This is a genomic window from Hydrogenophaga soli (assembly GCF_054777695.1).
In genome coordinates this window covers 1-111,901 of sequence record NZ_BAAHAK010000011.1, presented here as the reverse complement: position 1 = coordinate 111,901, position 111,901 = coordinate 1, and the positions used below count along the sequence as shown (strand labels likewise).

General features: G+C 65.4%; 108 protein-coding genes and 2 tRNA genes (1 of these 110 cut by a window edge). 30 read left to right on the top strand and 80 right to left on the bottom strand.

The features are described from left to right. On the bottom strand, positions 1-2,441 hold the 5' portion of the coding sequence (gene recB / locus ACYVB7_RS17765; protein WP_460509935.1) for an exodeoxyribonuclease V subunit beta. Its footprint begins 1,594 nt before the window's first position; only the first 2,441 of its 4,035 coding nucleotides appear in the window; its start codon is at positions 2,439-2,441; its stop codon lies beyond the left edge, outside the window. Further along, positions 2,438-6,328, bottom strand: a complete 3,891-nt coding sequence (recC, locus tag ACYVB7_RS17760; protein ID WP_460509933.1) for an exodeoxyribonuclease V subunit gamma — start codon at positions 6,326-6,328, stop codon at positions 2,438-2,440. The genes recB and recC overlap by 4 nt, the downstream gene beginning before the upstream one ends. Before the next feature lie 171 nt (positions 6,329-6,499). Here recC and ACYVB7_RS17755 point away from each other — a divergent pair, with 171 nt between their 5' ends. After that, positions 6,500-8,059 (top strand): methyl-accepting chemotaxis protein, encoded by a 1,560-nt coding sequence (locus tag ACYVB7_RS17755; protein ID WP_460509931.1) that lies wholly within the window; start codon positions 6,500-6,502, stop codon positions 8,057-8,059. Here ACYVB7_RS17755 and ACYVB7_RS17750 read toward each other — a convergent pair. From ACYVB7_RS17750 to asd, 8 genes are all read right to left on the bottom strand, one after another. Beyond that, positions 8,046-8,642, bottom strand: coding sequence for a phosphohydrolase (locus tag ACYVB7_RS17750; RefSeq protein WP_460509929.1), 597 nt, complete (start codon positions 8,640-8,642; stop codon positions 8,046-8,048). The genes ACYVB7_RS17755 and ACYVB7_RS17750 overlap by 14 nt on opposite strands. A 52-nt stretch (positions 8,643-8,694) precedes the next feature. Further along, positions 8,695-9,039 carry a rhodanese-like domain-containing protein gene (locus tag ACYVB7_RS17745; protein WP_460509927.1) on the bottom strand — a complete coding sequence of 115 codons (345 nt, stop codon included), beginning with the start codon at positions 9,037-9,039 and terminating at the stop codon, positions 8,695-8,697. Continuing rightward, complete coding sequence (locus ACYVB7_RS17740; RefSeq protein WP_460509925.1) at positions 9,018-9,155, bottom strand: hypothetical protein; 138 nt, start codon at positions 9,153-9,155, stop codon at positions 9,018-9,020. The genes ACYVB7_RS17745 and ACYVB7_RS17740 overlap by 22 nt, the downstream gene beginning before the upstream one ends. Next, positions 9,152-10,297 carry an NHL repeat-containing protein gene (locus ACYVB7_RS17735; RefSeq protein ID WP_460509923.1) on the bottom strand — a complete coding sequence of 382 codons (1,146 nt, stop codon included), beginning with the start codon at positions 10,295-10,297 and terminating at the stop codon, positions 9,152-9,154. Before ACYVB7_RS17735 ends, ACYVB7_RS17740 begins: the two co-directional genes overlap by 4 nt. A 34-nt stretch (positions 10,298-10,331) precedes the next feature. After that, a complete protein-coding gene (locus tag ACYVB7_RS17730) occupies positions 10,332-11,027 on the bottom strand; it encodes a carbonic anhydrase (RefSeq protein ID WP_460509921.1) in 696 nt (231 codons plus the stop codon). 351 nt (positions 11,028-11,378) lie between these two features. Further along, entirely contained in the window at positions 11,379-13,223 is a 1,845-nt protein-coding gene (locus ACYVB7_RS17725) for a bifunctional metallophosphatase/5'-nucleotidase (protein ID WP_460509919.1), read from the bottom strand. 47 nt (positions 13,224-13,270) lie between these two features. Continuing rightward, positions 13,271-14,005 (bottom strand): exopolysaccharide biosynthesis protein, encoded by a 735-nt coding sequence (locus ACYVB7_RS17720; RefSeq protein WP_460509917.1) that lies wholly within the window; start codon positions 14,003-14,005, stop codon positions 13,271-13,273. After that, positions 14,002-14,895: a phosphatidylserine decarboxylase gene (gene asd / locus ACYVB7_RS17715; RefSeq protein WP_460509915.1), complete on the bottom strand. Its 894-nt coding sequence runs from the start codon at positions 14,893-14,895 to the stop codon at positions 14,002-14,004. Before asd ends, ACYVB7_RS17720 begins: the two co-directional genes overlap by 4 nt. 68 nt (positions 14,896-14,963) lie before the next feature. On the opposite strand from asd, the gene ACYVB7_RS17710 reads away from it, so the two are divergent. Both ACYVB7_RS17710 and ACYVB7_RS17705 read left to right on the top strand, forming a co-directional pair. Continuing rightward, on the top strand, positions 14,964-16,688 hold the full coding sequence (locus ACYVB7_RS17710) for an aminotransferase class III-fold pyridoxal phosphate-dependent enzyme (RefSeq protein WP_460509913.1): 1,725 nt from the start codon (positions 14,964-14,966) through the stop codon (positions 16,686-16,688). Positions 16,689-16,728: 40 nt separating this feature from the next. Further along, positions 16,729-17,580: a polymorphic toxin-type HINT domain-containing protein gene (locus tag ACYVB7_RS17705; protein ID WP_460509911.1), complete on the top strand. Its 852-nt coding sequence runs from the start codon at positions 16,729-16,731 to the stop codon at positions 17,578-17,580. Between the two features lie 28 nt (positions 17,581-17,608). Here the strand turns inward: ACYVB7_RS17705 and ACYVB7_RS17700 are convergent, their stop codons facing one another. The 4 genes from ACYVB7_RS17700 to ACYVB7_RS17685 form a co-directional block, all read right to left on the bottom strand. Then, positions 17,609-18,979 (bottom strand): HipA domain-containing protein, encoded by a 1,371-nt coding sequence (locus ACYVB7_RS17700; protein ID WP_460509909.1) that lies wholly within the window; start codon positions 18,977-18,979, stop codon positions 17,609-17,611. A gap of 10 nt (positions 18,980-18,989) precedes the next feature. After that, positions 18,990-19,283 (bottom strand): helix-turn-helix domain-containing protein, encoded by a 294-nt coding sequence (locus ACYVB7_RS17695; protein ID WP_460509907.1) that lies wholly within the window; start codon positions 19,281-19,283, stop codon positions 18,990-18,992. A 297-nt stretch (positions 19,284-19,580) separates the two neighbouring features. Then, positions 19,581-20,075 (bottom strand): tetratricopeptide repeat protein, encoded by a 495-nt coding sequence (locus ACYVB7_RS17690; RefSeq protein ID WP_460509905.1) that lies wholly within the window; start codon positions 20,073-20,075, stop codon positions 19,581-19,583. An 81-nt stretch (positions 20,076-20,156) separates the two neighbouring features. Then, positions 20,157-20,819: a hypothetical protein gene (locus tag ACYVB7_RS17685; RefSeq protein ID WP_460509903.1), complete on the bottom strand. Its 663-nt coding sequence runs from the start codon at positions 20,817-20,819 to the stop codon at positions 20,157-20,159. 167 nt (positions 20,820-20,986) lie between these two features. Between ACYVB7_RS17685 and ACYVB7_RS17680 the strand changes: the two genes are divergently transcribed. Continuing rightward, entirely contained in the window at positions 20,987-22,240 is a 1,254-nt protein-coding gene (locus tag ACYVB7_RS17680) for a glycosyltransferase family 4 protein (RefSeq protein WP_460509901.1), read from the top strand. Here ACYVB7_RS17680 and ACYVB7_RS17675 read toward each other — a convergent pair. Next, on the bottom strand, positions 22,129-23,580 hold the full coding sequence (locus ACYVB7_RS17675) for a UDP-glucose dehydrogenase family protein (protein WP_460509995.1): 1,452 nt from the start codon (positions 23,578-23,580) through the stop codon (positions 22,129-22,131). The genes ACYVB7_RS17680 and ACYVB7_RS17675 overlap by 112 nt on opposite strands. Before the next feature lie 98 nt (positions 23,581-23,678). Between ACYVB7_RS17675 and ACYVB7_RS17670 the strand changes: the two genes are divergently transcribed. Genes ACYVB7_RS17670 through chrA form a run of 3 tightly spaced genes read left to right on the top strand, consistent with a single transcriptional unit; the run spans position 23,679 to position 26,922 of the window. After that, positions 23,679-24,671 carry a UDP-2,3-diacylglucosamine diphosphatase gene (locus ACYVB7_RS17670; protein ID WP_460509899.1) on the top strand — a complete coding sequence of 331 codons (993 nt, stop codon included), beginning with the start codon at positions 23,679-23,681 and terminating at the stop codon, positions 24,669-24,671. A gap of 13 nt (positions 24,672-24,684) precedes the next feature. Further along, complete coding sequence (ppk2, locus tag ACYVB7_RS17665) at positions 24,685-25,596, top strand: polyphosphate kinase 2 family protein (RefSeq protein ID WP_460509897.1); 912 nt, start codon at positions 24,685-24,687, stop codon at positions 25,594-25,596. Positions 25,597-25,608: 12 nt separating this feature from the next. After that, entirely contained in the window at positions 25,609-26,922 is a 1,314-nt protein-coding gene (chrA, locus tag ACYVB7_RS17660) for a chromate transporter (protein ID WP_460509895.1), read from the top strand. Between the two features lie 25 nt (positions 26,923-26,947). Here the strand turns inward: chrA and ACYVB7_RS17655 are convergent, their stop codons facing one another. Further along, positions 26,948-27,787: an IclR family transcriptional regulator gene (locus ACYVB7_RS17655; protein WP_460509893.1), complete on the bottom strand. Its 840-nt coding sequence runs from the start codon at positions 27,785-27,787 to the stop codon at positions 26,948-26,950. Positions 27,788-27,936: 149 nt separating this feature from the next. On the opposite strand from ACYVB7_RS17655, the gene ACYVB7_RS17650 reads away from it, so the two are divergent. From ACYVB7_RS17650 to ACYVB7_RS17615, 8 genes are all read left to right on the top strand, one after another. Next, positions 27,937-28,905 carry an MBL fold metallo-hydrolase gene (locus ACYVB7_RS17650; protein WP_460509891.1) on the top strand — a complete coding sequence of 323 codons (969 nt, stop codon included), beginning with the start codon at positions 27,937-27,939 and terminating at the stop codon, positions 28,903-28,905. 35 nt (positions 28,906-28,940) lie between these two features. Continuing rightward, on the top strand, positions 28,941-29,501 hold the full coding sequence (locus ACYVB7_RS17645) for a VOC family protein (protein WP_460509889.1): 561 nt from the start codon (positions 28,941-28,943) through the stop codon (positions 29,499-29,501). Between the two features lie 28 nt (positions 29,502-29,529). Further along, the gene (locus tag ACYVB7_RS17640; RefSeq protein WP_460509887.1) at positions 29,530-31,164 is read left to right on the top strand and encodes an FAD-dependent oxidoreductase; all 1,635 of its coding nucleotides are present in this window, start codon (positions 29,530-29,532) and stop codon (positions 31,162-31,164) included. 19 nt (positions 31,165-31,183) lie between these two features. Further along, complete coding sequence (locus ACYVB7_RS17635; protein WP_460509885.1) at positions 31,184-31,402, top strand: DUF2783 domain-containing protein; 219 nt, start codon at positions 31,184-31,186, stop codon at positions 31,400-31,402. Beyond that, the gene (gene fahA, locus ACYVB7_RS17630) at positions 31,399-32,745 is read left to right on the top strand and encodes a fumarylacetoacetase (protein WP_460509883.1); all 1,347 of its coding nucleotides are present in this window, start codon (positions 31,399-31,401) and stop codon (positions 32,743-32,745) included. Before ACYVB7_RS17635 ends, fahA begins: the two co-directional genes overlap by 4 nt. Before the next feature lie 237 nt (positions 32,746-32,982). Further along, the gene (locus tag ACYVB7_RS17625; RefSeq protein ID WP_460509881.1) at positions 32,983-34,014 is read left to right on the top strand and encodes a TRAP transporter substrate-binding protein; all 1,032 of its coding nucleotides are present in this window, start codon (positions 32,983-32,985) and stop codon (positions 34,012-34,014) included. A gap of 82 nt (positions 34,015-34,096) precedes the next feature. Beyond that, positions 34,097-34,576, top strand: a complete 480-nt coding sequence (locus ACYVB7_RS17620; RefSeq protein WP_460509879.1) for a TRAP transporter small permease — start codon at positions 34,097-34,099, stop codon at positions 34,574-34,576. Then, the gene (locus tag ACYVB7_RS17615; RefSeq protein ID WP_460509877.1) at positions 34,577-35,896 is read left to right on the top strand and encodes a TRAP transporter large permease; all 1,320 of its coding nucleotides are present in this window, start codon (positions 34,577-34,579) and stop codon (positions 35,894-35,896) included. Positions 35,897-35,911: 15 nt separating this feature from the next. Here ACYVB7_RS17615 and ACYVB7_RS17610 read toward each other — a convergent pair whose 3' ends face one another. The 37 genes from ACYVB7_RS17610 to ACYVB7_RS17430 all read right to left on the bottom strand — a co-directional run bounded on the left by ACYVB7_RS17610 (position 35,912) and on the right by ACYVB7_RS17430 (position 63,657). Then, on the bottom strand, positions 35,912-37,171 hold the full coding sequence (locus ACYVB7_RS17610) for a type II toxin-antitoxin system HipA family toxin (RefSeq protein ID WP_460509875.1): 1,260 nt from the start codon (positions 37,169-37,171) through the stop codon (positions 35,912-35,914). Next, positions 37,168-37,683 carry a helix-turn-helix transcriptional regulator gene (locus tag ACYVB7_RS17605; RefSeq protein ID WP_460509873.1) on the bottom strand — a complete coding sequence of 172 codons (516 nt, stop codon included), beginning with the start codon at positions 37,681-37,683 and terminating at the stop codon, positions 37,168-37,170. Before ACYVB7_RS17605 ends, ACYVB7_RS17610 begins: the two co-directional genes overlap by 4 nt. Positions 37,684-37,846: 163 nt before the next feature. Beyond that, positions 37,847-38,893 carry a PaaX family transcriptional regulator gene (gene paaX / locus ACYVB7_RS17600; RefSeq protein WP_460509871.1) on the bottom strand — a complete coding sequence of 349 codons (1,047 nt, stop codon included), beginning with the start codon at positions 38,891-38,893 and terminating at the stop codon, positions 37,847-37,849. Next, positions 38,880-39,977: a 1,2-phenylacetyl-CoA epoxidase subunit PaaE gene (locus ACYVB7_RS17595; protein WP_460509869.1), complete on the bottom strand. Its 1,098-nt coding sequence runs from the start codon at positions 39,975-39,977 to the stop codon at positions 38,880-38,882. The genes paaX and ACYVB7_RS17595 overlap by 14 nt, the downstream gene beginning before the upstream one ends. A 25-nt stretch (positions 39,978-40,002) precedes the next feature. Next, positions 40,003-40,566, bottom strand: coding sequence for a PaaD family protein (paaD, locus tag ACYVB7_RS17590; protein ID WP_460509867.1), 564 nt, complete (start codon positions 40,564-40,566; stop codon positions 40,003-40,005). A gap of 5 nt (positions 40,567-40,571) precedes the next feature. After that, positions 40,572-41,471: a 1,2-phenylacetyl-CoA epoxidase subunit PaaC gene (paaC, locus tag ACYVB7_RS17585; RefSeq protein WP_460509865.1), complete on the bottom strand. Its 900-nt coding sequence runs from the start codon at positions 41,469-41,471 to the stop codon at positions 40,572-40,574. After that, positions 41,472-41,807, bottom strand: coding sequence for a 1,2-phenylacetyl-CoA epoxidase subunit PaaB (gene paaB / locus ACYVB7_RS17580; protein WP_460509863.1), 336 nt, complete (start codon positions 41,805-41,807; stop codon positions 41,472-41,474). Next, positions 41,804-42,853 (bottom strand): 1,2-phenylacetyl-CoA epoxidase subunit PaaA, encoded by a 1,050-nt coding sequence (paaA, locus tag ACYVB7_RS17575; protein ID WP_460509861.1) that lies wholly within the window; start codon positions 42,851-42,853, stop codon positions 41,804-41,806. Before paaA ends, paaB begins: the two co-directional genes overlap by 4 nt. A 28-nt stretch (positions 42,854-42,881) precedes the next feature. Next, entirely contained in the window at positions 42,882-44,207 is a 1,326-nt protein-coding gene (gene paaK, locus ACYVB7_RS17570) for a phenylacetate--CoA ligase (protein ID WP_460509858.1), read from the bottom strand. Between the two features lie 68 nt (positions 44,208-44,275). Continuing rightward, positions 44,276-44,767 carry a hydroxyphenylacetyl-CoA thioesterase PaaI gene (gene paaI, locus ACYVB7_RS17565; RefSeq protein WP_460509855.1) on the bottom strand — a complete coding sequence of 164 codons (492 nt, stop codon included), beginning with the start codon at positions 44,765-44,767 and terminating at the stop codon, positions 44,276-44,278. A gap of 65 nt (positions 44,768-44,832) precedes the next feature. Beyond that, on the bottom strand, positions 44,833-45,636 hold the full coding sequence (locus ACYVB7_RS17560) for a Clp protease/crotonase-like domain-containing protein (RefSeq protein WP_460509853.1): 804 nt from the start codon (positions 45,634-45,636) through the stop codon (positions 44,833-44,835). A 370-nt stretch (positions 45,637-46,006) separates the two neighbouring features. Next, positions 46,007-46,855, bottom strand: a complete 849-nt coding sequence (locus tag ACYVB7_RS17555; protein WP_460509851.1) for a ParB N-terminal domain-containing protein — start codon at positions 46,853-46,855, stop codon at positions 46,007-46,009. Between the two features lie 105 nt (positions 46,856-46,960). Continuing rightward, positions 46,961-47,037: transfer RNA gene (locus ACYVB7_RS17550), tRNA-Met, on the bottom strand. Positions 47,038-47,061: 24 nt separating this feature from the next. Further along, the gene (gene rplQ, locus ACYVB7_RS17545) at positions 47,062-47,451 is read right to left on the bottom strand and encodes a bL17 family ribosomal protein (RefSeq protein ID WP_460509849.1); all 390 of its coding nucleotides are present in this window, start codon (positions 47,449-47,451) and stop codon (positions 47,062-47,064) included. Positions 47,452-47,564: 113 nt separating this feature from the next. Then, complete coding sequence (locus ACYVB7_RS17540; RefSeq protein WP_460509847.1) at positions 47,565-48,551, bottom strand: DNA-directed RNA polymerase subunit alpha; 987 nt, start codon at positions 48,549-48,551, stop codon at positions 47,565-47,567. An 81-nt stretch (positions 48,552-48,632) separates the two neighbouring features. Then, positions 48,633-49,256: a 30S ribosomal protein S4 gene (gene rpsD, locus ACYVB7_RS17535; protein ID WP_460509845.1), complete on the bottom strand. Its 624-nt coding sequence runs from the start codon at positions 49,254-49,256 to the stop codon at positions 48,633-48,635. A gap of 119 nt (positions 49,257-49,375) precedes the next feature. Further along, positions 49,376-49,780 carry a 30S ribosomal protein S11 gene (rpsK, locus tag ACYVB7_RS17530; protein ID WP_460509843.1) on the bottom strand — a complete coding sequence of 135 codons (405 nt, stop codon included), beginning with the start codon at positions 49,778-49,780 and terminating at the stop codon, positions 49,376-49,378. A 17-nt stretch (positions 49,781-49,797) separates the two neighbouring features. Then, positions 49,798-50,163: a 30S ribosomal protein S13 gene (gene rpsM / locus ACYVB7_RS17525; protein WP_460509841.1), complete on the bottom strand. Its 366-nt coding sequence runs from the start codon at positions 50,161-50,163 to the stop codon at positions 49,798-49,800. A 19-nt stretch (positions 50,164-50,182) separates the two neighbouring features. Further along, positions 50,183-50,296 (bottom strand): 50S ribosomal protein L36, encoded by a 114-nt coding sequence (rpmJ, locus tag ACYVB7_RS17520; RefSeq protein ID WP_013106894.1) that lies wholly within the window; start codon positions 50,294-50,296, stop codon positions 50,183-50,185. 81 nt (positions 50,297-50,377) lie between these two features. Further along, the gene (gene secY / locus ACYVB7_RS17515; protein WP_460509838.1) at positions 50,378-51,685 is read right to left on the bottom strand and encodes a preprotein translocase subunit SecY; all 1,308 of its coding nucleotides are present in this window, start codon (positions 51,683-51,685) and stop codon (positions 50,378-50,380) included. A 33-nt stretch (positions 51,686-51,718) separates the two neighbouring features. Continuing rightward, positions 51,719-52,150, bottom strand: a complete 432-nt coding sequence (gene rplO / locus ACYVB7_RS17510) for a large ribosomal subunit protein uL15 (RefSeq protein ID WP_460509836.1) — start codon at positions 52,148-52,150, stop codon at positions 51,719-51,721. A gap of 12 nt (positions 52,151-52,162) precedes the next feature. Continuing rightward, on the bottom strand, positions 52,163-52,345 hold the full coding sequence (gene rpmD, locus ACYVB7_RS17505; RefSeq protein ID WP_460509834.1) for an uL30 family ribosomal protein: 183 nt from the start codon (positions 52,343-52,345) through the stop codon (positions 52,163-52,165). A gap of 10 nt (positions 52,346-52,355) precedes the next feature. Then, positions 52,356-52,874 carry a 30S ribosomal protein S5 gene (rpsE, locus tag ACYVB7_RS17500; RefSeq protein ID WP_460509832.1) on the bottom strand — a complete coding sequence of 173 codons (519 nt, stop codon included), beginning with the start codon at positions 52,872-52,874 and terminating at the stop codon, positions 52,356-52,358. 17 nt (positions 52,875-52,891) lie between these two features. Continuing rightward, the gene (gene rplR / locus ACYVB7_RS17495) at positions 52,892-53,257 is read right to left on the bottom strand and encodes a 50S ribosomal protein L18 (RefSeq protein ID WP_460509830.1); all 366 of its coding nucleotides are present in this window, start codon (positions 53,255-53,257) and stop codon (positions 52,892-52,894) included. 11 nt (positions 53,258-53,268) lie between these two features. After that, positions 53,269-53,802, bottom strand: coding sequence for a 50S ribosomal protein L6 (gene rplF / locus ACYVB7_RS17490; RefSeq protein ID WP_460509828.1), 534 nt, complete (start codon positions 53,800-53,802; stop codon positions 53,269-53,271). A gap of 25 nt (positions 53,803-53,827) precedes the next feature. Next, complete coding sequence (rpsH, locus tag ACYVB7_RS17485; protein ID WP_460509826.1) at positions 53,828-54,223, bottom strand: 30S ribosomal protein S8; 396 nt, start codon at positions 54,221-54,223, stop codon at positions 53,828-53,830. Between the two features lie 18 nt (positions 54,224-54,241). After that, positions 54,242-54,547 (bottom strand): uS14 family ribosomal protein, encoded by a 306-nt coding sequence (rpsN, locus tag ACYVB7_RS17480; RefSeq protein WP_460509824.1) that lies wholly within the window; start codon positions 54,545-54,547, stop codon positions 54,242-54,244. 8 nt (positions 54,548-54,555) lie between these two features. Then, on the bottom strand, positions 54,556-55,095 hold the full coding sequence (gene rplE, locus ACYVB7_RS17475; RefSeq protein WP_460509822.1) for a 50S ribosomal protein L5: 540 nt from the start codon (positions 55,093-55,095) through the stop codon (positions 54,556-54,558). 2 nt (positions 55,096-55,097) lie between these two features. Next, positions 55,098-55,418 (bottom strand): 50S ribosomal protein L24, encoded by a 321-nt coding sequence (gene rplX / locus ACYVB7_RS17470; RefSeq protein WP_460509820.1) that lies wholly within the window; start codon positions 55,416-55,418, stop codon positions 55,098-55,100. 9 nt (positions 55,419-55,427) lie between these two features. Further along, the gene (gene rplN, locus ACYVB7_RS17465) at positions 55,428-55,796 is read right to left on the bottom strand and encodes a large ribosomal subunit protein uL14 (protein WP_460509818.1); all 369 of its coding nucleotides are present in this window, start codon (positions 55,794-55,796) and stop codon (positions 55,428-55,430) included. Positions 55,797-56,001: 205 nt separating this feature from the next. Beyond that, a complete protein-coding gene (locus tag ACYVB7_RS17460) occupies positions 56,002-57,576 on the bottom strand; it encodes a glycerol-3-phosphate dehydrogenase/oxidase (protein ID WP_460509816.1) in 1,575 nt (524 codons plus the stop codon). A 77-nt stretch (positions 57,577-57,653) separates the two neighbouring features. Further along, positions 57,654-59,387, bottom strand: coding sequence for an ABC transporter substrate-binding protein (locus ACYVB7_RS17455; protein WP_460509814.1), 1,734 nt, complete (start codon positions 59,385-59,387; stop codon positions 57,654-57,656). Positions 59,388-59,491: 104 nt separating this feature from the next. Beyond that, positions 59,492-59,800, bottom strand: coding sequence for a DUF2160 domain-containing protein (locus ACYVB7_RS17450; protein WP_460509812.1), 309 nt, complete (start codon positions 59,798-59,800; stop codon positions 59,492-59,494). Positions 59,801-59,809: 9 nt separating this feature from the next. Then, positions 59,810-60,622 carry a carbohydrate ABC transporter permease gene (locus tag ACYVB7_RS17445; RefSeq protein WP_460509810.1) on the bottom strand — a complete coding sequence of 271 codons (813 nt, stop codon included), beginning with the start codon at positions 60,620-60,622 and terminating at the stop codon, positions 59,810-59,812. Beyond that, a complete protein-coding gene (locus ACYVB7_RS17440) occupies positions 60,615-61,511 on the bottom strand; it encodes a carbohydrate ABC transporter permease (protein WP_460509808.1) in 897 nt (298 codons plus the stop codon). The genes ACYVB7_RS17445 and ACYVB7_RS17440 overlap by 8 nt, the downstream gene beginning before the upstream one ends. After that, positions 61,508-62,578, bottom strand: a complete 1,071-nt coding sequence (locus ACYVB7_RS17435; protein WP_460509806.1) for an ABC transporter ATP-binding protein — start codon at positions 62,576-62,578, stop codon at positions 61,508-61,510. The genes ACYVB7_RS17440 and ACYVB7_RS17435 overlap by 4 nt, the downstream gene beginning before the upstream one ends. Further along, positions 62,575-63,657 carry an ABC transporter ATP-binding protein gene (locus tag ACYVB7_RS17430; protein WP_460509804.1) on the bottom strand — a complete coding sequence of 361 codons (1,083 nt, stop codon included), beginning with the start codon at positions 63,655-63,657 and terminating at the stop codon, positions 62,575-62,577. Before ACYVB7_RS17430 ends, ACYVB7_RS17435 begins: the two co-directional genes overlap by 4 nt. A gap of 165 nt (positions 63,658-63,822) precedes the next feature. Between ACYVB7_RS17430 and ACYVB7_RS17425 the strand changes: the two genes are divergently transcribed. Genes ACYVB7_RS17425 through proC form a run of 3 tightly spaced genes read left to right on the top strand, consistent with a single transcriptional unit; the run spans position 63,823 to position 67,000 of the window. Continuing rightward, positions 63,823-64,605, top strand: a complete 783-nt coding sequence (locus tag ACYVB7_RS17425) for a DeoR/GlpR family DNA-binding transcription regulator (RefSeq protein WP_460509802.1) — start codon at positions 63,823-63,825, stop codon at positions 64,603-64,605. 22 nt (positions 64,606-64,627) lie between these two features. Continuing rightward, positions 64,628-66,121, top strand: coding sequence for a glycerol kinase GlpK (gene glpK / locus ACYVB7_RS17420; RefSeq protein WP_460509800.1), 1,494 nt, complete (start codon positions 64,628-64,630; stop codon positions 66,119-66,121). Between the two features lie 51 nt (positions 66,122-66,172). Further along, positions 66,173-67,000, top strand: coding sequence for a pyrroline-5-carboxylate reductase family protein (proC, locus tag ACYVB7_RS17415; protein WP_460509798.1), 828 nt, complete (start codon positions 66,173-66,175; stop codon positions 66,998-67,000). 191 nt (positions 67,001-67,191) lie between these two features. Here the strand turns inward: proC and ACYVB7_RS17410 are convergent, their stop codons facing one another. The 3 genes from ACYVB7_RS17410 to ACYVB7_RS17400 all read right to left on the bottom strand — a co-directional run bounded on the left by ACYVB7_RS17410 (position 67,192) and on the right by ACYVB7_RS17400 (position 70,739). After that, the gene (locus ACYVB7_RS17410; RefSeq protein ID WP_460509796.1) at positions 67,192-68,508 is read right to left on the bottom strand and encodes a sensor histidine kinase; all 1,317 of its coding nucleotides are present in this window, start codon (positions 68,506-68,508) and stop codon (positions 67,192-67,194) included. A 4-nt stretch (positions 68,509-68,512) separates the two neighbouring features. Then, positions 68,513-69,244, bottom strand: a complete 732-nt coding sequence (locus ACYVB7_RS17405; RefSeq protein WP_460509794.1) for a response regulator transcription factor family protein — start codon at positions 69,242-69,244, stop codon at positions 68,513-68,515. Positions 69,245-69,335: 91 nt separating this feature from the next. Further along, positions 69,336-70,739, bottom strand: a complete 1,404-nt coding sequence (locus ACYVB7_RS17400; RefSeq protein ID WP_460509792.1) for an AmpG family muropeptide MFS transporter — start codon at positions 70,737-70,739, stop codon at positions 69,336-69,338. Positions 70,740-70,780: 41 nt separating this feature from the next. Here ACYVB7_RS17400 and ACYVB7_RS17395 point away from each other — a divergent pair, with 41 nt between their 5' ends. Further along, a complete protein-coding gene (locus ACYVB7_RS17395; RefSeq protein WP_460509790.1) occupies positions 70,781-71,752 on the top strand; it encodes a M48 family metallopeptidase in 972 nt (323 codons plus the stop codon). A 71-nt stretch (positions 71,753-71,823) separates the two neighbouring features. On the opposite strand, the gene ACYVB7_RS17390 is transcribed toward ACYVB7_RS17395, so the two are convergent. Then, positions 71,824-72,462, bottom strand: coding sequence for an MBL fold metallo-hydrolase (locus ACYVB7_RS17390; protein ID WP_460509788.1), 639 nt, complete (start codon positions 72,460-72,462; stop codon positions 71,824-71,826). Positions 72,463-72,570: 108 nt separating this feature from the next. On the opposite strand from ACYVB7_RS17390, the gene ACYVB7_RS17385 reads away from it, so the two are divergent. Beyond that, positions 72,571-73,632: a hypothetical protein gene (locus ACYVB7_RS17385; RefSeq protein ID WP_460509786.1), complete on the top strand. Its 1,062-nt coding sequence runs from the start codon at positions 72,571-72,573 to the stop codon at positions 73,630-73,632. A 2-nt stretch (positions 73,633-73,634) separates the two neighbouring features. Here ACYVB7_RS17385 and ACYVB7_RS17380 read toward each other — a convergent pair whose 3' ends face one another. Both ACYVB7_RS17380 and ACYVB7_RS17375 read right to left on the bottom strand, forming a co-directional pair. Further along, positions 73,635-73,886, bottom strand: coding sequence for a GlsB/YeaQ/YmgE family stress response membrane protein (locus tag ACYVB7_RS17380; RefSeq protein WP_460509993.1), 252 nt, complete (start codon positions 73,884-73,886; stop codon positions 73,635-73,637). 104 nt (positions 73,887-73,990) lie between these two features. Next, entirely contained in the window at positions 73,991-74,791 is an 801-nt protein-coding gene (locus ACYVB7_RS17375) for an exodeoxyribonuclease III (protein WP_460509784.1), read from the bottom strand. On the opposite strand from ACYVB7_RS17375, the gene pyrE reads away from it, so the two are divergent. After that, on the top strand, positions 74,790-75,539 hold the full coding sequence (gene pyrE / locus ACYVB7_RS17370) for an orotate phosphoribosyltransferase (RefSeq protein ID WP_460509782.1): 750 nt from the start codon (positions 74,790-74,792) through the stop codon (positions 75,537-75,539). The genes ACYVB7_RS17375 and pyrE overlap by 2 nt on opposite strands. Before the next feature lie 67 nt (positions 75,540-75,606). Further along, the gene (locus ACYVB7_RS17365; RefSeq protein ID WP_460509780.1) at positions 75,607-76,293 is read left to right on the top strand and encodes a DUF4124 domain-containing protein; all 687 of its coding nucleotides are present in this window, start codon (positions 75,607-75,609) and stop codon (positions 76,291-76,293) included. A 54-nt stretch (positions 76,294-76,347) separates the two neighbouring features. On the opposite strand, the gene gatB is transcribed toward ACYVB7_RS17365, so the two are convergent. The 3 genes from gatB to gatC are packed head-to-tail and all read right to left on the bottom strand — an operon-like array spanning position 76,348 to position 79,639. After that, positions 76,348-77,826, bottom strand: a complete 1,479-nt coding sequence (gatB, locus tag ACYVB7_RS17360; RefSeq protein WP_460509778.1) for an Asp-tRNA(Asn)/Glu-tRNA(Gln) amidotransferase subunit GatB — start codon at positions 77,824-77,826, stop codon at positions 76,348-76,350. Then, positions 77,823-79,343 (bottom strand): amidase, encoded by a 1,521-nt coding sequence (gatA, locus tag ACYVB7_RS17355; protein WP_460509776.1) that lies wholly within the window; start codon positions 79,341-79,343, stop codon positions 77,823-77,825. The genes gatB and gatA overlap by 4 nt, the downstream gene beginning before the upstream one ends. Beyond that, positions 79,340-79,639, bottom strand: a complete 300-nt coding sequence (gatC, locus tag ACYVB7_RS17350; protein ID WP_460509774.1) for an Asp-tRNA(Asn)/Glu-tRNA(Gln) amidotransferase subunit GatC — start codon at positions 79,637-79,639, stop codon at positions 79,340-79,342. Before gatC ends, gatA begins: the two co-directional genes overlap by 4 nt. 217 nt (positions 79,640-79,856) lie before the next feature. Here gatC and ACYVB7_RS17345 point away from each other — a divergent pair, with 217 nt between their 5' ends. The 4 genes from ACYVB7_RS17345 to mrdA all read left to right on the top strand — a co-directional run bounded on the left by ACYVB7_RS17345 (position 79,857) and on the right by mrdA (position 84,451). Then, complete coding sequence (locus ACYVB7_RS17345; RefSeq protein ID WP_460509772.1) at positions 79,857-80,900, top strand: rod shape-determining protein; 1,044 nt, start codon at positions 79,857-79,859, stop codon at positions 80,898-80,900. Positions 80,901-80,968: 68 nt separating this feature from the next. Then, complete coding sequence (gene mreC / locus ACYVB7_RS17340; protein ID WP_460509770.1) at positions 80,969-81,916, top strand: rod shape-determining protein MreC; 948 nt, start codon at positions 80,969-80,971, stop codon at positions 81,914-81,916. 14 nt (positions 81,917-81,930) lie between these two features. Continuing rightward, on the top strand, positions 81,931-82,461 hold the full coding sequence (gene mreD, locus ACYVB7_RS17335; protein WP_460509768.1) for a rod shape-determining protein MreD: 531 nt from the start codon (positions 81,931-81,933) through the stop codon (positions 82,459-82,461). 13 nt (positions 82,462-82,474) lie between these two features. Then, positions 82,475-84,451, top strand: coding sequence for a penicillin-binding protein 2 (gene mrdA, locus ACYVB7_RS17330; RefSeq protein ID WP_460509766.1), 1,977 nt, complete (start codon positions 82,475-82,477; stop codon positions 84,449-84,451). Here mrdA and ACYVB7_RS17325 read toward each other — a convergent pair whose 3' ends face one another. Beyond that, positions 84,452-85,207 (bottom strand): sulfite exporter TauE/SafE family protein, encoded by a 756-nt coding sequence (locus ACYVB7_RS17325; RefSeq protein WP_460509764.1) that lies wholly within the window; start codon positions 85,205-85,207, stop codon positions 84,452-84,454. Between the two features lie 332 nt (positions 85,208-85,539). Here ACYVB7_RS17325 and ACYVB7_RS17320 point away from each other — a divergent pair, with 332 nt between their 5' ends. Beyond that, positions 85,540-85,863 carry a hypothetical protein gene (locus ACYVB7_RS17320; protein ID WP_460509762.1) on the top strand — a complete coding sequence of 108 codons (324 nt, stop codon included), beginning with the start codon at positions 85,540-85,542 and terminating at the stop codon, positions 85,861-85,863. A gap of 25 nt (positions 85,864-85,888) precedes the next feature. Here ACYVB7_RS17320 and ACYVB7_RS17315 read toward each other — a convergent pair whose 3' ends face one another. Continuing rightward, complete coding sequence (locus tag ACYVB7_RS17315; RefSeq protein ID WP_460509760.1) at positions 85,889-87,604, bottom strand: GMC family oxidoreductase; 1,716 nt, start codon at positions 87,602-87,604, stop codon at positions 85,889-85,891. 26 nt (positions 87,605-87,630) lie between these two features. Beyond that, positions 87,631-88,527, bottom strand: coding sequence for a LysR family transcriptional regulator (locus ACYVB7_RS17310; RefSeq protein WP_460509758.1), 897 nt, complete (start codon positions 88,525-88,527; stop codon positions 87,631-87,633). Between the two features lie 201 nt (positions 88,528-88,728). Between ACYVB7_RS17310 and amaB the strand changes: the two genes are divergently transcribed. Both amaB and ACYVB7_RS17300 read left to right on the top strand, forming a co-directional pair. Further along, positions 88,729-90,264, top strand: a complete 1,536-nt coding sequence (gene amaB / locus ACYVB7_RS17305; RefSeq protein WP_460509756.1) for an aldehyde dehydrogenase family protein — start codon at positions 88,729-88,731, stop codon at positions 90,262-90,264. Next, positions 90,264-91,439, top strand: a complete 1,176-nt coding sequence (locus ACYVB7_RS17300; RefSeq protein ID WP_460509754.1) for an NAD(P)/FAD-dependent oxidoreductase — start codon at positions 90,264-90,266, stop codon at positions 91,437-91,439. Before amaB ends, ACYVB7_RS17300 begins: the two co-directional genes overlap by 1 nt. A 58-nt stretch (positions 91,440-91,497) precedes the next feature. Here ACYVB7_RS17300 and ACYVB7_RS17295 read toward each other — a convergent pair whose 3' ends face one another. The 5 genes from ACYVB7_RS17295 to alr form a co-directional block, all read right to left on the bottom strand. Then, entirely contained in the window at positions 91,498-92,511 is a 1,014-nt protein-coding gene (locus ACYVB7_RS17295; protein WP_460509752.1) for a TDT family transporter, read from the bottom strand. 10 nt (positions 92,512-92,521) lie between these two features. Then, positions 92,522-92,749: a YgaP family membrane protein gene (locus ACYVB7_RS17290; RefSeq protein WP_460509750.1), complete on the bottom strand. Its 228-nt coding sequence runs from the start codon at positions 92,747-92,749 to the stop codon at positions 92,522-92,524. Positions 92,750-92,785: 36 nt separating this feature from the next. Then, complete coding sequence (locus ACYVB7_RS17285; protein ID WP_460509748.1) at positions 92,786-96,112, bottom strand: efflux RND transporter permease subunit; 3,327 nt, start codon at positions 96,110-96,112, stop codon at positions 92,786-92,788. A 31-nt stretch (positions 96,113-96,143) separates the two neighbouring features. Beyond that, a complete protein-coding gene (locus tag ACYVB7_RS17280) occupies positions 96,144-97,262 on the bottom strand; it encodes an efflux RND transporter periplasmic adaptor subunit (RefSeq protein WP_460509746.1) in 1,119 nt (372 codons plus the stop codon). 62 nt (positions 97,263-97,324) lie between these two features. Beyond that, entirely contained in the window at positions 97,325-98,467 is a 1,143-nt protein-coding gene (alr, locus tag ACYVB7_RS17275) for an alanine racemase (protein WP_460509744.1), read from the bottom strand. Between the two features lie 164 nt (positions 98,468-98,631). Here alr and ACYVB7_RS17270 point away from each other — a divergent pair, with 164 nt between their 5' ends. Then, a complete protein-coding gene (locus ACYVB7_RS17270; RefSeq protein ID WP_460509742.1) occupies positions 98,632-99,243 on the top strand; it encodes a DedA family protein in 612 nt (203 codons plus the stop codon). Between the two features lie 179 nt (positions 99,244-99,422). Here the strand turns inward: ACYVB7_RS17270 and rpoC are convergent, their stop codons facing one another. From rpoC to ACYVB7_RS17220, 10 genes are all read right to left on the bottom strand, one after another. Further along, entirely contained in the window at positions 99,423-103,637 is a 4,215-nt protein-coding gene (gene rpoC / locus ACYVB7_RS17265; RefSeq protein WP_460509740.1) for a DNA-directed RNA polymerase subunit beta', read from the bottom strand. 28 nt (positions 103,638-103,665) lie between these two features. After that, positions 103,666-107,778 carry a DNA-directed RNA polymerase subunit beta gene (gene rpoB / locus ACYVB7_RS17260; RefSeq protein WP_460509738.1) on the bottom strand — a complete coding sequence of 1,371 codons (4,113 nt, stop codon included), beginning with the start codon at positions 107,776-107,778 and terminating at the stop codon, positions 103,666-103,668. A 277-nt stretch (positions 107,779-108,055) separates the two neighbouring features. Then, positions 108,056-108,430, bottom strand: a complete 375-nt coding sequence (gene rplL, locus ACYVB7_RS17255; protein ID WP_460509736.1) for a ribosomal protein bL12 — start codon at positions 108,428-108,430, stop codon at positions 108,056-108,058. Positions 108,431-108,470: 40 nt separating this feature from the next. Next, positions 108,471-108,971, bottom strand: coding sequence for a 50S ribosomal protein L10 (gene rplJ / locus ACYVB7_RS17250; protein ID WP_460509734.1), 501 nt, complete (start codon positions 108,969-108,971; stop codon positions 108,471-108,473). Between the two features lie 228 nt (positions 108,972-109,199). Beyond that, entirely contained in the window at positions 109,200-109,895 is a 696-nt protein-coding gene (gene rplA / locus ACYVB7_RS17245; protein ID WP_460509732.1) for a 50S ribosomal protein L1, read from the bottom strand. Next, positions 109,896-110,327, bottom strand: coding sequence for a 50S ribosomal protein L11 (rplK, locus tag ACYVB7_RS17240; RefSeq protein ID WP_460509730.1), 432 nt, complete (start codon positions 110,325-110,327; stop codon positions 109,896-109,898). A 109-nt stretch (positions 110,328-110,436) separates the two neighbouring features. Then, entirely contained in the window at positions 110,437-111,006 is a 570-nt protein-coding gene (gene nusG / locus ACYVB7_RS17235) for a transcription termination/antitermination protein NusG (protein WP_460509728.1), read from the bottom strand. Further along, positions 111,006-111,389 carry a preprotein translocase subunit SecE gene (gene secE, locus ACYVB7_RS17230; protein ID WP_460509726.1) on the bottom strand — a complete coding sequence of 128 codons (384 nt, stop codon included), beginning with the start codon at positions 111,387-111,389 and terminating at the stop codon, positions 111,006-111,008. The genes nusG and secE overlap by 1 nt, the downstream gene beginning before the upstream one ends. A gap of 111 nt (positions 111,390-111,500) precedes the next feature. Continuing rightward, a tRNA-Trp gene (locus tag ACYVB7_RS17225) sits at positions 111,501-111,576 on the bottom strand. Positions 111,577-111,590: 14 nt separating this feature from the next. After that, positions 111,591-111,901 (bottom strand): EF-Tu C-terminal domain-related protein (locus ACYVB7_RS17220; RefSeq protein ID WP_460509724.1); only part of this gene is annotated, 311 nt, incomplete at its 5' end.

Below are 111,901 nucleotides of genomic sequence, written 5' to 3'. Positions count from 1 at the left end.
AGCCAGCGGATGAGGGCGGGCTCACCGTCCAGGTCGGTGCTGGCGTTTTGCAGCAGCTCGCCCAGGTGCAGCAGGTTGGTCAGGCGGCGCTCGCCGTCGGGCTGGCCGACGCCTCCCGAGGCACCGTGCGCTTCACCTCCCGCTTCACCCCCCGTGGCACCGCCCAGCCATTGCTGCGGCAGCGCCAGGGCGTACAGGGTCTGGCGCACCAGGGCCAGCACGCCGCGGGTGCGCCAGACGGTGTGCAGCTGCGCCAGCGTGGCCATGCGGGCGTCCAGCGCGTCGTCGTCGGTGGCCAGGTGCAGCAGCTGGGCGTGACTGAGCGAAGCCAGGCGGGTGCCCAGCGCGGCGCGGGCCAGGCGCACGTCGCGCGGCTGGGCCACGGCCCGCAGCCAGTGCAGCAGATCTGCCGCTTCGGGGCTTTGGAACACGCTGTCGCGGTCGGACAGATACACCGACGCCACGCCCCGCCGGTGCAACGCGTGGCGCACGGCGGCGGCCTCGGTGCCGGTGCGCACCAGGATGGCAATGTCCGCCGGGCGCAGGCGTTTGAAAGGGACGCGGTCCGCATGAGGCGCGGTGGACGCAGCAGGGGTGGCAAAGCCGGTGCCGGGGTCGGACAGCCAGGCCACCACCTGCTCGGCGCAGCGCTGGGCGTAGGCGCGGCGGTGCGCGTCGGACCCGGCGGCTTGCAGGTCGTGCACCAGGGTCAGCGCCGGGGCGGGCTGGCCGCCCACGGTCCACACCTCAGGCCGACCCTGGGCCTGCACGGGCCAGAAGGGCAGCGGGGAGTCGGCCTCGCCCGGCGGGCGCATGCGGAACGCGCCGGGGCCTTGGGCAGAACCGGAGCCACAGGCGTCTTGTTCGCGCCAGCCGAACAGGTGGTTGACGGCGGCCACCATGGCGGCGCTGGAGCGGTGGTTGGTGTCCAGCACATGGTGGCGGCCTTCGGTGGCGCGGCGGGCGTGCAGGTAGCTGTGGATGTCGGCCCCGCGAAAACCGTAGATGGACTGCTTGGGGTCACCGATGAGCAGCAGCGCGGTGTGCGGGTCGTTGTCGGCCACGCAGTACAGGCGGTCCAGCAGGCGGTATTGCAGGGGCGAGGTGTCCTGGAACTCGTCGATCAGCGCCACCGGGTAGCGGTGGCGGATGTGCTCGCGCAGCCGTTCGCCGCTGCCGGGGCGGGCCAGCGCGGCGTCCAGGCGCTGCTGCAAATCGGCAAAGCCGAACTGGCCGCGCTGGGCCTTGAGCTGGGCCACCCGCTGGCCCACATGGTGCACGGCATGCGCCCGCACCACGGCGCTGGGGTCGGGCAAGGCGGCCAGCTCGGCGTCCAGGCGTTGCAGGGCGTCCAGCGCCTGGGCCACGGGCTCGGGGAGGTGCAGCGGCGGGGCGGATTCCTTGCGGGCGGCCAGCAAGCCCTCGTGCGTGAAGCGGTTGCGGGCGGCGTCGGTGAGGGCGGGGCCGACGGCGCTGGCGGTGATCAGCGCTTCAGGCGCGGCATGGGCCCAGTCGTGCAGGGTTTGCGCCCAGCCCAGCACGTTGCGGGCGGCGAACTTGCGGCCATCCCAATGGGCTTTGTGGGTGCTGGTCTGGTCGGCCAGCCAGTCCAGCAGGGCCTGGGCCAGGGCTTGCCAGGGGCGCTGCACGTCGGCCAGGGCGGCGCGGCGCTGGGCCTGGGCGCGGGTCCACAAGGTGGACAGCGGCAGCTCGGCCTCGGCAGGCGAGGCCCCGGGCCACAGCACAGGCACGGGGGCGTTGATCAGGCGGGTCACGTCGTCCAGCAGCGCGTCCACCGAGCGCAGGCCGGGGCAGGCGGCCTGCAAGGCCCCGAACTGCTCGGGCGGCAGCGGGTAGAGGTGGCGTCGCCAATGGTCTTGCACGGCCTGGCGCAGCAAGGCCTGTTCGTCGGCCACCAGGGTTTCGTCAAACAGCTGGCCGCTGTCGAAGGCGTGCTCGCGCAGCACGCGCTGGCACCAGGCGTCCAGCGTGAAGATGGCGGCCTCGTCCATGGCGTCGGCGGCCAGGGCCAGCCGCCAGGCGGCCATGGAACGGTTGCGGCCCGGCGCGGGCTCGGGGTCGTCGCCGTGGTCGTTGCCGGGGTAGCGGGCGGAGAGCTGGGCCAGAAAGGGGTCGCGGGCCATCAGCGCTGGGGCGTCGGGCTCGTTGCGCAGCACGCGGGCGGCATGGACCAGGCGGGCGCGGATGCGGTCGGTCAGCTCGCGAGTGGCGGCGCGGGTGAAGGTCATCACCAGAATTTCGGACGGCAGCAGGGGCCGGGGGGGCGCGGTTTCGCCCTCCCCTTCTCCCGCCCCATCCCCCAGCACCAGGCGCACCACCAGGGCGGAGAGGGTCCAGGTCTTGCCGGTGCCGGCGCTGGCTTCGATCAGGCGGCTGCCGCGCAGGGGCAGTTGCCACAGGTCCAGGGCGTGGGGGCTCATGCGTGGGCCTCCGGCGCATCGGCGTCGTCAGGGTTGGGGGCATGCGGCCACACGGCCACCTGCTGCTGCGCCCAGTCCACCAGCGGCCCCCACAGGCCGGGGGCGAGCGCGACCAGTTGGCCGTCGGCCAACAAGGACTCCAGATCGGGGTAGCAGCGGGACCAGTAGGGGTCTTGCCCCTCGCCGGGGAGGTCGGGGCTGCCTTCGTAGGCGGTGCGCAGGCGGGCCAGGGGCAACGGGGGGGCGTGGATCGCGGCAGGGTTTGTGGCATCGGTGCCCGGGTCTTCCCCGGCCTCGGTGCGGGCCTGCACCAGGGCCAGTGCGGTGCGGGGGGGCAGAGGCAGCGGGGCGTGTTGGGCTTGGGCGGCGTGGGCCAGCAGGCGGTCCAGCGTGTGTTCGGCTTCGGAGCGGGGCAACGGGCGCACCAGCAGGGTGGCGTCTTGCGCCACCCACAGCAGGTGGGCGTGCTGGGGCGTGGCCGCGGTGGCCGACAGGGCCAGGCTGCGCAGCCACACGGTCAGCAGGCGGGCGGGGTCGGCCTTGGGGGTTTTGCCCAGGGGTTGTTTGAGCACGCGGGAGGGGTCGCGCCAGCGGCACACGGTGTGCTGCGCCCCCAGGGCCGACAGCTCGGGCCAGGTGGCGCACAACGCGGCCCAGGCGGGGCTGGCGGGGTCGGGGTGGTGCAGGCCGTCGATCCAGTCGAGCACGGTGACGGGCTGCGGGGCGGAAAGGGCAGACAGGGACGGCGCGGGTGGCCAGTGCAGCGCCAGCCGTTCAGCAGTTTGGGGGCTGGCCTGTGACACTCGCTGCCAGGCGGTCCACGCCTGGGTGAGGGTGGGCAGCAGTTGGGCTTGCAGCCATTGGCCGGGGGCACCCAGGGGCAGGCGTCCGGCCCGGTGGGCGCGGTGCAGCCAGGCCTGCACGGTGGCGGGCTGGGGGTGGGGGTCGGTGGCCAGTTCGTCCAGCGCGTCGCGCAGCAGGGCATGGCGTTGCAGGCCGTCGAGGGCGAAGGGTTCTTCGTCGGGGGTGTCGCCTTCGTCGGTGTCGAAGTGGATGCCCAGGCGGCGGCGGAAGTGGGTGCGCACGGGGTGGCGCAGCGATTCGGCCAGGTCGCGCAGCGTCCAGGGGGGCGTGGCGGCGGGGTCGGCCTCGCCAGGGTTTGAAGTGTTTTTGGCCTCCAGCGCTTTTTCTGAAAGCGCAGCATGCTCCTGTTTTTGAAGTCCGCTTGTCTGAAGCCCGTCGCGCCATTCGTGGGCGTGGGTGAACAGCTGAGGCTGGCCTTGCAGGTAGCGCAGGCTGAAGGGTTGCAGCGGGTGGGCGGTGGTGAGGGCGTCCACCACGGGCTGGCCCCACCCGGCGGCGAGGTGGTCGCGCAGTTGCGACACCAGGACCGACGGGGGTTGTTCGGTGTTGTCGCGCACGCTGTGGCCGCACCAGCTGATGTAGAGCACGTCGCGGGCGGACAGCAGGGCTTCGAGCATGAGCTGGCGGTCGTCGTCGCGGCGGGAGCGGTCGCCGGGGCGGGCCATGCCGGGGCGGGCGATCAGGTCCAGGTCGGGGCGCGGGGCGCGGCGGGGGTAGTCGGCGTCGTTCATGCCCAGCAGGCACACCACGCGGAAGGGGATGGCGCGCATGGGCAGCAGGGTGCAGAAGGTCACGCCCCCGGCGTGGAAGCGGCTGGGCGCGTCGGGCAGTTGCAGGGCGTGGTCCCAGGCGGAGCGGGCCACTTCCAGCGGCACGGCTTGTTGGAAGCCGGCCTGTTCGCAGGCGTCCAGCCAGCGTTCACCGGCCTGTTCCAGGGCCGCCAGCGCGGCCAGGTCGGCGGGCGAGGCGGTGGCCTGCGCCCGGGGGGATTCGCGCTGGGCCTCGCCCCAGAACACCGCCGCCAACAAGGCCCGGCCCCGCGCCACCCATTCGGAGGGGGTGGCGGGTTGGGTGGCCTGGGCCCACCAGGCGTCCAGCGCGTCCAGCAGGTGGGCCAGCACCCCGGCCAGGGCGGCATCGAGGCCAGCGACTTCGGCGTAGGGTGACGGCATGTGGTCGTCCCCGCTGGCGTCGCCCAGCAGGTAGCCCCACAACATGCGGCGCAGGGCGAAGCGGGCGGTGTGGGTGTCGTCCAGGTCGGGCAGGCCCAGGTGGCGGCGTTGTTCGGCGTGCAGGCCCCAGCGCAGCCCAGCCCCGGCCATCCAGGCGGACAGGCGGGGCAGGTCTTCGGGGTCCAGCCCGAAGCGGGCTTGCACGGCGGGCACTTCCAGCAGGCTGAGCCATTCGGACAGGCCCGCCCGCTCGGTGGGCAGCCGCCACAACCAGCGCCAGGCCTGCACCAGCGGGCTGAGGGCGTCGGCCCCCAGGTCGGCAATGTCGAAGGGGATGTGGCGGGCGTCGCCCTTGGGGTACTGGCCGAAGACGGCGCGGATGGCGGGGGCCAGCGGGGCGATGTCGGGCACCATCACGACCACGTCCTTGGGTGTCAGGCCGCCTCCGCCCTCGCCCCCCTCCCCGCCCAGCAGCGCCAGCAGCTGGTCGTGCAGCACTTCCAGCTCGCGCACGGGGCTGTGGGCCAGGTGGAAGACGATGGAGCGGTCGCCCGGGGTCCAGCCGTGGCCGGGTTGCTGCGGCAGTTCGTGCACGGGCACCAGGTCGCGGATGCGGGTTTGCAGCTGGCGCAGCAGGCTGCGGGGCTGGGCGTCTTCGGGGTCGGCATCGTCCACGAACAAATCCAGCCGGGGCCAGCCGGGTTGGGCACGGCCTTGGGCGGCGTCGTCCAGATCGTCAAGCAGGCGCACAAAGTCGCGGCTCTGGCGGCCCCAGGCGGCCAGCAGCGGGTGGGCGTGGGTGTGCAGCTCGTGCAGGGGCAGCGCGGCGCGATCCACCCCGCCCTTGAGGGGCTGGCGGCGGTGGGCGCTGCGCAGCAGTTCGCGCCCGTCGATCACGTCGGCCCAGTGGTATTGGCAGGGGTTGGGCACGGCCAGCAGCACCTGGCTATGCCGCGACACCGCGCCCAGCAGGGCCAGCATGCCGGGCGGCAGGTGGCTCATGCCAAAGGCCACCACGCGGCGCGGCAGGGGTTGCACGGGCATGCCGTGTTCCAGCTGGTCTTGCACGCGCGCCATCAGCGCGGGCCGGGTGGTGCGCTGCTGTTCGGGGGCAATGCCGCTGTGCAGCACCTGCCACAGGCGGGCCTGCCAGTGCTGGTCGGGCGGCAGCGGGGTGAGGCGGCCCGCGCCGTCGGTGACTTCGGCACGGCCTTGGGCCCACAGGTCCAGCCAGTCGGGGCGGTAGACCTGGTACTGGTCGTACAGGTCGGCCAGGCGCTGGCACAGGGGCCACAGGCGTTGTTCGGGGTCGCTGCCGACAAAGGCGGTCAATGGCGCATAGAGGTCGCCCCCCACGCTCCCTGCAGTCGCTGCCCCCCCAAGGGGGGCGCTCGCCCGCTTGGGGCGGCCCTGCGCTGGCTCGTGGTCTCCCCCCACGCTCCCGGCGGTCGCGGGCGCCAACAGCGCGGGCAAGCATTCCATCAACCGCCAGGCCAGGGGCAGCTTGTCCAGCGGTGACTCGGTGGGCACGGCGCGGGGGCCCAGCACGCGGCGACTGATGCGCCAGAAAAAACGCCCCGGCAGCTCCACCCGCGTGGCGGCGCACACGCCCAGCTCGCGGGCCAGGGCCATGCGCAGCCACTCGGCCACGGCGTTGCTCTGGACGATGAACACCTCTTCCTCCAGCGGCCCCAGCGGGTGCTGGTGCAGCCAGGCCACCACCACGTCCAGCAGCCGCTCGGCGCGGTGGCTGTGCAGCACCATGAGGCCGGAGCCCAAGGCGGACACGTCGTCGGCCATGCCGGGCAAAACGCCTTGTTGGGGGATGGGGTCAAAGGTCTGGGCGGACATGGCGGGGTGACGATACACGCTTGCCCCAGGGGCCAGCCGTGCTGGGCACAGGGGATGCAAGACCGATCTAGGGAATTCCCGACTTGTTTTTCAGAAACGCCCGATTTTCATGCACGCCCATGGTGCATAGACTCAAAGAACACCAATTTGGTGCAGTCCACAGGATGAGGAATGAACCGTTCTCGAACCACCGAACTGCCCGTGAAGTGGCAGCTGTTGCTGCTGAGTGCGGCGTTGTTGTTGTTTTTTGTGCTCAGCGGACTCAACAGCGTCTACCTGCTGAGAACAGGTGACACGGAGTTTGCCTCGCTCTACGCCGACCGGGTGGTGCCCCTGAAGCAACTCAAGGCCGTGTCCGACGCCTACGCGGTGCAGGTGGTGGACACGGTGCACAAAACCCGGGACGGCGCCTTGACTGCCGACCAGGCCCGTCAGTCCATCAACGCGGCCAAGCAGACCATTGCGCAGGAATGGCAGGCCTACACCTCCACCGACCTGGTGGACCAGGAAAAGGCCCTGATCCAGCAGATGGCACCGCTGATGACCCGCGCCAATCAGGCGGTGCAGGAGATTGAGCAGCTCATCGGCCAGCCCGACACCACCGCGCTGGCAGCCTTTGCCGCGCAGCAGATGTACCCGGCGTTCGACCCCCTGCAGGACGTGCTGGGCCACCTCATCCAGACCCAGCTGGACGTGGCGCAGCAAACGGTGGACAGCCACCAAAAGACCACCCAGTCCTTCACCTTGGTTCTGGTGAGCGCTCTGGGCCTGGCCGTGTTGGTGGGGGCGGGCGCCTCCCTGTGGGTGAGCCGCCACCTGGTGCAGACCCTGGGGGCCGAACCGGGTGCCGTGCGCGACGTGGCCCGGGCCGTGGCCCACGGCGACCTGACCACGCCCATCCATGTGCAGCCGGGGGACTCCATCAGCGTGATGGCCGCCATGCGGGACATGTCCGAACACCTGCACAGCCTGGTGACCGAAATCCGGGGCGGTGCCGAACACGTGGTGACCGCCAGCAGCCAGATTGCCCAGGGCACGCAAGACCTGGCGCACCGCAACGAAACCCAGGCCAGCTCGCTGGAACAGACCGCCGCGGCCATGGAGCAACTGGGCAGCACCGTGCAGCAAAGCGCCGAACATGCCCAGCACGCCAACCAGTTGGCCCAGAACGCGTCGGCCATTGCCGCACGGGGCGGGCAGGAGGTGGGACAGGTGGTGGAAACCATGCATGGCATCGAGAAAAGCAGCAGCCGGATCGGCGACATCATTGGCGTGATCGACGGCATTGCGTTCCAGACCAACATCCTGGCCCTCAATGCCGCGGTGGAAGCCGCCCGCGCCGGGGAAGCCGGTCGCGGTTTTGCGGTGGTGGCCTCGGAGGTGCGGGCCCTGGCCCAGCGCAGCGCCGCAGCAGCCAAGGAAATCAAAGACCTGGTGACCGACAGCGTGGGGCAGGTGACCCAGGGCACCCAACTGGTTCGGCAGGCCGGGCAGACCATGGAGGAAATCGTGTCCTCCATCCAGACCGTGACCCACATCATGGGCGAGATCGCCCTGTCCAACCGGGAGCAACGCGACGGGGTGACCCAGATCGGCCAGGCCGTGGCCCTGCTGGACCAGACCACCCAGCAAAACGCCTCGCTGGTGGAGGAAAGCGCCGCGGCGGCGTCCAGCCTGAACGGTCAGGCCGAAACGCTGATGCAACGGGTGGCGCGCTTCAAACTGTCCTGAGGCGCAAGGCCTCGGCCCGTGCCCAAGCGTCCAGGAACGCCTGCTTGGCCTGCGCAGGCGGCCAGGGGTCGATGGGTTCGGGCAGCGGCTCGATGCCGTGCAGGTAGCTCCACGGCTCGGCGGAATGGGGCATGAGGTCACGCTTTTCGGTGGCCAGGGCCACCATGTCCGCGTGTTTGATGGCCACGTGGATTTGCCGCTGCAAGGGCGTGGCGTGTGCGTCGTCCGCCCCGAATTCCACCGCAAAGGCCTGCGCAATGAGCTGGGTCACGCCGGCCTCGATGCGGCCAAAGTCGGGCAGCAGCCGTTTGAGGGGTTTGACCATGTCGCCCAGGTAGGCCTCGGCCGCGTCGTGCAGCAGGGCGGCGCGGTGCAACTCGGGCGGCAGCACCGACGCCACCAACAGGCTGTGTTGGGCCACCGAATAAAAGGCGCGGGTCTGACCGTTGAAGCGGCACTGGTAGGCCAGGCCGTGGGCAATGTCTTCCAGCGCCACATGGTCGATGCGCGGCCCCTCCGGGTGGAAGCGGTTGCCCAGGTAAGTGGAGATGTAGTTGGTGGGGTAAGGGCTGACGGTGTGCATGTGGCCCAAAGATACCCGCATTGCGTCTCAAAAACCGAGACGCAAGCGGCCGTCAGTGCTTGGCCGGTGCCGTGGCCTGGGTGGATGCGTCAAAACCGCCTTTGGCTTTCCACTCCTCCATGCCGCCTTGCAGGATGCGCACGTTGTCCCACCCGGCCACCCGCAACGCAAACCCCGCCTGCGCCGACAGGCTGCCGGTGTTGCAGTACAGCAGCACGGGTTTGTTCTTGGGGATGCTGTTGCGCTGGGCCAGCACCTGGCGCCAATCCATGTTGACGGCACCGGGGATGTGGCCCTTGGCAAACTGACCGGCGTCACGGGCGTCGATCACCAGCATCTTGGGCCACTCGTCCTTGGGGATCTGCTCGGCAAAGATCACCCCGCCGCCGTAGTCCACAAACTCCAGGTGCCCTCCATCTCATCGATGGCAGCGGCCTTGTCGGCGTGGGCCGCGCCCGCACACAAGGCCAGGGAAAGTAGCAGGCCATGGGCCAGCGGGCGGGTGAGTCTCATTTGGCAGCCGCCTTCCAGTCGCGGAACACGTCCAGGTCCACGCCGTCAGGGTAGTTCAGCAGGCCGGGGGTGTGGCCCTTTTTGTTCTTTTCGCCGTACTGCCAGATGATCTGGCGGGTCTGCCGGTCGATGACGATGACGCGGTCGTTCAGGTCGTCCACCACCAGGATGTCGCCGGTGTGCGGCAGTTCGCGGGCGATGGAGCTGTGGTCCAGCATGCCCTCACCCTCCTTCACAAAGTACTCCCAGGTGGCCTTGCCGGTGGCGGGGTCGAAGATCACCACGCGCCCGGGCTTGGAAAAGTCGGCCACGATGATCTGCTTGCCGTCCACGGTGGGGAAGGCGTCGGACGGGTAACGCACGTTGGGCGCTTGCACCGACCACTTCACCACGCCGTCGCGGGTGACCCGCGAAATCCAGGACCCCGAAATTTCGGTGAACAGCAAATCGCCGTTGTCCATGGGCGTGGCCCCGTTGGGGTGGGCCAGCAGCTGCGGCGGCTTGTGTTCGCACTTGCCGGTGGTGCCGAACTGGGTGGCAATCTCCTGGGTCTTGGGGTCGATGACCAGGATGCGGCAGTTGCGGATGTCGGCGGTGATGACCTTGCCATCGGCCAGCAGGTGGGCGTCGTCCGGGTAGTTCAGCAGGTTGGGGCCGCTGCCGCGGTGGTCGGGGATGCCGTAGGTCCAGGTGATGGCCTTGTTTTCGTAGTCCACCAAGTGGATGTCGAAGTTGTCTTCCTCGCTCACGGCCAGTTGCAGGCCGTCGGCGGAGAAGTTCACGTCCTCGTTGCCGCGGTAGACCTTGAGGTCGGGCGACGCAAATTCCCACACGATGCGCTTGTCGGGCGTGACCTCAATCAAGCGGTTGTTGCGCCGGTCGGCAATGACGATGGGGTACGGCAGCGGCTTGCCCCAGTGCGCCACGGGTTTGGCCCGACTGCCGGTGACCGGCGGGGGCTTGGGCAGCGTCACGCCGCTGGAGACCGCACCCGCCCCGGTCATTTCGGGCGTGACCTGCACCTCGATGCCCGTGGTGGTGTAGCGGTTGGGTTTGGTCTGGGCATGGGCGACGGTGCCGAGCGACAAGGCCAGGGCGAGCGCTGTCGCCAACGAGGTTTTCAGGGGATGTTGAACGGGCATGGGAATCACCAACAAAACAAAGAAAGAAGACGGTTCAGGGCAGGCTTTCCAGCACGGGTCGGCCGTTCTGGGGTTGGGCGGCGCGCATGTTGTCGGCAAACCGGCCCTTCCACAGGGCCAGTTGCGCCGCCGACACCTCCACGGGCTGGCGCAGGACGATCCAGTCCACCCCCTCGGTGCACGGGGACGCGGTTTCCGAGCCCACGTAGCGGTAGTAGCCCCGCTGGGCGGGCAGCAGGTCGGCGGGGTTGACGGTGGGCACACGCTCGCCTGACACCGAGGTGCCCGGCGCAGGCAGATCGGTGAACAGGCGCTCCAACAGCGGGTGCGGTTGGCCCAGCCGGAACATCAGCGCCACCGCCAGCAGCTGGCCTTTGGGGCCCTTGTGCAACAGGTGGGCCGACAGGGGGAAGGTTTCGCCGCCCACCCGGTCACCGCCCGGGGTGTGGAAATGCACCTGCTGCAAGGCATACCGCTCGCCCCCCACCACCAGCGCACTGCCCTTGGCCACCCGCACGCGCAGGGTGTGGCCGTCGTGGGCCAGCACGGGCTGGGAAGGGTGGTAGTCAAACCCCAGGGCGGGCAAGGCCCGCGGGGTGGTGTGCTCGATGGCAATGGGCGACTGGCGACGACCGTCAGTGCACCGGTCGGCGGCCAACGCCACGCCATGGGCTGCGGCCCATGCCAGCACGGCGAACAGCACAAGGTGTGGGGTGCGGACGGGAAGCAAGGGGAAGGGTGTCGTCTGGCAAGGGGTGCAGCCAGTCTACAAACGCCACCTTAAGCACCGGCCCGCAGTTGGCCCAAGGGTGCGCGGATCGGAGGGAGCTGGGGCGGGCAAGGGGCTTGAATGCTTGCCCCTTCGGGGTTCCCTGCGATGCTCGGGCGGCGGGAGCGTCGCGGAACTCACGCCGCTTTGCTGCGCAAAGCTCTGTTCAAACAACCGCGACGGGTCAGACAACGAAGCACGCTGCGCGTGCCTCCCGCCGCCCTGCGCTTCTCGGCTGCGCATGTGCGCCCCACGCCCGCCCCAGCCCCCTCCGATCCGCGCACCCTTGGGCCGCCCGACACCCGAATCACCTCAAGGCAAAGTCACACCCGCCTGGGTCACCACCTTCTGGTGGGCGTAGTCCGCCCGGGTGGGGCGTGCCACGCTGCCCTTGGCCTGCACATGGTCCACAAAGCTCTGGGTGTAGAGCAGGTAGGTGTTGACGTAGCGCCCAGCCTTGTAGGCCACGCCCAGGGTGGCGTAGCCGTCCTGCCCGGCGGCGATGAAGTCGTTGGTGACCATCACGTAGGTGGCGTTGGGGTCCAGCGCGGTCCAGGCCCCGGTGCTGCGGTTGCGCACCTGCACGTTGGCAAAGCGCTGGCCTTTGGCTTTGCTCAGGTCCAGGTCCCAGCGCAAGCCCGCGGCGTAGGGGTGCGAGCCGTTGGACTGGCCGTTGTCCAGGTGGTTGGCCACGCCATCTTCCAGCGCGGCCAGCACCTCGCTGCCTTTCAGGTCCATTTCCACCAGCACGTTGGAAAACGGCAGCACGGTGAAGGCGGTGTTCATCGACAGCGTGCCGGCGGCCACCGGCACACGCACGCCCCCCGCGTTTTGCAGGGCGAACTGGGCGCGTTTGCTGGCGTTCAGGAAGGCTTCGGCCACCACCTGCGCAGCATCGCTGCCGCGGGCCAGGGTGTTGGCGCTTTCGCAACCGGCCACGCCGGTGCTGCGGTTGGTGCTTTCGCCCGGCACACGCACCAGGCACAGGCTTTCGGTGGCGGTGCCGATGGCAATGGCTTTCTGTGCAGCCACCTGGTCGCTGTAGACCTTGAGGGTGGCAGCGGCGGTGGCGTCGGGCACGGTCACCTTGACCTGGGGCTGGTTGGCGGCCAGCTTGGCCACCAGGGCGCTTCGGTCGGCCTCGGCCAGGGTTTGCCAGGCGCCTTTGTCATCCTTGCGCTTGAAGCTGTCGCCAATCACCAGCTGGGCGCTGCCACCACAGCCCTTGACGCTGCCGTCTTCCTTGAACTGCACGTTCATCAGGCCAAAGGCCTTGCTGTATTCCCACGACTGGCCGATGCACACGGTTTCGCCGTTCTTGTTGGTGACCACCGTGGGGTAGGCCCCGGACGAGCTGGTCACGCCCACGGCCTTGAAGTCGCCCAGCAGGCTGTGCGAGTCGCCGCCGATGATCACGTCCACATCCGTCAGTTGCGCGGCCATCGCCTTGTCGGCGTCGTAACCCTGGTGGGTGATGGCCACGATGTGCCGGATGCCCTGGGCCTTGAGTTCGTCAATGGTCTTTTGAGCCGAAGCCACCTCGTCGCTGAACACGGTGGTGGCCAGCGGACGGGATGAGTTCTCGGTCTTGCCCTTGATGGTGATGCCGATCAGGCCCACCTTGACGCCGTCGATCTCCTTGACCAGGTAGGGCTTGAAGTAGCCCGTGCTGGCCGTGGGTTGCAGCGGCGTGCCCACCGCCGGGGCAATGTTGCTGGAGAGGGTGGGCGTCTTGCAGCTGCCCTTGGCCAGTTCGTCCAGAAAGCCCTTGAGGGTGGCGTCGCCGTCGTCGAACTCGTGGTTGCCGGGCACAAAGGCGTCGAAGCAGAGGGTGTTCATCAGCTCGGCGTCGGCCTTGCCCTTGAAGAAGGTGTAGTACAGCGAGCCGGTGTTGGCGTCACCCGCGTGGATCTTGAGCAGGTTCTGGGTGCCCGCCACCGACTTGAACAGCGTCGTCTGCCGGGCAAAGCCGCCCAGCTCCACCTGGGTGGGCACGCCGTCCAGCGTCAGCTCGGTGCCCGCAAAGGCGTCCAGCTGCGAGTGGTGGTCGTTGATGTGGGCAATGTTCAGCTCCAGCGGCTTGAAGGTGGGCGCGTCGCCCCCACCGCAGGCCAACAGGCCCGCGCCCAGCAACAGGAATCCGGCAGTCCAGCTCATGGTGCGTCGAATGTGGTGGAAATGCATGGCAATTTACTCCTCGCCGATCAAAACCCCCAAGCCTGCAGCGCGGGTGTGACGAGGCTGTGAAGCAGGTGCCAGCCCTCCAGCGTCAAGCGCCAGGTGATGTCCCCCAGCCACGCCATGTACACCAACCCGGCCAACCCCAGCAGCAGCGAGGCCAGGTACAGGGTGCCGTCCTGCACCAACCGGCCCAGCCCCAGGGCCGACAGGCTCAGGCCCGGCAGCAGGTTGCCCATGGGCACGGGCAGGAAAATCACCAGGGCCTGCAAGGCCACCCAGGCGGCCCACCAGCCCCGCGTCCACGGGGCTTGCCATTGGGGCCAACGGGGGCGCAGCCACAGGCCCGCCTGGCGGTAGCACTGCGCCAGCAGCTTCAGCAGGCGGTGGCTCCAGCGCAGGCTCAGGCGCAGGCGCATCACCGACGAGCTGCGCAGCGCCACGCGGTCGCGCCACCAGTCCCAGGCCAGCCACCACAGCGCCACCCCAGCCACGTTGCCCACGCCCCCCACCGGCAACTGGCCAAACAGCGACCAGAACAACACCAGGCTGCCCAGCGAGGCCGTGCCGTGCAGGTCCAGCACCTCGCCCAGCGTCAGTCCCGGGGGGCTGGCGGCGGGGGCAGGTTCAGGCGCGTTCGGTGAGGGGGGCAGCGGTGGCAAGGCGTGCAAGGCCCGCCGAAAACGCCGCGCCAGCCGCAGCGCCCGGTGGCGCGAGCCCAGCGCGTCGGGGCTGGGGTGCCCCACCCGCCACCCGCTCATGCCACCCAGCGCAGCAACGGCTGCCCGGCCCGGATCACCTGCCCGGTGGCCACGCCCTCGGCCAGCGCCAAGCCCGGCGGCACCAGCACGATGATGGTGGAGCCGTGCTCGAACCAGCCCATTTCGTCGCCGCGGGCGTGCGGGTGGTGCAGGGGCACGGGCTGGCGCTGGCGGCCCCGGCCCCAGTCGCGCAGCAGGCGGCACACGTCCAGCGCATGCAGGCGGATGCTGGCCACCAGAATGGCCGCCACCGGCACCAGGGTCAGCGGCACGGCCTGGCCGGTGCGGGGGTGGGTGATGTGCGTTTCGATCACCGCGCGCTCGTTCTTGCAGAACAGTCGCTCCACCCGCTTCAGGGCAATGGGGTTGACGTTCCAGGTGTCACCACTGAGGTAGGTGAGGCGTTCCACGCTCAGGTCAGCCGGGGCGTGAAAGCGGTGGTACATGGCCGAGGTGAGCCGCAGGGTGACGTAGGTGCCCCGGGCATGGCGCTGCGCCAGCGCGTCCGAGCCCAGCAAGTCGGCCAGCGTGTACGGAAAGCCCTTGGCCTGCCACACCTGCGTGCCCTCGATGGCGCCGCACGCCCCCACGATGCCGTCGCTGGGGCTGCACACCATCTCGGGCGCGGGGTCGAAGGGGCGGGCCCCGGGTTTGAGCTGGCGGGTGAAGCAGGCGTGCAGGCTGTCAAAGCGCTGCGTCTGCGCGTCGCTGAAATCCAGCGGCGTGAACCAGCCCCACACCGCCACCGACAGGCGCGTGAGCCAGGGGCTGCGGATGCGGCTGTACCAGCCCATGAAGCGGGTGAGCGCATGGCGCGGCACCCGGTTGGTGAGCAGGAAGTTCAAGTCCTCGTTGAGCAACAGGCGCTCGCGCAGGGAGGCAAAGGTCATGGAATGTTCACAGCCGTGTCAAAGGAGCTGCCTACAACTGTCACACCGCAACTTGAAAGCCTGATGACATGGCCCTCGACCCCCAATGGCTGACCGCCGCGTGGACCCCCACCCACACCGCCACGGCCGCCGCCCTGGCCGTGGCCGCCGCCAGCGCCCCCTGGGCCGTGCGCAAGGCCTGGTTGCGCCTGCTGCTGTCGCGGGGCAAACACTGGTCGCTGGCCGGGCATTCGCGCATGGCCAAACGCGTGGCCCGCCTGCTGCCCGGCTACAGCTACACCGAGGCCCAGTTTTTTGCTGCCGACGCCGCGCCCGCCCCCGTGCAGGCCCAGCGCCGCCTGGGTTTGCAACGCCTGTCCCAAACCTTGCGCGAGCGGTCTCCCCAAACCCTGGCCCTCACCGCCGAGCTGCGCGAGGGCCTGTCCGACCTGCAATTCACCGGGCGCTACCGCGTGCCCTTCCAGTTCAGCGACGGGGTGCGCCAGCACCTGCCGCTGGGCGCGTTCTGGGCCAGCGCCGACGGCGTCAGCCTCACCGACCTGGACGGCAACCGCCATTGGGACCTGACGGGCTCCTACGGCGTCAACCTGTTTGGGGTGGACTTCTACAAAAGCTGCATGGCCGAGGGGCTGGCCCTGGGCAACGCCCTGGGGCCCGTGCTGGGCGGTTATGCCCCGTGCATGCTGGACAACGTGCAGCGGCTGCGCCGCCTGTCGGGCATGGACGAGGTGAGCTTCCACATGTCGGGCACCGAGGCGGTGATGCAGGCCGTGCGCCTGGCCCGCTACCACACCGGCAAGCGCCACCTGGTGCGTTTTGCCGGGGCCTACCACGGCTGGTGGGAAGACGTGCAGCCCGGCCCCGGCAACCCCCTGCCCCCGCGCGAAACCCACACCCTGGCCGAGATGAGCGACCGCGCCCTGGCCGTGCTGGAGCGCCGCAACGACATTGCCTGCGTGCTGGTCAACCCCCTGCAAGCCCTGCACCCCAACCGCAACGCCCCGGGCGACTCCACCCTGGTGGACGGCCTGCGCCACACCCCCGCCTACGACCGCGCGGCCTACACCGCCTGGCTGCACCGCCTGCGCGAGGTGTGCACGCGCCGCGGCATGGCGCTCATCCTGGACGAGGTGTTCCTGGGCTTCCGGCTGGCCCCGGGCGGGGCGCAGCAGTACTTTGGCGTGCAAGCCGACCTGGTCACCTACGGCAAAACGCTGGGTGGCGGCTTCCCGGTGGGCGTGGTGTGCGGCAAGGCCGATTGGATGCGCCGCTACAAGCCCGAGCAGCCCGGCGACATCTGCTTTGCCCGCGGCACCTTCAACGCCCACCCCGCCGTCATGGGGGCCATGAACGTGTTTCTGCGCCGCCTGGACACGCCTGAGGTGCAGGCCCTGTACCACGACGCCGACACCCGCTGGGCCCGGCACCTGCACAGCTTCAACACCGCCCTGGCCGATGCGGGCCTGCCCCTGCAGGCCCAGGGCATGGGCACGGTGTGGACGCTGAATTTCCTGCAACCCGGGCGCTACCACTGGCTGTTGCAGTTCTACCTGCGCCAGGCCGGGCTGGCGCTGAGCTGGGTGGGCACGGGCCGCTTCATCTTCACCCTGGCCCACACCGATGCCGACATGGCCGACATCACCCGCCGCTTTGTGCAGGCCGCCCGCCAGATGCAGGCCGACGGTTGGCTTTGGCTGCCCGAGGGCGACGCCCCCAACTTCAAGCGCCAGGTTTTGAAGGAAATGCTGCTCCAGCGCTTTTTCAGAAAGCGTGAGCAGCTACTGAATGCATAGCAACCAAAGGATTTGAGGCGGAAACCGCTTTGCCATCCGCTTGACCCGCCTGCCTTGCAAGGCGGTGTACAAACTGGGCACAGTTTCAGGGAGCAAGGTCATGCAACCAAGCGGCAACCACATCGGCCTCCATGCGTCCAGGCCTCAACGTCAGCACGCCCAAGAGCAGCAAGAAAAAATCCTGGCCGAACTCACCGCTCCGGTGGACAAGGCGCACAAGGGGTTCGAACCCGGGGCCTGTTTTGCTGCGGGCACCCTGGTGCACACCCAGGAGGGACTGAAACCCATCGAGCAGATTCAGGTGGGCGACTGGGTGCTGTCCAAGCCCGAAAACGGGGGCGAGCAGGCTTACAAGCGGGTGCTCAAGACGTTTGAATATCCGCCGGAGCGGATTGTTGATCTTTATTACATCCAACCGGGACAGGACAGAACCTACGGAAAACCCGTAAAACAACGACGACTCTCGGTTACGAGAAACCATCCCTTCTGGACCAAGGAGCAAGGATGGACAGCTGTCAGTGAGTTGAAGAGTTACAGAGCAACTTTCGAAGATCAGTCCGGAGAGCCCATTGAATTCGCAGATTTGAATAATGTGTACATCTCCGAACAACCTCATGTCGGCTGGAAACCCAACCACATGGGCGCAACGGACTGCTTCGGTGCCCTCTGGAACTACGATACCCACACGCTCGTCAACGCCGAGGTGCTGGCTGTGGATGCGGTGCAAGAAACCTATCGCGAACTGGGTGACCGAGAAGCCATAGACCCCGACCTGTTTTTCAAAGCCCCCGTGTACAACCTGGAGGTGGAAGACTTCCACACCTACTACGTGGGTGAACATGGCATTTGGGTGCACAACCAGAACTGTGGTGGAATGAACTTCGAGGCCTGATGCGGAGCGACGGCCCCGGGGCTGGGGGTCACAGGTACTCGTCTGTCCAGCGCGCCGCGTCCGCCACCAGCTGCGTCAGCCGCGCAGCTTGCAGGGCCACGAATGCAGCGATGCCTTGCACAAAGGCGCGCTCGCCCTCGCCCTGGTAGTCGTCTGCCAGCGCCTGTGCAGCGGCCTGTGCCGCGGCCAGCTTCGCCAGGCGTTGGCCCTCTCGGCGCATCAGCTGCCGGTCAATGCCGCAGCGCCCGGCGAAATCGGCCAGAGCGAAAGGCGTCACCTCCCGGTGATCAAAAACGTCGCCATAGGCCATGGCCAACTCGGTGTCGAAACCGGTGTACTGCAAGACGCTCACCAGGTCGTACCAAGGCGCAGGCTCCAGCCATCCACCCGCGCGAACAAAGAACGAGAAGTTCTTGCCGTGTGCGTCGCTGTTGCCAATCAGGAACTGAAAGAGGGCCCAGCGCAGCATCGTCAGCGTCGAGGCTGCCTTGTTGGCCGTGAGGGCGGCGCAGCCGAACAGTCGCTCGAAGCTCACCCCGTCTCGGATGTGGCGGATGGCCGACGCGTTGCCCAGGTTGCGCTCGTACTTGTATGCCACGGGCAGGTCGCAGGCCTGGCAGGCGTCGATGATGTGAAGGCGGCGAACCCTTGGCTCACCGCCCGGGCTTTGCACCTCTCGGTCAAAGCGTCGCACCACCAGCACGGGGCGAGGTGTTCGCAGCAGGCCCACGTCGGCAGCCGGCAGGCCCATGCGGCGGGCCAGCGACATGCAGAAATGCTCGTTGACGGCCAGGTGCGGCGTCTGCGGGTTGCCGGTGTCGGGCTTGAGGATGTGGGTGGATGCCAGGCGCTCGCCGTCCACCAGGAACATGCGCCCGCCTTCTGGGCCTTGTTCGGACATTGGCCGGTCGAGGTAGACCAGCAGCTTGTCTTGCAGCCCGGCCACCGACATGCGGACCTGGCCGTCCCACACCGTCAGCGGCGTCTGGTCGCGTTCGGCAACGCGTCGGTCAAGCTCTTGAAGGGGGATTTCTCGCAGAACGGTTTTGGCGGTGGGTGGTGCCGGGTTCGCCTCCCCGGTGAAGCGCAGGGCACCCGCGGTTTCCGCGCCCAGGGCCCAGATGAGGCCGAAGACATTGGTCTTGGCCAGGCCGTTGTAGGCCACGGCCACGTCCAGCGCCCGGCCTTCGGGCAGCAGGTGCTCGATGAAGCGCTTGATGGACGCAGAGGGGTGGTCGGCGGCATGGCGCACCAGCGGCAGTGCCGGTGACAGCGGGTAGGACTGAGCGCTGGCCACCCAGGACGCTGCATAGCTCAGGCCCCAGCGGTCGTCGCGCCCGTCGTGTTCAATGGTGCCAACTCGGGCTTCCTCGGTCCAGACGTGCAGTGCGTGAGCCATGTCGGCGGCCTCATGCCTGGGTGTTGCCCACGCGGGCTGACGAGGCCGTCTCGCGCACCCACGGGTGCTCCTTGGCCAGCACCATCAACGTGAGGCCCAGGCCATCGAGCACGGCCATGGCTTTGTCCAGGCGCACGGTTCCTTGGCCGTTTTCGAGCCGGGACATGAGGTCCACCGACACGCCCAGCAGCCCGGCGGCATCGTCGATGCGCAGCGACTGTGATTTGCGGCGTTGGCGCACGACCGGGCCCAACTCAGCCGCGGACTGGAGGAGCGTGGGACTGCAGGGGGCGGAGTCAGTCATTTCGGCGTTTCGGTTGAAAGGCGGTTGAACACAACGTTCAAGCGACCTGTTTCTGCTATTCCGAAATCATAGGTGCTTCAGCGGGAAACATCCAAGAAAATTCCTGCAAATCCGAAACACTCAATGCGCCAATGCAGTCAGGAAAAGGATTTCTGATTTTCCGAAACAAAGCATGGCTTGCATGCATGACCTCACCCACCCGCCGCCAAACTTCAAACGCCAGGTTTTGAAGGAAATGTTGCTCTAGCGCTTTTTCCAAAAGCGTGAGGAGCTACTGAATACATAGCAACCAAGCCCTCAGGGCTTGTTGTACTCGACCAGGGCCTGGGCCAGGTCGCGGTACTCCTCGCACTGGCGGCCGCAGATGCGCTCCAACGCCAGCAGGTGCTCCTGGGCCTTGTCGGGTTGTTTGAGGGTGAGGTAGGCCTCGCCCATGTACTCGTGGGCGCCGCGGTGTTTGGGGTCGATCTGCAAGGCCTGCTCGTAGTACTGCAGGGCCTGCTGTGCGCTGCCACCGGGCTTTTTGCGGGTGTGGTAGCCCAGGAGGTTGAGCACGTCGGCGTTGTGCGCGTCCTGCGTGTGGGCCTGCTGGAGCAGTGCACCGGCCTCGTCCCATTGCGTCCGGTCCAGGCTTTGGCGGGCGCGGTAGATCAGGTTGTACACACTGGGTTGCCCCGCGCCGCTGCTCCCGGGGTTGCCGCTGGACCCCACCCCGCCGCCGCCTGACGCCCAGCTGGCACACGCCAGCGAAGCCACCAGAACCGCTCCCAATGTGTTGCGCACCCTGTTCATGACCGGACTCCAAGAAGTGGGGAAAAGGGCACTATCGGTCATGCCCTTTTCCCTGCGCACGACGTGGGTTTACCGATGGATTCATCGGCCCGTCGGGGCCACGGCCTCATCGGCGTCACCGGCCTCGTGGGTGCCCGCGGCATGGCTGCGATCGGTCAGCGGGTCGTACCGTTGCCCGCTCAGCAGCAGGAAGGGCGAGCGCCAGTACATGTCGATGTTGTGCAGCGGATCGGTCACGATCTTGGTGGCCCAGGCCAGCCCCCAGGCGGGCGAGCGCAGCATAAACAGGTGCAGGGTGCGCAGCACCACGCCGCTGGCCCCCAGGGTGAACCACAGCAGGCCCACGTCGTGCACATAGCCTTTCAGGTCGGTGGCGGGCTGGATCAGGCCGCCCAGGCTGGGGCTGACCCACAGCAGCAGCGGCAGGCCCAGCCACACACCGATGATGATGGCCTTGCGCCGCATGTTGAAACCGGCCTTGATGCTCTCCTTGTACTCGTAGGACACGTTGTGGATGGTGTCATGCCCCCGCGGCTCGAAGAAGATGTGGCCCGACTGCCGCGTGACCATGCCCACCAGCCAGCCCACCAGCCCCGACCAGGCCGGATCGACGAACAGCAGCGCATAGGCCACCAGGAAGCTCAGGGCGCTGATGAGGTGCAGCGTCTGGTTGATGCGGCACTGGTGGTAGTAGCGGTGGTCGTCCCAGCGCAGGATGCGCACTTTGTCCATGAAGCTTTGCATGCAAGGTCTCCGGTTGAAAACACAGGGAAGAAAACGGAAGCTGCACTGTCGGCCCGCGGTGTGACCGGTTGACGGCGTTTTGGTGTCTTTTCCATGAAGCGCGGGCCTTGCGGGCTGTCACACGCGTCTGTCACACGCCTGTGATGTGCGCCGCCCACCATGCGGGCATGGACACACTCGACACCGCCTCCGCCCCCGAGCTGCTCATCGAACACCTCGTCCCCCCGCGGCGTGCGCTGCGGCTGGCGGTGGTGACCGAGACCTACCCCCCCGAAATCAACGGCGTGGCGCTGACGCTGGCACGGCTGATGACGACGCTGCAGACGCGCGGCCACCTCATCCAGCTGGTGCGCCCGCGCCAGGGGATGGACACCCAAAGCACCCCCGAACAGCTGCTGACCCGGGGCATGCCCATCCCGCGCTACCCGCACCTGCGCCTGGGGCTGCCGGCCAAGAAGCGGCTGATTGCCGCCTGGACGCTGCAACGGCCCGACCTGGTGCACATTGCCACCGAGGGGCCGCTGGGCTGGTCGGCCTTGCAGGCCGCCCGCAAGCTGCGCCTGCCGGTGAGCACCGACTTCCGCACCAACTTCCACGCCTACAGCCGCCACTACGGTGTGGGCTGGCTGAAAAAGCCCATTGCCGCCTACCTGCGCAAGTTCCACAACCTGGCCGACTGCACCATGGTGCCCACCGAGGAGCTGCGCCAGCAGCTGGCGCAAGCACGCTTCGAGCGGCTGCACGTGGTGGCCCGGGGCATCGACACACAGGCGTTTTCACCCACCTGGCGCGACCCGGCGCTGCGCGCCGCCTGGGGCGTGGCCGAGGGCACGGGCCAGCGGGTGGCGCTGTATGTGGGCCGCCTGGCCCCCGAGAAGAACCTGCCCCTGCTGGTGCGCACCGTGTGTGCCATGCAGGCCGCCGACCCCTTGCTGAAATGGGTGGTGGTGGGTGACGGCCCGGCCCGCGCCGAGCTGCAAGCCCGCCTGCCCGACGCGCTGCTGGTGGGTGCCAAGACCGGAGAAGAGCTGGCCCGGCACTACGCCAGCGCCGACCTGTTCGTCTTCCCCAGCCTGACCGAAACCTATGGCAACGTGGTGCCCGAAGCCATGGCCAGCGGGCTGGCGGTGCTGGCCTTCGGACAGGCCGCCGCCGCCGAGCTGATCGTGCACCAGCACACCGGCCTGCTGGCCCCGGCGGGTGACGAGGAAGGCTTTGTGCGCCAGGGCCAGTTGCTGGCCCGCCAGCCGCTGATGGGCGGCGCACTGGGCCAGCAGGCCCGCCAGGCCGTGCTGGACCGGGACTGGACTCAGATTGCCACGCAGGTCGAGTCCATCTGGTTGGACTTGGTGGCCGACGGCAGCGCCCCGGCCAAGGCGTTGCGCCGCCCGATGCCCTGGTACACAAAACCCATTTCCTGAAGCAGGGCCGGGTCGTACAGGTTGCGCCCATCGAGGATGATGCGGCGGCGCATGCGCTGGCCCATGCCCTCGAAGTCGGGGTTGTGGAAACACTTCCACTCGGTGATGACCAGCAGCGCATCGGCCCCATCCACGCAGGCCATGGGTTCGGTGGCCAGCGTCAGGCGCTCCAGCACCGCCTGCGCCTCGGGCGTGTGGCGCGGGCCCAGGCCCAGGTCGTGCACCAGGGCGTCCAGCGCTTCGGTGGTGGCCACGGGATCGTGCGCCACCACCTGGGCCCCGCGGCGCAGCAGGTCCACCAGCACGGTGCGGCTGGGGGCCTCGCGCATGTCGTTGGTGTTGGGCTTGAAGGCCAGGCCCCACACGGCCAGTTTCAACCCGCTGAGGTCCTCGCCAAACAGGCGGGTGACCATGTGCGGCAGCAACTGCTTCTGGCGGGCGTTGACGGTTTCCACCGCCTGCACCACGGCCATGTCCAGCCCCTGCTGCTGGGCGGTGCGCACCAGGGCCCGGGTGTCCTTGGGAAAGCAGCTGCCGCCATAACCTGTGCCTGCGTACAGAAAGCTGTGGCCAATGCGTTGGTCGGCCCCGATGCCCCGGCGCACGTGGTCCACGTCGGCCCCCACGCGGTCGGCCAGCAGGGCCATTTCGTTCATGAACGAAATGCGCGTGGCCAGCATGGCGTTGGCGGCGTATTTGGTCAGCTCGGCGCTGGTCACATCCATCCACACCGTGCGGTCGTGGTGGCGGTTGAAGGGCTGGTACAGCCGCGTCATCAGCTGGTGGGCCTGCTCGCCCTCGGGGCCGTCGGGCACGCCGATGACGATGCGGTCGGGCCGCATGAAATCGTCGATGGCCGCGCCTTCCTTCAGAAACTCGGGGTTGGACAACACGGCAAAGGCGCTGGCGTCCAGCCCACGCCGGGCCAGGGCCTCGGCCACCAGGGCATGCACCTCGCCCGCGGTGCCCACGGGCACGGTGGACTTGTTCACCACCACGGTGAACGGTTGCAGGCACTGCCCCACCTGCTGGGCCACGGCCCGCACGTGCTGCAGGTCGGCAGAACCGTCCTCGTTGGGCGGGGTGCCCACGGCAATGAACACCACGTCGGCATGCACCATGGCCCCGGCCAGGTGGGTGCTGAAACTCAGGCGGTTGGCCGCCAGGTTGCGTTGCACCATGTCTTCCAGGCCCGGCTCGTAAATGGGCACACCGCCCGCGTTGAGCAAGGCGACGCGGGCACCATCGGTGTCCACCCCCACCACGCGGTTGCCCGATTCGGCCAGACACGCCGCCGTGACCAGCCCCACATAACCTGCACCCACCACCACCACTTTCATGATCAGCACCTCCTGGTGCAGCGCATGGTGGGCAGCGCCCATGAAACCCCCGGGTCAGTGGCATGAAGTTTTGTTGACACCGCCGTCACAAAAGCTTCATGGGCTTGCCATGGTGGCGACACGCCCCCGGCCAACACTGGTTGGCCATGCAACAGCCCAGCTTCTTTGCCCCGCCGCACCCGCTGGCGCGCCCCGCGCCCAGCCACATCCCGCCCTGGGTGGCCGGGCGTCTGGTGGAGCCGGAGCAGCCCGAGCGCCCGGAACGCACCGAGGGCGCCGACGGTGCCGAGCCCCCGCGGCTGCGGGCGGTGTTCATTTCGGACGTGCACCTGGGCACACCGGGTTGCCAGGCCGAGGCGCTGCTGGGCTTCCTGAAAGCCCACCCCAGCGAGCAGCTGTACCTGCTGGGCGACATCATCGACGGCTGGCAACTGCGCCGCCGCTGGTACTGGCCCCAGGCGCACAACGACGTGGTGCAGAAAATCCTCAAACGCGCGCGCAAGGGCTGCCAGGTGGTGTTTGTGCCCGGCAACCACGACGAATTTGCCCGCCACTTCACCGACCACCACTTTGGCGGCGTGGAGGTGGTGCCCGAGGCGGTGCACGTCACCGCCGACGGACAGCGGCTGTGGCTGATCCACGGCGACCACTTTGACGGCGTGATCCAGTACGCCAAATGGCTGGCCCACCTGGGCGACACGCTGTACGAGGCGCTGCTGCGCGTCAACCGGCACTTCAACTCGGCCCGGGCGCGGCTGGGGCTGCCGTACTGGTCGCTGTCGCAGTACATCAAACACAAGGTGAAGTCGGCGGTGAGTTTTGTCACCCGTTTCGAAGAAGCCGTGGCCGCCGAGGCCCACCGGCGCGGGCTGGACGGCGTGGTGTGCGGCCACATCCACCGCCCGGAGATGCGGCGCATCGGCCCCACGCTGTACTGCAACGACGGCGACTGGGTGGAAAGCCTCAGCGCCCTGGTGGAACACATGGACGGCCGGCTGGAGATCGTGCTCTGGACGCCTGGCGGTCATGGCAACGTCACACCGTTGTCACACAAAATCGCCAGCATGGGGGGTTTGCCGCCCTCCCCTTGAGCAGGACCCACCCATGATTGACCGCAGCCAGTGGTTGCAACGCATCCAGGCCGAACTGACCGACGGCTACGACGAAGAACTGGAGCTGGAAATTGAAGACCAGTTCGTGGACGAGCTGGCCCAGCCCGACGAGGCCACCCTGGCCGAGCAACGTGTGGCCCGCGCCTCGTACTTCAAGAACCTGTTCGAGCTGCAAGGCGAGCTGGTCAAGCTGCAAGACTGGGTGGTGGCCACGGGGCACAAGGTGGTCATCATCTTCGAGGGGCGCGATGCCGCGGGCAAAGGCGGCGTGATCAAACGCATCACCCAGCGCCTCAACCCCCGGGTGTGCCGCACCGTGGCACTGCCCGCACCCAACAACCGCGAACGCACGCAGTGGTACTTCCAGCGCTACGTGCCGCACCTGCCCGCGGGCGGTGAAATCGTGCTGTTCGACCGCAGCTGGTACAACCGCGCCGGGGTGGAAAAGGTCATGGGCTTTTGCACCGACGAGGAGTACGAAGAGTTCTTCCGCACGGTGCCCGAGTTCGAGAAGATGCTGGTGCGCTCGGGCATCCAGCTCATCAAGTACTGGTTCAGCATTTCGGACGAAGAGCAGCACACGCGTTTTCTGGCCCGCATCCACGACCCGCTCAAGCAGTGGAAGCTCAGCCCCATGGACCTGGAAAGCCGCCGCCGCTGGGAGCTGTACACCAAGGTGAAAGAGGTGATGCTGGAGCGCACTCACATCCCCGAGTCGCCCTGGTGGGTGGTGCAAGCCAACGACAAGAAGAAGGCCCGCCTGAACTGCATTGCCCACCTGCTGGAGCAAATGCCCTACACCGAGGTGGAGCGCACCGCCATCACCCTGCCGGAACGGGAGCGCCACGAAGACTACGTGCGCCAGGCCGTGCCGGCCGACATGATGGTGCCCGAGCGCTACTGAGCGCCCCGCACAATGGGCGGCATGACGCCCGCGCCACGCCATCGCCTGCCCCCCTCCGATGCCGCCCCCCAGGGCGACACCCCGTGGGCGGTGTTCCTCACCTTCCTGCAACTGGGGCTGACCGCCTTTGGCGGCCCGGTGGCGCACCTGGGCCATTTCCGCCAGGCCCTGGTGGTGCAACGCCGCTGGCTGGACGACCGGCAGTACGCCGACCTGGTGGCCTTGTGTCAGGCGCTGCCCGGCCCGGCCAGCAGCCAGGTGGGCATGGCCTTGGGACTGTGGCGCGCCGGGCGCTGGGGTGCACTGGCCGCCTGGGCGGGCTTCACCTTGCCCTCGGCCTTGGCGCTGATGGCCCTGGCCTGGGGCCTGGGCCGCTGGGGCCACACGCTCAATCCCGCCTGGATGCAAGGGGCACTGCACGGGCTCAAGCTGGCCGCCGCCGCGGTGGTGACCCAGGCGCTGTGGGGCATGGCCCGCAGCCTGTGCCCCGACACCCCTCGGCGCCTGTGCCTGGTCCTCACGGCCATGGTGGCCTGGGCCTGGCCCCACGCCTGGGTGCAGGTGGCGCTGATGGCCGCGGCGGGCGTGGCCTGGGTGCTGTGGGCCCCTCCCGCGCGGCCTGCCGCCCCCGTGCCCACGGCCACCCCCATGCGTTGGCCAGTGTCGCGGCGCGAAGGCCTTGGGTGGCTGGCGGCGTTGGCGGCGCTGCTGCTGGGCCTGCCACTGGCCATGGGCGTGTGGCCCGGCATGGTGCTGGCGGTGGTGGATGCCTTTGTGCGTGCCGGTGCCCTGGTGTTTGGCGGCGGCCATGTGGTGCTGCCCCTGCTGCAGGCCGAGGTGGTGCCCAACGGGTGGGTGAGCGATTCGGCCTTTATGGCCGGTTACGGCGCGGCACAGGCCGTGCCCGGGCCGCTGTTCACGTTTGCCGCCTACCTGGGCACGGCCCTGGCCCCGGTGGCCAGCGACCTGCACCAGGCCCCGCTGTGGCAAAGCGCCCTGACGGCCCTGGGTTGGGGCCTGTTGGCGCTGCTGGCGGTGTTTGCCCCGGCGTGGATGCTGCTGGCCGGAGCACTCCCATTTTGGGAGCAATGGAAGCAAACAGAAAAAGCGCTGAAGGCCATTTCAGGCATCAATGCTGCGGTGGTGGGGCTGCTGGCCGCGGCGTGGGTGAACCCGGTGCTCTCCAGCGCCCTGCTCAGCGTGGGTGATGCGGTGCTGGTGGCCGCCGGGTGGGGCCTGCTGCACCGTGGCCGCTGGCCCGCCTGGGCGGTGGTGGGGCTGGCGTGTGGCGTGGGGGCGGCGCTGGGGGGTTTGGGCAGCCTTTGAGGCGCGGCCCCGCCCGGGGGAGCCTTCAGTCGGCCAACACCTTCACCCGGGTGGCGGGGGCCCCCAGGCGCAGCGAGAGCTGGCGGCCCACCTCGCGCAAGGCCCGCACCTGCGGGCTGCCGTCCGACAAGTCCATCAAGGCTGAAGGCCCCATGGCCGCGATGGCCAGCGCCAGCCGCCCAAAGCCATCAAACACCGGCGCGGCCATGGCCGAAATGCCCTGCAGCAGCTCCTGGTTGACCCGCGTGACCCCGGTGCGGCGCACCTGCTCCAGCTCGGCGTGAAAGGCGGCGTCGGCCCAGGCCGTGGGTTCGCCCTGCGCCACCAGCGCAGCCTGCACCGGGGCCGGGTCCATGAAGGCCGCAAACACCTTGCCGGTGCCGGTGTGCCGCAGCGAGGCCGGAATGCCGTGGCGCATGCTGACGTTGACGGCCCGCGGCCCCTCCTCCACCCGCACGATGATGGGGCCGTTGCCCCCCCACACCGCCGCCGACACCGTCACGCCCAGCGTTTGCGCCAGCGCGGGCAGCTCGGCAATGGTCAGGCGAACCGGGTCCACCTGCTGCAGGCTGATCAGGCCCAGCTGCACCGCCAGTTGGCCCAGGCCGTAGTGGCCCGAGACGGGGTCTTGCTCCATCAGTCCCAGCTTGCAGAAGCTGACCATGTAGGGGTGGGCCTTGGCGGGTGTCATGTCGGCGTCGCGCGCCAGGTCCTTGAGCGCCATGCGACGCCCCGAGCGGGCCAGGGCCTTGAGCAGTTGCCCGCCCACCTCCACGCTCTGGATGCCGCGGGAGGTGCGTGCGCCATCGTCCATGCCTGGTTCGGCATCGGGCGGCATTGAAACGGTTTCTGAACGCTTGGACATGCCTCCGATTGTCGCGTCACTGGTCCCGAAACCCCATCCAAGGGTTTACACCTATCAAACGCATTTGACTAAAACGAATTTGAAACCCACAATCGCTTGACATTGATCAAACGCATTTGTTGTTTGCAAATTTTCCACCCCACACACCCATGAACGCCCCCAAGACCTTTGCCTCCGCCGCCGACCTTGACGTGAAGAAGGTGAGTTTTGACAAGCTGTCGGACCACGCCTACGCCTACACCGCCGAGGGCGACCCCAACACCGGCATCATCATTGGCGACGACGCGGTCATGGTCATCGACACCCAGGCCACGCCGGTGATGGCGCAGGACGTGATCCGCCGCATCCGCGAGGTGACGGACAAGCCCATCAAGTACGTGCTGATGAGCCACTACCACGCGGTGCGCGTGCTGGGCGCCAGCGCCTACCAGGCCGAGGGATGCGAACACATCATTGCCAGCCAGGACACCCGCGACCTGATCGTGGAGCGCGGCGAGTTCGACAAGGCCAGCGAAATCGGCCGCTTCCCCCGCCTGTTCCAGAACGTGGAGAGCGTGCCCCCCGGCCTGACCTGGCCCACCCTCACCTTCACCGGCAAGATGACCCTGTGGCTGGGCAAGCTGGAAGTGCAAATTCTGCAGCTTGGCCGTGGCCACACCAAGGGCGACACCGTGGCCTGGCTGCCGCAGGAAAAAATCCTGTTCAGCGGCGACCTGGTGGAGTTCGACGCCACCCCCTACGCGGGCGACGCCTACTTCAAGGACTGGCCGCAGACGCTGGACAACATCGCCGCCCTGAAGCCCGAAAAGCTGGTGCCCGGCCGCGGTGCCGCGCTGCAAACGCCCGAGCAGGTGCAGGCGGGCCTGGCCGGCACCCGCGCCTTCATTTCCGACCTGTACCGCAATGTGCAGGCCGGGGCCGAAGCGGGTGAAGACCTGCGCAAGGTGTACGAGCGCACCTTTGCCGCGCTGCAACCCAAGTACGGCCACTGGGTGATCTTCAACCACTGCATGCCGTTTGACGTGACCCGCGCCTACGACGAAGCCACGCAGCACCCCGACCCACGCATCTGGACCGCCGAGCGCGACGTGGCCATGTGGCAGGCGCTGGAAGGCTGATTTTTTTCACCCCGAACCCCTCAGGAGACCCAAACATGAAACTCGAACGCATTCACCACGTGGCCTACCGCTGCAAGGACGCCAAACAAACCGTGGAGTGGTACGTCAAGCACCTGAACATGGACTTCGTGCTGGCCATCGCCGAAAACCAGGTGCCCTCCACCAAGGCCCCGGACCCCTACATGCACCTGTTCCTGGACGCGGGGCAGGGCAACATCCTGGCCTTCTTCGAGCTGCCCAACTCGCCCGAAATGGGCCGTGACACCAACACCCCCGCCTGGGTGCAGCACATCGCCTTCAAGGTGGACAGCCTGAAGACGCTGGAAGACACCAAGGCCCGCCTGCAGGCCGAGGGCATTGAGGTGGTGGGCCCCACCGACCACACCATCTTCAAGAGCATCTACTTCTTCGACCCCAACGGCCACCGCCTGGAGCTGGCCGCCGACGTGGGCACGCCCGAGATGTACCAAAAGCTCGACGAGGTGAAGTGGGACATGCTGGAAGAGTGGTCCAAGACCAAAAAGGCCCCGCAGCACGCCGCTTGGATGCACGAGCGCGAGTTCAACCCCGCCACCGCCCCCAACGGCCAGGCCTGAGCCCGCCGCCCCACCGCGAAAGCCGCCCATGCTCAAGACCTACACCTACCCCCAGTTCGACTACCGCCAAAGCCCCGAACAGGCGGCAGGCGTTGTCAAGCGCCACCCGGTGGTCATCATCGGCGCGGGCCCCATCGGCATGACCCAGGCGCTGGACCTGGCCGCCCGCGGCGTGGCCAGCGTGATCCTGGACGACAACAACACCGTCAGCATCGGCTCGCGGGCGGTGTGTTACGCCAAGCGCCCACTGGAAATCTGGGACCGGCTGGGGCTGGGTGAAGGCTACGCCCAGCGTGGGGTGCAGTGGAAAGTGGGCAAGGTGTTCTTCCGCAACGACCTGGCCTACCAGTTCGACCTGCTGCCGGAAAGCGACCACAAGATGCCCGCCATGATCAACCTCCAGCAGTACCACCTGGAGGAAGAACTGGTGAAAGCCTGCGACGCCCATCCGCTGGTGGACCTGCGCTGGAAGCACAAGCTGCTGAGCCTGGAGCAAACCTCAGGCACCGGCGACGACGTGGCCACGCTGACCGTGGAAACGCCCGACGGCGTGTTCAAGCTGCAGGCCGACTGGGTGATTGCCGCCGACGGCGCCAACAGCGACACGCGGCGCATGGTGGGCGCGGACTTCACCGGCCACTTCTTCCAGGACCGTTTCCTGATTGCCGACGTGGTCATCAGCAAGACCGAGTTCCCCACCGAGCGCTGGTTCTGGTTCGACCCGCCCTTCCACCGCAACCAAAGCGTGCTGCTGCACAAGGAGTGCGACAACGTCTGGCGCATCGACTTCCAGCTGGGCTGGGACGCCGACCCCACCGAGGCCAAAAAGCCGGAAAACGTCATCCCCCGCATCCAGGCCATGCTGGGGCCGGACGTGGAGTTCGAGCTGGAATGGGTGTCGGTCTACCAATTTGCCTGCCGCCGGGTGGACAACTTCCGCCATGGGCGCGTGCTGTTCACCGGCGACGCGGCGCACCAGGTGTCGCCCTTTGGCGCCCGGGGGGCCAACACCGGCGTGCAGGACTGCGACAACCTCAGCTGGAAGCTGGCCCTCATCTTGAAAGGCGACGCCCCGCTGGCGCTGCTGGACAGCTACCACGAAGAACGAGCCTTTGCCGCGGACGACAACCTGCTGAACTCCACCCGCTCCACCGACTTCATCACCCCCAAAAGCCGGGCCTCGCTGCGCCTGCGCAACGCGGTGCTGGAGCTGGCCCGCACCGAGCCGTTCGCCCGCCCGCTGGTCAACAGCGGACGGCTGTCCACACCCACGCCGTACGTGCAGTCGTCGCTCAACACCCCTGACACGGCCACCTTCCAGGGCCTGATGGCACCGGGCACCAATTGCGCCGACGCCCCCATCCTGAAAGACGGACCCCACGGACGAGAAAGCGCATGGCTGCTCAACCAGTTGGGCCAAGGCTTCACCCTGCTGAGCTTTGGCCCCGGCGCAGAAAGCGTGAGCGTGGGCAAAGTCGCCGCCCAGGTGCTGGAGGTGGGCAAGGACATCGTGGACGCCCAAGGCATCCTGGCCCAGCGTTACGACGCCCAGCCCGGCACGGTGTACCTGATCCGCCCCGATCAGCATGTGGCCGCCCGCTGGCGCGCCTTTGACGCCGCCGCCGCCCAGACCGCGCTGAAACGCGCCCTGGCCCTGCACTGATCCGGCCCCGGAGACTTTCATGCCCCACACCTCGCCACTCATCCGAACCCCCAACATCCCCGGCCCCGACGCCTTCTACGAAGAACTGATTGCCGCCCAGCGCGACCTCACCGACGACCAGGCCGACATGCTGCTGGCCAAGCTGGTGCTCATCCTGGCCAACCACGTGGGCGACCGTGCGGTACTCTCCCAAGCCTTGGCCCTGGCCCGTCAAAACACCCTGGACACCCCCGCATGAACGCAGCCGCCACCCCCTTCACCCTCAACCACACCCACAACCCCGCCGCCCGCAGCTGGGTGGCCAGCGCCAACGTGGCGGGCACGGACTTCCCCATCCAGAACCTGCCCCTGGGCGTTTACAAGAAAAAAACGGCTCCCACGCTTTCCTTCATTGGCTGCATTGCTATTGGAAATGAAGTGCTCGATTTGGCCAACCTGGCCGCCTCGGGCCTGCTGAGCGGCCTGGCCCAGCAAGCGGCCCTGGCCGCGGGGCAAAGCAGCCTCAACGCCTTCATGGCCATGGGGCCGACGGCCTGGCAAGCCTTGCGCCACGCGGTGTTTGCGCTGCTGTCCGACCAGGCCAGCCCGCAAACCCAGGCCGTGGTGCGCCAAAGCCTGCACCCGCAAGCCGAGGTGAGCCTGGGGCTGCCGGTGCACATCGGCGACTACACCGACTTCTACACCTCCATCCACCACGCCACCAACATTGGCAAGCTGTTCCGCCCCGACAACCCGCTGATGCCCAACTACACCTGGGTGCCCATCGGCTACCACGGGCGTTCGTCCAGCATCCAGGTGTCGGGCCACCCCCTGCGCCGCCCCAACGGCCAAACCCTGCCCCCGGGGGCCACCACCCCCAGCTTCGGCCCCTGCAAGCGGCTGGACTGGGAGGTGGAGCTGGGCGTGTTCATGGGCACCGGCAACCCGCTGGGCGAGCCCATCGCCCTGGACGAGGCCGAAGACCATGTGTTTGGCATCTGCCTGCTCAACGACTGGTCGGCCCGCGACATCCAGGCCTGGGAATACCAGCCGCTGGGGCCCTTCTTGTCCAAGAACTTCGCCACCACCGTGTCGCCCTGGGTGGTGACCCTGGAGGCCCTGGCCCCCTACCGCACCGCCCTGGAGCGGCTGGACGGCAAGTGGGACGACCTGCCCTACCTGGCCAGCGACGCCAACCGCCAGCACGGCGCACTGGACATCCGGCTCGACATCGGCATTGCCAGCGAAACCATGCGCCAGCAAGGCCAAGGCGCCCATGTGCTGTGCACCACCAGCTACCGCCACGCCTACTGGACGCTGGCGCAGATGGTGGCCCACCACACCGTCAACGGCTGCAACCTGCAACCGGGCGACCTGTTGGGCACGGGCACGCTGTCGGGCCCCGAGCCCACCCAGGCCGCCGCCCTCATCGAACTGACCCAAGGCGGCAAGCTGCCCGTGAACCTGCCCGACGGCAGCCAGCGCACCTTCTTGCTCGATGGCGACGAGGTGGTCATGCGCGGTTGGTGCGAGGCCCCCGGCGCGGCCCGCATCGGGTTTGGGGAATGCCGGGCCACGCTACTGCCCGCCTTGTCACGCTGACCCCGTCGGCAGCGGTCATGCGGTTCCAACATACCAGTTAGTTCCGCATGCACGCTAGCCACAGGTGCGCCAAAACCCCACACTGCCCCCAGACGCCGTTTCAGCAGGAGGCAAAGCAAGATAGTTCACTTTTGCAGGGTCGGCGTCCCTTCAGCAGGGAAAACCCCAGCGGAGACCGGGGGCAGGACACGTAACATATTGCATATTCGCCCGCCCTGAACAACAAGGAGACAAGCCATGAACCGTTTGATCAAACACACCGCCCTGGCCGCGGGCCTGCTGTGCGCGGCCTGGTCTGCGCACGCAGAAACCATCACCCTGAAGGTCCACCATTTCCTCAATGCACAGACCATCCAGCACACCACCATGCTGAAGACCTGGTGCGACAACATCGCCAAGGACTCCAACAACCGCCTGGCCTGCCAGATCTATCCCTCCATGCAACTGGGCGGCACGCCGCCCCAGCTGTACGACCAGGCCCGTGACGGCATTGCCGACGTGGTGTGGACGCTGCCCGGCTACACGGCAGGCCGCTTCCCCAAGATGGAGGTGTTCGAGCTGCCCTTCATGATGACCAACGCCGAGGCCACCAGCCGCGCCGCCTGGGACTTCTATGAAAAGCATGCCCAGGAAGAGTACAAGGACGTCAAGATCCTGGCCATGCACGTGCACGGCCCAGGCAACATCTTCACAAGCAAGAAGCAGGTCAAGACCATGGCGGACATCAAGGGCCTGAAGCTGCGCGGCCCCACCCGCCTGACCACCAAGCTGCTGTCCAAACTCGGGGCCCAACCCGTGGGCATGCCCGTGCCTCAAGTCCCCGATGCCCTGTCCAAGGGCACCATCGACGGGGCGGTGATCCCCTACGAAGTGGGCCCCTCCATCAAGATCGACGAACTGGCCAAATTCACCGCCGAACCGGATCGCAACGACCATGCGCTGTACACCGCCCTGTTTGTGGTGCCCATGAACAAGGCCAAGTACGACTCCCTGCCCGCAGACCTGAAGGCCGTCATCGACAAGAACTCCGGTCGCGAGTTCTCGGCCTTCCTCGGCAAGACCCAGGCCGGCAACGACGTGCCCGGCAAGGAAAAGATGATCAAGGGTGGCCACACCATCACCGTGATTGAAAAAGCCGAGCTGGAAAACTGGAAGAAGGCTTCGTCCACCATCGACGACGAGTGGATCGCCGACATGAACAAGAAGGGTTTTGACGGTGCCGCCCTGTACAAGGACGCGCAGGCCCTGATCCAGAAGTACACCAAATAAGCCGCGGACACGCACGCCAGCTGGGGCAGGGGGGTTTCCTCCTTCCCCGTTTTTTTTGCCTCACCCACCAGGAGGATTCGATTTGAAAGCCCTACCCACCCTGGCCCGGCTGTGCGCCATCCTGGCGGGACTGCTGATGACGGTCATCACGCTGCTGACCTGCGGCAATTTGCTGCTGCGCAACCTCACGGACGACGCCATTCCGGGCGCGTTTGAAATGACCGCGCTGGCCACGGGCGCCGCCATCGCCTTGTTCATGCCGCTGTGCCAGGTTCGGCAGGGCAACATCATCGTGGACTTTTTCACCTCCGGTTGCAGCGACGCCACCAACGCGGTCATGGACCGCATCGGGGCGCTGGTGCTGTCCGCCATCTTTGCACTGCTGGCCTGGCGCACCGTCATTGGTGGGTTCAGCGCCTACAACGCCAACTCGGCCACCATGTTGATGGGCATCCCCGAGTGGATCGTCTACGCCGCCATGGTTCCCCCTTTCACCCTCACCGCCGTCATCGGCATCACCCAGGCCATGGTGGGTTTTGACGCTGTCAAGGAGCGCCACTGAATGTCCCCCCTTGCTTTGACCGGGCTCATTTTCGGCAGCATGCTGCTGTTCATGGCCGTGCGTTTTCCCATTGCCGTGGCCATGTTCCTGGCAGGTGCCTTCGGCTACATCTACCAAGCGGGCTGGCCCCCGTTTGCCAATTTCGTGAACGCCCAGGCGTTCGCCCGCTTCGCCAGTTACGACCTGTCGGTGATCCCTCTGTTCATCCTCATGGGCAACTTCGCCACGCACGGCGGCATCAGCCGCTCGCTGTTCGCGTTTGCCGCCAGTGTGATGGGGCGATTCAAAGGGGGCCTGGCCATGGCGTCCATCCTCGCCTGTGCCGCGTTCGGGGCCATCAGTGGCTCGTCGGTGGCGACCGCCGCCACCATCACGGGCGTGGCCTTGCCTGAAATGAAACGCCATGGCTACTCGGGCCGACTGGCCACGGGCGTGCTGGCCGCGGGAGGAACGCTGGGCATCCAGTTGCCCCCCTCGGTGGTGCTGGTGATCTACGCCATCTTGACCGAGCAGAACATTTCCAAGCTGTTCACCGCCGCGGTCATTCCAGGGCTGATCGCCATGGTGGGCTACATGGTGGCGGTGGCCATCTATGTGCGGGTGGTGCCCGGGCAGGCCCCCGAGCATGACTCGGCTCCCGAGCCCATGACGCTGCAAAAGCTGTTGGGGGTGCTGCCCATCCTGATCATCTTCACCTCGGTGTTTGGCGGCATCTACGGGGGCTTCTTCACCCCCACGGAAGGGGCCGCGGTGGGGGCCGCGTTGACGCTCATCACCGGCGTGATGAAGCGCGAAATGACCTGGCGCAAGTTCCAGGAGTGTTTCCTGGGGACCGCCACCAGCGCCGCGTTGATCTTCTTGATCTTCATGGGGGCCGACCTGATGAACGCCGCCCTGGCCATGACGCAGGTGCCCAACCAAATGGCCGCCGTGGTGGGCAGCTGGGGCTTGTCGCCCCTGATGGTGGTGGCCGGCATCCTGTTGTTCTACGTGCTGCTGGGTGCCGTGATGGACGAAATGTCCATGCTGTTGCTGACCGTGCCCATCTTCTTCCCCATGATCATGGCGCTGGACTTCGGCATGCCCAAGGACCTGACCGCCATCTGGTTCGGCATCATGGTGCTGATGACCGTGGGCTTTGGCCTGGTGGCGCCACCGGTGGGCTTGAACGTGTACATCGTCAACGGCCTGGCCCGCGACGTGCCCATGGCCGACAGCTACAAGGGCGTGATGCCCTTCCTCATCAGCGACGTGCTGCGCACGCTGCTGTTCCTGTTCTTCCCCATCGTGCCGCTGTGGCTGGTGCAGTTTGTGGGCTAGCCGGACTGCCAGGCCTCAGCAGTAGGCCAGCCGTTGGGCCTTCAGTGCATCCCGATCGATGCTGGCACGCAGCAGCGCCAGATCGGCGGCGCACACGCCCAGCCGCGCGAAATGCGCTTCCCACCCGTCCACGACACGGGCCACCTCCCGCACCAGTTCGATGGCGCGTGGCCGCTTGATGCCGAACTCGCCCAATTCCGTCAGCGCGTTGTCCAGGCTGGATTGCGCCCCGACACGGCCCACCACCAGGGCCTGATAACCCAGGTTTTGCAGGGTGGGCACCACGTCGTACGCCGGGGTGAGTTCATGGTAGCCATCGAATGCCAAGCGCAGGCTGTGGTTGCGCTCGTGGTCGTCGGTGTTGTCCATGAGGATGTTGAACACCATGCGTTTGAACAGCTCTTCGCGCTGGGCCTGTTGCCGGTCGGGGTGCCCCAGGCGCAGCAGCACGGTGGCCAGGGCGCTGTAGCTTTCGGGCAGGCGTGCGGCCCGCAACACCGTTTTGGCCGACAGGCAATGCAGACGGTACGGGCCTTGCCGGTCAAAGCGCTGGATGGTCAACGCGTGGCGGGTTTTGCCGTGGCGCGGGGGAATGGGCAGTACGCCGGTGGTGGCCACATCGATACCGGCCTGGGCTGCCAAGGTCATGGTGGCGTGCTCGACCAACGGCGTGTCCACCGCATCGTCCAGCTCGGCGAACTTGACCACGCACGGTCCCGCGTCGGTGTGCAGCAAGGCCTTGGGACGGGCACCGCCCAGGGTCACCCCGGGCTGGATCAGCCGCAGCATGTCGGCGGACACCGGGGCTTGCGCTTGCACGTCGTCCACCGCCGCACTCAGTGCGGTCAGGTCACGCAAGGCGGGGTAAGGCCCCAAGCGGCGGGGAATGTACTGCTGCGCCGAGGTGGAAATGCCCAATGCACCAAAGCGGTCGTCACCGGCAAACAGCAGCATCTCCAGGATGGACAAGCGGGCCGGGCGGTCGATGTGGCGAATGATGCGCTCACCCCAACGGTCGGGCCGGGCATCGTCAAGGGCCCCAGGCGCACTGCCGCGCTCGCCCGCCGTGAACACCTGCCCCTGCAGCAACGGCAGGTCTTCGCTGAGCGGGAAGTGCCACCACTGGGGGTCGTAGCGAAAGGTGGCGCAGTCGGCCACCAGCTCGGACAACCCCAGCTCGCCCACCAACATCGGGCTGATCGGATTGACCAAGGCCCAGACGTACAGCCGGTCTTGCGGGACGTAGGTGGCGGGGGAAATGTCGGCTTCGGTCATGAGGATGCAGCCTTGTGCCCGGCCATCAGCGCCGCCAAACCTGCCGCATTGGGATTGGCGAACTGGGTTGCCGCACCACGGGCGGCTTCCAGCGCCTGCGCCATGGAAGCATGCGGATCGTCGTTTGGCTCCGTCATTTCAGGGGCCGCGTGGACTGACTGCATGCTGGTGTGCCCTGTTTTCGCTGTCCCACTCGACTTGCGCCGTTTGACCGTCACCTGACTCACCTCGCGCTCCAGCGCCGCCCGGTCATTGGGGGGTGAAATCAAATCCGCCAGACCGTGGTCGGGTTGGATGAGCCACATGCACATGACGTACGAGGCCATGGCCACCGACGGGTCACCGCGTTCGATGCGGGCCATGGTGGGTTGAGACACCCCCAGCTTGCGAGCCCATTGCGCCTGCGTTTCGCCACGCCGCTTGCGCGCAATGGCAATGTGCCGAGCCAGTTGCTCGATCTGCTGCAGCACAGCCTGTGGGTACTCAGCAGGTGGGGTGTTTTGTTTTGGCATCCATAGATGTTAATGAAAACCACAAAAAAGCAATTCTATGAATTCAGAGGTGCTGATCCTGACGCCGTGCGAGGCAAACGGGATGCATGCCCACCAAAATTCATAGAAGCACAAAAGTGATGCAATTCAAAAACATCTATGAATTTTTTGAGCCAATCCGAACTCAGGCCCACACCCGCAAGGGGTCGCTCAGGCCAAAACGTTCGCCCAGCAGGGCTGACGCGGTGGGCACCTCGCCACTGGCCAGGCTGAGGTGGCGGTCCAGGTGGCGCTCGGACGGGGCCAGCAGCTGCTGGTAGAGCTGGCGGCACAGCGTGCGGGCCTCGTGGCCGGGCCAGTCGGCGGGCAGCAGCACGCCGGGCAGCTGCGGGTCGCGCAGCAGCAGGCGGCGGTAGTCGTGGATGAGCAGCGTGCGGATGAGGAATGCACAGTCGTCGCCCATGCTGGAGGGCACGCCACCACGGGACTGCCATTGCTGCAGGATGGCCCGGTAGGTGGCCACAAAGGCGGCGTAATCCTGGCCCAGGCGCTCCAGGTTCCAGGCGCGGCGCACCAGGTCGGCATCGTTGCCCGACACCGGCAGGCGCGGGTTGGCCGCCACCAGGGGCAGCAGCTTCAGCAGGGCATCGCCCAGCCCCTCGCCGTCCAGCGATTCAAACACCGCCTCCAGATCGGCGCTGGGGTGAACAAAGCAGTTGTCGGCCATTTCGCCAAAGCCATGCCAGAACAGGGCGCGGCGCAGGCGCTCGCGCTCGGCGGCCTCCAAGGCGCCGGTCACGGTGATGAGGCGCCAGCGCTGGTCCCAGGGTGGCGAGGCGGCGGCGTAGATCTGCCGCGACGCCTCCACAAAACGCCGCCGCCCCGAGGGGGTGAGGCGGTAGTCGGAGCGCCGACCATGGGCCACGGCCTCCAGCCAGTCGTCCTGCGTCAGGCGGAACACGCTGGTGCGCACCAGCCGGTCGTTGATGCCCAACGGGGCCAGCAGCCCGATGAGGCTGCCCAGCCAGATGCGCCCGCCGCGGGGCAGCACCCCGTCGCCAAAGGCGGTGACGATGACGGAACCCGCCTGCCCCCGCCCCTCAGCGCGAAACGCGGCCAGCCGCTGGCTGGTGGCACAGGCGGCCTGGCCCTGGGTGCGTTGCTCGGGGTTGCAGCCAGAGCAGATGGCCGGGCACAGGCCAGCGCCGGACGCGCCCTCAACGCTCGTCATAGGTCAGCACCACCTCCGGTGTGAGGGCCCGCGCCTGACAACTCAGCACAAAGCCCTTGGCCACCTCCGCGGCCTCCAGCGTGAAATTCTTGTCCATGCGCACTTCGCCCTCAAGCACCTTGCAACGGCAGGTGCAGCACACCCCGCCTTTGCACGAGTATGGCAGGTCAAGCCCTGCGTTCAGTGCGGCGTCCAGCAGGAACTCGCCGTCGCGGGCGGCCACCTCGTGCGCCTTGCCATCGAGCAGCACGCGCAGTTGCACCAGCTTGGATGCGGTGGTGGGACGGGCCTTGGCGTCCACGTCAGCCTGCACCTTGGCGGCCTGCGCGGCGCTGCTGGTGAAGCGCTCGGTGTGGATGCGCCCCTCGGGCACACCCACCTCACGCAGGGCGGCCTCGGTGGCGTCGATCATGGCCTCGGGGCCGCAAATGAACACCTCGTCCATGCTGGCCGCGGGCAGCAGGCTGGCCACCAGGGCTCGCACCTTGTCCCCGTCGATGCGGCCTTGCAGCAGGTCCACCTCCTGGGCCTGGCGCGAGAGGATGTGGACCATGGTGAAGCGGTCGGCGTAGCGGTCCTTGAGGTCTTGCAAGGCCTCGTTGAACATGACGCTGGCCATGCGCCGGTTCCCGTACACCAGGGTGAACTTGCTGTGGGGCTGTTCTTCCAGCGTGGTGGCGGCAATGCTCAGGATGGGGGTGATGCCCGAGCCCGCCGCAAACCCCACACGGTGGATCGCCCGCGCCTTGTGCACCGTGAAGCGCCCGTCGGGCGGCATGACGGCCAACACATCCCCCGGGCGCACCTGGGTGGCCGCCCAGTTGGAAAACACGCCCCCTTCCACCGGGCGGATGCCCACCTCCAACTCGCCATGGCTGGCCAGGCGGCTGCGCGGGCTGCTGATGGAGTAGCTGCGCCGCACCTCCTGGCCGCCGATCAGCGCCATGAGGGTGATGAACTGGCCCGGCTCGAAGCGAAAGGTCTCGCGCTGTTCGGGCGCAATGGCGAAGGTGAGGGCCACGGCGCCGGCGGCCTCGGGGCTCACGCGTGTGACGGGCAGATCGTGAAAGCGAAGGGCGGACATGGGGTGTCTCTCGTCGTTGGGGTCGTCAATGCGGTTTGAAGTGGTCGAATGGCTCGCGGCAGGCCAGGCAGCGGTACTGCGCCTTGCAGGCGGTGGAACCGAAGCGCGAGGTTTCCACCGTGTCCGCCGAGCCGCAGCGCGGGCACGGCACGGCGTTGGTGGGCGCGGCGGCCCCGGGCAGAAAACGCAGCACCCGCTGGGCGGGGGTTTCGTCCTCGCGGCGGGCGGCCCCGGCACACGGGGGCGCATCACGCCGGGTGGGGCCTGGCGGGGCGATGCCAAAGGCCCGCAGCTTGTCCTTGGCGGCGTCGGTGATCCAGTCGGTGGTCCAGGCGGGGGCGAGCTGGGTCACCACGGTGGCGGCTTCGCCGTGCTGGGCCAGGGTGGCCACCACGTCGTCGGCCATCTGGGTCATGGCCGGGCAACCGCTGTAGGTGGGGGTGATGACCACCTCCAACCCCTGCGGCCCCTGGCGCACCTCCCGCAGGATGCCCATCTCGCGCAGGCTGACCACGGGAATTTCCGGGTCGGCCACGGCGTCCAGCACGGTCCACACCTCGTCCAGCGTCAGCGCCTTGGCGGTGGTCATGGGCGTTACCAGGTGGCGCCCGGGTGGGCTCGGGCCAGGCTTTGCATCTCGGCCAGCAAAAAGCCCAGGTGCTCGGAATGCAGGCCCTGCTTGCCCTGGGTGATGTAGCCCTTGGCGGTGGCGGGGCGCTGCAGCGTGGCCTCGGCCAGGGCGTGGTCCACCAGCGCGTTCCAGTCGGCGGCGAGCTGGGCCCAATCCACCTGGAGGCCCGCGTCAGCCGCTTCTTTTTCGAGAGCAGACGGTGCCCAGAATTCAAGCGTGTAAGGCCACAAATGTTCCAAACTGGCTTGCATGCGTGCGTGCGAGTCGTCGGTGCCATCGCCCAGCTTGACCAGCCAGTCGCGCGAGTGGCGCAGGTGGTAGCTCGCCTCCTTGACCGACTTGGCGGCAATGGCGGCCAGGTCGGTGTCGGCACCGGTGGTGAGCTGCTGCCACAACGGCACCATCAGCGCACTGAACAGGAAGTTGCGGGTGATGGTGGTGGCGTAGTCCATGTCGCCCTGCGCGTAGCCCACCCGCGGACTGCTGTGGGGCAGCTCCAGCAAGGTGAAGTTGCGGAACTCGGGCACGTCGCGGAAGTAGGCCAGCGTGTCTTCCGTGAGTTGACCCCCGTTGAGCGCCACCGCGTTGGCCCAAGGCGCCCTGCGCCCTGCGGCTGGCTGCTCAGGTGCATCGCCCGCCCGCGTGGCGGCGCGGCTTGCCACCAGGCTGTACAGCAGGCGGGCCTGGCCGATCAGGTCCAGGCTCATGTTGGCCAGGGCCAGGTCTTCTTCGATGATGGGGCCGTGGCCGCACCATTCGGCGTTGCGCTGGCCCAGCACCACGGCGTTGTCGGCCAGGTGCAAAAGGTAGCTGGTGGGGGCCTGCACGGCGGCGGCCACGTTGGGTTCTGCCACGGCGTTCATTTACATGTGCCCCACTGCTTCAGGAATTTCGTAGAAGGTGGGGTGGCGGTAGATCTTGTCGGCCGCGGGGTCGAACAGCGCGCCCTTGTCGTCGGGGTTGCTGGCGGTGATGGCCTTGCTGGGCACCACCCAGATGCTCACGCCTTCCTGGCGGCGGGTGTAGACGTCACGTGCCATGCCCAGCGCCTGGGCGGCGTCGGCGGCGTGCAGGCTGCCGCAGTGCTTGTGCTCCAGGCCCTGCTTGCTGCGCACAAACACTTCCCACAGCGGCCATTCCTTCAGGGCCGGGGCGGGGTTGGCGGAGGTGGCGGGATGGGTTTGGGGTGCGGTGGTCATGCGGCCTCCTTCAGGTTGGGTTGCGGTTGGCGGGTCTGCTGCTTGTGGGCGTGGGCCAGGGCGGCTTCACGCACCCAGGCGCCGTCGTGGTGGGCCTTGACCCGGGTGGCCAGGCGTTCCTTGTTCATGGGGCCGTGGCCGTTGACGGTGGCCCAGAACTCGTCCCAGTCGATGGGGCCGTGGTCGTAATGGCCGCGGGCTTCGTTCCACTTCAGGTCGGGGTCGGGCAGGGTCACGCCCAGCACCTGGGCCTGGGGCACGGTGGCGTCGATGAATTTCTGGCGCAGGTCGTCGTTGGAAATGCGCTTGATGCCCCAGCGCATGCCCTGGGCGCTGTGGGCACTGTCGGCGTCGGGCGGGCCGAACATGGCCAGGCATTTCCACCAGTAGCGGTTGACGGCGTCTTGCACCATGTCGCGCTGGGCTTGGGTGCCCTTCATCAAAACCAGCAAGGCCTCGTAGCCCTGGCGCTGGTGGAAGCTTTCCTCCTTGCACACGCGGATCATGGCGCGGGCATAGGGGCCGTAGCTGCAGCGGCACAGGGGGATCTGGTTCATGATGGCCGCGCCGTCCACCAGCCAGCCGATCACGCCCACATCGGCCCAGTTGAGCGTGGGGTAGTTGAAGATGGAGCTGTACTTGGCCTTGCCGCTGTGCAGGGCGTCGAGCATCTCGCCACGGCGGGTGCCCAGGGTTTCAGCGGCGCTGTACAGGTAGAGGCCATGGCCGCCCTCGTCCTGCACCTTGGCAATCAGGATGGCTTTGCGCTTCAAGCTGGGTGCACGGCTGATCCAGTTGCCCTCGGGCAGCATGCCCACGATTTCGGAATGCGCGTGCTGGCTGATCTGGCGCACCAGCGTCTTGCGGTAGGCCTCGGGCATCCAGTCCTGCGGTTCGATGCGGCCATCGGCGTCAATGCGGGCGTCGAACGCGGCCATGCGTTCGGGCGCATCCGAGGGGGCTGGCGCACTGGTGGCCCCGGATTGGACCGCCGCGGGGGCTTGGGTGCCGCGGTCATCCGGCACGCTGAACGATTGGGTGTACATGAGGGGCTCCTGGGAACAACCAATGGAATCAAAGGGTTCGGGACCGCTCGTCCCACACGCGGCGGGCCTTGCCGGTCTGGGTGCGGGGCAGCGTGCCGAAATCGAACACCGACACCCGGGTGGAAATGCCGATGAGGGTTTTGATGTGGTGCTGGACCGCCTTGGCGATCTGCGCCACCTCGGCCTCGCTGAGCTGGCCGCTGACGGCGGGCTGCAGCTCGCAGCGCACCTCCACGTTGTCCAGCGGGCCGTCGCGGGTGAGCATGATCTGGTAGGTGCCCGACAGTTGCGGCTCGCGCAGCACCTGCTCTTCGATCTGGGTGGGGAAGACGTTGACACCGCGCACGATCAGCATGTCGTCGCTGCGCCCCACGATGCGGCCCATGCGCCGGAAGGCCCGGCTGGTGGGCGGCAGCAAGCGGGTCAGGTCGCGGGTGCGGTAGCGGATGATGGGCAGCGCCTCCTTGGTGAGGGAGGTGAACACCAGCTCGCCCTCCTCGCCATCGGCCACGGGCTCGCCGGTGTCGGGGTGGATGATTTCGGGGTAGAAGTGGTCTTCCCAGATGACCGGGCCGTCCTTGCTCTCGATGCATTCGCAGGCCACGCCCGGCCCCATCACTTCCGACAGGCCATAGATGTCCACCGCGTCCAGGCCCAGCTTGCGCTCGATCTCGGCGCGCATGCCCTCGCCCCAGGGCTCGGCGCCAAAGATGCCCACCTGGAGCGAAATGTCCTGGGGTTGGATGCCTTGGCGCTCGAACTCCTCGGCAATCACCAGCGAGTACGAGGGCGTGACCATGATGACCTCGGGCTTGAAGTCCATGATGAGCTGGACCTGCTTTTCCGTCTGCCCGCCCGACATGGGGATGACGGTGCAGCCCAGCCGCTCGGCCCCGTAGTGTGCGCCCAGGCCGCCGGTGAACAGGCCGTAGCCGTAAGCCACATGCACGATGTCGCCCTTGCGCCCACCGGCGGCGCGGATGCTGCGGGCCACCAGGTCGGCCCAGCGGTCAATGTCGCCCTGGGTGTAGCCCACCACCGTGGGCTTGCCCGTGGTGCCGGATGACGCATGCACCCGCACCACCTGCTCACGCGGCACGGCAAACAGCCCGAAGGGGTAGTGGTCGCGCAGGTCGGCTTTGGTGGTGAAGGGGAATTTGGCCAGGTCGGCCAGGGTTTTGAGGTCGGACGGGTGAACCCCTTGGTCGTCGTACTTCTTGCGGTAGTGCGGCACGTGGTCGTAGGCGTGCTGCAGGCTCCACTTCAAGCGCTGCAACTGGAGTGCGGACACTTCGTCGCGGCTGGCGGTTTCGATGGGCTCCAGGCCTTGCGGGCGCAGGCGGTTCACAGGCATGGGGGTGTCTCCTCAAAAAGGTGAGCTGCTTGCGCTTTCCATGTCAGCACTGGAGCCTGTTTTCATGCTCAAAGTGGTGGGGGCGGTGGAGGCGGTGCCAACCCGGCCAGCACCTCACCGTCGATGCGATGGCTTTTGCCGCGAAACAGCGCCACGGTGTGGCCGCCACGCACGCGAACGGTGATGTCGTACACCCCGGTTCGGCGACCCCGGGCGCGTTCCACGGCCTCGGCCTCCAGCACATCGCCTTCCCGCGCCGGGGCCAGGAAGTCGATGGCACAGGCCGACGCCACGGTGTTCTGGTTGTGGCTGTTGCAGGCGTAGGCAAAGGCGCTGTCGGCCAGGGTGAACAGGAAGCCGCCATGGCACATGCCATGCCCATTGAGCATGTCGGCACGCACCGGCATGGCCAAGGTGGCCGCCCCAGGCGCCACCTCCACGATGGCCATGCCCAGGGCCTGGCTGGCGGCATCGCGGTGCCACATGGCGTCGGCCACGTCGCGTGCCAGGGCGTGGCGCTCGTCACCTTCAGGGTGCATTGGGTCGGAATGGGCTTTCATGCTTTTTTGTCCTCTGGCGCTTTTAGAACAAGCGCAAGCAGCTATCTATTCAATAGCAACTACATTCAGCGCGTGTGGAAGTGTGCAGGGCGCTTTTCCAGGAAGGCGGTGACCCCCTCCACGTAGTCGGCGCTGCGCCCCAGTTCGTGCATCAGCAAGCCTTCAAACGCGAGGTGCTGGCTGAGGGTGTGGGCCTGCGCAACCAGCATGGCCTGGCGCGTGCGCACAATGGCGTGGGTGGGCAAGGTGGCCAGCTGCGCTGCCAGGGCCTCCACCGCCGCGGGCAGCGCGTCGTTGGGCACGCACTCCCAAATCAAGCCCCACTCGGCGGCCTTGGCCGCCGGCAACTTGTGGCCGGTCAACGCCAGGCCCATGGCCCGCGCCAGGCCCAGGCGCTGCGGCACGGCCCACGAGGCCCCGGTGTCGGGAATGAGCCCGATCTTGGCAAACGGCAGCATGAACGAGGCCGATTCCGCCGCCAGCACCATGTCACACGCCAGCGCCAGGCTGACCCCAGCCCCTGCGGCAATGCCCTGCACCTCGGCCACCGTGGGCACACGCAGCCGGGTGAGGCGTTCCACCAGCGGCGCGTAATGCCGTTCCACCACGTCCCCCAGCGACGGCGGGGGTTCCCCGGGCTTGAAGGCCACCTCCGGATCGGCCAGGTCCTGCCCGGCGCAAAAGCCTTTGCCTTGCGCCGCCAACACCAGCACCCGAACTGCGGCGCAGTCCCCCGCCCCAGCTTGCACCGCGTCCAGCACCTCCCGCAACTCGGCATGCATGTCGCCGGTGAAGGCGTTGAGCTTGTCGGGGCGGTTCAACACCACCCGAGCCACAGGACCAGAGATTGAGAGTTGAATGCAGTTCATGCCTTCTCCTGGATGGAAACCTGCTTCGAGGGGCTCAAGCCACGCCCCGCCGCAACCATATTCGATTCAATGTTTTTTTAAACATCGCATGAGTCGTGTTTCATTGAACGATGCGCTGAGCCCGCCCACAAAAGGGGCTTTCACTGCCACCTGTGAAGCAATCCCCAAGCACCGCATACACCCCGGGACGCACGCAACCTCAACTCATTGAGCGAGGCTGGGTGCCGCCCGCGGACTTCATGACACACACGCAAAAGAATGTTTTTCACATTCTGTGTCACATCTAAGCGAGCCGCCACAGCCAAATGGCAACACAGAGACGGTGTTTTCCCTAGGGAAAGGTTGTGACTGCGCCGCAACCCAATCTGCGTCAGCCCACTTCGGCAAGGGACGCTTGCAGGGCCGCCACCTGAGCCTTCAACGCCAGGTTCTCTTCGGTCAATCGCGCCACACGCCGCCGCAATGAGGCAAGGTCGTCGTCGGCATCCACCGCCTCCGCGGACTCGGCTGCGCTGTCTTTGGGCTTGCGTTTGGCATCGCGCACCCGCTTGGCGGCCTGGCGAAGTTGCTCCTTGCCGCCTGCCACGGCTTGGGCCTGCTCGTCGGGCGGGAGCGTGGCCACCGCGGCCGCGGCGTTCAACGACACCACGCCGGACTTCACCGCCTCCACCAACGCAGGCGCGGCTTGCTTGTGGATCTTTTCAATCATCACCACCTGGCTGGCGCTCAAGCGCGCCGCCTTGGCAATGTCTTCCCGGGTTTTGAGTGGCGAGGAGACCCGCGGCGCCCCATCGTCCTCCGGCGCGTCCCAGGGGGCATCACCTCCCTTTTCTGCCCCTTCGGAGCTCGGCGCGTCAACCTCGGCCCGAGCGCCCTCCTCCAGCCACTGCGCCCGCCTGCGCGCCACGATTTCCCGCTTGCGCAATGCCAACACACCACGCTGAAAGTCGGACACGCTGCGCCGCCCCAGATGCTGGTCGATCATCCAGAGGTGCACGTCCTCCAGGGTCCGGAACAAGGTGCTTTGCACGGTCTGGAATGGAAGGCCGTGCTTTTGGCAAATCCCGTAGCGGTTGTGGCCATCCACCAGAACATCGCCCCACAACACCAAGGCATCGCGGCAGCCCTCCGCCAAAATGCTGCGCTCCAACGCCTCGTGCTCGTCCGGCGTCAGGGGATCGATGTAGGCCTTGAGTTCTTCGTTGACGACGATGTTCATGGATCAGGGGCCGCCCGGGCTGAGGCCGCATGGGAAAAGGAAATTCCAAAAACAAAAAAGCCCTCCGAAGAGGGCTTTTCTGAAACAGGCAAGAACCTGTCGTATTGGTTGCGCGGGCAAGATTTGAACTTGCGACCTTTGGGTTATGAGCCCAACGAGCTACCAGGCTGCTCCACCGCGCGTCAAGACGTTAATTATAACCTGTTTTACTCGGCTTCTGCAACCGGGGCTGCAGTTTCTGCGCGATCCACCAGTTCAACCAGGGCCATGGGGGCGTTGTCACCCACGCGGAAACCCATTTTCAGGATGCGGGTGTAGCCGCCGGGACGGGCCTTGAAGCGGGGGCCCAGCTCGTTGAACAGCTTGACCACCACGTCGCGATCGCGCAGGCGATCGAACGCCAAGCGACGGTTGGCCAGGGTGGGTTCCTTGGCCAGGGTGATCATGGGCTCCACCACGCGGCGGAGTTCCTTGGCCTTGGGCAGGGTGGTCTTGATGACTTCGTGCGTCAGCAGCGAGTTCATCATGTTGCGCAGCATCGCCAGGCGGTGGGAGCTGGTGCGGTTGAGTTTGCGAAGGCCGTGACCGTGACGCATGGTGATTTCCTTTCAGTTTGATTTTGACCCCGGCCGTGTCAGGTACCGGGGCTTCGCCGTCATGCGGCGTGAGGAAGGGTTGCGTGCGCGGGGCACACAACCCACGAAAAAGCTCAGTGCTTGTCCAGGCCGACGGGCGGCCAGTTTTCCAGCTTCATGCCCAGCGTGAGACCGCGGGAAGCCAGAACTTCCTTGATCTCGTTGAGCGACTTGCGACCCAGGTTGGGGGTCTTGAGCAGCTCGTTTTCGGTGCGCTGGATCAGGTCGCCGATGTAGTAGATGTTTTCGGCCTTCAGGCAGTTGGCGGAGCGAACCGTCAACTCAAGCTCGTCCACGGGGCGCAGCAGGATGGGGTCGAACTGTTGAGAGGCGCGCTGAGCAGGTGCGTCGAATGCACTCAGCTCCACACCTTCCAACTGTGCGAACACCGCCAGTTGTTCCACCAGAATCTTGGCGGAGGCACGAACCGCTTCCTCAGGACCGATGGCACCGTTGGTTTCAATGTCCAACACCAGCTTGTCCAGGTCGGTGCGCTGTTCCACCCGGGCGCTCTCCACCGTGTAGCTCACGCGACGCACGGGAGAAAACGACGAATCCAGAACAATGCGACCAATCGAGCGCAGTTGGTCATCATGACGACGCAGGTTACCGGGCACGTAACCGCGGCCCTTTTCGACCTTGATCTGCATGTCCAACTTGGTCCCGGGAGACAGCGTGGCGATCACGTGCTCAGGGTTGACGATTTCCACGTCATGCGGCGTCTGGATGTCGGCGGCAGTCACCAGACCTTCGCCATCTTTGCGCAGGCTCAGCGTCACCTCATCGCGGTTGTGCAGCTTGAACACCACACCCTTGAGGTTGAGGAGGATGTGAACCACATCCTCTTGCACACCGTCAATCGACGAGTACTCGTGCAGAACGCCAGCGATCGTCACCTCGGTGGGGGCATGGCCGACCATGGAAGACAGCAGCACCCGACGCAGGGCGTTGCCCAGCGTGTGGCCGTAACCGCGCTCAAACGGCTCCAGCGTGACCTTGGCCCGGTTCGGACCAGCTTGTTCCACACTGATGGTCTTGGGCTTCAGCAAATTTGTAAGCATACGACTTCCCTCAATACCCTCGGCTCGTTACACCGATAAGGCCGACGAAGCAATGCCCGGGGCACTGCCCCGGGGGCGAAATTAACGAGAATACAGTTCGACGATCAACGATTCGTTGATGTCAGAGCCAAATTCGTCGCGGTCAGGCGTCTTCTTGAACGTACCTTCAGCCTTGTCGGCAGCCACTTCAACCCAAGCGGGGAAGCCAATCTGCTTGGCCAGTTCCAGTGCTTCAGCAATGCGAACCTGCTTGCGAGACTTTTCGCGCACAGCAATCACATCACCGGCCTTCACGGAGTAGGACGGGATGTTCACGGGCTGGCCATTCACCTGGATGGCTTTGTGCGACACCAACTGACGGGCTTCGGCGCGGGTGGAGGCAAAACCCATGCGGAACACCACGTTGTCCAGACGGGACTCCAGCAGCGCCAACAGGTTGGACCCGGTGTTGCCGCGACGGCGATCGGCTTCGGCGAAGTAACGGCGGAATTGGCGCTCCAGCACACCGTACATGCGCTTGACTTTCTGCTTTTCGCGCAGTTGCAAGCCGAAGTCGGAGGTACGAGCACCGGAAGTGCGACCATGCTGACCTGGCTTGCTGTCGAATTTGGCTTTGTCGCTGATGGAGCGGCGAGCGCTCTTCAACAACAGGTCGGTGCCTTCACGGCGAGAAAGTTTGGCCTTGGGGCCGAGGTAACGTGCCACGTTGATTTCCTTAAATGACTGACGCGCACCGACGGTCACCCGTTTGGCGCGCGCAAGCTACGGCGGGGACCGTAGCGGTGGGCTTGGTTGAAAACGAAACCGGCGATTATCGCCGATCTTCAGATGCGACGACGCTTCTGAGGACGGCAGCCGTTGTGGGGAACCGGGGTCACGTCGGAAATCGACACGATCCGGATGCCCAGAGCACCGAGGGCGCGAACGGAGGACTCACGACCGGGACCGGGGCCTTTGATCTCGACGTCCAGGTTCTTGATGCCTTGTTCGATGGCGGCGCGGCCAGCGACTTCCGAGGCGACCTGAGCAGCGAAAGGCGTGGACTTGCGAGAGCCCTTGAAGCCTTGACCACCGGAAGAGGCCCAGGACAACGCATTGCCTTGACGGTCGGTGATGGTGATGATGGTGTTGTTGAACGAAGCGTGAACGTGCGCAATGCCGTCAGCAATGTTCTTGCGGACCTTTTTACGAACACGTGCAGCTGCGGAGCTGGAAGGAGACTTTGCCATGACGGACTTTCAGAATCTTACTTTTTCAGTGCCAGCGCGGCCTTGCGCGGACCTTTGCGGGTGCGGGCATTCGTCTTGGTGCGCTGACCACGCAGGGGCAGACCACGACGATGACGGAAACCGCGGTAGCAACCGATGTCCATCAAACGCTTGATGTTCATCGTGGTTTCACGGCGCAGGTCACCCTCAATCGTGAACAGACCGACCTGGTCACGCACTTTTTCGAGTTCGGCGTCCGACAGATCCTTGATCTTTTTGCTGTAAGTGATGCCGCATGCATCACAAATCTGACGGGCACGTGTCCGCCCGATGCCGAAGATGGCGGTCAGGCCGATCTCAGCGTGCTTGTGGGGAGGGATGTTAATACCTGCAATACGAGCCATGATGGTCCTCTGAACTTACTCAGCCTTGGCGCTGTTTGTGACGGGGGTCCGTGCAAATCACGCGCACGACGCCCTTGCGTCGAATGATCTTACAGTTGCGGCACATTTTTTTGACCGACGCCGAAACTCTCATAGTCTTCTCCTAAAAGTCAATTCGTTTGCCTGAGTCAGGTCACAGATGTGCCCTGGATCGGCCAAGTTCAACAACAGCCGCTCAGCCTTTGAAGCTGGCCTTGCGCAGCAACGATTCGTACTGCTGAGACATCATGTAGTTTTGAACTTGGGCCATGAAATCCATGGTCACCACCACGATGATCAACAGTGAGGTTCCGCCAAAGTAGAACGGAACGTTGTACTTCAAAATCAAGAACTCGGGCAACAGACACACCACCGTGATGTAGATGGCACCGACCAATGTCAAACGCCCCAAGATCTTGTCGATGTGCTTTGCAGTTTGCTCACCTGGACGGATGCCCGGGATGAACGCGCCACTTTTCTTCAAGTTATCCGCAGTTTCCCTGCTGTTGAACACCAATGCGGTGTAAAAGAAGCAGAAAAACACGATGGCTGCACCGTAAAGTGCCACGTAAATGGGCTGCCCCGGCGTCAACGCCGACGCAATGTCCTTCAACCACCGCATGGATTCGCTGGTGCTGAACCAGCCCACCACGGTTGCCGGAAGCAGGATGATCGACGACGCAAAAATTGCGGGGATCACACCGGCCATGTTGAGCTTCAGAGGCAAATGCGAACTTTGTCCGCCATACACCTTGTTGCCCACTTGTCGCCGAGCGTAATTGACCAGGATCTTGCGCTGCCCCCTCTCCACGAACACCACGAAATAGGTGACCAAAACCACCAACACCATGATGAACAGCGAAGCCAGGATGTTCATGGCACCCGTGCGAACCAACTCAAACAAACCTGCAGCAGCATTGGGCAGACCTGCGGCGATGGAAGAGAAAATCAGGATGGAAATCCCATTTCCCAAACCTCGCTCTGTGATCTGCTCACCCAGCCACATCAAGAACAGGGTACCAGCGGTCAAGGTGACCACGGTGGTCAGACGAAACACAAAGCCAGGATCAATCACCAAGCCCGGCGTTCCTTCAAGCGCAAGCGCAATGCCCAGCGATTGAAACAACGCCAAACCGACCGTGCCGTAACGGGTGAACTGAGTCACCTTGCGGCGACCGGATTCACCTTCCTTCTTCAACTGCTCAAGCGCTGGAACCACGTACGTACCCAGCTGCAGGATGATCGATGCCGAAATGTACGGCATGATCCCCAAGGCGAACACCGCAAAGCGCGACAACGCCCCCCCCGAAAACATGTTGAACAGATTGAGAATGCCGCCTTCTTGCGACTTGAACAATGCCGTCAACTGATCAGGGTTGATGCCCGGAACAGGGATGTGCGCACCGATCCGGTAAACCACCAGAGCGAGCAACAGGAAGACAAGCCGACGACGCAAGTCACCGTACTTGTCCGATTTGGCCACAGCAGAACCGTTGGTTGCCACGTTATGTCTCGTCAGTCGTCACACAGCAGCAAATCAGGCCACCGAACCGCCAGCAGCCTCAATGGCTGCCTTGGCGCCCGCGGTGGCGCCGATGTCCTTCAGCTTGACAGCGATGGACAGCACACCAGTGGCCACGACCTTGACTTTGCGGGTGAGCTCGGAAACCAGACCTGCCTGCTTCAACGTCAGCAGATCCACTTCGGCGGCATTCAACGCAGCCAAGTCGCTCAAAGTGACTTCGCCAACAAAGGGCTTCATCTGCGATTTGAAACCGCGCTTGGGCAAACGCCGTTGCATGGGCATCTGGCCGCCTTCAAAGCCGACCTTGTGATAGCCACCTGCACGAGACTTTTGACCCTTGTGACCGCGACCGGCGGTCTTGCCCAAGCCAGAGCCGATGCCGCGACCCACGCGGCGCTTGGCGTGCTTGGCGCCTTCGCCGGGTTTGATGGTATTGAGTTCCATTGAGAGACCCACTTACAGTACGGTGACCAGGTAACTGATCTTGTTGATCATGCCGCGAACGGCAGGGGTGTCTTGAAGCTCACGCACGCTGTTCAGCTTGCGCAAACCCAGGCCACGAACGGTGGCGCGGTGAGACACTTTGCAACCGATGGGGCTGCGGACCAATTTCACTTTGACGGTGTTGGGGGTGGTCATGATGATTACCTCAACCCAAAATTTCTTCCACCGTCTTGCCACGCTTGGCGGCAACTTCGGCGGGGGTGGTGGAATTCTTCAGTGCGTCCAGGGTTGCACGCACCAAGTTGTAAGGGTTGCTCGAGCCATGGCTCTTGGCCACGACGTCGGTGATGCCCAGCACTTCAAAAACAGCGCGCATCGGGCCACCAGCGATGATGCCGGTACCTTTGGATGCGGGCAGCATCATGACGCTGGAAGCTCCGTGTTCACCATGGACGCTGTGATGGATGGAACCATTCTTCAGCGCCACTTTGATCATGTTGCGACGAGCTTGCTCCATGGCCTTTTGCACGGCCACGGGCACTTCACGCGCCTTGCCCTTGCCCATGCCAACACGACCATCGCCGTCGCCAACAACGGTGAGCGCAGCAAAACCCAAAATGCGACCGCCCTTGACCACTTTGGTCACGCGGTTGATCGCGATCATTTTTTCGCGCAGACCGTCATCCGGAGCGTCACCCTGCGCCTTCGCCTGAAACTTAGCCATTGTGTGTTTTCCTTGAATCAGAACTGCAGGCCAGCTTCGCGGGCTGCGTCAGCGAGGGCTTTGACACGACCATGGTAGGCAAAGCCTGCACGATCGAAAGCCACTTTTTCCACGCCAGCTGCTTTGGCTTTGGCTGCAATGCGCTTGCCAATGACCTCTGCTGCAGACTTGTTGCCACCCTTGCCCGTAGCACCCAGTTGCGCACGCACTTCTGCTTCCACAGTGGAAGCAGAGGCCAGCACGCGGGCGCCGTCGCCGGAAATCACGGATGCGTAAATGTGCAGGTTGGTCCGATTGACCGTCAAACGCACGGCACCTTGCTGAGCAATGCGCAGGCGGGTCTGGCGGGCACGACGGAGACGTTGCTCTTTTTTCGTCAGCATGATCCCAGTCCTTATTTCTTCTTGGTTTCTTTGATGGTCACCGTCTCATCCGAATACCGGATGCCCTTGCCCTTGTAAGGCTCGGGGGGGCGAACAGCGCGCACCTCGGCAGCGATTTGACCGACGCGTTGACGGTCGGCACCCTTGATCACCACTTCCGTGGGAGACGGGGTTTCAACCTTGATGCCAGCAGGCATGTCCATGACCACGGGGTGAGAGTACCCGACGGTCAGGTTCAACTTAGCGCCTTGTGCCTGGGCCTTGTAACCCACGCCGATCAGCGTCAGCTTACGCTCAAAGCCTTTGCTGACACCTACCACCATGTTGTTCACAGACTGGCGCATGGTGCCCGACATTGCGTTGGCTTCGCGGGATTCATCAACAGGCGTGAAGCTCAACGAACCGTTGTTGCTTTCCACCTTCACCAGCGCACTTTGTGCAACCTCAAGAGCACCCAAAGCGCCCTTGACGATGACTGCATTTGCATTCAGCGTCACGTCCACGCCTTGCGGGACGTTGATGGCCATTTTTCCTACACGTGACATTCAGTGTTCTCCTCAATGGCCCGCGTCAGGCGACGTAGCACAGCACTTCACCACCGACACCTTCGGCACGGGCCTTGCGGTCGGTCATGACACCACGCGGCGTGGTCACGATGGCGACCCCCAGGCCGTTCATGACCTGAGGAATGGCGTCACGTCCTTTGTAGACGCGCAGACCAGGGCGGCTGACGCGCTCAATGCGCTCAATCACAGCACGGCCAGCGTAGTACTTCAGCTCAATCACGAGCTCGGACTTGCCATCGGCATTGACAATTTTGTAACCATCGATGTAGCCCTCGTCCTTCAGGACTTTGGCGATGGCTGCTTTAACCTTCGAAGACGGCAGCGACACGGTGGTCTTGTTGACCATCTGCGCGTTGCGGATGCGCGTCAGCATATCGGCGATAGGATCACTCATGCTCATTTGGGGTTCTCCTACTGCTTACCAGCTGGCCTTGGTCATGCCGGGGATTTCGCCGGCAAAAGCCATTTCACGGACCTTGGCACGGGCCAGACCGAACTGACGGAACGTGCCACGGGGACGGCCCGTGATTTCGCAACGGTTGCGCTGACGGGTCGGGTTGGCGTTGCGAGGCAACTTTTGCAGAGCCAAACGAGCAGCGTCACGCTCCTCATCGCTCAGCTTGGCATCTTTGGAAGCCGTTTTGAGTTCGGCGTACTTTTTGGCGAACTTGGCCGCGAGCGTTGCCCGCTTCAGTTCACGCTGGAGAAAAGCTTGTTTTGCCACACGCCACCTCAGTTCTTGAAGGGGAAACGGAAACCTGCCAGCAGAGCCTTGCACTCTTCGTCGGTCTTGGCGGTTGTCGTGATGGAGATGTTCAGGCCACGCAGAGCATCCACCTTGTCGTATTCGATTTCGGGGAAGATGATTTGCTCTTTGACGCCCACGTTGTAGTTGCCACGGCCATCGAACGAGCGACCGGAAATACCGCGGAAGTCGCGAACCCGAGGCAAAGCCACGGTCACAAAGCGATCCAGGAATTCGTACATCTGAGCACCGCGCAGGGTCACCATGCAGCCGATGGCCTGACCTTCACGGATCTTGAAACCAGCGATGGCCTTGCGAGCCTTGGTCACCACAGGCTTTTGACCTGCAATTTTGGTCAGGTCACCCACAGCGTTGTCCATGACCTTTTTGTCGGCCACAGCCTCACTGACGCCCATGTTCAGCGTGATCTTGGTGATGCGAGGCACCTCCATCACCGACTTGTAGCCGAACTTCTTCATCAGTTCGGGGGCAATGGTGGATCGGAATTGTTCTTGCAAACGTGCCATGGTCATGCCGCCTTGATCTCTTCGCCAGAAGACTTGAAGACGCGAACCTTCTTGCCATCGGCCAGTTGCTTGACGCCAACACGGTCAGCCTTGCCGGTTGCCGCATTGAAGATCGCCACATTGGATTGATGGATGGGCATGGTCTTGTCGATGATGCCGCCTGCAACCCCTTTCATGGGATTCGGCTTGGCGTGCTTCTTGACCACATTCACACCCTCGACCACCAGACGGGACTCGTCGGCACGAGACAGCACCGTGCCACGCTTGCCTTTGTCACGACCGGCGATGACGATGACCTCGTCGCCTTTAACAATCTTGTTCATGTCAGTGCCTCACAGAACTTCAGGGGCCAACGACACGATCTTCATGAACTTTTCCGTACGGAGTTCACGGGTGACGGGGCCAAAGATGCGGGTGCCAATGGGCTCCAGCTTGCTGTTGAGCAGCACGGCAGCATTGCCATCAAATTTGATGAGCGCGCCATCGCCGCGACGAATGCCCTTGGCGGTACGAACCACCACAGCGCTGTAGACCTCGCCTTTTTTCACGCGGCCACGGGGAGCAGCTTCCTTGATGCTCACTTTGATGATGTCGCCCACACTGGCGTAACGGCGCTTGGAGCCGCCCAGCACCTTGATGCACATCACGGACTTTGCACCCGTGTTGTCGGCAACATCGAGTCGAGATTGCGTTTGGATCATTTGATTTAAATCCCAACTTGAGTCCCCTCATCCACCATGGACGAAGGCGATCAGTCTTGGGCCCGTCGTTCACGCCAAGCGATGCGAAGCCTTATTGCCACGCACCACCCGACACTTTCGGTGGGCAGAACTTCTTCGCCTTTGACAGCGAAGCCCGCTAGTATCTAGGCAACAAGATGCCTTGTCAATACCTTTGTGGCGTTTTTCACCCGGGAAGTGTCTGATACCGTCGACACAACTCCACAAACTGCGCCTCCTGCGGTTGCAAGACGCCCTCTGTGCGCATGACTTCGGCCACATGTGGCGCCATCCGCTGTGCCTCGCGCGCATCCAGAAACAGGGCTCGCCACCGACGCGCGAGGACATCCTCCACCGTCTGTGCGTATTCTTCGCGAACGGCGTATCGCACCATTCCCTCCGTCAACCCCATGCCCAGTTCGCGGTTGGTACCCGGGCACGCCAGCACCGCATCGGCTTGGGTGCCATACAGGTGCAAGCCCGGCGGCGCATGAAGGGGGACACACGAACCCGCCTCCTGCTGCGGGGCACCGAACAACGGATGGCACACCGTTCCCCCTGCTGGCCGTGGCGGCAACAACCCGGACTCAAAGCACCGATCCAGAACATCTTCGGCCATTGCTCTGTAGGTTGTCCATTTACCCCCCGTCACCGTGACCAGTCCACCCGGATCCACCACCACGGTGTGCTCACGCGACAACACCTTGGTTGCCCCCTCTTTGGCATCCGGCGGTGCCACAAGCGGACGCAAACCCACCCACGCACTTCGAACGTCTCCGCGGTTCACCGGGGTCTGGAGCACGCGACTGGCTTCAGACAAAATGAAATCGACTTCCTCTGCAAACGGCTGGGGCTCGCGAGGCAGGTCTTGGCGAGGCGTATCCGTTGTGCCCAACACAAGTTTGCCCATCCATGGCACAGCAAACAGCACCCGACCGTCTCGCGTCTTGGGCACCAGCAAGGCGTGGTCGGCGTCCAGAAACTTGCGATCAACCACCAAATGCACGCCCTGACTCGGCCGCACCATGGGGGGCGCTGAAACACCCCCCATGGCGTACCTTTGGCGAAGTCCATCCACCCACACCCCCGTTGCATTGACCACACAACGGGCCTGCACCTCAAAACGCCGCGACGAAACCGCATCCACCACCGTAACCCGAGCCATGCCGCCAGGCCCTTCTGACGGGCGAATGGAATCCACCGCCGCATGATTCAGCACTTTGGCCCCCGCCACTTCAGCGGTACGCGCCAACGCCAGCGCAAGGCGAGCATCGTCAAACTGGCCATCCCAATATTGGACGCCCCCCTTCAGCCCTGTCGACGAGACCCCAGGCAACGCTTGGAGCGTCTGCGATCGACCGAGAAAGCGAGTGCGCCCCAGACCAGACCGGTGTGCCATCAGGTCGTACAGCGTCAATCCCGCCCCATAAAACGGCGTCTGCCACCATGCAAACGATGGCATGACGAACGGCAATGGCTGCGCCAGGTGGGGCGCCAATTTCATGACCGTCGTTCGTTCGAACAATGCCTCCCTGACCAACGCCACATTCCCTTGCGCCAGGTAGCGGACACCGCCGTGCAACAACTTGGTGGAGCGGGATGACGTGCCACTGGCGAAATCATGGCTCTCAAACAAAGCCACCGAAAAGCCGCGCAACGCTGCATCCAGGGCCACCCCCAATCCAGTCGCGCCGCCCCCAACAACGACCAAGTCGAACACGGGATTGGCGACGATCACATCAAGCAGGTCTGCGCGGTTCATGGGTCTGCATTCGGCCGTGCACCCCTTCTCAGGAGCGCACGGAAAGGTTCAAGAAATCAACAATCGGATGTCATACATCAACGCACCTTGCCTGCCTTCCACGCATCCAGCAAAGATTGGTAGTTGATGGTTTCGCCCTTGGGCTTCTCGTTGGTCAGCTTCTTCCAAGGCGCAGCCTTGTCGGACAGCCATTTGTCCGCGCTGGCTTTCTTGTTCAGCTTGGGGGCGCAATGCGCCATGCCTGCACGCTCCAGCCGCCCCAGCACGTCGTCCATTTCCTTGGCCAGGTTGTCCATGGCGCCTTGGGGCGTCTTTTCGCCTGTCACGGCCTGGGCCACGTTTTTCCACCACAGCTGTGCCAGCTTGGGGTAATCAGGCACGTTCGTGCCGGTGGGAGACCATGCCACACGCGCAGGGCTCCGGTAGAACTCCACCAAGCCGCCCAGTTTGGGCGCCATGTCGGTCATGGCCTTGCTTTGGATGTCGGACTCACGAATGGGCGTCAGGCCCACCAAGGTCTTTTTCAACGACGTGGTCTTGGCCGTCACGAACTGCGCATAAAGCCATGCAGCTGCAGTCCGACCGGCGTCATGGTCCTTGAAGAACGTCCAAGAACCCACGTCCTGGTAGCCGTTCTGCATGCCTTGCTTCCAGTAGGGGCCATTGGGGCCAGGGGCCATGCGCCACTTGGGGGTGCCATCGTCGTTCACCACAGGCAAGCCCTTTTTGGTCATGTCGGCCGTGAACGCCGTGTACCAGAAGATCTGTTGCGCAATCTGCCCCTGGGCGGGCACCGGCCCCGCTTCGCCAAAGGTCATGCCAGTGGCTTCCTTGGGGGCGTACTTCTTCATCCAATCCACGTACTTGGTCAGTGCGTAGACGGCCGCAGGTGAGTTGGTGGCACCGCCGCGCTCCACCGAAGCCCCCACCGGGGTGCATTTGTCGTCCGCCACGCGAATGCCCCACTCGTCAATGGGCAGGCCGTTCGGGGTGCCAATGTCTGCTGTGCCCGCCATCGACAACCATGCGTCGGTGAAACGCCAGCCCAACGAGGGGTCCTTTTTGCCGTAGTCCATGTGGCCATAGATGGCCTTGCCGTCGATGGTCTTCACGTCGTTGGTGAAGAACTCGGCGATGTCTTCATATGCAGACCAGTTGAGGGGAACACCCAGGTCGTAGCCGTACTTGGCCTTGAACTTGTCTTTCAAGTCCTTGCGTTCAAACAGGTCCGCCCGGAACCAGTACAGGTTGGCAAACTGCTGGTCAGGCAGCTGGTAAAGCTTGCCGTCCGGGGCCGTGGTGAATTTCGTGCCGATGAAATCCTGGATGTCCAGACCGGGGTTGGTGTATTCCTTGCCTGCACCACTCATGTAGTCGGTCAAGCTCATGACCTTGCCATACCGGTAGTGGGTGCCAATCAGGTCAGAGTCACTGATCCAGCCGTCGTAAATGGACTTGCCCGACTGCATGGACGTTTGCAGCTTCTCCACCACGTCCCCCTCCTGAATGAGGTCGTGCTTCACCTTGATGCCCGTGATCTCCTCAAAGGCCTTGGCCAGGGTCTTGGACTCGTATTCATGGGTGGTGATGGTTTCCGACACCACCGAGATTTCCTTCACCCCCTTGGCCTGAAGCTTCTTGGCGGCTTCAATGAACCACTTCATCTCCGCCATCTGCTGGTCTTTGCTGAGGGTTGACGGCTGAAACTCACCATCAACCCACTTCTTGGCCGCCGCTTCGTCCGCCCACACCGACTGACCACCCAAAGCACAAGCCACCGCCAGCGCAAGGGCGTTGTAACGAAGTTTCATGAATGTCTCCTAATGCAAAGTTTGTGAAGTGGTTGCTGCCCCGAAACACACCATCCAGGCGTCCACAACCCCGGGCAGCGCCGGGTTGGACCCCACGAAAACCATCAGCCTTTTTTCATGATCAGCGCCAGAAGGGCCACGGAGAGCACAAAACTGATCCACACACTGGGCTCAGTCTCCAGCGACAGCACCTCTGCCAACCACCCCGCACTGCCCACAAACGCCAGGTTGACGTACGCAGCGGACAGCAAGCCGATGAACAACCGGTCTCCGCGGGTGGTGGCCAAGGGCAAAAAACCTTTGCGCATGGCGGTGGGGGATTTGATTTCCCAAAGCGTCATGCCGACCAGCAGCATGGCGATGCACACAAAGAACACGGCCACCGGGGTGGTCCAGACCATCCAGTCAAACATGGCGGCTCCTCAAACGCGGCCCATCGCAAAGCCCTTTGCGATGTAGTGACGCACAAACCAGATCACGATGGCCCCCGGGACGATGGTCAGCACCCCCGCCGCAGCCAGGGTGGCCCAATCCATGCCCGAGGCACTCACGGTGCGGGTCATCGTGGCCACGATGGGCTTGGCATTGACGCTGGTGAGGGTGCGGGCCAGCAGCAGCTCCACCCAGGAGAACATGAAGCAGAAGAAAGCGGCCACCCCCACGCCAGCCTTGATGAGTGGCAGGAAGATGAACACAAAGAAGCGGGGAAACGAATGACCGTCGATGTAGGCGGTTTCGTCAATCTCGCGGGGAATGCCGCTCATGAACCCTTCAAGAATCCACACCGCCAACGGCACATTGAACAGCAGGTGAGCCAGCGCAACGGCCATGTGGGTGTCCATCAGCCCCACGGTGGTGTAGAGCTGAAAGAACGGCAGCAGAAACACCGCAGGCGGCGTCATGCGATTGGTCAACAACCAGAAGAACACATGTTTGTCCCCCAGAAAGCTGTAGCGGCTGAACGCGTAGGCCGCGGGCAAGGCCACCGTGATGGAAATCAAGGTGTTGATGCCCACGTAAATCAGGCTGTTGATGTAGCCCGAGTACCAACTCTCATCCGTGAAGATGGTGCGGTAGTTCGCCCAAGTGAAGTGATGCGGCCACAACGCAAAGCTGGACAAGATTTCTTCGTTGGTCTTGAAACTCATGTTGACCATCCAGTAGATGGGCAACAACGCAAACACCAGGTACGCCACCAGAAACAAGCTGCGCTTGTGAAAGCGTTGCTCATGCATGTTCAACCCCTTCTTGTTGGGCCTGGCCCAAAGACTGCATCCAGTTGTAGAGCACGAAGCAGAACAGCAGGATGATCAGGAAATAGATCAGGGAAAACGCAGCCGCAGGCCCCAAATCGAACTGCCCCACAGCTTTCTGCGTCAGGTATTGCGACAAGAACGTGGTGGCGTTGCCAGGTCCACCCCCCGTCAGCACAAAGGGCTCGGTGTAGATCATGAAGCTGTCCATGAACCGCAGCAGCACCGCAATCATCAGCACGCCCCGCATCTTGGGCAGTTGGATGTAGCGAAACACCGCCAGCTTGCTCGCCCCGTCGATGCGGGCCGCCTGGTAATACGCGTCGGGAATGCTGCGCAAACCTGCGTAGGCCAACAATGCCACCAGCGGCGTCCAGTGCCACACGTCCATCAGCAGCACGGTCAACCACGCGTGCAGGGCATCCCCGGTGTAGCTGTACTCGATGCCCATCCATGCCAGGGTGTGCCCCATCAGGCCAATGTCGGAACGTCCGAAAATCTGCCAGATGGTGCCCACCACATTCCACGGAATCAGCAGCGACAGCGCCACCGTGACCAGCGTGGCCGACGACTTCCACCCCTGCGCCGGCATGGACAACGCCAGCGCAATGCCCAGCGGAATTTCCACCAGCAAAACCGCCAGTGAGAACTTCATCTGGTTCCACAGGGCCGCATGCAGGTCCTCGTCTCGCATGACCGCCGCAAACCACTCGGTGCCCACAAACACCCGCCGCTCCGGGCTGATGATGTCCTGCACCGAATAGTTCACCACCGTCATCAGGGGCAAGATGGCCGAAAAGGCCACGCAGATGAAGACGGGAAGGACCAGGAACCACGCCTTCTGGTTGACCGGTTTGCTTGTGCTGCTCATGCCACCCACTCCTCATTGCGGTAGTAACAGGTGTGACTCCCCACCACCCCCGCACCCACGGTGCTGCCCACCTCGGGCACCGAGGCATCGGCTGCGAGGCGGGCCTTGAGGTGTTGCGAGCCCACCCGCAACGTGACCAAAAAATACGTTCCGATGTCCTGCACCTGAACCACCGTGGCCGGCAATACCCCGGGCTGATCCAGCCGCCCCAAAGACAGGTACTCGGGCCGGATGCCCACACGCACCTCGCCATCGGCCAGCGATCGCCCGCACGGCAGGGCCAGCCCTGCCACCTGGAGCACACCCGACTGCACCTCCGCATCCAGAAAGTTCATGCCCGGCGATCCGATGAAGTGCCCCACAAACGTGTGCGCCGGTCGCTCAAACAGGGCATCTGGCGTGCCCAGCTGAACCACCTTGCCCCGGGTCATCACCACCACTTGGTCGGCAAACGTGAGCGCCTCCACTTGGTCGTGTGTCACGTAGATGAGGGTCAGCTTGAGCTCGTGGTGGATTTGCTTGAGCTTGCGGCGCAATTGCCATTTCAAATGCGGATCAATGACCGTGAGCGGCTCGTCGAACAGCACGGCAGACACATCCGGGCGAACCAAACCACGGCCCAGCGATATTTTTTGCTTCTGGTCGGCCGACAGGCCCGCCGCCCGCATGTCCAGCTGGTGGCTCATGTCCAGCATCTCGGCGATCTGCCCCACCCGTGCATGGATCTGTGCCGCAGGCACTTTGCGGTTCTTCAAGGGAAACGCCAAGTTTTCGGCCACCGTCATGGTGTCGTAGATGACCGGGAACTGAAACACCTGCGCGATGTTGCGCTCCTGGGGTGACGACCGCGTGACATCCCGCCCGTCGAATTTGACACTGCCCTGCGAAGGCACCAGCAAGCCCGACATGATGTTGAGCATGGTGGTTTTCCCACACCCCGAAGGGCCAAGCAGTGCGTAGGCGCCGCCGTCCTCGAACGTCATGTTCAAAGGCAGCAGGGCATAGTCTGCGTCCACCTTGGGCTGAGGGCGGTAGGCATGCGCCAAGTCCAGGTCAATGCGGCTCATGCCTTGGCCTCCCCACGAACGGGCGCCACCACCAGGCTGCCCGACTGATCAAACACATACACCTGCTGGGGGCTGACGCAGAGCGAAACCGGCGCACCCAGATCGAACTCGTGCACGCCCGTCAGCTGCGCCACCACATCACCCACCGCGGTGCGGGCGTGCACAAACGTGTCCGAGCCTGAAATTTCGGCCAACTCCACCTGTCCAGCCACCACCCAATCGCCCGGTCGTGCGCGTTCCCGCACCGCACTGGCCCGGATGCCCACGGTGACGCTGCGCGACACCGTGGGTGGCAAGGCCACCGGAATCTGCACATCCCCCGCCAAGCGAACCCCGGCATCAAACACCTCACCGGCCAGCAGGTTCATGGGGGGATCGCTGAACGCCCGCGCCACACGCACCGACTGGGGGCGATGGAACACCTCCGCCGTGGGGCCGTACTGCAACAACTCGCCCGCATCCATCACGGCGGTGTACCCGCCCAGCAGCAGGGCCTCACTGGGCTCGGTGGTGGCATAGACCACGGTGGAGTCGCCCGTGGCAAACAGCTGACTCAGCTCGTCGCGCAGTTCTTCGCGCAGCTTGTAATCCAGGTTGACCAGCGGCTCGTCGAGCAACATCAGCGGCGCCTTCTTGGCCAGCGCCCGGGCCAGCGCCACCCGCTGCTGCTGCCCGCCAGACAACGCCGAAGGCAACCGATCCAAAAACACATCAATGTGCAGCTTGGCGGCCAGTTCGCGCACCCGAGCATCCACGTCTGCCTTGGGCATCCCCGCCAGTTTCAAGGGCGACGCGATGTTGTCAAAGACCGTCATTGACGGGTAATTGATGAACTGCTGGTACACCATGGCCACGTGGCGTTGGCGCACCGGCACCCCGGTCACGTCCACACCATCCACCCGCACCCGCCCGGTGGTGGGCACGTCCAACCCAGCCATGATTCGCATCAAGCTGGTCTTGCCCGCTTGTGTGGCGCCCAACAGCACCGTGACGGCACCGGGCACCAGTTCAAGGCTCATGGGGTAGAGGTGGGGACTGGCCCCCACGGTTTTACCCACATCATCCAAAGTCAGCCGCATGCTTGTTCCAAGGTCAATAGAGGTGCGTTTTGCGTTCGATCGGTGAATTTTATTGTTCGTTTTGATTCGTTTTTATTCGGTATTTACCCTCGATGGAGCCATTTGGTTTTCCGTTATGTTCTTGACACCGTTGGCCGCGCCTGAGAAACGCCCCTGTCCACACCCATGAACCTCTCCCCACGACACACCCAGATGCTGGATGTGGTCCGAACCCACGGCCCCCAGACCATCGAAACGCTGGCCGAACGCTTTGGCGTCACCCTGCAAACCGTCCGCCGCGACGTGCAGCGCCTGGCGGAAGCCGGCCTGCTCTCGCGTTTTCACGGCGGCGTTCGCCTGCCTGGCTCCACCACGCAAAACATTGCCTACCGCCAACGCCAGGCCATGGAATCCGAGGCCAAAACACGCATCGCCCGCGCCGTTGCGGAGCGGGTGCCCAATGGCTGCTCACTCATCCTGAACATCGGCACCACCATCGAAGCCGTGGCCCAGGAGTTGCGCCACCACCGAGGCCTGCGCGTCATCACCAACAACCTGCACGTGGCCGCCGTCATGAGCACCAACCCCGAGTTCGAAGTGATCGTGGCCGGAGGCCAGGTGCGCACCAGCGACCAAGGCATCGTGGGTGAAGCCACCGTGGAGTTCATGCGCCAGTTCAAGGTGGACATCGGCCTCATCGGCATCAGCGGCATCGAATGCGACGGCACGCTGCGCGACTTTGACTACCGCGAAGTCAAGGTGGCCCGCACCATCATTGAGCAGTCCCGCCAGGTGTGGCTGGCCGCCGACCGCAGCAAATTCAACCGCCCGGCCATGGTCGAACTGGCCCGGTTCGACGACATTGACGTGCTGTTCACCGACGCCGCGCCCCCAGCCCCCTTCGACCGCCTGCTGGCCGACTGCGATGTCGAATGCATGGTGGCCACCAACGCGCCCGCCCCCCATTGACCCCTTCCCAAGGAACACCGTCATGAGTCACCTGCTGGCCCTGGACCAGGGCACCTCCAGCTCACGCAGCATCGTGTTTGATCGCCAAGGACAGGTTGTGGCCATGGCCCAGCGGGAGTTTCGCCAGATCTACCCGCAACCGGGATGGGTGGAACACGACCCCATGGACCTGTGGCACACCCAGCTGGACACCGCACGCGAAGCCCTGGCCAAGGCCGGGCTCAAGCCCTCCGACATCCGGGCGGTGGGCATCACCAACCAACGCGAAACCACGGTGGTGTGGAACCGCCGCACGGGTGAACCCGTCTACAACGCCATCGTCTGGCAGGACCGCCGCGCCGAATCCACCTGCGCCGCCCTGCGTGAGCGTGGCCTGTCTGACGTGGTGCTGCAAAAGACCGGGCTGCGCATCGACGCCTACTTCTCTGGCACCAAACTCAAATGGATCCTTGACCATGTGCCCCAAGCCCGGGCGCTGGCAGAGGCAGGCGACCTGGCCTTTGGCACGGTGGACAGCTGGCTGATCTGGAACCTCACCGGCGGGGCCGCCCACGTCACCGACCACAGCAACGCCTCGCGCACGCTGCTGTTCAACATCCACACCCAGGACTGGGATGCCGAGCTGCTGCAAGCCCTGGACATTCCCCCGTCGCTGATGCCGCAATCGCTGCCATCCAGCGCCCATTTCGGCGACGTGCGGCCCGAGCACCTGGGCGCAGCGCTGCCCATTGGCGGCGTGGCGGGCGACCAGCAAAGCGCCCTGTTCGGCCAAGCCTGCTTCCACGCGGGCATGGCCAAAAACACCTATGGAACCGGCTGCTTCATGCTCATGCACACGGGCGGCCAATTCCAGCGCAGCCAGAACGGTCTCATCACCACCGCCGCCGCCCATCCCGCGGGAGCCCCCCAATACGCCTTTGAAGGCAGCGTGTTCATTGGCGGGGCCGTGGTGCAATGGCTGCGTGATGGCTTGCGTGCCATCCAGTCCAGCAGCGAGGTGCAAGCCTTGGCCGAAAGCGTGCCCGACGCCGGTGGCGTGGTGCTGGTGCCCGCCTTCACCGGCCTGGGCGCTCCGTACTGGCAACCGGACAGCCGGGGCAGCATCGTGGGTCTGACCCGGGGCAGCACCATCGCCCACATTGCGCGCGCAGCGTTGGAGAGCATTGCGTTCCAGAGTGCCGCGCTGCTGCAAGCCATGAGCCGCGACGCCGTGGCCCACGGCGGGGTGCCGGTGAGCGAGCTGCGGGTGGACGGCGGGGCCTGCGTCAACGACCTGCTGATGCAAATCCAGGCCGACCTGCTGGGCATTCCCGTGGTGCGCCCCGCGGTGATTGAAACCACCGCACTGGGTGCCGCCTACCTGGCAGGGCTTCACGCCGGGGTGTACACCAGCCTGGACGAGCTGTCGCAGCAATGGCGTGCCGAACGCACCTTTCACCCCACCCTGCCCCGAGATCGGGCCGCCGAACGCATGGCGCAATGGGAACATGCCGTGCGCCAGACCACCGCCCCCTGAGCCCGCGCAGGCGCGACACAATAGGGGCTTGACCATCCCTTGAGTCCCATCATGAGTCCCCTGCAAGCACACTCCCTCATCACTTTCATCGGCGGCGGCAACATGGCCAGCGCCATCATCGGCGGACTGGTGGGCCAAGGGTGGCCCGCGGCACAGATCCAGGTGGTGGAACCGTTCGAGGAACAACGCGCCCGGCTGGCGCAGCAGTTTGGCGTGCAGGCGCAGGCCACCCCATCGGCGCAGCTGCAAGACAGCCGCCTGGTGATCTGGGCCGTCAAACCTCAAACCTTCAAGGAGGCGGCCGCGTCGGTTCGCCCCCTGCTGAACGACAGCCTGCACCTGAGCGTGGCCGCCGGCATCCGCAGCGACAGCATTGCGCAGTGGCTGGGCACCGAAGCCGTGGTGCGCGCCATGCCCAACACCCCCGCCCTGGTCGGGCTGGGCATGACGGGCCTGTTTGCCCGCCCCGCCGTCACCGAACGCGACCGCACCCTGATCGAACACGTGCTGGCCCCCACCGGCAAGCTGATGTGGCTGGGCCACGAAGCCCACCTGGACGTGGTGACGGCCCTCTCCGGCTCAGGCCCGGCCTACGTGTTCTTCTTCCTGGAAGCCATGACCCGGGCCGGGGCCGAACTGGGCTTGTCGCGCAGCGATGCCCACCACCTGGCCGTGAACACCTTTGTGGGGGCCTCGGCCCTGGCCCAACAGTCCGACGAACCGCCCGAATTGCTGCGCCAGCGCGTCACGTCCAAAGGCGGCACCACCCATGCGGCCATCAGCCACCTGGAAGCCACGGGCGTGCAACAGCACTTTGTGGAAGCCATGCGCGCGGCCGCCACACGCGCCCAGGAACTGGGTGACGAATTCGGCCGCTGAGCCCCTTCAGAGCACATCGGCAAAAAAAAGCCACCTTGCGGTGGCTTGTAAAGTCCCTTTGGAGGGGACATCGTTGGGAATCTGGGCTGGTGCGGTGTGGCCCGCGCCATGCCTTTTGTCTTGTGGACCCTGAAAGTTGTGACAGCAACTGGAAACGGATTGTGAAGGCTGTCACGAATTTTCACCATCCCTCATTTGGGGGAAGCGGTGGGCATTGACAACGGCAGTTTAACCACAAAACGGGCCCCGCCACCCGGGGCTTCGGCACACACCACCCGCCCCTGATGGCGCTGCGCAATGCTGTTGACCAACGCCAATCCCAAGCCCACCCCGCCCTGGCGCTCGCTCGCACCGGACACCCGGTAGAAGGGCTGAAAGATGCGCTCGCGTTCGGCCACCGGCACCCCGGGGCCATGGTCGTCCACCGTCACCACCGCCCAGGTTTTTCCCGACTCGTGCGCCTCGGACAAGGTGAGTGACACCCCGCCCCCGTCCACCGACGGCGAACGGCGACCGTACCGACACGCGTTTTCCAGCAGGTTGCGCAACACGCGGCGCAACAACCGCGCATCCCCCCGCACCATCGGCTGGGCGAACACCTCCAGCGGCACGTCCACGCGGGCGCATTCTTCGGCGGCCAGGCCGGTCAGGTCCACGTCTTCCCAGTTCAGCAGGCCGTCGTCGGCCAGGTCCATGCGGCTGGCCAGCAGGATTTCGTCGATGAGCTGATCCAGTTCGGCAATGTTGCGGGCCATTTCGGCGCGTTGTGTGGCCTGCTGGGTCGCATCCCCACTGGTCAGCAGCTCCAGGCCCATGCGGATGCGGGCCAGGGGCGAACGCAGCTCGTGTGACGCATTGGCCAGCAGGGTTTTGTGCGACTGCACCAGGCCCTGCACCCGCTCGGCCGCCGCGTTGAAACGCTGGGCCAGAAACGCCACCTCGTCCTTGCCCTCCACGGGCAGACGGACCGACAGGTCACCGTCGCCCCAGCGCTCCACCCCGTGCTGCAAGCGCTCCAACCGCAGGGTCAGCCAGCGCACCACGGGGTAAGTGCCCAGCGCCACCGCCACCGCCACCACGCCCAACATGCCCAGGAAACCCACCGTGGGCCAGCGCCAGCCCACCGCCTCGCCCGGGGGTTTGCCCGGGGGACGGTCCAACGAGGGCGGATGGGCCACGCCGCCATGCATCGGCCCGGCATGCGGGCCAGGAGCCCCCCCTTCGTCGGGGGGAGCGCGTCGGCCCCGGGGCAATTGCACGTACAGGGTTTGCCCGTCGCGCAACGGCACTTCAAACTCCAGCGGACCGCCACCGGGGGCATGCAGCGGGCGGGCCGGGGCCTGGCCCAGCACCTCGCCCTGGGCGTTGTAGATGATGACTTCCCGCCCCGGGCGCTCGGCGCGCTGGCGTTCTGCGTCCAGGCGCCACAGCCAGGCCGCCAACGCCGACAGCACCACCAAGGCCGTGACCACGGCCAGCCAGATGCTGAGGTAGAGGCGGCGGCGCATGGCGTCAGTCCTGCTGGCGGGCAAACACGTAACCCACGCCGCGCACCGTCAGGATGCGGCGGGGGTGCTTGACGTCGGCCTCGATGGCTTGGCGGATGCGGCCAATGTGCACGTCGATGGAGCGGTCGAACGCCTCCAGCTCGCGCCCGCGCACCGCCTCCATGATCTGGTCGCGCGACAGCACCCGCCCGGCCCGCTCGGCCAGGGCCACCAGCAGGTCGAACTGGTAGGAGGTGAGTTCACACGGTTGGTCGGCCACCGCCACGGTGCGGGCATCGCGGTCGATGGCCAATGAACCAAAGCGCAAGGGCGGTTGCGTGGGGGCTGCGGTGAGAAGCGCCCCCGCGGCGTCGTCCCCCCGGCGGCGCAACACGGCGCGGATGCGGGCCAGCAACTCGCGGGGTTCGAAGGGTTTGGGCAGGTAGTCGTCCGCCCCCATCTCCAGGCCGATGATGCGGTCCATGGGGTCGCCCTTGGCCGTGAGCATCAGCAGCGGCACCTTGGCCATGGGGCTGTTGAGGCCGCGGATGCGGCGGCACACCTCCAGGCCGTCCATGTCGGGCAGCATCAGGTCCAGGATGACCAGGGCGGGGGTGGGCGGTGCGTCCTGCGCCAGCAGGGCCAGGCCCTGGGTGGCATCGGGGGCATGGCGCACGGCATAGCCGGACTGGCCCAGGTAGGTGGCCACCATGCCCGCCAGGCGCTCGTCGTCTTCGATCATCAACAAGGGGGTCATGGCTGCATTCTGGCCCCGCCATGGCGGCGCTCAGGTGTCCGTTGGGTAAAGATGAGTGAACTGAAAATCAGGAGCAAACACATCAAACAAATCAAGCGCCAGGGGCAGATTTTTTCATCAACATCCACACCAGCACCAGCACCGGCACGCCCAGCACGGCGGTGCCGGTAAAAAACACCGGGTAGCCCACGGCATCCACCGCCACGCCGGAAAAGCCGGCCAGCCATTTGGGGGCCAGCAGCATCATGGAGCTGAACAGCGCGTACTGCGTGGCCGAGTACTGCACGTTGGTCAGGCTGGACAGGTAGGCGATGAAGGCCGCAGACGCGATGCCCCCGGCCAGGTTGTCGGCCGACACCACGGCAATGAGGGCGGTCACGTCGTGCCCGTGCCCGGCCAGCCACGCAAACAGCAGGTTGCTGGCCGCCGACAGCACCGCCCCCAGCATCAACACCCGGTGCACGCCCAGCCGCGCCGTGAGCGCACCGCCCACAAACGCGCCCACCAGCGTCATCACCACGCCATAAACCTTGGTGACCGCCGCCACTTCGTCCTTGGTGTAGCCCATGTCCACATAGAACGGGTTGGCCATGATGCCCATGACCACGTCGCTGATGCGGTAGGTGCCGATCAGCACCAGGATGAACACCGCCTCCCAGCGGTGACGGCGCAAAAAGTCGGCAAACGGCTCCACCAGCGCCCCCTGCAACCAGACCGACAAGCTGCGTGCGGGCGGCAGCTCGGCCCGGGCGGGTTCACGGCTGAACAACACCGTCAGCGCCCCCACCAGCATGGACACGGCCATGACCGTGTAGGCCGTTTCCCAACCGCCATTCTGGTAACCCGCCTGGGCCACCGCGGTGGAGGCGGCTTCGCTGCGTGCGGCCAGCCACAGCACCCCGGCCCCGGCCCAGATCATGGCCAGCCGATAGCCGGTCTGGTACATGGCGGCCAGCATGCCCTGGGCCTCGGTGCGGGCCGATTCGATGCGGAAGGCGTCCAGCGCAATGTCCTGCGTGGCCGACGCAAACGCCACCACCAGGGCGCAGCCCACCAGCACCTGCAAACCATCACGCGGATCGGCCAGCGCCATGCCCACCAGGCCACCCGCAATGGCCGCCTGCGACAACAGCAGCCAGCTGCGCCGCCGCCCCAGCCAGCGCGTCAGCAGCGGCAAGGGCAGTCGGTCCACCAGCGGGGCCCAGCACCACTTGAAGGCGTAGGCCAGCCCCACCCAGCTCAGGTAGCCGATGGTGGAACGGTCCACCCCGGCCTCGCGCAGCCGAAAGCTGAGCGTGCCCAGCACCAGCAGCAAGGGCAGGCCCGCGGAGAAACCCAGCGCCAGCATGCGCAGGCTGGCGGGCTCCAGCGCCAGCCGTGCACTGGCCAGCCAGCTGCGGTCGGCAGGCGCGGCAGTGTCAGTGGTGAAGGGCGCTGCCGCGGGAGACGCCACAGATTCGGCAGAAGTGGACAACTTCGAGGGGGTGGAGGACATGCAGGCGGGGGGAATGAGGGGCTTGTGTCTATTATTCAGCCATGTGCTGGATGTGTGATGCCAAGCGCCTGGCCAATGTGCGCAACTCTTCCTCTGCGGACTTCATCCCCTTTGATGGGGCGGACGATCCCGCGGGCGCTGCGGGCCGTCCGCTGGGCCACGCACTGCGCCAGCCGCGCAGGGCTTTTCTGGGCACCCTGGCCGCCGGGGCAGCCGCCTCTGCGGCCCCGGCCCTGCTGGGCCAGGCCGCCCATGCTCAAGTGGAGGTGGGCAACGCGTCGGCCATGCGCAAGCTGGTGCCCGCCGGGCAACTGGAGCAAGCCGCCACCCAGCAGTACCACCAAATGCTGGAGGAGGCCCGCAGCAAACGCGCCCTGGCCCCCGACGACCACCCGCAGCTGGTGCAGCTGCGCGCCATGGCCAAAAAACTCATCCCGTTTGCGCTGCCCTGGAACGAACGCGCCAAGCAATGGCGCTGGGAGGTCAACCTGATCGGCAGCAAGCAGATCAACGCCTTTTGCATGCCGGGCGGAAAAATCGCCTTCTACAGCGGCATCCTGAACGAACTCAAGCTCACCCCCGACGAGACCGCCATGGTCATGGGCCACGAAATGGCCCATGCGCTGCGCGAACACGCCCGCGAACGTCTGGCCAAGAGCCAGGCCACGGGCATGGGGCTGTCCATCGGGGCTCGGCTGCTGGGCCTGGGCGACCTGGGAGACCTCGCGGCCAACCTGGGCACGCAACTGCTGACGCTCAAGTTCAGCCGCGACGACGAAACCGAGGCCGACCTGGTGGGCCTGGAGCTGGCCGCCCGCGGGGCCTACAACCCGCAAGCGGGCGTGTCGCTGTGGCAGAAGATGGGGCAAGCCTCGGGCGGCAGCGGTGGGCCGGGGCTCAGCTTCCTGTCCACGCACCCCTCAGGCCCCGCCCGCATCGACGCCTTGCAGGCCAACGTGCCCAAGGTGCTGGCGCTGTACGAACAGGCCAAGGCGCAGGCGGCGTCGCGCTGACCAGAAACTTCAAAAACAATAGCTGCTCACGCTTTATTTAAAAGCGCCAGAGGCCATTTTGGCATTGAATTTCAGGCCTCACCCACGTAGGGATTGAAGCGGCGCTCCTCGCCCAGCGTGCCCTCCGGCCCGTGGCCGGGAATGAACACCGTGTCGTCCCCCATGGGCCACAGGCGCTGGCGAATGCTGTCCAGCAACTGCTGATGGTTGCCCTGCGGAAAGTCGGTGCGGCCAATGCTGCCCACAAACAGCACGTCGCCCACAAACACCCGCTGGATGTCGGGCGAATGGAACACCACATGCCCGGGCGTGTGCCCGGGGCAGTGGCGCACGTTCAGGGTGGCGTGGCCCACGGTCACGGTGTCGCCATCGGCCAGCCAGCGCGTGGGCGTGAACGCCTCGGCCACCGGAAACCCGAACTGGCGGCTTTGCAGGGGCAGGCCGTCGATCCAGAACTGGTCGCCCGGGTGTGGCCCCACGATGGGCAGGCCCAGCCGCCGCGCCAGCTCGCCCGCACCGCCGGCATGGTCGATGTGGGCATGGGTGAGCCAGATGGCTTTCAGCGTCAGCCCGCGGCGCTGCACCTCGGCCAGCACCCGCTCCAGGTCACCGCCGGGATCGACCACGGCGGCTTCGTTCGTTTCGTCGCACCAGACGAGGGAGCAGTTCTGGGCAAATGCGGTGACAGGGAGGGTGTGGTACTGGAGCATGGCGCGCATTGTCTCGCACCCCTCGGCCAGTGCACCCGCAACTTGAGTCAGCACCCGACCAAAAAAACAGGTCAAGAACCCTGAAAAGCGGTCGATTCGCTGATCATCATGATCATTCAGAACAGCGCCCTCGCCTTTCAGGCCCGCCAGGAGCGGTTCGTGTCCCAGCGCAGCACACAGCACCTGGAGCTGTGGCGTGACGAACCGCGCGGAACCGGGCGAGCGGCACGCGCTGCCGAGGGCGCCCGCAGCCCCGCCCCGGCGCGGACGGACACGCCCCCCACCCATGCCACCGACCGCACCCAGCCCAGCAGCACCGAGACCCTGCCCCCCGACCTGCAAACCCTGGTGCGCATGGTCGAAGCCATCACGGGCCGACCGGTGCGGCTGCTGAACCTGGACAACATCACCCCCACCACGGGGCAAGAGCTGCCGCCCACAGGTGCCGTCACACGGGGCCCCGTCGCCGCATTGAGCAACGCCCAGCCCCCGGCCCCACAGGGCTGGGGCCTGGTGTACGAGGCCACCCAGACCCGCACCGAGGTGGAAAACCTCAGCGTTCAGGCACAGGGCGAGATCCGCACCGCTGACGGGCGCAACCTGTCGTTCGAGCTGAACATCGAGATGCAAACCACACACACCGAATCCAGCCAGCTCAGCCTGCGTGCAGGCGATGCGGTGCTGAAAGACCCGCTGGTGCTGCACTTCGACGGGCCGGTGGGCGAGCTGCGCGACACCCAGTTCCGCTTCGACCTGGACGCCAATGGCCAGGCCGAGCGCATGCCCTTTGTGGGCACGGGCAGCGGCTTCCTGGTGCTGGACCGCAATGACAACGGCAAGGTGGACGATGGCTCCGAGCTGTTCGGCACCCGCAGCGGCGACGGTTTTGCCGACCTGGCGCAGTGGGACTCGGACCGCAACGGCTGGATCGACGAGGCCGATGCGGTGTTCAAGCGCCTGCAGGTGTGGCGCATGGACGCCAGCGGACACACGCGGCTGGAATCGCTGGCCGACAGCGGCGTGGGTGCGCTGTCACTGCAGCGGGTGGGCTCCGAACAAACCCTGCGTCAGGCCGACGGTTCTCGATTGGGTCAGTTGCGCAGCACCGGCATTTACCTGACCGAAAGCGGCCAGGCCAAGGCCATGCAGCAGATTGATTTGGTGGTGTGAAGTCAGCGGCGCTTGACCAAGCGCACCAGCGCCAGCAACACCACCGCACCCACCGTGGCCACGATCAGGCTGCCCACAAAGCCACCGCCAGCGGACACGCCCAGGGAACTGAACAAAAAGCCCCCCAGAAACGCACCAACCACCCCCACCACCAAGTCGCCCACCAGACCAAAGCCCCCGCCCTTGACCAGCAGTCCGGCCAGCCAGCCCGCGATCACGCCCACCACCAGAAATCCGATCAATCCCATGCCCATCATGTGTGCCACCTTGGTTGGTTGTTTCAGATGGACAGGCTAACAGGGATCGAGGTGCGGCATTGAACGTCCCGACGACAGGCGACACCGCACCGAGACATTGTTCACACCCCGTCGTACACCACCGTCAGCGGCGCATGGTCCGAAAACCGCTGTGCCTTGTAGATGGCCGCGGTGCGGGCCTGCGCCGCCAGTGCGGGCGTTGCCAGGTGGTAGTCCAGCCGCCACCCCACGTTGTTGGCCCAGGCCTGGCCGCGGTTGCTCCACCATGTGTAGCACTCGGCGGTGGTGTCGGGGTGCAGCTGGCGGTACACGTCCACCACGCCCCCTTCGGCCAGGGCGCGGGTCATCCAGGCGCGTTCTTCCGGCAGGAAACCGCTGTTCTTCTGGTTGCTGCGCCAGTTCTTCAGGTCTTTTTCCTGGTGGGCGATGTTGAGGTCGCCGCACAGGATGAACTCGCGCTGGGCCTTGAGCTGCATCAGGTAGGGGTAGAACACGTCCAGGAAGCGGAACTTGGCCGCCTGCCGCTCCTCGCCGGAAGAACCGCTGGGAAAGTAGGCGCTGAGGACGGACCACTTGCGCTGCGGCGTGTCAAAACGCAGCTCCACCAGCCGCCCCTCGGCGTCGAACTCGCCACCGTCGAAACCGATGACCACGTCGCTGGGCTCGTGCCGCGTGTACACCCCCACGCCCGAGTAGCCTTTTTTCTCGGCGCACAGGAAGTGCCCCTCCAAACCGGCCAGGGTTTCGAAGCGGCCCGCCATGTCGGGGGCCTGGGCCTTGAGCTCCTGCACACAAATACAATCGGGCGCCTCGCGGGCCACCCACTCTTCCAGCCCTTTGGTGGAGGCCGAACGGATGCCGTTGAGGTTGAGGCTGACGAGTTTGAACAAGGATTTCCCCATGGTGGATCACAACAGCGCCGCAACCCCGGCCACTCCCGCCGCCGATGCACTGGCGCAAGATTTCGTGGCGTTTGCCGTGGCGTCCGGCGTGCTGCGGTTTGGCGAATTCAAGACCAAGGCCGGGCGCATGAGCCCGTACTTTTTCAACGCCGGATTGTTTGACGACGGCGCCAAGCTGGGCCGTCTGGCGCAATTCTATGCACAGCGCATCCTGGCCAGCGGGCTGGAGTTCGACATGATTTTCGGCCCCGCCTACAAGGGCATTCCGCTGGGCGCCGCCGTGGCCATCGAGCTGGCCCGCCTGGGCCGCAACGTGCCCTTTGCCTACAACCGCAAGGAAGCCAAGGACCACGGTGAAGGCGGCACCCTGGTGGGTGCGCCGCTCCAGGGCCGGGTGCTGATCGTGGACGACGTGATGAGCGCAGGCACCGCCGCCCGCGAATCCATCGCCCTCATCCAGGCCGCCGGGGCCACGGCCTATGGCGTGGCCATTGCGCTGGACCGCCAGGAAATGGCAACCGGGCCCGACAAAAATGGTCAGGTGGTGGACCTTCCCCACAGCGCTGTGCAATACGTGCAGCAGCAACTGGGCCTGAAGGTGTGTGCCATTGCCCGTCTGGCCGATTTGCTGCAGTATCTGGACCACCAAGTCAGCCAGAGCGGGGAAGACGCCCCGATCCAGGCACACCGGGACCGCGTCATGGCCTACCGGCAGCGCTACGGGGTGGACACGTCCACCGCCCCCTGAACCGCTGGCACGGCGCCTGCTTGGTCATGTCGACAAACACACCACACAGGGCATGGCGAGGACAGGATTGAGCAGCGGACACGAACGCAACCCACACGGGCCCCGGGCCCCTTGGCGGCCCCTGGCCCTGGCGGGGTTGGGCGTCTGCCTTCCTCTCCTGGCGGGCGCACAGGGCATTTACGTCTGCACCGACGCCCACGGACGCCGCATCACGTCCGACCGCCCCATCCCCGAATGCGCTGACCGCGAACAACGCGAACTCTCGCCCTCCGGCTTGGTGAAACGGGTCATCCCGGGAGCCATCAGTGCCCAGGAACAGGCGCAACGCCTCAAGCAGGCCGAACGTGAGGCGGAACAGGAAGCCGAGCAGCGGGCTCGTGAACGGGAGCAACAGCGCAAGGACCGCGCCCTGTTGACCCGTTACACCAGCCAGCGCCAGCACGATGCCGAACGCGAAAAGCAACTGGCGATGGTGGACACCAACCTGGCGGTCATCCAGAACCGCACCCTGGAACTGCAGCAACAGGCCAAGGGCTACCAGGAGGAAATGGAGTTCTACAAAGCCGACCCGACCAAGGCCCCCGCATGGCTGAAGCGCCGCATGGCCGACAACATGGCCCTGCAGGAGCAGCAGCAGCAACTGGTGGCGGCACAACTGGAAGAGGCCAAACGGGTGAACGCCCGCTTTGACGAAGAACTGGTCCGCCTCAAGGCCCTGTGGGCGGCCCGAGGAACCCCCTCAGCGCCGCGCTGAACGCGGGTTTGGACCCGATTGCACCCCGCCAAGGGGTGCAGCCCCCTCGGGTGCTCAGCCCAGCGCTTTTTTCAGCAGTTCGTTGACCTGAGCGGGGTTGGCCTTGCCCTTGCTGGCCTTCATGACCTGCCCCACCAGGGCGTTGAACGCCTTGTCCTTGCCGGCGCGGTACTCGGCCACGTTTTTCTCGTTGGCGGCGATCACCTCGGCAATGATGGCTTCCAGTGCGCCGCTGTCGTTCATCTGCTTGAGGCCCTTGGCGTCGATGATGGCGTTGATGTCGCCACCGTCGGTCCACAACACGTCAAACACCTGCTTGGCGGCGTTGTTGGAGATGGTGCCGTCCTGGATGCGGCCGATCAGCGCGCCCAACTGGGTGGCAGACACCGGCAGCGTCTCGATGGAAGCCTCTCCCGAGTTCAAGCGGCGCGAAATCTCGCCCATCACCCAGTTGCTGGCCAGCTTGGGCTGGCCGCAGGCCTGGGCGGCGGCCTCGAAGTAGGCGGCCATGGCCTGGCTTTGGGTGAGCGTGGTGGCGTCGTATTCGGGCAGGCCGTACTGGTCCATGAAGCGCTGCGCCATGGCCCGGGGCAGCTCGGGCATGGCGGCCTTGACGCGCTCCACCCATTCGCGCTCAATCACCAGCGGCGGCAGGTCGGGATCGGGGAAGTAGCGGTAGTCGGCGGCGTCTTCCTTGGTGCGCATGGCGCGGGTTTCGCCGGTGTCGGGATCGAACAGCACGGTGGCCTGCTGGATCTCGAAGCCGTCTTCGATCTGCTCGATCTGCCAGCGGATTTCAAAGTCGATGGCCTGCTGCATGAACTTGAACGAGTTCAGGTTCTTGATTTCGCGGCGGGTGCCCAGCGGCGCACCGGGCTTGCGCACCGACACGTTGGCGTCGCAGCGGAAGCTGCCTTCCTGCATGTTGCCGTCGCAAATGCCGATCCAGGTGACGATCTTGTGCAGCTCCTTGGCGTAGGCCACAGCCTCGGCGCTGGAGCGCATGTCGGGCTCGGTCACGATCTCCAGCAGCGGTGTGCCCGCGCGGTTGAGGTCGATGCCGCTTTGGCCGATGAAGTCCTCGTGCAGGCTCTTGCCCGCGTCCTCCTCCAGGTGGGCACGCACCAGGCGGACGGATTTTTTCTCCCGCGCCGCGTCGGCGCCCTTGCCTGTCTCCAGGAAGAACTCCACCGAGCCGCCCTGCACCACCGGGATCTCGAACTGGCTGATCTGGTAGCCCTTGGGCAGGTCGGGGTAGAAGTAGTTCTTGCGGGCGAACACGCTGTGCTCGGCCACGTGCGAACCCACGGCCAGCCCGAACTGGATGGCACGTTCAACCGCGCCCTTGTTCATCACCGGCAGGGTGCCGGGCAGCGCCAGGTCCACGGCGCAAGCCTGGGTGTTGGGCTCGGCCCCGAAGGCGGTGGACGCGCGGCTGAAGATCTTGCTGGCGGTGGACAGCTGGGCGTGCGTCTCGAAGCCGATGACGACTTCGTAGCCCTGCACAAGAAGGGATTTGGACGAGGTGCTCATGCTGAAAACTCCGCCGGTGCGCGGGTGTGCCAGTCGGTGGCGCATTGGAACTGGTGGGCCACGCCCAGCAGTTGCGCTTCCTTGAAGTGGTTGCCGATCAGTTGCAGGCCCACGGGCATGCCGTGCTCGCCAAACCCGGCGGGGATGCTCATGCCGGGCAAGCCCGCCAGGCTGGTGGACAGGGTGTAGATGTCGGCCAGGTAGTTGGCCACGGGGTCGTCGGACTTTTCACCGATCTTCCAGGCCACGGTGGGCGACACGGGACCGGCGATCACGTCGCACTGGGTGAAGGCTTGCTGGAAGTCCTGCGCAATCAGGCGGCGGATCTGCTGGGCCTTGAGGTAATAGGCGTCGTAGTAGCCGTGGCTCAGGACGTAGGTGCCGATCATGATGCGCTTTTGCACTTCAGGGCCAAAGCCTTCGGCACGCGACTTCTTGTACATGTCGGCCAGGTCGGTGTACTGCGCGGCGCGATGGCCGAACTTCACGCCGTCAAAGCGGCTGAGGTTGGAGCTGGCCTCGGCCGGGGCAATGATGTAGTACACGGGGATGGACAGCTCGGTGCGCGGCAGCGAAATGTCCACCAGCGTGGCGCCCAGCTTCTCGAACTCGGCCAGCGCGGCCCGCACCGCGGCCTGCACGCCCGGGGCGCAGCCGTCGCCAAAGAACTCCTTGGGCAGGCCGATGCGCAGGCCTTGCAAGCTTTTTTGGCCTCCAGCGCTTTCAGAAGAAGCGCAAGCAGCACCCAAATTGATAGCAAAGTCCTCTGCCGGGTGGTCCAGCGAGGTGGAGTCGCGGTCCAGGTCCGGTCCGGCCATGGCCGACAGCAGCAGCGCACAGTCCAAGGCGCTGCGGGCCATGGGGCCGGCCTGGTCCAGGCTGGAGGCAAAGGCCACCATGCCGTAACGCGAGCAACGGCCATAGGTGGGCTTGATGCCGGTGATGCCGGTCAGGGATGCGGGCTGGCGGATGGAACCGCCGGTGTCGGTGCCGGTGGCCGCGGGCACCAGGCGTGCGGCCACGGCAGCGGCCGAGCCGCCGGACGAACCGCCGGGGATGCGGCTGCGGTCCCAGGGGTTGTGGGCCGGGCCGTAGGCCGAGTTGTCGTTGCCCGAGCCCATGGCGAACTCGTCGCAGTTGAGCTTGCCCAGGTTGACCATGCCGACCCCGGCCAGCTTGGCCACCACGGTGGCGTCGAAGGGGCTGCGGTAGCCCTCCAGCATCTTGGAGCCCGCGGTGGTGGGCAGGTCACGGGTGACGAAGATGTCTTTGTGCGCCAGCGGCACGCCCAGCAGCGGGGTGCGCTCACCCGCGGCCAACCGGGCATCGGCGGCCTGGGCCTGGGCCAGCGCAGCGTCTTCGTTCAGGGCCAGGTAGGCCCCCAAGTTTTGGTGGGCCTGGGCGCGGGCCAGCAGGTGGCGGGTGACTTCGGTGCTGGACACCTCGCGGGCCGCCAGCTTGGCAGCCAGTTCGGCCACGCCGAGTTGATGGAGTTCTTTGCTCATGGGGGCACTCATTCGATCACTTTGGGCACCAGGAACAGCCCGCGCTCGACCGCGGGGGCGCTTTGCTGGTTGGCCTCGCGCTGGTTGGGTTCGCTCACCACGTCGTCGCGCAGGCGCAGGGCCACACGTTCCATGACGGCGGTGGGGTGGGCCAGGGGCTCGACGCCGGTGGTGTCCACCGCGTTCATCTGCTCGACGATGTCAAAAAAACCATTGAGCTGGTGCAGCATGCGTTCGCTGTGCTCGGCATCCAGCTCCAGGCGCGCCAGATTGGCAATGCGCGTGATGTCTTGGGCGGTGAGGGCCATGGATTTTCGGAATCTGAAGGGGGGTTCGACCGATGAGGGGAACCGAGAGCGCCATCCAGAATCAATGCCTGGGTGGCAGGGGTGCGGTATTATCTGCCCTCTTGAAGGTGGGGCGGATTGTCGGCCCCCACCCGCACCACATTCCCCAGTTCATCCCCCGGTATCGCACCGAATGGCACCCGCGCCCGGTGTGTCCCCACGCAGGACGTTGTCAGTCATGTTTGAATCTCTCCGTCGGCACTTCTCGACCGACTTGGCCATCGACCTGGGCACCGCCAACACCTTGATCTACGTCCGCGGCAAAGGCATTGTGCTGGACGAGCCCTCGGTGGTGTCCATCCGCCACGAAGGTGGCCCCCAAGGCAAGAAGACCATCCAGGCCGTCGGCAAGGAAGCCAAGGCCATGCTGGGCAAGGTGCCCGGCAACATCGACGCCATCCGCCCCATGAAGGACGGCGTGATCGCCGACTTCACGGTCACCGAGCAGATGCTCAAGCAGTTCATCAAGATGGTGCACCCGCGCTCGGCCTTCAAGCCCAGCCCGCGCATCATCATCTGCGTGCCCTGCGGCTCCACCCAGGTGGAGCGGCGCGCCATCCGCGAGTCGGCCCTGGGTGCCGGGGCGTCGGAGGTGTACCTGATCGAGGAACCCATGGCCGCGGCCATCGGTGCCGGCCTGCCGGTGTCGGACGCCAGTGGCTCCATGGTGGTGGACATTGGTGGCGGCACCACCGAAGTGGGCGTGATCAGCCTGGGCGGCATGGTCTACAAGGGCAGTGTGCGGGTGGGCGGCGACAAGTTCGACGAAGCCATCATCAACTACATCCGCCGCAACTACGGCATGCTGATTGGCGAGCCCACCGCCGAAGCCATCAAGAAGAACATCGGTTCCGCCTTCCCCGGCTCCGAAGTCAAGGAGATGGAAGTCAAGGGCCGCAACCTCTCCGAAGGGGTGCCGCGCAGCTTCACCATCAGCTCCAACGAAATCCTGGAAGCGCTGACCGACCCGCTGAACAACATCGTCTCGGCCGTCAAGACCGCGCTGGAACAAACCCCGCCCGAACTGGGGGCCGACATTGCCGAACGCGGCATGATGCTGACCGGCGGCGGTGCCCTGCTGCGCGACCTGGACCGCCTGCTGGCCGAAGAAACCGGTCTGCCGGTGCTGGTGGCCGAAGAACCGCTGACCTGCGTGGTGCGCGGCTGTGGCATGGCCCTGGAGCGCATGGAGCGCCTGGGCACCATCTTCACCTCGGAGTGAGCGCCTCCGGGCGGCCCTTGAAGCAGGCCCCCGAGCGCCCCCACTGACCCCGCCCGACGCCTCCGTTCATGCCACTGGGCACCCTGGACCGAACGCCCCCGCCCTTCTTCAAGCAAGGGCCGTCGGCGCTGTCCAAGCTGCTGCTGCTCAGCGCCCTGGCCGTGCTGCTGATGGCAACCGACAACCGGTTTGCCGTCACCAAGGCCTTGCGCTCGGTGCTGGTCACGGCACTGTCGCCTGTGCAGTGGCTCGCCCTCCAGCCGGTGTTGTGGGGCGAGGCCGTGCAAAAGCACTTCCAGACCCTGGAAGATGCCCAGTTCCATGCACAAGCCGCCATCCAGCAGTTGACCGAGCAGACCGCACGGGCGGGACAGGTTGATCAGTTGCTGCTGGAGAACCAGCGCCTGCGCGCCCTGCTGGGCCTGCGTGAACGGCTGCGCGTGGACGGGCGAACCGCCCAGGTGCTGTACGACGCCGCCGACCCGTATGCACAGCGCATCGTCATCGACCAGGGCAGCACCCAGGGCATCGAGCCCGGATCGCCGGTGCTGGACGAATCCGGCATCCTGGGCCAGGTGACCCGGGTGCACCCCCTGGTGTCGGAAGTGACGCTGCTGACCGACCGTGACCAGGCCATCCCCGTGCTCAACACCCGCACCGGCGTGCGCAGCGTGGCCTATGGCCAGGCGGGCACCCGTGGCCAGGAGCTGGAACTGCGCTTCATGGCCGGCAACGCCGACGTGCAGGAAGGCGACGTGCTCAGCACCAGCGGCGTCGATGGCGTGTACCCCGCCGGGCTGCCCGTGGCCAAGGTGACCTCGGTGGAACGCCGGGCCGAGTCGGCCTTTGCCCGGGTGCTGTGCCAACCGTTCTCCCACGCCGACGCCACGCTGCATGTGCTGGTGTTGCCCCCCACCGGGGCCCAACAACCCCCGCCCCCCGCGCCGGAAGTGCACCGCAACGGCCGTCGAGACGCCCCCCCCGGACGCGGCAGCCGCCCGGGTTCCAGCCACTGACCGGAGACCTGACCATGATCATGCGCCCCGGCCAACCCCTGCTGCTCCCGGCCAACCCGGTGTTCATCTGGCTCAGCCTCATCCTGGCCATGCTGGGCAACATGCTCATCAACATGGGGGGCGCGGGCCGCGCCGCCTGGGTGCCTGACCTGCTGGCGCTCACTCTGGTGTTCTGGAACGTGCACCAACCCCTGCGCGTGAGCGTGGGTGCTGCCTTTGTTTTTGGCCTGGCCATGGATGTGCACCACACGGCCCTGCTGGGGCAGCATGCGCTGGCCTACTCGGTGCTGAGCTTCCTGGCGGTGTTCATCCACCGGCGCCTGCTGTGGTTCCCGGTCATGACACAGGCCGTCCATGTGCTGCCGCTGTTTGCACTGGCCCAGTTGCTGGTGGTGCTGCTGCGCCTGGCGTCGGGCGGGGTGTTCCCGGGATGGTCGGTGGTGCTGGCCCCGGTGCTGACCGGCGCCCTGTGGCCGGTGGCCTCGGTGCTGCTGCTGGCCCCGCAGCGCCGTCCACCCGACCCCGACAAACACCGCCCCCTGTGAGCGCCAGAACACCATGACGGCCTTGAGGGATGTGGAAGCCGACCTGTCCCGCTTCCGGGTGCGGGTGGCGGTGGCGGTGCTGGTGGTGCTGGCAGCCTTTGGCCTGCTGGTGGCCCGCGCCCTGTTTTTGCAGGTGCACCGCCACGCCGACCTCAAGGCCCAGGCGGAAAGCAACCGCACCGCGGTGCTGCCCATCGTGCCGCACCGCGGCCTCATCCTGGATCGCAACGGCATTGCCCTGGCCACCAACTACTCGGCCTTCACGCTGGAGATCACGCCGTCCAAGGTAGACGATGTGGACACGGTCATCGAACAACTGGGCGAGGTGGTGGACATCCAGCCCCGAGACAAGAAGCGCTTCAAGCGCCTGCGGGAAGAGTCGCGCAACTTCGACTCGCTGCCCATCCGCACCCGCCTGACCGACGAGGAGGTGGCCCGCTTCACCGCCCAGCGCTACCGGTTCCCGGGGGTGGAAATCAAGGCCCGACTCTTCCGGCAATACCCCTATCAGGCGCTGGCCAGCCATGTGGTGGGCTACATCGGGCGCATCAACCGCACCGAGAAGGCACAGATGGACGACTGGCCCGATGACGAACAGGCCAATTACCGGGGCACCGAGTACATCGGCAAGCTGGGCATCGAGCAGAGCTACGAGCGCGAGCTGCATGGCCTGGCGGGCTTCGACCAGATCGAGACCTCCGCCGGAGGCCGGGCCGTGCGCACCCTGGACCGAACCCCAGCCACCCCGGGCAACACCGTGGTGCTGACGCTGGACATCAAGCTGCAAAAGCTGGTGGAAGACATGTTCGGTGACCGGCGCGGGGCCTTGGTGGCGCTGGACCCGCGCAACGGCGAGGTGCTGGCCTTTGTCAGCAAGCCCACGTTCGACCCCAACCTGTTTGTGGACGGCATCGATGTGGACAACTGGAAGATGCTCAACGAGTCCATCGACAAGCCCCTGCTCAACCGCGCCCTTCGAGGCACCTACCCGCCGGGGTCCACCTACAAGCCCTTCATGGGCTTGGCCGCGCTGGCCACCGGCAAACGCACCCCACAAGCCATCACCAACGACCCGGGCTACTGGATGTTTGGCGATCACAAGTTCCGCAGCCACGGCGACGAGGGACTGGGGGCCGTGGACCTGCACCGGGCCATCGTCAAGTCCAGCAACGTGTATTTCTATTCGCTGGCCAACGACCTGGGGGTGGACGCCATCCACGACTTCATGAAGCCACTCGGCTTGGGTCAAATCACCGGCATCGACCTCAAGGGCGAGGTTCGCGGTGTGTTGCCCAGTCAGGCCTGGAAGCGCAAAACCTACAGGCGGCCCGAACACCAGCGCTGGTACGCGGGTGAAACCATCTCCTTGGGCATTGGCCAGGGCTACAACGCCTTCACCATGCTGCAACTGGCCCAGGCCACCGCCACGCTGGCCAACCGCGGGGTGAAGTTTCAGCCCCACCTGGGGCTGGCCACCGAGGATGCCGTCTCCCGCCAACGCCACCCCATGGAGCGCCCTGCCGGGGAAGACCTCAAGCTCAACCCCAGCCATGTGGAAACCGTCATCCGCGCCATGGTGGGTGTGACCCAAGAAGGCACGTCCACCCGGGTGTTTGCCGGGGCGGGGTACATCAGCGGGGGCAAAACCGGCACCGCGCAGGCCGTGACCATCGGGCAGAAGGACAAATACGATGCCCGCAAGATGGAAGAGCACCAGCGGGACCACTCGCTCTACACCGCCTTTGCCCCCGCCGACCAACCGCGCGTGGCCTTGGCCATCGTGGTGGAAAACGCGGGTTTTGGTGCAGCGCACGCGGCCCCCATTGCACGCCGAGTGTTCGACTACCTGCTGATGGACCAATACCCCAACGACGAAGACTTGAAGGCGGTGCAAAAGGGCCTGGCGGCCGCCCCCATCGGCAAACCCCTCAAGGCCAGCGAAGTGCCTTGGCCCGGGCAGGGCACCGACAGCGCAACCGCCGCCCCTTGATCAGCCGTAGGCCCCCACGCCGGTCTTGACGATCAGCGCCCCCACCACCAGCATGAAAAACACGCGCACAAAACCCGAGCCGTGTTTCAGCGCCAGGCGGGCCCCCACCACGCTGCCCAGCACGTTGCACACCGCGGTGACCGCCACCACCGACCACCACACGTGGCCTTGCCAGGCAAACAGGCTCAGGGCCGCCAGGTTGGACGCCGTGTTGAGCAACTTGGCCGAGGCGCTGGCGTTCATGAAGTCGTAGCCCAGCCAGCGCACCAGCAGAAACACAAAAAAACTGCCGGTGCCGGGGCCGAAAAAGCCGTCGTAAAACCCGACCACACCGCCCAGTGCCACCATGGCCGCAGTCTCCCGCGAACCCGCGTAGCGCGGGGTGTGGTGCTGCCCCAGGTCCTTGCGCATCAGCGTGTACAGGAACACCGCCAGCAAGGCCAAGGGCAAGAGCCGACGCAAGGCGTCGGGCGACACCTGGGTGACCAGCCATGCCCCCCCGAACGAGCCCACCAGGGCGCTGACCGCCCCCGGCAGCACCGCCGACCAACGCATGTTCACCCGCCGCGCGTACTGCCAGGTGGCCGCCGCCGTGCCCCAGATGGAAGAGCCCTTGTTGATGCCCAGCACCGTGGCGGGCGGCGCGGTGGGAAACACCGAAAACAGGGCTGGCAACAGGATGAGTCCGCCGCCGCCTACGATGGCGTCGACAAAACCCGCAAACAGGGAGGCCACTGCGGCCAGAAGAATGTCCATGGGGGGCGATGGTATCGGACCCCATGGCGCCAAAAGCAAAACGCCGGTGACCAGCACCGGCGTTTTGGGTTGTGTTGTCCGGCAACCGGCCTCTGACGTGCACGGTGTGTTGCGGAACGGCTGGGTTTGTCTCCTCGGCCTTTGTTGTGCATGCCCGGGCGTTTGTGCACCGAGTCCGCTCAACGTTGGGACGGAATGTAGGGCAATGCCCCGTGCTGGTGCACTGGGACTAACCCTTGGGCGGGTTTGCCCCAGCCCTGCCGCGTGGCACAGAACCTGCTGATTCGCAGGCGACTCCCCGCATCAGAAGCCCATCAGCAAGGGAACATGGCATGACCCCTCAGGACCTGATTTCGACCGCCGCACACCTTCACGTGGCCATGCGCCGCAAGATGGGCCGCGTCACCGACACCGAATGGATGGCCAGCGACTTCCAGTACGCCCAGGCCATGTCTTCTCTGGCGTTGCGCCATGCCGAAGAAACCCAGGACACCGACCTGCACAAGTGGGCCACCCGCCTGACCGACGGTTGGACCGCTCGCCAACCCCGCCCCGCCCCCGTGATCGACGGGCGCGAACGCGATTCACGTGCGGCCAAGGTTCGCACCCCGACCCTGGACAGCACCGAACGCTACGTGGTGGGGCTGCGCTGCTGAACACGCGGTCTGCCCGAAGGGCGCTTCAGTCGTCGCCGCGCATCAGCCAGCGGGCGGCCTTCTCGGCCATCATCAAGGTGGGGCTGTTGGTGTTGCCGCTGGTGATGGTGGGCATGGCCCCGGCATCCACCACCCGCAAACCGGCCACCAAGCCCCCCCGACCATCGCGCACCCGCAGGTGCGAGTCCAGCACCGCCAGGGGGTCGCCGTCGCGGCCCATGGCCGTGGTGCCCACCGGGTGGAAGATGGTGGTGGCGATGTCACCGGCCAAGCGCACCAGTTCGTCGTCCGACTGGTATTGCGTGCCCGGCTTGTGCTCCTGGGGTTGGAACGGTTGGAGTGCCGGTTGCGCCGCAATGCGCCGGGTCAGGCGCAGGCTGTCCACCGCCACCTGCTGGTCTTGTTCCGTGGACAGGTAGTTGGGGGCAATGGCCGGGGCCTGCTGAAAGTCGGGCGACTGGATGTGCACCGTGCCCCGGCTGGTGGGGTTGAGGTTGCACACGCTGGCGGTGAAGGCCGGGAAGCGGTGCAAGGGCTCGCCAAAGGCATCCAGGCTCAGCGGCTGCACGTGGTACTCGATGTTGGGCCAGGGTTGCGACGGGTCGCTGCGGGTGAAGGCCCCCAGTTGGCTGGGAGCCATGCTCATGGGGCCGGACCGCTTGAGCGCATATTCCAGCCCGATGCGCGCCTTGCCCCACCACGAGTGGGCCAGGGTGTTGAGCGTCTTGACGCCATGCACCTTGAACACGGTGCGGATTTGCAAATGGTCTTGCAGGTTGGCCCCCACCCCGGGCAGGTCCACCTTCACCTCAAGGCCATGGCGCCTGAGCACCTCGCCCGGGCCGATGCCCGACAGCTGCAGGATCTGCGGGCTGCCAATGGCCCCGGCGCTCAGCACCACCTCCCGCCGGGCGTGGGCCACCACGGTTTCGGTGCCCGTCCACACCTCCACCCCGGTGCAGCGCTGGCTGCCGTCGGGCTGGGTGTCGAGGATCAGGCGCTTGACCTGGGCCGACGTCCACAACTCGAAGTTGGGGCGGCCGTAACACTGGGGCCGCAGGAAGGCCTTGGCGGTGTTCCAGCGCCAACCAGCCCGTTGGTTGACCTCGAAGTAGCCCACCCCCTCGTTGCTGCCCTGGTTGAAGTCGGTGGTGGCAGGAATGCCCGCCTGCTGCGCCGCCAGGGCAAAGGCGTCCAGCACGTCCCAGCGCAGGCGCTGGCGCTCCACCCGCCACTCGCCCCCGGCGCGGTGGTGGCGCATGACCTGGCCGTACACCGTGTCGTCACCCTGAAGCACCGGAGACGCCGTGCCCTTGGCCCCGTGCAGGCCGGTGGCGCCCAGGTGGTGGTCTTCGTGCAGCTTGAAAAACGGCAGGCTCTGGTCCCAGCGCCAGTCGGCGTCGCCGGTGATCTGGGCCCACTGGTCGTAATCCCGGGCCTGGCCCCGCATGTAGATCATGCCGTTGATGCTGGAGCAGCCCCCGAGCGTCTTGCCGCGCGGGTAACGCAGGCTGCGGCCGTTGAGGCCCGGATCGGGCTGGGTCTGGTACAGCCAGTCGGTGCGCGGGTTGCCAATGCAGTACAGGTAGCCCACGGGAATGTGGATCCAGTGGTAGTCGTCCTTGCGACCGGCCTCAATCAGCAAGACCCGCCGCGACGCGTCCGCCGACAGCCGGTTGGCCAACAGGCACCCCGCCGTACCGGCGCCCACGATGATGGTGTCGAAAGTCGTGTCTTGCATGCGATCTGAGAAGGGCTGAAGTTGGCTCAGCTTACATCGGCCAACAACCAATCCCTGAAGGCTTTCACCAGTGGCGTCTGCGCACGGGCCTCGGGGTAGACCAGATAGTAGGCGTCCTCGCTGGTCAACACCCTGTCTGAGAGCTCGACCAGACTGCCTGCGGCCAGTTCTTGCTCAATCAGGAAGCGCGGCAGCAGCGCTGCCCCCAGGTGGGACACCGCCGCCTGGGCGATCATGGCGAAATGCTCAGATTGGGGACCACGCAACACCAACGCCGTGGGCTCCCCGACCAGCTCAAACCACTCGGCCCACTGGGTGGGTCGGGTGCTTTGCTGTAACAGCACCACACCGGCCAAATCTTTGGGCGAATGGATTCGATGACGGTCGCGGTACGCCGGGCTGCACACGGGAACCACTTCTTCGTGCATCAGGTATTCGCACACAGCACCCGCCCAGTGAGGGGCCCCGAAGTGGATGGCGGCGTCAAACGGCGTTCCCGCGAAATCGAAGGGTTCTGTGCGGGCAGAAAAATTCACCATGACCTGGGGATGCAACGCCATGAAGCGCCCCAGCCGCGGAATGAGCCAGCGCGTTCCCAAGGTGGGTAAAACCGCCAGATTGAGCAGCCCATCGGTGCTGGCAAATGCCATGGCTTTCCGGGTACTGGACGACAGCTGATGCAGCACCGCCCTCACGTCGGCCGCATACACGCGCCCCGCATCGGTGAGCACCACACGCTGACGAACCCGATGGAACAGTGCGGTCCCCAGCTGATTCTCCAGCTGACGGATCTGGCGTGACACGGCACTTTGCGTCAGGTGCAATTCCGCCGCAGCGCGAGAAACGCTCTGGTGCCGGGCGGCTGCCTCAAAAGCCAACAAGTCGGCGGTGGGGGGTAAAAACGCTCTACGCAGCAAGGTCATGCAATGCAGGAATGACTAGCACCCAAAAATCAACACTCGATATGGGACTTCGCGCTTTCATGTAAAGCGCAAGCTGCTACTGATTGCCGCCCCTTCATCATTCCATTAAATCATGAACTCCTTCCATTTTTTTGCTATCCGGGCCATTGGGTTTCATTGATAGTTGCAACTTTTCTGCTGCGCGCCTTTCGGCCTTTTCCCATGTCATCCTTCCCAGCCGCCGCCTCTTTGGTGGCCGAAATCGATCCTCTGTTGCAACGCTTGGGCGTGCCCCAAACGGCTTACACAGGGGGCACCCTGTCCGTTTGCTCCCCCATCACGGGCGAGCCGATTGCCGCGGTGCCACAAACCCCTCACAGCGAGGCCACTGCGGCCATTGGCCGCGCCCATGCGGCGTTCCAGGCGTGGCGCAACGTCCCCGCACCGCGCCGCGGTGAGCTGGTGCGTTTGCTGGGCGAGGAATTGCGAGCCGCCAAGACCGACCTGGCCCGCCTTGTCACCCTCGAGGCCGGAAAAATCCTCTCTGAAGGTCTGGGCGAAGTGCAGGAGATGATCGACATCTGCGACTTCGCGGTCGGGCTCTCGCGCCAGCTGTACGGCTTGACGATTGCCACCGAACGCCCGGGCCACCGCATGATGGAAACGTGGCACCCGCTGGGCGTGTGCGGCGTGATCTCGGCCTTCAACTTCCCGGTGGCCGTGTGGTCCTGGAACGCAGCCCTGGCATTGGTGTGTGGCGATCCCGTGGTGTGGAAGCCCTCGGAAAAGACCCCCCTCACGGCCCTGGCCACACACGCCATTGCGCAGCGGGCCATTGCACGGTTCGGGTCAGACGCCCCCGAGGGCCTGCTGGAGTTGATCATCGGCCAACGCGACGTGGGCGAGGTGCTGGTGGACGACCCCCGCGTGCCCGTGCTGTCGGCCACGGGCTCCACCGCCATGGGCCGTGCCGTGGGACCGCGTCTGGCGGCACGTTTTGCCCGCGGCATCCTGGAGCTGGGGGGCAACAATGCGGCCATCGTGACACCCTCCGCCGACCTGGATTTGGCGCTGCGAGGCATCGCGTTTGCGGCCATGGGCACGGCAGGCCAGCGCTGCACCACCCTGCGCCGCTTGTTTGTGCATGACAGCATTCACGACTCGCTGGTGGCCCAGCTCACCAAGGTGTATGCGAATGTCCCGGTGGGCGACCCCTGCACCCCCGGCACCCTGGTAGGCCCCCTGATCGACCGACAGGCATACGACAGCATGCAAAAGGCGTTGGCGCACAGCCGCGCCCTGGGTGCCACGGTGCATGGCGGTGACCGCGTGGAAGGCATCGGCGGCGCTGACGCCTATTACGTGCGCCCCGCCCTGGTGGAACTGCAACGCCACGAGGGGCCTGCGCTGCACGAGACCTTTGCCCCCATCCTGTATGTGATGCGCTACCAAACGCTGGAAGAGGCCATTGCCATGAACAACGCCGTGGGCGCGGGTTTGTCGTCATCCATCTTCACGCTCAACATGCGTGAGGCCGAGTTGTTCATGTCCGCAGCCGGGTCCGACTGCGGCATTGCCAACGTGAACATCGGCCCCAGCGGTGCCGAAATTGGCGGCGCATTTGGTGGTGAAAAGGAAACCGGCGGGGGCCGCGAGGCCGGGTCCGACAGCTGGAAAGCCTACATGCGCCGGGCCACCAACACCATCAACCACTCCACAGCACTGCCTTTGGCGCAGGGCGTGAAGTTCGACGTGTGATGCCCATCGTCATCATCGGCGGCGGCGTCATTGGCAGCGCCATCGCGTACTTTCTCACCCAACTGCAGCCGGGTTGCCCGGTGGTGGTGGTCGAGCGCGACCCCACCTACTCACGCGCCTCATCGGCGCTGTCGGCCAGCTCCATCCGCCAGCAGTTTTCCACCGACATCAACATCCAGATGTCGGCTTATGGCATTGGCTTCTTGCGCAACGTGGGGGCGTGCTTGGCGACTCAGGGCGAAGTGCCGGACATTGGTCTGCACGAGGGGGGCTACCTGTACCTCGCCACCGCAGCAGGCGAAGCCACCTTGCGCGAAAACCATGCTCGTCAAACATCGCATGGTGCCGACGTGGCGCTGCTGAGTCCGACTCAATTGCACGAGCGTTTCCCTTGGCTGGCACTGTCTGACGTGGTGCTGGGATCCCTGGGTCTGTCGGGCGAAGGCTGGTTCGATGGCTACCTGCTGCTGACGGCGCTCAGGAAAAAGGCACAACACCAGGGCGTGCGTTACCTGACCAACGAGGCCGTGGGCTTGGATGTGGTGAGCAGCGACGGTGTGCAACATGTGAACGCGGTGCGCTTGCGCAGCGGCGAGCGACTTCCATGTCGTTTTGCCGTGAATGCGGGCGGCCCGTGGGCTGCGGCCATTGCAGCTTGGGCCGGCATCGACCTGCCCGTGGTTGGCAAGCGCCGTACCGTGTTCAACCTGACATGCCCTGAGACGCTGCCCGGCTGTCCACTGCTCATCGACACCAGTGGCATCTGGCTGCGGCCCGAAGGCAAGGGATTCATCTGCGGTTTTGCCCCCCCCGAAGAACAAGACCCCGACTTTGCCCCGCTGGAGCCCGAGTACCACGCGTTCGAAGACCATGTGTGGCCCACCTTGGCTGAGCGCATCCCGGCGTTCGAGGCACTGCGCATGCAAGGGGCCTGGGCAGGCTATTACGAGATGAACACCTTCGACCACAACGCCATCGTCGGGCTGTCCCCCACGTGTGACAACCTGGTGTTGGCCAACGGTTTTTCCGGCCACGGCCTTCAGCAGTGCCCCGCGGTGGGACGTGGCGTGGCCGAGCTGATGCTGACGGGGCAATACCGGAGCCTGGACCTGTCGCCGCTGTCCTTGGAACGCATCGCGCACCAGGAGCCGCTGCTTGAGAAGAACGTGATCTGACTCCGCCCCTGACGGCCCGGGGACCATCCATGCGGCGGCAGGCGTACCACCAACGGGTTCAACCGTTTGCGGGCACGATGGCGGCCACCGGCTCGGGGGCCAGCAGCGTGCCGTCGCGCAAGCCTTTGTAGGTGCCCAGGCACAGGCTGACGATGACCAGCGAGGTCAGCGCCAGCATCAAGGTGCCCAGCACCTGCAAGCCCGGCACGGCAGCCAGCACCGACAGCCTGAGGGTGAGGCTGCTGAACGCCGCCAGCGGGAAGGACAGGGCCCAGAAGGTCAGCGCAAACGGCTGCGCCACCGCCAGCTTGGCCACCGTGCCCGCCCACAGCAGGAAAAACAAGGCCATGCCCCACAACATGGCCACGGCGGGCAGCGGCCAGCCTGCCTGCGCCGCCACCAGCCCGATGACCGATGGCGGGGCCACCGGAATGAACCAGGTGGGCAGCAGCCGATCCGGCAGGGGCCCCGCCGCCGCACGCCGTGCCAGCAGCAAGGCCAGCACCACCGGCCACAGCAGCAGGCCAATGCCGAACTGGGCCAGGGCCCACACGCCGTGCCCCAACGGCACACCGGCCAGGGGCGCAATGACATTGCCCACCACGGGGATGAGCAACACCGGCGTCACCACCGGCCAGAACGGCGGTGCGGCCCCACCGGGGGTGGCGTGCGTCGCCACCAGCCAGCGCTTGAGCACCCACACCGTGGCCCACAGCTGGCCCAGCGAACCCAGCCACCACAAGCCATTCAGCCACAGCCCGGTCAGGCCCAAGGCCGTGCCCAAGGTGGCCAGCAGCAGCACGGCCACCGGCAAGGCCGCCACAAAGGCGTGGCGCACCGGGTGGCGCAAATCTTCGGCCAGGGCCTCGGGGTGGCGGTTGAAGCGCAACACCGACAAGACCAGCAGCACCACCGCCACCACCGCAGCCACTCCCCCCAACACCAAGGCCACGCCAGAAGCCGAATCGCCCAGCACCGGCACCGCCCCCAGCCAGGCCAGGGCCAGGCCGACCAGGCCCATGACCACCGAGAACCAGCCCGGCATCAGGAACTTCAATGGCGTCGGGCTCATGCGGGTGTCCTCAGCATTGGCTGCAACTGGCGCGGCCTTCGGGCACGCCCAGCTTTTTCAGGATGATGGCCAGCGGACAGAAATTGGTCAGCCCGAACTGGAACAGGTTCAGCCCCACAAAGGCGGTGAAGGCCAGGAACCAGGGGCTCACGAACAGGGGGCTGGCCTGCACGCCCAACGCCAGCGACAGCATGATGAACAGGCCGGCAATCACACGGATGTAGCGTTCAACGGTCATGAGACATTCTCCAATCAATTCAAAAACAAGGGGGATTCAAGGGGCGGCATGGCGGTGCCGGTACACGGCGTAGTACAGCACCGGGATGACGATGAGCGTGAGCAGCGTGGACACGGCAATGCCAAAAATCAGCGACACGGCCAGGCCGTTGAAGATGGGGTCGTCCAGGATGAAGAAGGCCCCCATCATGGCCGCCAGCGCCGTCAGCGCGATGGGCTGTGCCCGCACCGAGGCCGACTGCACCACCGCCTGCGCAAAGGGCACGCCGCGACGGGTTTCCAGCTCGATGAAGTCCACCAGCAGGATGGAGTTGCGCACGATGATGCCGGCCAGCGCAATCATGCCGATCATGCTGGTGGCGGTGAACTGCGCGCCCAGCAGCGCGTGGCCCGGCATCACCCCGATGAGGGTCAGCGGAATGGGCGCCATGATGATCAGCGGCGTCAGGTAGCTCTTGAACTGCGCCACCACCAGCAGGTAGATGAGCACCAGGCCCACGGCATAGGCCGCGCCCATGTCGCGGAAGGTCTCGTAGGTGATCTGCCATTCGCCGTCCCACTTCAGCGCAAACTGGCGGTAGGGGTCGGAGGGCTGGCGGATCCAGTACTCACCCAGCTCACCCGCGTTGGGCAGGGCCGCGCCGCGCAGGCGGCTGCGGATGTCGAACAGGCCGTACAGCGGCGAGTCCAGCTGGCCCGCCATGTCGCCAAACACGTAGGTCACGGGCATCAGGTCCTTGGTCATGCGGGGCATGTCGATCACGCCCCGCTCCACCCGCACCAGCTCGGACAGCGGCACCATCTTGCCGTTGGCCGCCTTCATGGGCAGGGCCAGCACGGCGTCCAGGCCCACCTGCAATTCGCGCGGCAGCTGCAGGCGCACGGGCACGGCCAACTTGCTGAAACCGTCGTGCAGGTAGGTCACGTCCCCCCCCGACAACGCGGTGTACACCGTCTGCGAAATGGCCGACACCGGGATGCCCAGAGACTCGGCCCGCACCCGGTTGACGCGCAGGAACACCCGGGGCGCGGGCTCCTTGAGGCTGGTGTCCACGCCCACGATGTCGGGCGTGGCGGCAAAGGCCTGGGCCACGCGGCGGGCCAGCACGTCGCGCCCTTCGGGCGTGGGGCCATACACCTCGGCCACGATGGGCGACATCACCGGCGGCCCGGGCGGTACCTCCACCACCTTCACGCGGGCGCCGTGGGCCTGGGCAATGCGCTCCAGCTCGGGGCGCAGGCGCTGGGCAATGGCGTGGCTTTTGTCCTTGCGGTGGTGCTTGTCCACCAGGTTGACCTGAAGGTCGCCGCCCTCGGCCTCGGCGCGCAGGTCGTACTGGCGCACCAGGCCGTTGAAGGTGATGGGGCTGGCCGTGCCGGCGTAGCCCTGGATGTCGGCCACCTCCGGCGCGGTGGCCAGGTAGGACGACATGGCCTGCAGGGCCGCCGTGGTGTCCTCCAGCGGCGTGCCCGCGGGCATGTCCACCACCACCTGGAACTCGCTCTTGTTGTCGAACGGCAGCATCTTCAGCACCACCGCCTGGATGAGCGTCAACCCCACCGACAGCAGCAGCGCCGCCACGATGCCGCCCAGCAGCAGCCAGCGCTTGGCCGCACTGGCCAGCAAGGGCGTGAGCGCCCGGGCGAAGACCGATTGCAGCGTGCGCGTGATGCGGCTGGGGCCGTGGTCGGCGGCATGGCCGTCGGTGCGGGTGAGCTTGAGCGCCAGCCAGGGCGTGACCGTGAAGGCAATGGCCAGCGACAGGGCCATGCCCATGCTGGAGTTGATGGGGATGGGGCTCATGTACGGCCCCATCAGCCCGGTGACAAAGGCCATGGGCAGCAGCGCGGCAATCACCGTGAGCGTGGCCAGGATGGTGGGGCCGCCCACCTCGTCCACCGCGCGGGGGATGATGACGTTCAGCGGCTCGTCGGGCGTGAGCTGGCGGTGGCGGTGGATGTTTTCCACCACCACGATGGCGTCGTCCACCAGGATGCCGATGGAAAAGATCAGCGCGAACAGGCTCACCCGGTTGAGCGTGAAGCCCCAGGCCCACGACGCGAACAGCGTGGCCGTGAGCGTGAGGATGACGGCCACGCCCACAATGACCGCCTCGCGCCGCCCCAGCGCCAGGCCCACCAGCACGATGACGCTGGCGGTGGCGAAGGCCAGCTTCTGGATCAGCTTGTTGGCTTTCTCCGCCGCGGTCTGCCCGTAGTCGCGGGTGACCGAGGCGTGCACCCCCTCGGGGATGACGGTGTTGGCCAGCTCGCCCAGCCGTGCCCGCACGGCGCGGGCCACGTCCACGGCGTTTTCGCCGGGCTTCTTGGTCACCTGCAGGGTGACGGCAGGGAACACCTGACCGGCCTGGAGGGCGGATGCCGTGCCTGTGTTTTTTAAGTCTTTTTGGCCTCCAGCGCTTTCATAAAAAGCGTGAGAAGCTATCAATTCAGAAGCAACACCCGGTGTGAACCAAGCCATGCGTTGGGGCAGCTGTGCGCCCTCTTCCACCCGCGCCACTTCGCGCAGGTAGACCGGGCGGCCCTGGCTCACGCCCACCACGATGTCGCCCACCTCGTCGGCGCTGCGCAGGAATTCGCCGGTTTCCACCGTCAGCAGGCCCGGCCCGGTGCCGGAGGCATCGGCCACCGTGCCCGAGGGCAGACCCAGGTTGGCCGCGGCCACCGCCTGTTGCAACGCCTGCACGGCAATGCCCCGCTCGCGCAAGCGCCCGGGCTCCAGCCAGACGTGCACGGCCCGGCCCGGGCCGCCAATGGTCTGCACCTCGCGCGTGCCTTTCACCCGCTTGAGCTCACCCTCCACGCTTCGGGCCACCCGCTCCAGGTCCACCGCGGCCTGGCCTTCAGCGCCCCACAGCGTGATGGCGAGTACGGGCACGTCGTCAATGCCCTTGGGTTTGACGATGGGGTCCATGACGCCCAGGCCCTGGGGCAGCCAGTCCTTGTTGGCGTTGAGCACGTCGTACAGGCGCACCAGCGCCTCGGTGCGCGGCACGCCCACCTGGAACTGCACCGTCAACACCGCCACGCCAGGGCGCGACACCGAAAACGTGTGCTCAATGCCATGGATTTGCGCCAGCACCTGCTCGGCGGGGGCGGCCACCATCTTTTCCACGTCGGTGCTGGACGCACCGGGGAAGGGGATGATGACGTTGGCCATGGTCACGTTGATCTGCGGCTCTTCCTCCCGCGGCGTGACCAGCACGGCAAACAGGCCCAGCAACATCGCCACCAGGGCCAGCAGCGGCGTGATGGCATTGGCCTGGAACTGGCGGGCCATGCGGCCAGAAAAGCCCAGCGCTTCAGGCACTGCGGCGTTGGACGGGGTGTGGGGGGTGTTCATGGGGCGTGTCCTGTGCAAGGGGCAGCAATGCTCAGGGCTTGGAGGCCGGACGCGCCCCCGCCAACCCGGCGCGCACCGGGTCCAGCGCCACCTTTTCGCCGGGGCGCAAGCCCGCCAGCACCTCATGGCCACCGCTGCCATGGCTGGCGCCCAGGCGCACGGCGCGCAGCACAAAGCCCTCGGCACCGCCCACCGGCGCGGCCACGTACACCGCGCTCAACTCGCCACGGCGAAACACCGCCTCGGCCGGGACGGTGAGTTTGTCGGCCTGTGCATTCACAAACCGCACCTGCACCTGCTGACCGGGCAGCCACGCGGCGGCGGCGTTGGCGTCCAGGTCCAGGCGCCACTCCACGGTTTGTGACACCGGGTCCGCCGCGGGCAGCGTGGTGCGGGCCACGGGTTGGGTCCAGCTGCCGTCGGGCAGGCGGATTTCGATGGTCTTGGCGGCTTGCGCCTGGGCCTGGCGCGAGGCGGGCACATGCGTGACGGCGCGCATGGGTTGCGGCGCGTACACGGTGAGCACCGGCGTGCCGGGCAGGGCCAGGTCGCCCGGTTCGGCCTGGGTGGACAGCACCCAGCCGTCGTACGGCGCGGTGATGCGTGTGAAGCCTTGCGCCAGCTGGGATTGGGTCTGCCCCGCCTGGGCTCCGCTGGCCCCGGCAGCGGCGGCCTTGTACTGCGACTCGGCCACATCCAGCGCCGATTTGCTGACAAAGCCTTTGGCGTGCAGCTCCTGGGTGCGCTGGAACTGGGCTTTGGCGTTGGTGAGGTTGGCGTCGGCCTGGGCCACCTGGGCCTGGGCCTGGCTCACGCCCGCCTGGGACACCCGGTCGTCAATGACCGCCAGCACCTGCCCGGCCTTGACCCGGTCGCCCGCCTTCACGCCGAGCTGCATGATGCGTCCGCTGGCCTGGGCCGACAGGGTGCTTTGGCGCACGGCCTGCAAACTGCCATCCAGCACCAGCCCCTGGCCCACCGCATGGGTGCCCACCACGGCCACGGGCACCGCCACCGAAGGGTTGGCCGACGTGCCCACGGCCTGGGCTGCCGCACGGCCCGCGCCCCACACACCGGCCACCCACAGGATGCCGGTGACGGCCAGGGTCCAGCGACGCTCGATCAGGAGGGAGGGGGTGATCGGTTTCATGCGGTTCATCCTTAGGTGGCCGCAGTATACCAACATACCCCATGGGGTATCAATGCATGGGGTTATGCAAAGGGCACGCGCGGGGCCACCGCGCACATCAGCTCGTAGGAAATGGTGCCTGCCGACTGCGCCACCTCGTCCGCCGTCAGCACCGCGCCCTGGGCGCTGCGGCCCCACAGCACCACCTCGGACCCCATTTGGGCCGGGGGCAGCCCTTGCTGGCGGCGGGCCGCGTCCACCGGGCCCAGGTCCACGGTGAGCATGTCCATGCTGACCCGGCCCACCAGGCGGGTGCGGATGCCGTCCACCAGCACCGGGGTGGCGGTGTCGTCACCCGTGCCGCGGGCGTGCCGGGGGTAACCATCGGCATACCCGCAAGCCACCACACCAATGCGCATGGGACGGGTGGCGGTGAAGGAGGAGCCGTAGCCCACGGTGTCGCCCGCGTCGATGTCGGATGTGGCCAGCAGGCGCGAGCGCAGGCTCATGGCCGGTTGCAGGCCCCAGTGGGCCGCGGTGTGCTGCGGGTGGTCCGGCGCACCGCCGTAGGTCATGATGCCGGAGCGCACCCAGTCCGCCCGCACCGCGGCGTTGGCCGCGTGGCGCAAGGTGGCCGCGCTGTTGGACAACGAGCGCTCGCCGGTCAGGTCGTGCGTGGCGCCCACAAAGGCGGCCACCTGGTGGTCAATGCCGTTGCGGCCTTGGCGGTCGCCATCGGCATCCGAGAAGTGGGTCATGAGCGAAATTTCGTCCACCTGCGGCAGCGCGTTGAGGCGGGCCCAGGCGGCGCGGAAGGCCGCGGGCTTGAAGCCCAGGCGGTTCATGCCGCTGTTCATCTTCAGGAACACACGGTGTGGCTCGTGCGTCTTGTGGGCGGCCAGCCAGTCGATCTGCTCATCGCAGTGCACGGCGTGCCACAGGTTCAAACGGGAACACAGCTCCAGGTCGCGGGGTTCGAACACGCCTTCCAACAGCAGGATGGGGCCGCGCCAGCCCAGGTCGCGGACGCGCTGGGCCTCGGCCAGGTCGAGCAGGGCAAAACCGTCGGCGGCGCGCAGGGCGTCGAACACGCGTTCGATGCCGTGGCCATAGGCATTGGCCTTGACCACCGCCCACACACGGGCGTCGGGGGCGCACTCGCGGGCGCGTTGCAGGTTGTGGGTCAGGGCTTCGGGATGGATGAGGGCTTGGATGGGACGTGGCATGGGCGCGCAGTGTGCCAGAGCCCCCCTCTGACACCAACGCGCATCAGTGTCTTGGCGGGGTCAGCACGCTTGCTGATATAAAGGCGGGCCACCAACGCCCGGCGTCTGGGGCACAACGCCGTCCATTGGGGGGTCCCGATGGGGTGGCGTGGAACGCGCAAAACATGGAAGTCTTCAACGCCCTGCTGCCCATCTTCACCGAATACGGTTACATCGCCGTGTTCACCATGTTGCTCATCTGCGGCTTCGGCATCCCGGTCCCGGAAGACGTCACCCTGGTCACCGGCGGCGTGATCGCCGGCCTGGGGTATGCCGATGTCAACACCATGTTCGCCGTGGGCATGGCCGGCGTCATCATCGGCGACGGCACGGTGTTCTCCATCGGGCGCTTTCACGGCGCACGGGTGCTGGGGCTCAAGCCGGTGCAGCGCATCATCACGCCCGAGCGCTTCCATGCGGCGCAGGAGGCGTTCCACAAGTACGGGCGCTGGGTGATGTTTGTCGCCCGTTTCCTGCCCGGCTTGCGCACCCCGGTGTTCTTCACCGCCGGCATGTCACGCCGGGTCAGCTTTGGCACCTGGCTGCTGATGGACGGCGTGGCCGCCCTCATCAGCGTGCCGGTGTGGGTGTACCTGGGCTACTTTGGCGCCCGCAACTTCGACTGGATGTTCAAGATCCTGCACCGCTTCCAGTACGGCATCTTTGCGCTGCTGGGCCTGGGTGCGTTGGTGCTGGGCGTGCTCTGGTGGCGCAAGCGCCAGCAGCGCCAGCCCTGAGTTCCCGCCGCCTCACCGGCCCGGGCCTCTCGGGGTGCCAACGTCGCCCACCGCCCGGTCAGCCGCCACCCGCCCCAAAATTCACCATGAAAAAAGCCTCCAGCGCTTTATTTGAAAGCGCTGGAGGCTATTCATTCAGGAGCAATTCTCGCTCCTGAAGGGCTCAGGCCATCGGCCAATCACTCGGCCGTGGTGTCGTTCTCCATGGCGGCCTGGTCGGCAGCCAGCTGGGCGGCGTCGGCCTCGGCAATGGCGCGGCGCTCTTCGTCGTCCATCTTTTCCTTGACCTTGCGGGCGTCGTGGTAGGCCATGCCGGTACCGGCAGGGATCAGGCGACCCACGATGACGTTTTCCTTCAGGCCACGCAGCTCGTCGCGCTTGCCCATGATGGCCGCTTCGGTCAGCACGCGCGTGGTTTCCTGGAAGGACGCCGCGGAGATGAACGAGTCGGTGGACAGCGAGGCCTTGGTGATGCCCAACAGCACGTTGCTGTAAGTGGCGGGCACCTTGCCTTCGCCGCGCAGGGCGTCGTTGGTGTTGAGGATCTCGGAACGCTCGATCTGCTCGCCCGCGATGTAGGACGAATCGCCAGGGTTCTCGACGATCACGCGACGCAGCATCTGGCGAACGATCACCTCGATGTGCTTGTCGTTGATCTTCACGCCCTGGAGTCGGTACACGTCCTGCACCTCGTCCACGATGTAGCGGGCCAGCTCTTCCATGCCCAACAGGCGCAGGATGTCTTGCGGGTCGGCCGGGCCGTCCACAATGCTTTCGCCCTTGTTGACCACCTGGCCTTCGTGCACCAGGATGTTCTTTTCCTTGGGGATGAGCTCGTCCCACACCTTGCCGTCCGGGTCGGTGATCTGCAAGCGCACCTTGCCCTTGGTTTCCTTGCCGAACGACACGGTGCCGGTCATCTCGGCCAGCATGCCCTTGTCCTTGGGCGAGCGTGCTTCGAACAGCTCGGCCACGCGGGGCAGACCGCCGGTGATGTCTCGGGTCTTCTGACCTTCGATCGGGATACGGGCCAGCACTTCGCCAGGGCCCACGTCCTGACCGTCACGCACCTGCAGCAGTGCGCCCACCTGGAAGCCGATGGTCACCGAGTGGTCGGTGCCAGGGATCTTGACCTCGTTGCCTTGGCCGTCGATCAGCTTGACCTGCGGACGCACCACCTTGGCGGCACCACGGCGCTTGGGGTCGATGACCACCAGCGTGGCCAGGCCGGTGACTTCGTCCACCTGCTTGGCGACCGTCAGGCCTTCTTCCACGTTCTCGAACTTCACCTGACCGGCAAACTCGGTGATGATGGGTCGGGTCAGCGGGTCCCAGTTGGCCAGGATGGTGCCGGCCTTGATCTGCTGGTCGGGCTTGACCGTCAGGATGGCACCGTAAGGCACCTTGTGGCGCTCGCGCTCGCGGCCATGGTCGTCCTGGATGATGATTTCGCCGGAACGCGCAATCACCACCAGCTCGCCCTTGCTGTTGCTCACGTAACGCATGGTGGCGTTGAAGCCGATGGCACCGTTGGACTTGGCTTCCACGCTGGAGGCGATGGCGGCACGCGACGCGGCACCCCCGATGTGGAAGGTCCGCATGGTCAGCTGCGTGCCGGGTTCACCGATGGACTGGGCGGCGATCACACCGACCGCCTCGCCCATGTTCACCAGACCGCCACGGCCCAGGTCGCGGCCGTAGCACTTGGCGCAGATGCCGAAGCGGGTTTCGCAGGTCAGCGCGGTGCGCACGCGCACCTCGTCCACCCCAGCGGCCTCCAGTTCTTCAATGGCGTCTTCGTCCAGCATGCTGCCCGCGGGCACCAGCACGGCACGGGTTTCGGGGTGCAGCACTTCTTCAGCGGTCACGCGGCCCAGGATCCGGTCGCGCAAGCTTTCGATCACTTCACCGCCTTCAACGATGGCGCGCATCAGCGTGCCATTGCTCGTGCCGCAGTCGTCCTCGTTGACCACCAGGTCTTGGGTCACGTCCACCAGACGGCGGGTCAGGTAACCGGAGTTGGCGGTTTTCAGCGCCGTGTCGGCCAGACCTTTCCGCGCACCGTGCGTGGAAATGAAGTACTGCAACACGTTCAGACCTTCACGGAAGTTGGCCGTGATGGGGGTCTCGATGATGGAGCCGTCAGGCTTGGCCATCAGGCCCCGCATACCGGCCAGCTGGCGGATCTGGGCGGCGGAACCCCGCGCGCCAGAGTCGGCCATCATGTAGATGGAGTTGAACGACTCCTGGTCCACTTCCTTGCCGTCGCGGTCGATGGTCTTTTGCTTGGCCAGCTGGGCCATCATGACCTTGGAGACCTCGTCACCGGCCTTGCCCCAGATGTCCACCACCTTGTTGTAGCGTTCGCCGGCGGTCACCAGACCGGAGGCGTACTGCTGGGCGATTTCCTTCACCTCGGACTCGGCGCGCTCGATGATGGCGTGCTTTTCCTGCGGCACCAGCATGTCGTCCACGCAAATGGAGATGCCGGCGCGGGTGGCCAGACGGAAGCCGTTTTGCAGCAGCTTGTCGGCGAACACCACGGTTTCCTTCAGACCGCACTTGCGGAACGAGGTGTTGATGAGGCGGGAGATTTCCTTCTTCTTCAGCGCCTTGTTCAGGTTGCTGAAGGGCAGGCCCTTGGGCAGGATTTCCGACAGCAGCGCACGACCGGCGGTGGTTTCCACCACCTTGGTCACGGGCGTGAACTCACCGGTGGCCTTGTCCTTGACGTATTCGGTCAGGCGGACGCTGACGCGGGCGGTCAGTTCGACCACACCGGCGTCCAGCGCACGGTAGACCTCGGCCACGTCGGCAAACATCATGCCTTCGCCCTTGCCGTTGATCTTCTCGCGGGTGGTGTAGTACAGGCCCAGCACCACGTCTTGCGACGGCACGATGGAGGGCTCGCCGGACGCAGGGAACAACACGTTGTTGGAGGCCAGCATCAGCGTGCGGGCTTCCATTTGTGCTTCCACCGACAGCGGCACGTGAACGGCCATCTGGTCACCGTCGAAGTCGGCGTTGAACGCCGAGCACACCAGCGGGTGCAGTTGGATGGCCTTGCCTTCGATCAGGATGGGCTCAAACGCCTGGATGCCCAAACGGTGCAGCGTGGGCGCACGGTTGAGCAGCACCGGGTGCTCTTTGATGACCTCTTCCAGGATGTCCCACACCACGGGGGTGCCGGATTCCACTTCCTTCTTCGCCGCCTTGATGGTGGTGGCGATGCCCATGGCTTCCAGGCGAGAGAAGATGAAGGGCTTGAACAGCTCCAGCGCCATCAGCTTGGGCAGGCCGCACTGGTGCAGCTTGAGGGTCGGGCCCACGGTGATCACGGAACGGCCGGAATAGTCCACCCGCTTGCCCAGCAAGTTCTGACGGAAGCGACCGCTCTTGCCCTTGATCATGTCGGCCAGGGACTTCAGGGCGCGCTTGTTGGCGCCGGTCATGGCCTTGCCGCGGCGGCCGTTGTCCAGCAGGCTGTCCACGGCTTCTTGCAGCATCCGCTTTTCGTTGCGGGCGATGATTTCAGGGGCCTTGAGCTCCAGCAGGCGACGCAGACGGCTGTTGCGGTTGATGACGCGGCGGTACAGGTCGTTCAGGTCGGAGGTGGCGAAACGGCCACCGTCCAGCGGCACCAGCGGACGCAGGTCGGGCGGCAGCACGGGCAGCACGTCCATCACCATCCACTCGGGCTTGATGCCAGACTTCTTGAACGCTTCCAGCACCTTCAGGCGCTTGGCGTTTTTCTTGACCTTGAGTTCGGATCCGGTCAGGTCGTTGCGCAGGCGCTCGATCTCGATGTCGAGATCGATGCTTTCCAGCAGTTCCTTGATGCCTTCGGCGCCCATCTTGGCCACGAACTCGTCGTAGCCGTATTCCTTGCACTTGGCGTCATAGTCGTCCTCGGACATGATGCTGAATTTCTTCAGCGGGGTCATGCCGGGGTCCACGATCACATAGGCTTCGAAGTACAGCACGCGTTCGATGTCGCGCAGCGTCATGTCCAGCACCATGCCCAGACGGCTGGGCAGGGACTTCAGGAACCAGATGTGGGCGCAAGGCGCGGCCAGGTCGATGTGGCCCATGCGCTCGCGGCGCACCTTGGTCTGGGTCACTTCCACGCCGCACTTCTCGCAGATCACCCCACGGTGCTTCAGGCGCTTGTACTTGCCGCACAGGCACTCGTAGTCCTTGATGGGGCCAAAGATCTTGGCGCAAAACAGACCGTCACGCTCGGGCTTGAACGTGCGGTAGTTGATGGTTTCGGGCTTCTTGACTTCGCCGAAAGACCAGGAACGGATTTTTTCCGGCGAGGCGAGGCCAATCTTGATGGCGTCGAAGTGCTCGTCGGGCGTGAACTGTTTGAACAGGTCGAGTAACGATTTCATGGTTTGAATCCTTGTTCTTTCCTGCGAATCAAGAGCGGTCGAGCTCGATGTCGATGCCCAGCGAGCGGATTTCCTTCACCAGCACGTTGAAGGATTCCGGCATGCCCGCGGTGATGGCGTGCTCGCCCTTGACGATGCTTTCGTACACCTTGGTGCGGCCTTGCACGTCGTCGGACTTGACGGTGAGCATTTCCTGCAGGGTGTAGGAAGCGCCATACGCTTCCAGGGCCCACACTTCCATTTCACCGAAACGCTGACCACCGAACTGCGCCTTACCACCCAGCGGCTGCTGCGTGACCAGGGAGTACGGGCCGGTGGAGCGGGCGTGCATCTTGTCGTCCACCAAGTGGTGCAGCTTGAGGTAGTGCATGTAGCCCACGGTGGTGGTGCGCTCGAACGCCTCGCCGGTGCGGCCGTCGTACAGCTGCGCCTGGGTGCGGGTCGCCGTCAGGCCCTTGGCCTTGGCGACGTCGTCCGGATAGGCCAGCTTGAGCATGTCCATGATTTCCTGCTCGGAAGCACCGTCGAACACGGGCGATGCAAAGGGCACGCCGTTCGTCAGTTCCTTGGCCATCTGGAGCAGTTCAGTGTCGTTCAACTGGCTCAGCTCTTCCTTGCGACCGGTGCCGTTGTAGATCTTTTCCATGAAGGCACGGATCTCGGCGACGGCGGCTTCGCGCTGCAGCATGTCGGCGATGCGCTGGCCCAGGCCCTTGCCGGCCCAGCCCAAGTGCACTTCCAGCACCTGACCGATGTTCATCCGCGAAGGCACGCCCAGCGGGTTCAGCACGATGTCGACGGGCGTGCCGTCGGCCAGGTGGGGCATGTCTTCCACAGGGGTGATCTTGGACACCACACCCTTGTTGCCGTGGCGACCGGCCATCTTGTCACCGGGCTGCAGGCGACGCTTGACGGCCAGGTAGACCTTGACCATCTTCAACACGCCCGCAGGCAGTTCGTCGCCTTGCGTGAGCTTCTTGCGCTTTTCTTCAAAAGCCAGGTCGAAGCTGTGGCGGGTCTGCTCCATGGAGTTCTTGATGGACTCCAGCTGCGTGGCCACGTCGTCTTCCGCGGGGCGGATGTCGAACCAGTGGTACTTTTCGAGGTCGGCCAGGTAGGCCTTGTCGATGGTGGTGCCCTTGGCCAGCTTCTTGGGGCCGCCGTTGGCGACCTTGCCGGTCAGCAGCTTCTCGATCCGGTCGAACGCGTCGGCTTCCACGATGCGCAGCTGGTCGTTCAGGTCCAGACGGAAACGCTTGAGTTCGTCGTCGATGATCTGCTGGGCGCGCTTGTCGCGCTGGATGCCTTCACGGGTGAAGACCTGCACGTCGATCACGGTGCCGGAGCTGCCCTGGTCCACGCGCAGCGAGGTGTCCTTCACGTCGGAAGCCTTCTCACCGAAGATGGCGCGCAGCAGCTTCTCTTCAGGCGTCAGGGTGGTTTCGCCCTTGGGCGTGACCTTGCCCACCAGCACGTCGCCAGGCACCACTTCGGCACCCACGTAGATGATGCCGGATTCGTCCAGGCGGTTGAGCTGCTGCTCGGCCAGGTTGGGGATGTCTCGGGTGATTTCTTCCGCGCCCAGCTTGGTGTCGCGGGCCATGACCACCAGTTCCTCGATGTGGATGGAGGTGTAGCGGTCGTCGGCGACCACGCGCTCGCTGATCAGGATCGAGTCTTCGAAGTTGTAGCCGTTCCAGGGCATGAACGCGATCAGCATGTTCTGACCGATGGAGATTTCCCCCAGGTCGGTGGAAGCGCCGTCGGCGATCACGTCACCCTTGGCCAGCTTGTCGCCCTTCTTGACGATGGGGCGCTGGTGGATGTTGGTGTTCTGGTTGGAACGCTGGTACTTGATGAGGTTGTAGATGTCCACACCCACTTCACCAGCCACCGCTTCGGCGTCGTTCACGCGGATCACGATGCGGGTGGCGTCAACGTAGTCGACCACACCACCGCGCTTGGCGGTCACCACGGTGCCGGAGTCCACCGCGGCCACGCGCTCGATGCCCGTGCCGACCAGCGGCTTTTCGGGACGCAGCGTGGGCACGGCCTGACGCGACATGTTGGCGCCCATCAGTGCGCGGTTGGCGTCGTCGTGCTCCAGGAAGGGCACCAGCGAAGCGGCCACGGACACGATCTGTGCGGGCGACACATCCATGTACTGGATGGTTTCAGCACCCACCAGCACGGATTCGCCCTTTTCACGGGCAGAGACCAGGTCACCGGTCAGGCGGCCTTCGGCGTCCAGCGTGGCGTTGGCCTGGGCGATGACGTACTTGCCTTCCTCGATGGCCGACAGGTAATCGATCTGGTTGGTCACCTTGCCATCCACCACACGGCGGTACGGGGTTTCGATGAAGCCGTACTCGTTCAGGCGGGCGTACAAGGCCAGGGAGTTGATCAGGCCGATGTTCGGGCCTTCCGGCGTTTCAATCGGGCACACACGACCGTAGTGGGTCACGTGCACGTCACGCACTTCGAAGCCGGCACGTTCGCGGGTCAGACCACCCGGGCCCAGGGCGGACACACGGCGCTTGTGGGTGATTTCGGCCAGCGGGTTGGTCTGGTCCATGAACTGCGACAGCTGGGACGCGCCGAAGAACTCCTTGAGGGCCGCAGAAATGGGCTTGGAGTTGATCAGGTCGTGCGGCATCAGTGGCTCTTGCTCGGCCTGACCCAGACGCTCCTTCACGGCCTTTTCGATGCGGGCCAGACCGGTGCGGTATTGGTTTTCGGCCAGTTCGCCCACGCAACGCACGCGGCGGTTGCCCAGGTGGTCGATGTCATCGACTTCGCCACGGCCATTGCGCAGATCCACCAGGATCTTGACCACGGCCAGGATGTCGTCGTTGGACAGCACCATGGGGCCGGTGGACTCGTCGCGGCCCACGCGGGCGTTGAACTTCATGCGGCCCACGCGGGACAGGTCGTAGGTGTCGGCGCTGTAAAACAGGCGCTGGAACAGGGCCTGCACGGCGTCTTCGGTGGGGGGCTCGCCAGGGCGCATCATGCGGTAGATGGCGACACGGGCGGCAAACTCGTCCACCGTTTCGTCCATGCGCAGCGTCTGGGAGATGTAGGCGCCTTGGTCCAGTTCGTTGGTGTAGATGCAGGACAGGGCCTGGATGCCAGCGGCGCGCAGCTTCTTCAGCAGTGCTTCGGTCAGCTCTTCGTTGGCTTTGGCCAGGATTTCGCCGGTGTCGGGATCGACGATGTTCTTGGCGACCACTCGGCCAATCAGGAAGTCTTCCGGCACGCTGATGTGCGTGGTACCGGATTGTTCCAGTTCACGGGTGTGACGGGCGGTGATGCGCTTGTCCTTGGCCACCACCACCTTGCCGTTCTTGTCGGTGATGTCGAAGCGGGCCACTTCGCCACGCAGGCGCTCGGCCACGAACTCCAGCTGTGCGCCACTGTCCATCAGACGGAAATGGTCGTTCACGAAGAAGTTGGCCAGGATGGTTTCCGGCGTCAGGCCAATGGCCTTGAGCAGGATGGTGACCGGCATCTTGCGGCGACGGTCCACGCGGAAGAACAGGACGTCCTTGGGGTCGAATTCGAAGTCCAGCCACGAGCCGCGGTAGGGAATGATCCGTGCCGAGAACAACAGCTTGCCCGAGCTGTGGGTCTTGCCCTTGTCGTGTTCGAAGAACACACCTGGCGAACGGTGCAACTGGGACACGATCACCCGCTCGGTGCCGTTGATGATGAACGAGCCCTTTTCGGTCATCAGGGGCACTTCGCCCATGTAGACCTCTTGCTCTTTCACTTCCTTGACCACCTTGGATTGCGAGGTGGAAGACTCACGGTCGTAAATGATCAGTTGCACACGGGCCCGCACGGCCGAAGCGAAGGTCAGGCCGCGGGTCTGGCATTCGCGCACGTCGAACGCAGGCTTGGCCAGGTTGTATTCCACAAACTTCATCTCCACAAAACCGTTGTGGGAGACGATGGGGAAAGCCGATTCGAAGGCGGCCTGGAGGCCTTCGGGCGAACGCTTGCGGGGAGCCAAATCGGCTTGCAGGAACGCAGTGTAGGCGTCCTTCTGCATTTGCAGCAGGTACGGGATGGCGAGAACGTTTTCTCGGGTACCAAAGCTCTTTCGGATGCGCTTGCGTTCGGTGTATGAGTAGGCCATGTGTTCTCCGGGCAAAGACATGAATGGGTGTCTTCAACGACTAAAAGGGAGACGAATCCCTGCGCTCGGTGGTTGGCCTCTACCAACCGATGGCTGACAGCCGCACGTTGCATGCGGCCCGAACCAAGCGGTCTTCTGCAGTCGGGGTCAGAAGACACTTTTCGATGCACCGCAGGGGCCATGCATCGAAAGGTGCGCTCTGGACAAAAAGCACCAGACAGAAGCACCAAAGGCTGGAGGCCCCATGGAGACCTCCAGCCCTGGAAACCAGTCCGAATTACTTGAGTTCGGCCTTGGCGCCGGCTTCTTCCAGCTTCTTCTTGGCGGCTTCGGCGTCGGCCTTGGGCAGACCTTCCTTGACGACCTTGGGAGCGCCGTCCACCAGGTCCTTGGCTTCCTTCAGGCCCAGGCCGGTCAGTTCGCGCACGGCCTTGATGACGGACACCTTGTTGGCGCCGGCTTCGGTCAGCACCACGTTGAAGTCGGTCTTTTCTTCGGCTGCAGGAGCGGCTGCGCCACCAGCGGCAGCGGGAGCGGCCATGGCGGCAGCGCTCACACCGAACTTCTCTTCGATGGCTTTCACCAGGTCGTTGAGTTCCATGACCGTCATGCTGTCCAGAGCGGTCAGAAATGCGTCTTTATCGAATGCCATTTTGATTTCCTATACAAGTTGGTGGGTACAACGCAGGGCCTCAGGCCGCTTGCGCTTCGCCTTTTTTCTCTGCCACAGCAGCCAGCACACGCGCGGTGCGCGAAATGGGGGACTGCATCAAGCCCAGCAATTGAGCCAGCAACACTTCCTTGGTCGGGATGTTGGCCAGTTGCTTCACGCCGTTGACGTCCAGGGTCTTGCCCGAGTACACGCCACCACGAATCACCAACTTGTCGTTGGTCTTCGCGAAGTCGGCCACCACCTTGGCGGCGGCCACAGCGTCTTCGGAAAAGCCGTAGATCAGCGGACCGGTCATCATGTCGGCACCGACTTCGAAGCTGCTGCCCGTCACAGCGCGGCGAGCCAGGGTGTTTTTCAACACACTCAGGGTCACGCCTTTGCTGCGAGCGTCAACGCGCAACTTGGTCATGTCAGCGACCGTGATGCCGCGGTATTCCGCCACCACCAGCGTTTGAGCTTTAGCGGCGAGAGCCGTCACCTCGTCGATGACGGCCTGCTTCTCACTGCGATTCAGACTCAAGGTCTACTCCTTCAAAATGCACGGGCAGAAAACCCGTCCCGTGCGCCTCATTGCAGCGACCAACTGTTCACGGAAGAACCACGTTCAGCGGGATCGCCATCTGCGTTGGCATTCATTAAGTGCCAGTCACCTGGCACACCAACGGTCTTGGATGGCCTGACGGGTTTTGACCCCCGTCAGCCCACCACACCAGACCCCAAGCCATTGGCCTGGGATCTGAATTCACACTCAGCCAGCCACCGTTTGCGTGTCGACGCGAACACCCACACCCATGGTGGAGGACACGGCGACCTTGCGCAGGTACACGCCCTTGCTGGTGGCAGGCTTGGCCTTGTTCAGCGCATCGATCAGCGCAGCCAGGTTGCCTTGCAGCTTCTCGGTGTCGAACGAACGACGACCGATGGTGCCGTGCACGATACCGGCCTTGTCCACGCGGAACTGAACCTGACCGGCCTTGGCGTTCTTGACAGCGGTGGCCACGTCGGGGGTCACGGTGCCCACCTTGGGGTTGGGCATCAAGCCACGGGGACCCAGGATCTGACCCAGGGTACCGACCACGCGCATCGCGTCGGGAGAGGCAATCACCACGTCGAAGTTGATGTTGCCTGCCTTGACTTCAGCAGCCAAGTCGTCCATGCCCACCACGTCAGCGCCAGCAGCCTTGGCTTCTTCTGCCTTGGCACCTTGGGCGAACACGGCCACGCGCTTGGTCTTGCCGGTGCCATGGGGCAGCACGACGGCGCCACGCACGACTTGGTCAGACTTCTTGGCGTCCACGCCCAGTTGCACGGCCACGTCGATGGACTCGTCGAACTTGGCGGTGGCGCAATCCTTGACGAGGGACAGGGCATCAGCGATGGGGTACAGCTTGTTGCTGTCCACCTTGCCTTGGAAGGCTTTTTGTTTCTTGGTCAGCTTGGCCATTTACACACCCTCCACCGTCACGCCCATGGAGCGTGCAGAACCCGCGATCGTGCGAACAGCGGCGTCCAGATCGGCAGCCGTCATGTCCTTCATCTTGGTTTTGGCGATTTCTTCCAGCTGAGCGCGGGTGATCTTGCCAACCTTGGCCTTGTTGGGCACCGAAGAGCCCTTGTCCAGCTTGATGGCCTTCTTGATCAGCGTGGTGGCTGGAGGCGTCTTGATGATGAACGTGAAGCTCTTGTCCGCGTAGGCCGTGATGACCACGGGCAGCGGCAGACCGGGCTCGACGCCTTGGGTCTGGGCGTTGAACGCCTTGCAGAACTCCATGATGTTCAGACCGCGCTGACCCAGCGCCGGACCGATCGGGGGAGAGGGGTTGGCCTTACCAGCTGGCACTTGCAGCTTGATGAAGCCGACGATTTTCTTCGCCATGCTTGCTCCTTGCGGGTGTTAACGCCTCACACAACGGCGAGACTTCCCGGGGGTAACGACTCGAAAAAATCCATCCAGGCGCGGAGTCGGAACGCGCCCAGCGGAGGCATCAGGTCTTTTCGACCTGATTGAATTCCAGCTCCACGGGCGTGGCACGACCAAAGATGGTCACGGACACGCGCAGCTTGTTCTTTTCGTAATTGACCTCTTCCACCGTGCCGTTGAAGTCGGTGAACGGACCTTCCTTGACGCGGACGTATTCGCCCGTGAGGAACTCCGTCTTGTGGCGAGGCTTTTCAGTCCCGGACTGCATCTGGGACATGATCTTTTGCACGTCGTCTTCAGAGATGGGCGCAGGGCGATTCTTGGCACCCCCCACAAAACCGGTGACCTTGTTGGTGTGCTTGACCAGGTGCCAAGTCTCGTCGTCCATCACCATCTCCACCAGCACATAGCCAGGGAAGAATTTGCGCTCGGTGGTCCGGCGCTGCCCGTTCTTCATCTCGACCACTTCTTCGGTGGGCACCAGGATGCGACCGAATTTGGTCTGCATGCCTGCGTTGGCCACACGCTCCTGGATGTTGCGCTCCACAGCCTTTTCCATGCCGGAATAGGCGTGCACCACATACCAGCGCATGCCAGCAGCGGGCTCAAAACTCGAATTGGCTTGGTCCGACATCACTTTCTCCATCCCAGAATCAGGTCGTAAAACACCCATTCGATCGTCTTGTCGGTGAACCACAGGAAAATGGCCATGACCAGCACAAAGCCGAACACGTACATGGTCATCTGAATGGCTTCCTTGCGTTCCGGCCAGACCACCTTGCCCGCCTCGCGGTAGGCATCGCGACCAAACGCCACTAGGCGTTTGCCGGCGTCGGATGTGAAAAACACCCCAGCCGCCGCACCCAGACACGCCAACAGGCCGATCCATTGGACCAGCCCGCCTTGCTTGGACAGCAAGTAATAGACCACGAATGCAGCCAGCACCAAAACCAGCGAGCCGGCAACCTTGGCTTTGTCAGCCCCGCCGCCCACGGTTTCCACTTCTGGAGAAGCCATAGTTATCGATTCAAACCATCTGAGACAACTCAGACGCATGAGCCCACCTGAAGTTTTGCAACTTCGGTGGGCCCGACCAACAAGAACTGAGGTGTTATCTCAGAGAAAGTTTGGCAGGGGCAGTAGGAATCGAACCTACAACCTCCGGTTTTGGAGACCGGCGCTCTGCCAATTGAGCTATACCCCTAAAACTGAAACCCGTCAGGCAAAAATCTTGGCCACAACGCCAGCGCCGACGGTACGGCCACCTTCACGGATGGCGAAACGCAGACCCTCTTCCATGGCGATGGGGGCGATCAGCTTGACGGTGATCGACACGTTGTCGCCAGGCATCACCATTTCCTTGCCTTCGGGCAGTTCGATGGAGCCGGTCACGTCCGTGGTCCGGAAGTAGAACTGAGGACGGTAGTTGTTGAAGAACGGGGTGTGACGGCCGCCTTCGTCCTTGCTCAGCACATACACCTCACCGGTGAAGTGGGTGTGGGGCTTGATGGAGCCGGGCTTGCACAGCA

What these genes read in the sequence shown, in the direction of transcription:
- recC (WP_460509933.1), bottom strand. Translation starts at nt 6,328, where the DNA reads ATGTCCGCCCAGACCTTTGACCCCATCCCCCAACAAGGCGTTTTGCCC.
- ACYVB7_RS17755 (WP_460509931.1), top strand. Translation starts at nt 6,500, where the DNA reads ATGAACCGTTCTCGAACCACCGAACTGCCCGTGAAGTGGCAGCTGTTG.
- ACYVB7_RS17750 (WP_460509929.1), bottom strand. Translation starts at nt 8,642, where the DNA reads ATGCACACCGTCAGCCCTTACCCCACCAACTACATCTCCACTTACCTG.
- ACYVB7_RS17740 (WP_460509925.1), bottom strand. Translation starts at nt 9,155, where the DNA reads ATGAGACTCACCCGCCCGCTGGCCCATGGCCTGCTACTTTCCCTGGCC.
- ACYVB7_RS17735 (WP_460509923.1), bottom strand. Translation starts at nt 10,297, where the DNA reads ATGCCCGTTCAACATCCCCTGAAAACCTCGTTGGCGACAGCGCTCGCC.
- ACYVB7_RS17725 (WP_460509919.1), bottom strand. Translation starts at nt 13,223, where the DNA reads ATGAGCTGGACTGCCGGATTCCTGTTGCTGGGCGCGGGCCTGTTGGCC.
- ACYVB7_RS17720 (WP_460509917.1), bottom strand. Translation starts at nt 14,005, where the DNA reads ATGAGCGGGTGGCGGGTGGGGCACCCCAGCCCCGACGCGCTGGGCTCG.
- asd (WP_460509915.1), bottom strand. Translation starts at nt 14,895, where the DNA reads ATGACCTTTGCCTCCCTGCGCGAGCGCCTGTTGCTCAACGAGGACTTG.
- ACYVB7_RS17710 (WP_460509913.1), top strand. Translation starts at nt 14,964, where the DNA reads ATGGCCCTCGACCCCCAATGGCTGACCGCCGCGTGGACCCCCACCCAC.
- ACYVB7_RS17700 (WP_460509909.1), bottom strand. Translation starts at nt 18,979, where the DNA reads ATGGCTCACGCACTGCACGTCTGGACCGAGGAAGCCCGAGTTGGCACC.
- ACYVB7_RS17695 (WP_460509907.1), bottom strand. Translation starts at nt 19,283, where the DNA reads ATGACTGACTCCGCCCCCTGCAGTCCCACGCTCCTCCAGTCCGCGGCT.
- ACYVB7_RS17690 (WP_460509905.1), bottom strand. Translation starts at nt 20,075, where the DNA reads ATGAACAGGGTGCGCAACACATTGGGAGCGGTTCTGGTGGCTTCGCTG.
- ACYVB7_RS17685 (WP_460509903.1), bottom strand. Translation starts at nt 20,819, where the DNA reads ATGCAAAGCTTCATGGACAAAGTGCGCATCCTGCGCTGGGACGACCAC.
- ACYVB7_RS17680 (WP_460509901.1), top strand. Translation starts at nt 20,987, where the DNA reads ATGGACACACTCGACACCGCCTCCGCCCCCGAGCTGCTCATCGAACAC.
- ACYVB7_RS17675 (WP_460509995.1), bottom strand. Translation starts at nt 23,580, where the DNA reads ATGAAAGTGGTGGTGGTGGGTGCAGGTTATGTGGGGCTGGTCACGGCG.
- ACYVB7_RS17670 (WP_460509899.1), top strand. Translation starts at nt 23,679, where the DNA reads ATGGGCTTGCCATGGTGGCGACACGCCCCCGGCCAACACTGGTTGGCC.
- ppk2 (WP_460509897.1), top strand. Translation starts at nt 24,685, where the DNA reads ATGATTGACCGCAGCCAGTGGTTGCAACGCATCCAGGCCGAACTGACC.
- chrA (WP_460509895.1), top strand. Translation starts at nt 25,609, where the DNA reads ATGGGCGGCATGACGCCCGCGCCACGCCATCGCCTGCCCCCCTCCGAT.
- ACYVB7_RS17655 (WP_460509893.1), bottom strand. Translation starts at nt 27,787, where the DNA reads ATGTCCAAGCGTTCAGAAACCGTTTCAATGCCGCCCGATGCCGAACCA.
- ACYVB7_RS17650 (WP_460509891.1), top strand. Translation starts at nt 27,937, where the DNA reads ATGAACGCCCCCAAGACCTTTGCCTCCGCCGCCGACCTTGACGTGAAG.
- ACYVB7_RS17645 (WP_460509889.1), top strand. Translation starts at nt 28,941, where the DNA reads ATGAAACTCGAACGCATTCACCACGTGGCCTACCGCTGCAAGGACGCC.
- ACYVB7_RS17640 (WP_460509887.1), top strand. Translation starts at nt 29,530, where the DNA reads ATGCTCAAGACCTACACCTACCCCCAGTTCGACTACCGCCAAAGCCCC.
- ACYVB7_RS17635 (WP_460509885.1), top strand. Translation starts at nt 31,184, where the DNA reads ATGCCCCACACCTCGCCACTCATCCGAACCCCCAACATCCCCGGCCCC.
- fahA (WP_460509883.1), top strand. Translation starts at nt 31,399, where the DNA reads ATGAACGCAGCCGCCACCCCCTTCACCCTCAACCACACCCACAACCCC.
- ACYVB7_RS17625 (WP_460509881.1), top strand. Translation starts at nt 32,983, where the DNA reads ATGAACCGTTTGATCAAACACACCGCCCTGGCCGCGGGCCTGCTGTGC.
- ACYVB7_RS17615 (WP_460509877.1), top strand. Translation starts at nt 34,577, where the DNA reads ATGTCCCCCCTTGCTTTGACCGGGCTCATTTTCGGCAGCATGCTGCTG.
- ACYVB7_RS17610 (WP_460509875.1), bottom strand. Translation starts at nt 37,171, where the DNA reads ATGACCGAAGCCGACATTTCCCCCGCCACCTACGTCCCGCAAGACCGG.
- ACYVB7_RS17605 (WP_460509873.1), bottom strand. Translation starts at nt 37,683, where the DNA reads ATGCCAAAACAAAACACCCCACCTGCTGAGTACCCACAGGCTGTGCTG.
- paaX (WP_460509871.1), bottom strand. Translation starts at nt 38,893, where the DNA reads ATGACGAGCGTTGAGGGCGCGTCCGGCGCTGGCCTGTGCCCGGCCATC.
- ACYVB7_RS17595 (WP_460509869.1), bottom strand. Translation starts at nt 39,977, where the DNA reads ATGTCCGCCCTTCGCTTTCACGATCTGCCCGTCACACGCGTGAGCCCC.
- paaD (WP_460509867.1), bottom strand. Translation starts at nt 40,566, where the DNA reads ATGACCACCGCCAAGGCGCTGACGCTGGACGAGGTGTGGACCGTGCTG.
- paaC (WP_460509865.1), bottom strand. Translation starts at nt 41,471, where the DNA reads ATGAACGCCGTGGCAGAACCCAACGTGGCCGCCGCCGTGCAGGCCCCC.
- paaB (WP_460509863.1), bottom strand. Translation starts at nt 41,807, where the DNA reads ATGACCACCGCACCCCAAACCCATCCCGCCACCTCCGCCAACCCCGCC.
- paaA (WP_460509861.1), bottom strand. Translation starts at nt 42,853, where the DNA reads ATGTACACCCAATCGTTCAGCGTGCCGGATGACCGCGGCACCCAAGCC.
- paaK (WP_460509858.1), bottom strand. Translation starts at nt 44,207, where the DNA reads ATGCCTGTGAACCGCCTGCGCCCGCAAGGCCTGGAGCCCATCGAAACC.
- paaI (WP_460509855.1), bottom strand. Translation starts at nt 44,767, where the DNA reads ATGAAAGCCCATTCCGACCCAATGCACCCTGAAGGTGACGAGCGCCAC.
- ACYVB7_RS17560 (WP_460509853.1), bottom strand. Translation starts at nt 45,636, where the DNA reads ATGAACTGCATTCAACTCTCAATCTCTGGTCCTGTGGCTCGGGTGGTG.
- ACYVB7_RS17555 (WP_460509851.1), bottom strand. Translation starts at nt 46,855, where the DNA reads ATGAACATCGTCGTCAACGAAGAACTCAAGGCCTACATCGATCCCCTG.
- rplQ (WP_460509849.1), bottom strand. Translation starts at nt 47,451, where the DNA reads ATGCGTCACGGTCACGGCCTTCGCAAACTCAACCGCACCAGCTCCCAC.
- ACYVB7_RS17540 (WP_460509847.1), bottom strand. Translation starts at nt 48,551, where the DNA reads ATGCTTACAAATTTGCTGAAGCCCAAGACCATCAGTGTGGAACAAGCT.
- rpsK (WP_460509843.1), bottom strand. Translation starts at nt 49,780, where the DNA reads ATGGCAAAGTCTCCTTCCAGCTCCGCAGCTGCACGTGTTCGTAAAAAG.
- rpsM (WP_460509841.1), bottom strand. Translation starts at nt 50,163, where the DNA reads ATGGCTCGTATTGCAGGTATTAACATCCCTCCCCACAAGCACGCTGAG.
- rpmJ (WP_013106894.1), bottom strand. Translation starts at nt 50,296, where the DNA reads ATGAGAGTTTCGGCGTCGGTCAAAAAAATGTGCCGCAACTGTAAGATC.
- rplO (WP_460509836.1), bottom strand. Translation starts at nt 52,150, where the DNA reads ATGGAACTCAATACCATCAAACCCGGCGAAGGCGCCAAGCACGCCAAG.
- rpmD (WP_460509834.1), bottom strand. Translation starts at nt 52,345, where the DNA reads ATGACCACCCCCAACACCGTCAAAGTGAAATTGGTCCGCAGCCCCATC.
- rpsE (WP_460509832.1), bottom strand. Translation starts at nt 52,874, where the DNA reads ATGGCTAAGTTTCAGGCGAAGGCGCAGGGTGACGCTCCGGATGACGGT.
- rplR (WP_460509830.1), bottom strand. Translation starts at nt 53,257, where the DNA reads ATGCTGACGAAAAAAGAGCAACGTCTCCGTCGTGCCCGCCAGACCCGC.
- rplF (WP_460509828.1), bottom strand. Translation starts at nt 53,802, where the DNA reads ATGTCACGTGTAGGAAAAATGGCCATCAACGTCCCGCAAGGCGTGGAC.
- rpsH (WP_460509826.1), bottom strand. Translation starts at nt 54,223, where the DNA reads ATGAGCATGAGTGATCCTATCGCCGATATGCTGACGCGCATCCGCAAC.
- rplE (WP_460509822.1), bottom strand. Translation starts at nt 55,095, where the DNA reads ATGGCACGTTTGCAAGAACAATTCCGATCCACCATTGCCCCCGAACTG.
- rplX (WP_460509820.1), bottom strand. Translation starts at nt 55,418, where the DNA reads ATGAACAAGATTGTTAAAGGCGACGAGGTCATCGTCATCGCCGGTCGT.
- rplN (WP_460509818.1), bottom strand. Translation starts at nt 55,796, where the DNA reads ATGATCCAAACGCAATCTCGACTCGATGTTGCCGACAACACGGGTGCA.
- ACYVB7_RS17460 (WP_460509816.1), bottom strand. Translation starts at nt 57,576, where the DNA reads ATGAACCGCGCAGACCTGCTTGATGTGATCGTCGCCAATCCCGTGTTC.
- ACYVB7_RS17455 (WP_460509814.1), bottom strand. Translation starts at nt 59,387, where the DNA reads ATGAAACTTCGTTACAACGCCCTTGCGCTGGCGGTGGCTTGTGCTTTG.
- ACYVB7_RS17450 (WP_460509812.1), bottom strand. Translation starts at nt 59,800, where the DNA reads ATGTTTGACTGGATGGTCTGGACCACCCCGGTGGCCGTGTTCTTTGTG.
- ACYVB7_RS17445 (WP_460509810.1), bottom strand. Translation starts at nt 60,622, where the DNA reads ATGCATGAGCAACGCTTTCACAAGCGCAGCTTGTTTCTGGTGGCGTAC.
- ACYVB7_RS17440 (WP_460509808.1), bottom strand. Translation starts at nt 61,511, where the DNA reads ATGAGCAGCACAAGCAAACCGGTCAACCAGAAGGCGTGGTTCCTGGTC.
- ACYVB7_RS17435 (WP_460509806.1), bottom strand. Translation starts at nt 62,578, where the DNA reads ATGAGCCGCATTGACCTGGACTTGGCGCATGCCTACCGCCCTCAGCCC.
- ACYVB7_RS17430 (WP_460509804.1), bottom strand. Translation starts at nt 63,657, where the DNA reads ATGCGGCTGACTTTGGATGATGTGGGTAAAACCGTGGGGGCCAGTCCC.
- ACYVB7_RS17425 (WP_460509802.1), top strand. Translation starts at nt 63,823, where the DNA reads ATGAACCTCTCCCCACGACACACCCAGATGCTGGATGTGGTCCGAACC.
- glpK (WP_460509800.1), top strand. Translation starts at nt 64,628, where the DNA reads ATGAGTCACCTGCTGGCCCTGGACCAGGGCACCTCCAGCTCACGCAGC.
- proC (WP_460509798.1), top strand. Translation starts at nt 66,173, where the DNA reads ATGAGTCCCCTGCAAGCACACTCCCTCATCACTTTCATCGGCGGCGGC.
- ACYVB7_RS17410 (WP_460509796.1), bottom strand. Translation starts at nt 68,508, where the DNA reads ATGCGCCGCCGCCTCTACCTCAGCATCTGGCTGGCCGTGGTCACGGCC.
- ACYVB7_RS17405 (WP_460509794.1), bottom strand. Translation starts at nt 69,244, where the DNA reads ATGACCCCCTTGTTGATGATCGAAGACGACGAGCGCCTGGCGGGCATG.
- ACYVB7_RS17400 (WP_460509792.1), bottom strand. Translation starts at nt 70,739, where the DNA reads ATGTCCTCCACCCCCTCGAAGTTGTCCACTTCTGCCGAATCTGTGGCG.
- ACYVB7_RS17395 (WP_460509790.1), top strand. Translation starts at nt 70,781, where the DNA reads ATGTGCTGGATGTGTGATGCCAAGCGCCTGGCCAATGTGCGCAACTCT.
- ACYVB7_RS17390 (WP_460509788.1), bottom strand. Translation starts at nt 72,462, where the DNA reads ATGCTCCAGTACCACACCCTCCCTGTCACCGCATTTGCCCAGAACTGC.
- ACYVB7_RS17385 (WP_460509786.1), top strand. Translation starts at nt 72,571, where the DNA reads ATGATCATTCAGAACAGCGCCCTCGCCTTTCAGGCCCGCCAGGAGCGG.
- ACYVB7_RS17380 (WP_460509993.1), bottom strand. Translation starts at nt 73,886, where the DNA reads ATGGGCATGGGATTGATCGGATTTCTGGTGGTGGGCGTGATCGCGGGC.
- pyrE (WP_460509782.1), top strand. Translation starts at nt 74,790, where the DNA reads ATGGTGGATCACAACAGCGCCGCAACCCCGGCCACTCCCGCCGCCGAT.
- ACYVB7_RS17375 (WP_460509784.1), bottom strand. Translation starts at nt 74,791, where the DNA reads ATGGGGAAATCCTTGTTCAAACTCGTCAGCCTCAACCTCAACGGCATC.
- gatB (WP_460509778.1), bottom strand. Translation starts at nt 77,826, where the DNA reads ATGAGCACCTCGTCCAAATCCCTTCTTGTGCAGGGCTACGAAGTCGTC.
- gatA (WP_460509776.1), bottom strand. Translation starts at nt 79,343, where the DNA reads ATGAGTGCCCCCATGAGCAAAGAACTCCATCAACTCGGCGTGGCCGAA.
- gatC (WP_460509774.1), bottom strand. Translation starts at nt 79,639, where the DNA reads ATGGCCCTCACCGCCCAAGACATCACGCGCATTGCCAATCTGGCGCGC.
- ACYVB7_RS17345 (WP_460509772.1), top strand. Translation starts at nt 79,857, where the DNA reads ATGTTTGAATCTCTCCGTCGGCACTTCTCGACCGACTTGGCCATCGAC.
- mreC (WP_460509770.1), top strand. Translation starts at nt 80,969, where the DNA reads ATGCCACTGGGCACCCTGGACCGAACGCCCCCGCCCTTCTTCAAGCAA.
- mreD (WP_460509768.1), top strand. Translation starts at nt 81,931, where the DNA reads ATGATCATGCGCCCCGGCCAACCCCTGCTGCTCCCGGCCAACCCGGTG.
- mrdA (WP_460509766.1), top strand. Translation starts at nt 82,475, where the DNA reads ATGACGGCCTTGAGGGATGTGGAAGCCGACCTGTCCCGCTTCCGGGTG.
- ACYVB7_RS17325 (WP_460509764.1), bottom strand. Translation starts at nt 85,207, where the DNA reads ATGGACATTCTTCTGGCCGCAGTGGCCTCCCTGTTTGCGGGTTTTGTC.
- ACYVB7_RS17320 (WP_460509762.1), top strand. Translation starts at nt 85,540, where the DNA reads ATGACCCCTCAGGACCTGATTTCGACCGCCGCACACCTTCACGTGGCC.
- ACYVB7_RS17315 (WP_460509760.1), bottom strand. Translation starts at nt 87,604, where the DNA reads ATGCAAGACACGACTTTCGACACCATCATCGTGGGCGCCGGTACGGCG.
- ACYVB7_RS17310 (WP_460509758.1), bottom strand. Translation starts at nt 88,527, where the DNA reads ATGACCTTGCTGCGTAGAGCGTTTTTACCCCCCACCGCCGACTTGTTG.
- amaB (WP_460509756.1), top strand. Translation starts at nt 88,729, where the DNA reads ATGTCATCCTTCCCAGCCGCCGCCTCTTTGGTGGCCGAAATCGATCCT.
- ACYVB7_RS17300 (WP_460509754.1), top strand. Translation starts at nt 90,264, where the DNA reads ATGCCCATCGTCATCATCGGCGGCGGCGTCATTGGCAGCGCCATCGCG.
- ACYVB7_RS17295 (WP_460509752.1), bottom strand. Translation starts at nt 92,511, where the DNA reads ATGAGCCCGACGCCATTGAAGTTCCTGATGCCGGGCTGGTTCTCGGTG.
- ACYVB7_RS17290 (WP_460509750.1), bottom strand. Translation starts at nt 92,749, where the DNA reads ATGACCGTTGAACGCTACATCCGTGTGATTGCCGGCCTGTTCATCATG.
- ACYVB7_RS17285 (WP_460509748.1), bottom strand. Translation starts at nt 96,112, where the DNA reads ATGAACACCCCCCACACCCCGTCCAACGCCGCAGTGCCTGAAGCGCTG.
- ACYVB7_RS17280 (WP_460509746.1), bottom strand. Translation starts at nt 97,262, where the DNA reads ATGAAACCGATCACCCCCTCCCTCCTGATCGAGCGTCGCTGGACCCTG.
- alr (WP_460509744.1), bottom strand. Translation starts at nt 98,467, where the DNA reads ATGCCACGTCCCATCCAAGCCCTCATCCATCCCGAAGCCCTGACCCAC.
- ACYVB7_RS17270 (WP_460509742.1), top strand. Translation starts at nt 98,632, where the DNA reads ATGGAAGTCTTCAACGCCCTGCTGCCCATCTTCACCGAATACGGTTAC.
- rpoC (WP_460509740.1), bottom strand. Translation starts at nt 103,637, where the DNA reads ATGAAATCGTTACTCGACCTGTTCAAACAGTTCACGCCCGACGAGCAC.
- rpoB (WP_460509738.1), bottom strand. Translation starts at nt 107,778, where the DNA reads ATGGCCTACTCATACACCGAACGCAAGCGCATCCGAAAGAGCTTTGGT.
- rplL (WP_460509736.1), bottom strand. Translation starts at nt 108,430, where the DNA reads ATGGCATTCGATAAAGACGCATTTCTGACCGCTCTGGACAGCATGACG.
- rplA (WP_460509732.1), bottom strand. Translation starts at nt 109,895, where the DNA reads ATGGCCAAGCTGACCAAGAAACAAAAAGCCTTCCAAGGCAAGGTGGAC.
- rplK (WP_460509730.1), bottom strand. Translation starts at nt 110,327, where the DNA reads ATGGCGAAGAAAATCGTCGGCTTCATCAAGCTGCAAGTGCCAGCTGGT.
- nusG (WP_460509728.1), bottom strand. Translation starts at nt 111,006, where the DNA reads ATGTCGGACCAAGCCAATTCGAGTTTTGAGCCCGCTGCTGGCATGCGC.
- secE (WP_460509726.1), bottom strand. Translation starts at nt 111,389, where the DNA reads ATGGCTTCTCCAGAAGTGGAAACCGTGGGCGGCGGGGCTGACAAAGCC.